A 90669-nucleotide genomic window follows, 5' to 3' on the forward strand; every position below is an offset into this window, starting at 1 on the left:
CCGGTGCATCATGCGTCTGCAGCCACAGCGCCAAGACACCGATCTGCCAGAGCTTGGACCCGCGCAGCTTGGTGATGTGGGCTTCGGGATCGGCCAGCAGGTGATCGACATAGGTTTCCTGTACCAGTCCGCGCTCGCGGAAGCTGCGGCTGCGCACGGCATCGCGCACCATGTCCAGGAACTCGCCCTGCAGGTATTTCAGGGCCGGGACAGGGAAATAGCCCTTCGGCCGGTCGATGACCTCGCTCGGCAGGACCTGGCGGGCCAGGTGTTTGAGAACGCCCTTGCCCTCCTGTTCCAGATGCAGCTCGGCCGGACAGCGCGCGGCCAGCTCGATGACCTCGTGATCGAGGAAGGGCACACGGGCCTCCAGCCCCCACGCCATGGTCATGTTGTCGACCCGTTTCACCGGATCGTCGACCAGCATGACATGGGTATCCAGCCGCAGGGCCTTGTCGAGCGGGGAGGACGCTCCCGGCGCGGCGAAATGGTCGCGCACGAAATCGCCGGCATGATCGCCACCCAGCCAGGAGGGTTGCAGCACATCGGCCATTTCCGCATGGCTGCGATCGAAGAAGGCATCGCGATAGGTGGCAAAGGCATCGTTGGCGCCGGCCATGGGCGGATACCAGTGATAGCCGGCGAAGGCCTCGTCGGCCCCCTGGCCCGACTGGACCACCTTGACATGCTTGGACACTTCCTCGGAGAGGAGGAAAAAGCCGACGCAGTCATGACTGGTCATCGGTTCGGACATCGAGGCGACGACTTCCGGCAGGGCCCTCAGCGCGCGCGACGCCGGGATCTCGATCTTGTGGTGCCGGGTGCCGAAATGCCCGGCCACGATATCGGAGTACTGGAACTCGTCGCCGGCCTCGTCATTCACGGTCTCGAAGCCGATCGAGAAGGTATTGAGGTCACTCACTCCGGCTTCCGCCAGCAGCGCCACGATGAGCGAACTGTCCAGCCCGCCCGAGAGCAGGACCCCGATCGGCACGTCCGCGACCATGCGCCGTTTCACGGCGCCGCGCAGGGCGTCGGCGATCCGCTCGCGCCAGTCGGCGGGATCGAGGCCGCGTTCCTCCTCGCGGGCTTCGTAGGAACAGGTCCAGTAGACATGTTCGCGGCGCGATCCGTCCGGATCGATCTCCATCACGGTCGCCGGCGGCAGCTTGCGCACACCCTTGAACAGGGTGCGCGGCGACGGTACGACGGCGTGAAAGCTGAAATACTGGTGCAGCGCCACCGGGTCGATCTCGCGGTCGACATCGCCCGCCGCCAGCAGCGCCGGCAGGCTGGAGGCGAACCGCAGCCGGCCCTGCATTTCGGCAAGATAGAGCGGCTTGATGCCCAGCCGGTCGCGCCCGAGGATCACCCGGCCGCTGTCGCGCTCGGCGAGGGCAAAGGCAAACATGCCGTGCAGGCGCGTGGCCACATCCCGGCCCCAGGCGTGATACCCTTTGAGGATCACTTCGCTGTCGCTGGTCGAGAAGAAGCGATAGCCCTTCGCCTCAAGCTCCTGGCGCAATTCGCGGTGATTGTAGATACAGCCGTTGAAGGCGAGCGAAAGGCCCAGCTGGGCGTCGTGCATGGGCTGGGAACCCGCTTCGGACAGGTCGATGATCTTCAGGCGCCGATGGGCGAGACCGACCCCGTCCCGGATCTGCATGCCTGCGCCGTCGGGGCCGCGTCGTCGCATCGCCCAACTCATCCGCTCCAGTGCTTGAGGATCGGAAGGAGAGTTCTGGAACGATAAGTCGCCGGCAATCCCACACATGCGATAAGTCACCTCTGTATTGAAACTGTATTGAAAACTCCGAACCAAGCGAGCGAGCGCGTTTACCAAGTCACTCTGTAATATGGTATGCGTATTTGAAATTCAACCCAAACGAAAACGGCTGGTTATGATAACAATTCTATTTATGTTCACACACCGACCTTGATTCTCCGGCTCAAACGACTATCCCTTAGGCCCGAATTGACTTTCGCGCGATTGCCGCGCGTCCGATTTATGCAAACGGAGAACACCAACTATATGAGACACAGCCATCGCCCGCGCAGGGTCGCCGCTTTCGTCGCCGAAACCGTGAATGTCCGGCAGCTGCAGACGGCTTCCGAAGCCCTGCAGCGCCACCACCGCCGCGCCGTCCTGGTGTCCGACCAGCACGCCCTACTGCGCGGTTTCAACGGTTCCGCCGAGATCAATTTCGCGGTGGCCGAGACGACCGGTGATATCGATCCGGCGGCTCATGACGCGCTGGTCCTGATGGACGGCGCCTCACGGCTTGCCGACAGTGCCTCGGGTCTGGCCAAGCGCTTCATGGAGGCCGGAAAGCCGGTCGTGGCACTGACCGGCAGTGCCGGCCTGCTCTCGGCCCTGCAGGGCCATGACGTCCCGTCCGGCACTACGGCCTCGGCAATTGTCGAAGGCCAGCTCTACGAAGTCGCCGACAGCGATGCCGACTGGAAAATCCTCGACGCCATTGCCGGCAAGCTGGATAATGAGCAGGCGGCGCGCCAGCCGGCACAGGCCGGCGCCTGATCCTCGGACATGGCCGGAAAGAAAAGGCGCGCCGGCGGCCCGGCGCGCTTTTTTGTCGATAGCGGCGCTGATATCAGCGTGAAAAACTGAGGATGATCCAGGATTTGGTCCGGTCGGCGGGGGCCGGAGCGACGCCCGGCCCGTCATACTCGGCGACCTGCCAGGACAATTCGATGCCGCCGTCGAACTCGGCCGTGATATGCCCGTCCCATTCCGAACCCAGGTCAGCCCCGGTACGTTCGGCCTCGAACTCGTGGCGGCGGAGGCCCGCCGACAGGCCGCGCAGCAGGCCTGCCTCCCAGTGCATGCCGTATTCGGCCATGACATTGAAGTCCTCGACACCGTCGACCGTGCCCTGGCGGCCACCGCCCGAAAAGGCGTCGGCCCAGCCGAGAACACCGTGATTCTTGCCCAGCGGGTTGGAAAACGCCGTCACTCCGTCCCCTTCGATCACGTCATAGCCGACGCTGAAGCTGGCGCCACCACGCGACACGGACACGTCGCCGGCCCAGTAGCCCAGGTCGAAATCGGTCGCGGCCGACCCGGAATCGGTTTGGCGGGCGTATAGCAGCGCATAGTCCATACCCCAGTCGCCGAAGGCGCGTTCGCCGGTCACTCGTCCGCCCCAGGTCGTGTTGGAGCGCTCCTGTGCGCCCGGTTCGGTGATGTCGATGAAATAGGCAAAGCCCGCCAGTCTCACCGCATCGCTGACGGCGTATTGCGCGCGCAGCAGGTGGCTGTCGCCGTCCCAGTGCGCGTCCTCGCCCGGACCGCGATTGAGCCGTGCGTGATAGACATAGCTCGCCGCAAACGCTCCGCTGGCATAGTCGATCCGCAGTGCATCGTGGGAATTCTTGTCCTGGCGCCAGCCGGCCGAGCCCACAAACCGCCCGTCGTCGAAATCGACATACTGGCGGCCGGCAGTCACGGTGACCGCTTCGCTGACCGCATAGGCGAGTTGCAGCCGGTTGAGCTCGGTGAAGGCCCCGTCCTTGATGCCGGTATACTGGGTGAGCCCGTTGAGGCCGGAATTGTAGTCGTCATCACCGTCGAGCGCGGCGACATTCTCGATCTCGCCCAGGAGGGTGAAACCGTTCCACTCCGGCGAGCGCCAGCCCAGCTGGGTGCGGAGCGTGGCCGCGTCGGCACCCAGCTTGCCGTCCTGGCTGGCATTCTCGTAGCGGGCCCGCAGGTTGAACAGTATGTCGCCCGGACCCTGGGCCATGGCGGGAGTGGCGATGCCGAGCGTCAGTACGGTGGCGGTGATTGTCTTTTGAATGGTCATTGTGATCTCCGGGTGCGCGATCAGGCGGCGCGAATGCTTTCGAGAAAACGGTCGAATTCGGTCTTCCAGGCGGAATGACGCGTCGACATCTGCTCGGCCGCACTCAGCACGGATTTCGATACATCATCGGTCTGGCGCGTGAATTCGGCTACGCGCTGCACATCGCTGGAGGCCGACGTCGTGCCGTCCTGGGCCCGCTGGGCGGATTGTGCAATCTCGGACGTGGCAACGCGCTGCTGCTCGATCGCCGACGCCGATGCAACGGCCACTTCACCGAGCTGGTTCACCGCGTCCAGCGCCTTCGATGCCGACGTCGTGCACTGCTCTGTGGCGGACTGGATCCCGGACACGCGTTCGGCAATCTGCTGCGTTGCCTGGGTCGTCTGCTCGGCCAGCGCCTTTACTTCCGATGCGACGACGGCAAATCCCTTGCCGGCCTCCCCGGCGCGGGCAGCCTCGATCGTGGCATTGAGTGCCAGCAGGTTAGTCTGGCTGGCAATGGTCTCGATCAGATCGATGATTTCACCGATGGCGTGGGCCGACTGCGCCAGTTCGCGAATGACATCGGCACTGGTTCGCGTCTCCTCGCCCGCCTGTTGCGACAGCTCGCTCGTGCGGGCAACCTGGGTGGAGACCTCGGTGATCGACGCCGCCAATTCCTCCGATGCAGCCGCAACCGCCTGCACGCTGGCCGCGGCATTGCCGGCGGCCTCGTGGGCCGAATTCGAGACAGTGGCAGCCTCACCTGAAGTCGACTGCATCTGCGTCGCCGACGCGGACAATTGCTCCGATGCCGCCATGACGCTGGTCAGCAGCTCGACCGATACCTGCTCGAACCGGGTCACCGCCTCTTCGGTCCGCGACTGGCGCTCAGCCTTCGCCCTGGCTTCGTCCGCTTCGCGAGCACGAAGTGCGTCGGCCGCCGCCAGGGCATCCTGCAGCGTCGATACCGCCCGCGCCAGCTCTCCGAACTCGTCACGGCGGTCAAGACCGGGAACGTCGAGGCCACGCCGGCCGTCGGCGAGCGCGCCGAGGATGACCTGCACCTTGGATACCGAGCCCCGTATCGTTCCGCCGACAATCTGCGTCAGCGCGAACAGACCCGCAGCCGTCAGAACCACCGCTGCGACGGCGACCCACAACGAGACCTGGGCCATGCGGTCGAGTTCGGCCCAGGCAATCTCGAGATCGGCCGCGGCTCCGTCACGCACGGTCTCGATCGCGATATCCATTGTATCGTCGAAATCGGCCAGCCGGTCGATGAAGGCAGCCGTCTCGGCATCGGACAGGCTGGCGATCCGGTCCATGCGCGCATTCATGAGCGCGCCCAGCGCCGCGTACTGGCTGCGCACTTCCTGCAGCGCCGCTACATAGCCGGGCTCCACGACAATGGACTCGGCTTCGCTGAGCGACACGCCGAAATCGGCAAGGTTGGCGCGCGCCGCGTCGACCCGGTCAGGCGTGGGAAGGGCCGCCATGAGATAGGTGTCACGCAACAGCGACGTCAGGTCCTTTTCCACCGTGTTCGCCGCGATCAGGCTCAGGGTCGCGTGCTGGGCGGCGGCTTCGGCCTCGCTCATCGCACTGCGAACCAGGCCGTTCACAAGGACGTAGGACAGCATCAGGGCAACGGAGGCCACGGCGAGGAGGAGCAGCCGGGCTTTCAGCGAGAGACGGTTCAGGCTGGAGAACATCTACTACTTCTTTCAGGTCCAAAGGTTCCGGGGTGGCGAATTTCGCCCTTTCCCGCTCATGGACACGCAGGCTTAATCATTCCTTTCCAGGAGGCCGCGCAATAACCTTCTGATATTTCATATTTTATTCGGGCGCCGCGCCGCAACGGCCGTCCGGGACAGGGTTTTCGGCCTGCCCAAGCCTGCGGGTACTGGGTACCGCCGGATCTGACGCAGTCATCAGTTTTCCTGGCAATGCGCTCGCCGCGCGCATAAAAAATGCGGCGGTGCCGTGATCGCCGCCGCATCGATTTCCGGATGCCGTGATAACGGTCATCCGCGCTTCGCGGGCACCTTCCCGGAGGGATACCGGCCGATCGACACCGTGCGAACCGGGCACAGTGTTCCAGCCGTCCCGCCCCGTCTCCAGTCCGATGAGATGAGTGCCGGGAGCCTGCGACGGACGCAGCCCGCAGCGGCGAATCTATCCGGCCAGCTCGCCCCATCGGAGCCGCGAGCGTAGCGAATTGCCATGAGATCAAGGAAATGGCGCGCACCGGAAGATCGAGCTCAAACCCCGCAGCCCTGAGCGCGTTCCAGGTGAGCATCGACCCGGACACCGACGGCGGCGACGAACTCGGGTCGAGCGGAGCGGGAACAACGGCGAGAGTGACGCGCACCTCGCGGGATCGAGCTCAAACCCCGCAGCCCTGAGCGCGTTCCAGGTGAGCATCGACCCCGACACCGACAGCGGCGACGAACTCGGGTCGAGCGGAGCGGGAACAAATGAGAGAGTGGCGCACCGGGGAAGATTCGAACTCCCGACCCCCAGATTCGTAGTCTGGTGCTCTATCCAGCTGAGCTACCGGTGCTGGCCGTATCCTTCAGGGCTCAGCCCCGAAGAGGCGCGGAACCTACCCGCGCCTTTGCGTGAAAGCAAGTGCCCCGTGGCGGCAAATGCAGAGGCGTGTGCAGCCCCTATTCGCCCTGTTGCCGGCGTGCGGCGTGGACGCCGCGCGCGACGGCCCGGGCCAGCGTGTCCGCAGCGGCGGCGCCCAGTTCGGCCAGGGCCGGATCGGCATTGTCCGGCAGCGGCTGGCCCCCCGTCGACAGCGTGAAGACGACATCGCCGTCGAAGGGCGTATGCACGGGCCGGATTGCGCGGGCGAGACCGTCCTGGGCCATGATGGCCAGCCGCCGGGCCTGGGCCGGCGACAGCGCAACATCGGTCGCAACGACCGCGATCGTGGTATTCTCGCGGGCGCCCGGATTGTATTTCGCGGCCCCCCAGTCCTGCGGCGGCATCGACCAGCCTGCCGGCGGGCGCCCCCCGCCGAACTCGCCGTCGATCTCGAACGGCCAGGCCCAGTAGACATCGCCCGCACCCGGCAGGGTGACCGAGCCAAAGGAATTCACGCAGACCAGCGCGCCGATCGTATAGCCCGCCAGGGTGACCAGCGAGGCGGTACCGGTGCCGCCCGGATGCGCCCCGGCCATGGCTCCGAAACCGGCCCCGGCCCGGCCCAGCGCGACCGTCTCGCCCGCTGCGTCCAGGGCATCGCGTCCAAGCCGCCGGTAGGGCGGATCATCGCCCCAGGCCTTGTCGCCGCCATTGGCCAGATCATAGAGGATCGCCGAGGGGACGACCGGCGATTTGGGGACGCCGGGCAGGTCCATGAGGGCAAAGCCGCGTCCGCGCGCGCCCAGCGCTGCCGCCACGCCGTCGGCGGCGGCAAGCCCGTAGGACGAACCGCCGGAGAGCACGACGGCATCGACCGCATCGACTAGGGTGTGGGAAGCCAGGGCGTCCGTCTCGCGCGTGCCCGGTCCGCCGCCGCGCACATCGACCGCACAGACGGCGCGCCGGTCCGGCAGGATCACCGTCACGCCGGTTTTCACCGCCGCATCCTCGGCCTGGCCCACGCGCAGGCCGGAAACATCGGACAAACTGTTGGTACTCCCTGGCGCAGCCACTATGCCCCCCTTATCTGTCGCGAATGTCGCGTCTATCGTGACGGGAAGTTTTCGAGGGGCAAGTGCGATGTTGCGTATTCTGTTGACGACCACAGTGCTGGCCGCGGGCCTGACGATGGGCGGTTGTTCGGGCGGGGAGCCGGAGCGGGCTGCCGGTCCGGCCATGATTGCGGCCGCCAATCCGCTGGCTGTCGAAGCCGGGCTCGAGGCGCTGCGCAATGGCGGCGATGCAGTCGATGCGGCAATTGCCGTGCAGAGCGTGCTGGGCCTGGTCGAACCGCAGAGTTCCGGTCTCGGCGGCGGCGCCTTCATGCTCTATTACGACGCCCAGACCGGCGATCTCACCGTCTATGACGGACGCGAGAAAGCCCCGGCCACGGCAGGGCCCGACCTGTTCCTCGACGAGAACGGCCAGCCCCTCGGCTTCTTCGAGGCCGTCTTCTCGGGACATTCCGTGGGCGTGCCCGGCGCCGTCGCCATGCTGGCCATGGCCCACGACGATCATGGCGAACTGGACTGGGCCGACGGCTTCGATACCGCTACCCGCCTTGCCGAAGAGGGATTCGAAGTGTCGCCGCGCCTGGCCGGCCTGATTGCGGCCGTTGCCCCGCGGACACCGCTGGACGAATGGGAGGCGACCCGGGACTATTTCTTCACGGACGATGGCGCCCCCCTGCCCGCCGGCCATGTGCTGAGCAATCCGGCCTATGCCCGGACCACTCGCGCACTCGCCGAAGACTGGCGGGCCCTTTACGAAGGCCCGCTGGCCGAGGAGATCGTGGCGGCCGTGCAGGCCGGTCCGAGGCCCGGCGGGCTGACCCTAGAGGATCTGGCCACCTACCGGCCCGTGCGCCGCGAGGCATTGTGCCGGCCCTATCGCGACTGGACGGTGTGCGGGGCTCCGCCGCCCTCCTCCGGGGGCGTCGCGGTGAACGAGCTGCTGGGCCTGCTCGAACCTTTCGACATGAGTGAAACCGGGCCGGAAACGGTGGAAGGCTGGCGCCGTTTCATCGAGGCCAGCCGCCTGGCCTATGCCGACCGCGACGCCTATGTGGCCGACACGGATTTCGTGGCCGTGCCGGTCGACGGCCTGCTGGACGACAACTACATCCGCGCGCGCGCCCGGCTGATCGACCGCAGCGATGCCATCCCGGCGGTCACGCCCGGCACGCCCCCCGGCGCCGTGACACCGGGTGCAGATGCCACCGCGGACGTGCCCGGCACGAGCCATTTCGTTATCGTCGACAGCGACGGCGACGTGATCTCGATGACCACGACCGTCGAGAGCGTGTTCGGCAGCCACCGCATGGCCGGCGGTTTCATCCTGAACAACCAGCTGACCGATTTCTCCCGCGATCCGATGGATGCGGACGGCCGGCTGGTGCCCAATGCGCCCGAAGGCGGCAAGCGGCCGCGCTCGTCCATGTCGCCGACCATCGTGTTCGACGCCACGGGCAATTTCGAACTCGCCACCGGCTCACCGGGCGGCTCGTCCATCATCGCCTACACCGCCAAGACACTGGTCGGCATGCTGGACTGGGGCCTGACGCCGCAGCAGGCGATCGATCTGCCCAATGTCGTGGCGCGCGGCGATGTGGTGCGTATCGAGGACAGCATGGGCTCGTCCGTCGTCGACGGTCTGACCGGTCTGGGTTTCACCCTGGACGCCAATCGCGGCGAGAATTCCGGCCTGCATATCGTGCGGCGGCTGGAGGACGGGACGCTGGCCGGCGGGGCCGATCCGCGCCGGGAGGGCGTGGCGCGCCAGCCCTGAAGCGCGCTACTCGCTTTCCAGACGGCCGATGGCCAGGAAACGCTCGCGGCGCTGCCTGCGCAGATCCGCGGGCGACAGGCCGTCCATGGCGATGAGATGTTTCTCGATCGCATTGCCCACGGCCTTCATCGTTTCCGCGGGATGCCGGTGCGCGCCGCCGATGGGTTCCGGGATGACCTGGTCCACGATCTTGAGGTCCAGAAGATCCGGTGCCGTCACTTTCATCGCGACCGCCGCATCCCGGGCCCGCGCCGAATCCTTCCACAGGATGGAGGCGCAGCCTTCCGGCGAGATCACCGAATAGATCGAATGCTCCAGCATCATCACGACATTGCCGGAGGCCAGCGCGACCGCGCCGCCGGACCCGCCTTCGCCCGTGATGGTCGAGATCAGCGGCGTGCCCAGGGAAAGACAGCGCTCGGTGGAGCGGGCAATGGCCTCGGACTGGCCGCGTTCTTCCGCGCCCAGGCCCGGATAGGCGCCGGCCGTGTCGACAAAGGTCAGCACCGGCAGGTCGAACTTCTCGGCCAGGTCCATCAGGCGGATCGCCTTGCGATAGCCTTCCGGGCGCGCCATGCCGAAATTGTGCTTGATGCGGGTTTCCGTGTCGTGGCCCTTCTCGTGCCCGATCACCACCACGGACCGGCCACGGAACCGGCCCAGACCGCCGACGATGGCGGCGTCCTCTGAGAAACGCCGGTCACCGCACATTTCCTCGAAATCCTCGATCAGCGCCTTGCGGTAATCGCGAAAGTGCGGGCGTTCCGGGTGCCGGGCGACCTGGGTCTTTCGCCAGGGGTCGAGCTTGGAATAGAGCGCCGCGAGCTGTTCGTTCGCCTTGTGGCGCAGACGCGCTGTTTCCTCGGCGGTGTCCGGCGATTCATCGCCCGACGTGCCCGCGAGGTTTTCAAGCTCTTCGATCTTGGCTTCCAGTTCGGCCAGGGGCCGCTCGAAATCGAGATAGGTACGTGTGGGGTCGGACATGTCCTGCCAACGCCTGTGAACGCAAAAGGTCCGGGCAACCTAGCCAGCCCGGCGCACGGTCACAAGCCTCCTCAGCCGTGCTTACGCATACGTCAACTCAGTCCGGCTCATCCCGCTTGCGGGCCAGGGGGTGTGCGGTTTCCACCAATGTTTTCAAACGCTCGTCGAGAACATGCGTATAGATCTGCGTGGTCGAGACGTCGGCATGGCCCAGCAGCATCTGCACACTGCGCAGATCGGCACCCCGGGCCAGGAGATGCGTGGCGAAGGCGTGACGCAATACGTGCGGCGACACCTTTTCGGGATCCAGGCCGGCCGCCAGGGCCAGCTCGCCCAGAATCTGGGCGAAACGCTCCCGCGTGACATGGCCCGATTTCGCCGTGCGCGAAGGGAACAGGAAGCGCCGGGCCTTGCGGGCACGAACCGGATCTTCCGGCAGGTGCGCACCGCGAACGTCACGATAGGCGGCCACGGCCTCCAGGGCATTCTGCGTCAGGGGCACAAGGCGTTCGCGCCCGCCCTTGCCGGTGACATGGATGCAGCGTTCGGCGCGCGCGAAGGCCCCCAGCGGAAGCGAGACCAGTTCGCTGACCCGCAGGCCGCCCGCATAGAGCACCTCCAGAAGGGCGCGTGTGCGCACGCCGCCCGGCCCGTCCAGATGTCCTGCCGCGTCGAACAGCGCATCGACATCGGCTTCGCTGAGCACTTTGGGCAGGCTGCGCCCGCGCTTTGGTGCCTTGAGCGGCGAGGCCGGATTGTCGCTGCGGCGGCCCTCCGACAGCAGGAATTTGTAGAAGCGCTTGATGGCCGACAGGCGCCGCGCCGCCGTCGAGGGGGCCAGCCCGTCCCGGGCGAAACCCGCCAGAACGTTTTCCAGATCGCCGGTCGTTGCCGAGGCAAGATCGCACCCCTGTCGCGACAGGCGTCCGGCGACGTCATCGAGATCGCGCCGGTAGGCGTCCAGCGTGTTGACCGCCGCCCCGCGCTCAGCCGCCATCATGTCGAGGAAAAGCGCGATCTCCCGCGGCGCGCTCACAACGCCCTCTTCACCGCCCGCTCGAGCAGCAGCGACAACGCCGCCCGGCGCAGGCCCACGGCGTCGATCGCGGCAATCGCGCGGCTGTAGGCATCGGCATCGCTCCCCGTTTCGGCCGTGTTGAGCACCGAAATCGCCAGCAGCGCCGCTTCCGCATGCGCACCCGCCCGCACGGCCATGTCGAGCGCCGCGAGGCCGCCGGTACCGGCTGCAGGCCGGGCGTCAAGCAGTGCGGGACGCAGATCGGCCGGTGCCGGCGCACCCAGCCGCGACAGGGCGAGGATATCCGGCACGACAGCGGCGCCATGGCCTTCGAACCAGGCGCCCTGAATGGCTTCGAACTCGCCGCCGCGCAGACGGTCTGCGGCAATGGCGATCGCCATGTCCAGCGCCACCATCCGGCGCGGGGCGGGCGGCGTCCAATCCGGCTCGGGAACCACTGGGAGCATCGTTCCGTCACCCGGCTTGCCCTCGCCGACCAGGCCGGCCGGCACCATGACGACGGGGTCGGGACGCGGCGGTCCGTCGACGAGCGCGTTGCGCCAGCGGCGGGCCGCGTCGACATTGCCCACGACAAGCGCCGCCAGGGCGATCTCGTAGCCGTGTTCCAGCGTCGCCGCCGTGACCGGAAGGGTCTCGATTTCACGGCCATGATGGCGCGCAACATGGATGAAACGATTGCCCCCGCCCGTGTCGGCCAGGAGCAGGCCCAACGCCCGGCCGGCGAGCTCACGGTCGCGGCCCTGCGCCAGAACGGCCTCCAGCGCATGATGCCGCTCGCGGCCGGTCAGCGTCTCGGCCTCGGCAAAGGCAGCTGCCGGATCGGCAGCCGGTTCGCGATGGCGGCCACCCGCCTCGTGCACAACGCGGCGTAGCCAGGCGGGTGCATCCTCGGCCAGCGCCGGCATCGCCGCATCGCCGCCGGCCAGATAATGCTCCATCGCCCATTCCAGCCCGCTATCGGCCGCGGGCGCATCATCCGCCAGGGGCGTATCCAGGGTGATGGCGTAGAGACGGGCATCAAAGCCGGCATCCTCGGCCTGGCTGCGCGCCAGCTCGGCCGTCAGCTCGGCCGCGGCGCCCTGCCCGCTCAAGGCCAGGCAGAAGGCGCGCACGCGCAGCCAATAGGCCGTGTCGCGCTGTTCCAGAAGCGCGTTGGCGGTGCGGCAGGCGCGGTCGGGCTGGCCGGTCGCAAATCCCAGTTCCGCATGCCACCGGGCCAGTCCGGGCATGCGGTTGACGCCGGGGGTACGCTCCAGAAGGTCGAAGGCATCGTCGGCGCCCGCGGCCACCAGAAGGCGTTCGGTGCGCAAACGCGCCAGACCGGCATCGCCGCGGCCGCCCGCCGGAGGATGGCCGCCGGAGACCAGCACGCGCCGGGCCGTTTCGGCCAGCGCCTCGCTTGCATAGCCGTCACCGTCGACGCCGGGCAGCCGGTTCAGCACGGCCTCGGCCATGTCGCGCCCGGTCCCCTCCCAGAGGCGGCCGGAAAGCGCCGCTCCGGGCAGGCTGACCTCCAGCGGATCGAGGGCATCGAGCCGCTCGACCTCGATCGGATCCTGCGCCGCCGCCGTGCCGGCCAGCAGCACGGCCGCCAGGCTAGCGCGGGAAATCGTCTTCCAACTCGACACTGACACTCTCCCGGGTCGGCTCCATGCCGTTGGCGATCACGACCAGCGCGACGAACCCCAGTGCAGCCAGGCTCACGACAGCCGCCAGTCCGAACAGGAATCCACGCATTCATCTCACTCCATGACCGCAGGCCCGGCTGCAAGCCGCTGCACCGGGCGAACGGTCATGAGCCTAACCGCGATTGCGGCGATTTCCAGACCGTTTATACCGCTAGGCATGACCCGCAAGCTGACAATGGACCGCACGCTCGTGCTCATCGGCCTCATGGGCGTCGGCAAGACCACGGTGGGCCGCCGCCTGGCGAGGGCTCTCGGTCTGGATTTCCGCGATGCCGACGAGGAAGTCGAACGCGCGGCCGGCCGGTCGGTTTCCGAAATCTTCGACGATTTCGGCGAAGCGGCTTTCCGCGAAGGCGAACGCAAGGTGATCGCCCGTCTACTGGACCAGCCGCCCATGGTGCTGGCCCTGGGCGGCGGCGCCTTCATCGACCCCGAAACCCGCGCCGAGGTGAAGGCCCGGGCCACGTCGATCTGGCTGCAGGCGGATATCGACACGCTGGTGAACCGCGTCTCGCGCCGCGACACGCGGCCGCTCCTGCGGGGCAACGACCCGCGCGGCGTTCTGGAACGCTTGCTCGAAACCCGCACGCCCGCGTATGCAGAGGCCGACATCCATGTCGATGCGTCGGCCGGCTCGCACCAGGCCACGCTGGACGCGATATTGCGGGCGCTGGCAGCCCGGGAGGCCGAGGTTTGAGCGAAATTCTCCGTGTACCTGTCGGGCTGGGAGCACGCAGCTATGACGTTCTGGTGGGCGCCGGCGCCCTGGCCGCCGCCCAATCGCGCCTGCCGGATTTCTTTCCACGCGGCCGCGCCATCATCGTCACCGACCGCAATGTCGCCGCGCTGCACCTCAAGACCGTGTCCGACCGGCTGGAAGCGGCGGGCCTGCGTGCCGATCCGGTCGTGGTGGAACCGGGCGAAACCTCGAAAAGCTGGGACGGTCTGGAACATCTCGTCGACTGCCTGCTGGACCGCAATATCGAGCGCTCGGAAAGCGTCATCGCCCTGGGCGGCGGGGTGATCGGCGATCTCACCGGTTTTGCCGCCTCGATCACCAAGCGCGGTGTCGACTTCATCCAGATCCCGACCACGCTTCTTGCCCAGGTCGACAGTTCGGTCGGCGGCAAGACGGGTATCAATACCGGTCACGGCAAGAATTTCGTCGGCACCTTCCACCAGCCCCGCCTGGTGATCGCCGACATGGACCTTCTTGCCAGCCTGCCCCTGCGCGAACAGCGGGCGGGCTATGCCGAGATCGTCAAGGCGGCCCTGGTCGGCGACGCCGGCCTGTTCGGCCGGCTCGAAGCGGCCGGCGCAAGCGCCCTGGAGGGCGATGTGCTGAGCGCGGCCGTCGCGGCGGCGGTTGCGTTCAAGGCGAAGATCGTGGCCGAGGACGAGCGCGAAGCCGGTGCCCGCGCCCTGCTGAATCTCGGTCATACATTCGCGCACGCCTTCGAGGCGGAAGCACCCAAGGACGCCATCCGCCACGGAGAGGCTGTTGCCGCCGGGCTCGCCCTGGCCTTTGCCTATTCCGCCCGGCGCGGCCTCTGCCCGGCGGAGGATGCGGACCGGGTCGCGGGCCATCTCCGCGCGGCCGGGCTTCCGGACGGCCCCGGAGCCCTTGCGCACGGCGACTGGGTCGCCGAACGCTTGATCGACCGCATGCGCGATGACAAGAAGAACCGGGACGGGCGCATTACCCTGATCCTGGCGCGCGGGATCGGCCGCGCCTATATCGATCGCGATACGGATGAAACCGACCTGACCCGTTTCCTGGAGACCCTGCTCAAATGAGCCTCGACTGGACCCTCATCGGCCCCGTGCTGGTGATCATCGGCCTGCTGTGCCTGTCCGCCTTCTTTTCCGGTTCCGAAACCTCGATGACGGCCACGTCGCGAGCGCGCATGCTGCAGCTGGAACGCGACAGGCATCACAGTGCCGGCGTGGTCAACCGGCTGATCTCGGACGGCGAAGGCCTGCTGGGCTCGATCCTGCTGGGCAATAATCTCGTCAACATTGCGGCCTCGATGGTGGCGGGGCAGTTGTTCGAACGCCTGCTGGGCGGAAACTCGGTGCTCTGGGCGACACTGGTCATGACCTTCACGGTGCTGATCTTTGCCGAAGTCCTGCCCAAGACCTACGCGTTGTCCAACCCGGAGCGGTTTGCCCTGACCGTGGCCCGTCCGCTGCTGGTCGCCGTGAAGATTTTCGCGCCGGTCGTGCGCGCGGTGCAGTTCGTGGTCTCCGGCACGCTGCGCCTTTTTGGCGCCAATGTGGAAGGCCCCGTCCTGTCTGCACATGACGAGCTGCGCGGCGCCATCGCCCTGCATCACGAGGAAGGCAGCGTGGTGAAAGACGACCGCGACATGCTGGGCGGCGTGCTGGATCTGCGCGAACTGACCGTCGACGACATCATGGTGCACAGGAAGTCGATCGTGATGATCGACGCCGACAAGTCGCCCGCCGAGATCGTCACCGAAGCCCTGCACAGCCCGCATACGCGCCTGCCGCTCTACAAGGACGATACCGAGAACATCGTCGGCATCCTGCATGTGCGCGACATGGCGCGAGCCCTGCACGAAGCCGACGGCGACGCCTCGCAGGTGGATATCGATGCCTTGCGGCGCGAGCCCTGGTTCGTGCCGGAAACCACCGAAGTGCTCGACCAGCTCAACGCGTTCCGCGAGAAGCGCGAACATTTCGCGCTCGTCGTCGACGAATACGGAGCCCTGATGGGGCTGGTGACCCTGGAAGACATTCTCGAGGAAATCGTCGGCGCAATCGAGGACGAGCACGACATCACCGTGGAAGGCATCCAGCCGGACGAGAATGAAAGCTGGCTGGTCGACGGCTCCGTACCGATCCGCGATCTCAACCGGGCGCTGGACTGGGAATTGCCCGACGAGGAAGCCGTCACGATCGCCGGCCTGGTCATCCACGAGGCCCAGACCATTCCCGAGCGCGGACAGGTCTTCCAGTTCCACGGAGCCCGGTTCGAAGTGGTCGAACGCCGCCGCAACCAGATCACCCGGTTGCGCGTATCCGTCTCGCCCGACGATGTGGACGGAGGCTAGGCGTTTTCACCCGGCGCCCTGGCCTTGATCGCCAGGGCGTGTACCGGTCCCGCCAGCTCCCCGGCGAGCGCGTCATTGACCAGCCGGTGCCGCGCGACACGGCTCAGCCCGGCGAATCGCGGCGACACGATGTCCACGGTGAAATGACTTTCCCCGCCCGGACGCGCACCGGCATGACCGGCATGCAGGTGGCTGTCATCGCTGACCTGAAGCGCCAAAGGCGCCAGTTTTTCACGCAATCGGGACTCGATCCGATCCCTTACAGATCCCATATCCAGACCTTTCCACACCGGTTTCATTGCTGCTTTACGCACGCATGCCCATAATTGGCGATTATGTCGGAAGCCTTCCAGTACAAGCCGCGGTTCAAGGACATCCGCATCAAGCCGCCCAAGGACGAGCCGGCGCCGGAGGAGCGTGTGTGCGAATGGCCGGGCTGCCGCAGGCACGGCGACAGCCGGGCGCCCAAGTCCACGGACCGTCTCAATGATTTCTACTGGTTCTGCCAGCGGCACGCGGCCGAGTACAACAAATCCTGGAATTTTTTCGAGGGCATGAACGAGCATGCCGCTCAGGCCTTCCGGGAAAGCGCCGCCTATGGCCACCGGCCGACCTGGAGCTGGCGCAACACGCATTCCACCAGCGCCAAGGCGCAGCGCGCCAGTCGCGATTTCGCCGACGGCTTCACCGATCCGTTCGGCATGTTCGGCGACCGGCGCGACCCGCACAAGGACGCACCCCGGGAAAAATCACTTGGCCGTCTTCAGTCCAAGGCGCTGGAAACCATGGGACTGGATCGCGATGTGGAGCCCGCCAGGGTGCGCCGGCGCTATGCGGAACTGGTCAAGCAGTTTCACCCGGACGCCAATGGCGGCGACCGTTCGAGCGAGGAACAGCTGGGACGGGTGATCGCGGCCTATCAGATACTGAAGAATGCCGGCATGGCCTAGGCCGCACAGACGTGCGCCTCAGCCCTACGGCTTGTCCGCCGACCGGGCGTGCGTTACGTCCATAATGTTAGTTTACGCGGCCGCAGCAAACGACGGCCGCCGCGAAAGGCAAGACCGGTTCGATGAGCGACAACTTTCCCCTCAACGCCCCAGACACGACCGCCGACACCAGCGCCCTGTTCGGATTCGATGCCGGATTCGACGTGCCGATGTTCTCGAAGGCGGATGAGCACACCCCCAGGATCGATCCGGATTATGTCTTCGATCCGGCGACAACGCGGGCGATTCTCGCCGGCTTTGCCTTCAATCGCCGCGTCATGATCCAGGGCTATCACGGGACCGGCAAGTCCACCCACGTCGAACAGGTCGCCGCGCGGCTGAACTGGCCGATGGTCAGGGTGAATCTCGACAGCCATGTCAGCCGCATCGACATGGTCGGCAAGGACGCCATCGTCCTCAAGGACGGCAAACAGGTCACGGAATTCCAGGAAGGCATCCTGCCCTGGGATCTGCAGCGTCCCGTCGCCCTCCTGTTCGACGAATACGATGCCGGCCGCCCCGATGTGATGTTCGTGATCCAGCGCGTGCTGGAAGCCTCCGGTTCGCTGACCCTGCTGGACCAGACCAAGGTGATCCGGCCGCACCCCTATTTCCGCCTGTTCTCGACGACCAACACGATCGGCTTGGGCGATACGACCGGCCTCTATCACGGCACCCAGCAGATCAACCAGGGCCAGATGGACCGCTGGTCGATCGTCTCGACGCTCAACTATCTGCCGCGCGAAACCGAAAACGCGATTGTGCTGGCCAAGATGAAGACACTGGCGGGCACCGAGGACGGCAAGAAGATCGTCGGGGACATGGTCAAGGTGGCCGACCTTACCCGCGAAGCCTTCATCAATGGCGACATCTCGACCGTGATGAGCCCGAGGACCGTGCTCACCTGGGCGGAGAATTACGAGATCTTCGGCGATCTGGGCGGGGCGTTCCGCCTGACCTTCCTGAACAAGTGCGACGAGCTGGAACGCCCGACCATTGCGGAAATGTATCAGCGTGTGTTCGGCGAGGATCTGCCCGAAGCACCGGTTAAGGCGGAAATCTCCGCAGCGTAGGCCCGGGCCGCTGCACCGCCGACAGGTTTCGTATTGCCGCCGTCACATAATTCAATTATCGCTGAATTATGGAATCCGAGACCGCCGTCCGCCGCCTCGCCGCCCTGGCCCAGTCCAGCCGCCTGAGCGTTTTTCGTCTTCTGGTGAAAGCGGGCCATGAGGGCCTGCCCGCCGGTGAAATCGCCCGGTCTCTGGCGATCGCGCCGAACACGCTGTCGGCGCAGCTCAACCTCCTGGCCCAGGCCGGCCTGGTGACGAACCGGCGCGAAGGCCGTTCACTGATCTATTCCGCGCAATTCGAGCAGATGGCCGAGCTGCTGGTCTATCTGATGGACGATTGTTGTCACGGTCATGCCGACGTATGCGGCCCCATTGTCGAGGCCGCCGCGCGCGGTGAGTGCTGCGACACGGAGAACCGGCCGGCATGAGCACGTTCGAACGCTATCTGTCGGCCTGGGTGGCCCTGTGCATCGTGGCCGGCATCGGGCTCGGCCAGGTCCTGCCCGGCGTGTTCGAGGCGCTGGCGGCGCTGGAATACGCCAATGTGAATTTCGCTGTGGCCGTGCTGATCTGGGCGATGGTCTGGCCGATGATGATTGCCGTCGATTTCGCCAGCCTGAAGCGCGTCGGCGACCGGCCCAAGGGCCTGCTCATCACGCTGGCCGTGAACTGGCTGATCAAGCCTTTCACCATGGCGGCGCTGGGTGTTGTCTTTTTCAAGCATGTCTTTGCCGGCCTGATCCCGCCGGCCGATGCCGACGGCTATATCGCCGGGCTGATCCTGCTCGGCGCGGCGCCCTGCACGGCGATGGTCTTCGTCTGGTCACAGCTGACCCGGGGCGACGCGACCTACACGCTCGCCCAGGTTTCGGTGAACGACGCCATCATGGTGTTCGCCTTCGCGCCGATCGTCGCGCTTCTGCTGGGCGTGACCGACATTGCCGTGCCGTGGGAGACGCTGATCCTGTCGGTCGTCCTCTACGTGGTCATTCCGCTGGCCGCGGGGATTGTCACCCGCCGGCTGCTCCTGCGCCGCGGCGGCGAGAGCGCCGTGACGGATTTCACCGGCCGGCTGAAACCCTTCTCCATGCTGGGCCTTCTGGGCACGGTGATCCTTCTGTTCGGCTTTCAGGGCCAGGTCATTCTCGACCGCCCGCTGGTGATCGCCCTGATCGCCGTGCCGATCCTGATCCAGTCCTACGGCATTTTCGCCCTCGCCTACGGCGCCGCCTGGGCCTGGCGCGTCCCCCACACCGTTGCGGCGCCCTGTGCCATGATCGGCACGTCGAACTTCTTCGAGCTTGCCGTGGCGGTGGCGATCAGCGTGTTCGGCCTGAATTCGGGCGCCGCCCTGGCCACCGTCGTCGGCGTGCTGGTGGAAGTGCCGGTAATGTTGTCACTGGTGGCCTTCGCCAACCGGACGCGGGACAGGTTCGACGCGCGGACTTCGGCGGACCGGCCACGCCGGCCCGCCTGAAAACCTGGCATCCGCCGTCAATTCCCGTCGATATCGGGCCGGGCCGAGTCGGCGCGTTCGCCGCGCCAGCCTTCGCGCCATGCCGCGTCGGACGGCCAGCGCCAGCGGCCGGAAAAGGTTTCGCCCGACAGATCGAACTCGAACCGCCCGGTCCGCTCATTGTTGGTGAACGAACCGGCCAGCAGACCGGACTGCGGATCGAACCGGCCTTCCAGTGTGCCGTCATCAACGTAGGTGCCCCGCACGGTTTCCCCGTCCTGCACCAGACGCAATTCGCCGAAATTGGTCGACCACGTGCCCTGCCACGGCGGCACGACGGACAGGACCGGAGCAGCAAGCCGGGGTGTCTGCAACACGGCCGGTTCACGCCGGCGCAGGCGATCGCCGAGATCGGGACGCGTGACGTCCGGGGACGTCCCGGCCGGATCCACATCGCTGGGAATGGGCACACGCCGGATCGTCGCGCCATCGGGCAGACGCGGCGACCGGGTCGCCTCGCGCAGCATGTCCAATACGCCGGGATCGATGTCGACATACATCCAGTCGGCGACACTGGGCCGGTCAAGCGGAATGACCCAGCGCGATGCCCCTGCCGGCAGGTTGAAGGACCGCCGCTCGCCGCCATCGATCCACCCGACGCCGCGCCAATGGCCGGTGGGTGCGACCTGGGGACGTTCGCCACGCCAGAATGGCGTGACTTCGAGTTCCGCGACCCGCCAGTCTTCGGCCGTGGCCCGTCCGACTTCATCCAGGAACCGCGAATTGCCCCGGCGCGTCTCTTCGTCGATGCCGGTGCGGAAGGTCCGCCACAACTCGCGGCGGTCATAGGCATTTTCGCTGTCGTTTTCCCAGACCTGCATGGCCATGGCGACACCGCCGCCGGGCGGCAATTCCACAGTCACACTGCGCTGGCCGCGCAGATTTCGCCGTTCCCCGCTGTCCACATCGGAGAATGGTCCGTCGCGGAAACCCCAGCTCTGCTCGCCGCTGCGTCCGTTGAGCGGGGAAATGGTGACAAAGACAAAGGGCTCGTCGGAGTTGCTGCCCCGGTCGACGGCAGATTCCCGCAGGCAGCGCAACTGGGTCAGCGTGAACCGGATGGCCGTCCAGCCGTCGGCGCGCTCTTGCGCGGACAGCGTCCCGTCGACGCGCTCGGCATCGTAGTAGAGCCGGTAGCGACCTTCCGGGCCGCCATCGACTGTCATCGACCGGCTGAACCGGTCGGCGCCGCCGAACGTCCGGTCGAACGTCTCGAGCGTGTAGAACGCCGAGCGCTGTCCGACGAAGTCGGCATTGCCTCCGATCAGGCCGATGGCGACGCGACGGATGCCGGTCATCGCATGATCGACACCGTCAACGAAATCGTCCCACAGCGCTTCGGCAACATCACCGGCGCTGGCGCTGTCATTGATAAGGCTGACGCGCTGCGGCCGGCCGGGAAACGGGCCGACCGTATAGACATCGTTCTCGCCCCGTTCGAAGTCATTGTAGACGAGCAGGCGGTTGTCGGTGCGCCCGCCGGCATCGCTCGTCGGCAGATAGTCCAGCAGTTCGGTCCGGGACCAGCCCTGTCCCTCGACGCGCAAACGGATATCCGCATCGGTGCCGGAAAGCCGGTCGTTCGACGTGCGGATGCGTGTGCGCAGATACCAGCCATGCGAGGTATCGATGGTGTCCTCGCCGCCCACCGACGGATTGCGAACGGGATATTCGCCCGCCGACATGAACTGGAACGGGATCCGGGAAAAGTCCTCGAACTGCGCCGTGCGCTGCGACATGGAACTGGTCTCGTTCTTGACCCGGTCCCAGAAGGCCTCGTAACGATCCCCGTCGTCCGGATCGATCTGCGCCATAGCCCGCTCGAGGAAATACATGAACTGCTCGGTCGAGCGGGTCGCCAGATACTTGCCCTGGGCGAACAGGAAGTCGGCATCCGTGGTGCAGGTCCGGCGTTCCGTGTCCGCGACACAGGTCTCGCTCGCACCGGCATGCTCACAGGACACGCCATAATTGACGATCGCGTTGCACTGCGCGTCCGTGAACACACGCTCGGCCGAGGCCGCGCGAAAATGCCCCGCCCCGTCGAGCAGGCGCCGTTCTTCGCCGCCGATCCGCGCCAGCCAGGTCGTATCCATGGCGATGCCGGTGGGGTGCAGGTAGACCGTGTCTTCCGCGACGACGTCCGACACGGAGATATTCACGGCAACGCTGTCGTCGCAGACCCGGTGTGTGACACACATCGACGAGCTCTGAAGCGGCGAATATGTACCGCACAGGGCCGACAGCGTGTCCTCCACACCGGAAGTGTTCGCGGCCGAACACGACAGTGAATAGGCGCCGTGATGGGCCGGAGCTCCGGCCTCCGTCAGCTCATAGGCGCCGGAATACAGGTCCAGCTCGCCACGCTCGGCCGGCGGGACCTCGAACCAGGTCCGGGCGCGGCGCTCCGGATCGTCGATCCAGTTGGAGTGCGAATAAAAGTCCTGAAGTGCATGGGACGCGATACCGATGATCTGGTGCGCGGCCGCGACGTCGCCGGCTTCGCCCTGCTCGGCAGCCCAGTACAAGCCGGCGAGCGCGCCGGCGAAATATCGCTCGAAATTGTCCGCGATACCGGCTGTGGTGAACGTGTCGTCATGATGCATGCGTACAAGGTCGTCATGCATCGCCAGTGCCGCCTCCATGCGGGCGGAATCGAGTCCGCCCTGGGCCCACCAGAGCGGATTGTACAGGTAACTGTCGATATAATCGGCATGCCAGGCCACACTCATCGCGGCGCCGCGCGAGAAGCCGGCGCCGTCGAAGATCGGCATGATGACATCCGCATCCGCCGCAGCATCCCCTGCCAGAGCCCGCAATGTAATGTCCAGATGGTGCCAAGGCCGTCCATGCCGGACGTCTTCCCCGCCATACCCCAGTGCCGATGGCGTCGCGCTCTCCAGAACACCAACGGCGGCGATGACTGCAATCGAGGTTTTGAGTGTTGCTTTGCTTGCCATGTTCTCCTCCCAGCGCAACCGAAGCATGCAACAATTCATCGCTGCTGTCAGGGCAAGTCATTGGTGCAACGCCGAAAACCCGCTCCATAGGCGGAGATGCGGCAACGCGCGCCCGCAGGCCGCAACCCAATGATATTGCGATTTGCTACTGGAAGAACTGCAGGATGGCTTGCGGGCGCCGGTTGGCGATCTCCAGGGCCTGCATGCCCAATTGCTCGCGCACCAGGATCGCTTCCAGACGCGCGCCTTCGCGGCCCAGATCGGCATCGACCAGATTGCCGATCCCCGTCTCGGTCTCGTCGATCTGCTTGACCAGCAGGGTGCGCTGGACGCCCAGCGTCTTCAGGCTGACGCCTAGACGCGAGACGGCGGCATTGACCGCCACGATCGAGTCCTCGAAATCCGACACCATCGCGGCATCCGGGCGTCCGGTCATGAAACCGGCATCGGTCTGCGGCAGGGTTGCCGGCAGGGTGGAGTCGAAAATCCCGCCACCATCGCTCAGATCCTCCGCCCCGATCGTCATCTGCTGGGCGGGATTGCCGGAAACGAGGACCGAGATGTCGGCCGCACCGGCCTCGAGCAGGTTGATATCGTTGAAACCGGCATTGTCGGCCAGGCGCTGGGCCTGGTTCCCCAGGGCGACGAAATCGTCCATCAGCGTACGCCAGCTGGTTTCGTCCAGCGAGGTGTCGGTCGCCGCGACCAGCTTGCTCTGCATCTCGACCATGAGATCGGAGATGCCCTCGGCCGCAGCGAGGGCGGTCTCGACGACTCCCGTTGCCAGATCGATGGAGGTCAGGGCTTCGCCGCGGGCACCGTTGGACGCACGCATGCCCTGCGCGAGGGCCCATATGGCACCGTCGTCGCTGGCCGTTGCCACCCGTAGCCCCGTCACGATCCGCTCCTGAATCGCGGTTCGCTTCTCCTCCAGCGCGGTCATGTGCTGGAGTGCGGAGTTCACGGCGGCCATGGAGTGTACCGAATAGATCACCCGTGCCGTCTCGCCACCATGTCGGGCCCGCATCGATCTTTTTCGGGCTCCGCCTGGCAAGCTGGCAGATCAGGGTTATCGAAACCTTTCCGGCGCGGTCATGAAATACCACACCGCCGGGCGGCCGGTCAGGCGTTGTGCTTCGTCGGCGAGGCCGTACCGGCACGGGGACCGGCTCCCAGCCCGTTCAGCGCGATGGCAATGCGCCGCAGGTGCGGCGGGGTCTCCCCGGCCATGCCCTCTTCCTGGGCAACTGCGGCCTCACTGACATCGTACTCCCAGCGCCGCAGGATCTCGATCTTCTGCTCGCGGGTCAGTCCCGGATGCTCGACGACATCCTCCGGTGCGCCGAAGATATCGGCCGGATCCAGAAGCGCCTTCTCGTATGCTTCGCGGTTCACGTCCGCCTCCTTGTCGACTGGATGACGAGTTTAGACCAATTCCACTGTTTCTTCACGGGGACAGGCCGACGCATGCCCTCGCAATTTTCTGCGGATTGACTAGGTTGCCGATATGAGTGAACCGCCCTCCGATCCCGATGCCTTCAAGCGCGCCCTTGCGATCACGACCCGCGCCATCGCCGGCGACCGGGATCTGGACGTGCGTTATGGCGGCGAGATCGCCGGCTTGTCGGGCGGACGAATCGTCCTGCCCAATCCCGGCACGGAACCCTCGAGGGCCGCGGCGGCGGCGGTGCGCGGACGCGCCGACGCGCTGGCTCTGCGCCTCGCTCATCATGACGAGGCGGCGCATATAAAATCCCTGCCGCCCGGCGCCACGGCCCGGGCCATTTTCAACACCGCGGAACAGGCGCGTGTCGAGGCGCTGGGCGCGCGCGACATGCGGGGCATGGCCGACAATCTCGATGCGGCGCTCGTCGCCCGCTGCCGCCAGAAGGGCTGGCAGCGCGTGGAGGACCGCCAGGCGGCGCCGATGGAAGAGGCCGTCGCCATGATGGTGCGCGAGCGTATCAGCGGCCGCCCCGCCCCCGTCGAGGCGAACGGACTGATGGCGCTGTGGCGCGACCGGATCGAGAACCAGGCCGGCCTGTCGCTGGACGCGCTGGCCGGGAATGCAGGCGACCAGCAGGCCTTCGCCGACCTCCTGCGCACCGTGATCCAGGATCTCGATCTCGCCGATGAGCTGGGCGGCGATCCCGAACAGTCGGACAATCCGGAGGATGAGGACGAGGGCGTCGACCGGGAACAGCGTACCGGCGAGGACGAGCAGGATTCGGACGGCCAGGATGGCGACGATCCGGACACGCCGGACGCCTCGGGCACGGCCGGCGACGAGGAGGAGATCAACGCCGAGGGCGAGGATGCCGACACGCGTGTGGACGCCATGGATGATGAGGGCGCCGCCCAGACGGCCATGCGCCCCAACTGGCAGCCCTCCGGCGATGACAATGCCAAGGCCTACAAGGTCTTCACCCGTGAATTCGACGAGGTGATCCAGGCCCCGGATCTGTGCGACAGCGAGGAACTGGAGCGGCTTCGCAAATATCTCGACAATGCGCTCAAGGGTTTCGACCAGGTCGTCGGCCGTCTGGCCAACCGGTTGCAGCGCCGTCTCATGGCGCAGCAGGAACGGGCGTGGAAGTTCGACCTGGAAGAAGGCGTGCTCGACGGCTCCCGCCTCGCCCGCGTCATCGCCGACCCCACCCTGCCGCTCTCCTACAAGCAGGAGAGCGACACCGAATTCCGCGACACGGTGGTGACGCTTTTGCTGGACAATTCCGGTTCCATGCGCGGCCGGCCCATCATGGTTGCGGCCGCCTGTGCCGACATTCTCGCGCGCACGCTGGAGCGCTGCGGGGTGAAGACCGAGATCCTGGGCTTCACGACCAAGGCCTGGAAGGGCGGGCGCTCGAAGGAGAAATGGCTGGCCGACGGCAAGCCGCCGCAGCCCGGCCGCCTGAACGATCTGCGCCACATCGTCTACAAGTCTGCCGACACGCCCTGGCGCCGCGCCCGGGTCAATCTGGGCCTGATGATGCGCGAGGGCCTGCTGAAGGAAAATATCGACGGCGAAGCCCTGATGTGGGCCTGGAAGCGCCTCGGCACGCGGCCGGAACAGCGCCGCATCCTGATGGTCATTTCCGACGGCGCCCCGGTCGATGACGGCACGCAGTCGGCCAATTCGGCGGGCTATCTGGAACGTCACCTGCGCGAGACGATCGCCCAGATCGAGAACCGTTCGGAAGTCGAACTCCTGGCCATCGGCATCGGCCACGACGTCACGCGCTGGTACCGCCGCGCCGTCACGATCAACGATGTCGAACAGCTCGGCGGGGCCATGACCGACCAGCTCGCGGCCCTGTTCGACGAGGGTGGCGTTCCACGCGGCAGCTTTGCTGCGGCGCCCGCCTCGCCGCTGCAGGGGCTCAAGAAGTCGGACTGGGCCTCGCTGGCCGGACGGTAGGAGGCAGCGCATGCGAGCGGTTGCCTTTTCCGCCACCGTTCTCGGCATCGCCCTGGCGGCCTGCGCCGGCGCACAGGATTATTCCGCCACACCCGTTCCGCTCTATCCCGACACGCCCGGGCGCGACGATCTCGACGGGCTGCGCTATCTCGGCGGGCTTGAGATCGCGCATGAGGACGACCGGTTCGGCGGTCTCTCGGCGCTGGAAGTCACACCCGACGGCACCCGCATTCTCGCCCTCTCGGACAGTGCCTGGTGGGTGACGGCGACGCTGGACTGGTCGGGAACAGGCCGCCTGTCCGGCCTGGACGATCTCGACATCCAGCCGGTTCTGGGCCCGGATGGAGATCACCTGGAGGGCCGGCAGGGCGACAGCGAGGGGCTCGCGCCGATCCGGGACGGCCGCCATGCCGTCAGTTTCGAACGCGAACACCGCGTTTTGGCCTACGATCTCGGTCCGGACTGGACCCAGGCGGGCTCGGTGCTGCCGGAAGTCCTGCAATCCCCGCCCGGCGCGGACGCGCTGGCCGACAATCGCGGCCTGGAAGCCCTGGCCACGATCGGTCCGAACCGCCTCCTCGCCGGCATCGAATATCCGCGCAGTGTCAATCTGCGCCACGAATTGTGGGAGGCCATGCCGGGGAGCTGGCGCCGGCTGGACCTCATGCTCGATCCCGGCTTCGGCCTGACCGGAATGACGTCCCATGCGGGCCGGCTGTACCTGCTGACGCGCTTCTACTCGCCGGATTACGGCAACCGGATCATCATCCGGCACATGCCCGAAGCCGTGCTGGCCCGGCCGGGACCGGCCCGCCCCGAACGCCTTGCCACGCTCGGCGCGCAGCATTCGGTCGACAATTTCGAAGGCATCGCCGCCTTCACACGCAATGGCGAAACCATCCTGCTGATCGTCTCGGACGACAATTATTCAAACCGCCAGCGAACACTGCTCCTCGCATTTGCGGTGGCGGAAAACTAGCTACTCCCCGCGCTCCCAGACGATCTCCCCGTCCACCACCGTCATCACCGGCTCGACTTCCAGGATATCCGTGGCCGGCGCCGTCATGATATCGGCGGAAAATACCGTGAAATCGGCGCGTTTGCCCTCTTCGATCGAACCCAGCTCGTCTTCGCGGAAAGACGCGAAGGCGGGCCAGAGCGTGAAGAGTTTCAGTGCATCCTGGCGAGAGAGTGCTTCGTCGGGATGCCAGTTCTCGCCCTGGAATCCGGACAGGTCGGCGCGGGCCACGGCGGCATAGTATTCGATCCGCGGATCGCCCTGCTCGACCGGCGCATCGGATCCGCCGGTGATGTGCGCACCGGCGTCCAGCAGGCTCTGCCAGGCATAGGCACCGTCCAGGCGCTCATCGCCCAGCCGGTCGGGGGCGAAATGCAGGTCGCCGATAGCATGGCTGGGCTGCATCGAGGCGATCACACCCAGCTCGGCAAAGCGCGGTATGTCGTCCGGATGGACGATCTGGCTGTGTTCGTCGCGCCAGCGATGTTCCTCGATCGCCCGCTCCTCAGGCGGCACCTGGGCGAGGGCTTCCTCGACCCAGTCCAGCAAGTGCCGGTTGCCCCGGTCGCCGATGGCGTGAACATTCATCTGCACCCCGTCGCGCAGGGCCTGTGTCATGAGACCGATGGTCTCGTCGGCCTCGGCAATCGCCAGGCCCGATGTCTCCGGCCGGTCGGCATAGGGTTCCAGCAGTGCCGCTCCGCGCGAGCCCAGCGCCCCGTCCATGTAGAGTTTCACGGCCCGCGTGATGACCCGGCCGTCGTCGGCCATGCGCGGCGTCTCGCCGGCCAGGTCGGCATAGCCGTCCGGATTGATCGAAACATAGACCCGAATGGGCAGCCGGTCCGCCTCGGCGAGCGCTTCGATCATGGCCACATCGGTATAGGGCACCGACATGTCGTGCGCGCCCGTCCAGCCCAGGCTCGCCAGCCGCCCGGCGCCTTCAGCATAGATATCCGCCCGTTCCGCGCCCGCCGGTGCGGATACCAGCGCCTGGGCTGACCCCATCGCCGTGTCGATCAGCATGCCGGTCGGCTCGCCCGCCGCGTCGAACAGGATTTCCCCGCCTTCCGGCGCCACGCTGTCTGCCGTCACGCCCGCGGCATCGAGTGCGGCCGAATTGGCCACCAGCGCGTGGCCGTCGGCGCGGACCAGCACCACCGGATTATCGGGAGAAACCGGATCGAGATCGTCGCGCGTTGGGAAGCGGCCTTCGGGCCAGTGGGTTTCGATCCAGCCACGGCCGAACACGACCGCGCCCGGTTCGGCTTCGGCTACGGCCGCTGCCACACGGTCGGCCAGCTCGGCCACGGACGTCACATCGTCGAGATTGAGCAGGCGCTCGCGCTGACCCACGCCGAGCACATGGATATGGCTGTCGGTGAAGCCGGGATACATCGCTGCCCCGTCCAGATCGACGATGCGCGTCTCCTCGCCGATCCACATGGTCAGACCGGCCTGCGGCCCCGCAAACACGATGCGCCCGTCCTGTACGGCCACCGCCTCGACCACGGGACGCGCATCGTTCGCGGTGTGGATCGGGCCACCGTGGAAGACAAGATCGGCCGCAGGCACACCGCCATTGTCCGCAATGGCATCCGGCTGCGGTTCGGCCGGAGCCTGCGGCGCCTCGTCCCCGCCGCTGCATGCAGCCAGCGCTAAGGCGCCGAAGGAGAGTGCGAATACGGAAAACCTGTTCATGCCTGCCCCCGAATGACCGAGTCCGAAAATCGCGGGGAGGCTAGCGGCATGCCGCACATACGACAACGCCCGCTGCAGGCAGCGGGCGTTACCGAAATCGTTCGAGTGCCGGGTGGCTTACGCCGCCAGCGCCTTCTTCAGGTCGCGCTTGATCTTCAGGGCACGCTCGGAGAGGCTCTCGTCGCGGGCCTTCAGAAGGAAGGCGTCCAGGCCGCCGACATGGTCGACGGAGCGCAGCGCCTTGGCAGCAATGCGCAGTTTGAAGCTGCGCCCCAGCTTTTCAGAGGCCAGGGTCACATCGCACAGGTTCGGCAGGAAACGGCGGCGGGTCTTGTTCTGAGCGTGGGAAACATTATTCCCCGTCATCACGCCCGTGCCGGTCAGTTCGCAGCGACGCGCCATAGTCGCACCTTTCAAATAAAGAATCCGTGCGCACCGGTCTTGCGAGCGGCGCGAGAGCGGGCGAAATAACGGAGCGCGGGCGGCCCGTCAAGCTTGCAGCGTTCATCTTGCAGCCGGTTTCGTCCTGTTATTGCAGTTGCTATGACACCCATCCGGCGGCTGGTGGTGCGTAGGCGAGGAGAGTTCCGAGTGAAAACGGCGTTGATTTCCGCAGTGGCGGTATGGGCTATCGGCGGATCGGGCCTGGCGGCCGACGATACCGCAGACACCGCCGGCGTGGCGGCCCCCATCGGGGTGACGGCACAGTATTCCGGCTCCGTCATGGTGTTTCAGGTGGCCAATATCGTGGTCTCGGGCCAGTTCGGCCCGGAGAATTATTCCGCTTCGGCCCGGTTTACGACCGCAGGTCTGGCGGCCTTGTTCTCCGATGCCGATATCGAGGCGGGCGTATCGGGCTATCGCGATGACGACCGGCTGCGCCCCTGGCGCTACAGCCATTTCAATCACGCCAGCAGCAAGAACCGGACTGTCGGCATCGACTTCCCCGACGGCGTTGCCACACCGGATGTCGAACCGCCCTTCGGCAATATGGGCGAACCGCCGGCCAGCGAGGACGAGCGCCGCGGCGCGGCCGACCCGCTTTCCACCCTCCTGGCCATGGGTCTGGGCGCGGCCTCCAACGGAGACAGCCTGTGCGAGGGGCGGCTGCCGGTCTTCGACGGCCGGGCGCGCTACAATCTGCGCTTCGAGGATGGCGGGACCGACCGTGTGCGCACGCGGGCCTGGCGCGGCGAGGCCCAGGTCTGCCACGCCTATTACGAGCCCATCTCGGGCTATGAGGCCGACGAGTTTCCGACCGAGGACGATGTCGAACACCCGATCACATTCTGGCTTGCCCCCCTGCATGACGGGCAGATCTACATACCGGTCCGCATCCGCACCAATGCCGGTTTCGGCGGGGTTACGGTGACCGCCCGGGCGATTCAGGAAAACTGACGCCGGCATGTCTCCGGGGCGCGGCGCTTCGGCCTTGCCCCGCCCCTGAACCTGGGCGTAAGGAGTGGCGTCATGTTGGCGCGCAATGACGGTTCGAGCCAGATCACTGCCGCGCTCGGACCGACAAACACCGGCAAGACCCACCTCGCTGTCGAGCGTATGCTGGCCCGATCCTCCGGAATGATCGGCCTGCCCCTGCGCCTTCTGGCGCGCGAGGTCTATGACCGGGTGGTCAGGGCCAAGGGTCCGGCCGCGGCGGCCCTGATCACGGGCGAGGAAAAGATCGTTCCGCCTTCGGCACGCTATTTCATCTGCACGGCGGAAGCCATGCCGGTGGAGAAGCGCGTGGCCTTCGTCGCCATCGACGAGGTCCAGCTCGCCGCCGACCATGAACGCGGCCATGTCTTCACGGACCGCCTGCTGCGCGCCAGGGGCACCGAGGAGACGATGATCCTGGGTGCGGGCACAATGACCCGGCTGATCCGCGAACTCGTGCCCCGCGCCGACCTGGAACAGCGCGAGCGCTTTTCCCAGCTGTCCTATGAGGGCCCGGCGAAGCTGACCCGCCTGCCCCGGCGGTCGGCCGTGGTCGCTTTCTCCGCAGAAGCCGTCTACGCCATCGCCGAACTGCTGCGGCGGCGGCGCGGCGGGGCCGCCGTGGTGATGGGCGGACTGTCGGCGCGCACGCGCACAGCCCAGGGCGAGCTGTATCAGTCCGGCGGAGTGGTATTCCTGGTTGGCCCCGTTGCGATCGGCATGGGGCTGAACATGGATATCGACCATGTCGCCTTCGCCGAGAGCCGCAAGTTCGACGGCCGCCGCCGGCGCCGGCTGACGGCGCCGGAACTGGCCCAGATCGCCGGCCGGGCCGGGCGTTTCCGCTCGGACGGGACATTCGGGGAGACCGCCGACTGCCGGCCGTTCGAAGCCGATATCGTCGAGGCGATCGAGACCCATACATTCGCCCCGGTCGAACGCCTGCGCTGGCGCAATCCCGATCTCGACGAGAGTTCGCTGGATGCGCTGCAGTATTCGCTGGGCAAGCCCTCGCGGCATCCCGCGCTGGAGCGCGTCGGCGAGGCGATGGACGAGCGGGCCCTGGGCGTGCTGGCTGCCGACCGCGAGATCCGCGAGCGGGCGGCCAGTACCGACGGGGTGCGCCGGCTGTGGGATGCCTGCCGCCTGCCGGACTTCCGCAAGGCAACGCTGGATGCCCATGCGCGCCTGGTGAAGTCCATCTTCCTGCACCTCACGGGGCCCGGAAGCCGGCTGCCGGACGACTGGCTTGCGGGCCATCTGGACCGGCTGGACAAGACCACCGGCGATGTCGATGCCCTCGCCTCCCGCCTGGCCTATGTGCGCACCTGGGCCTATGCCGCCCACCGCGCCGACTGGACCCGCGACCCCGATCACTGGCGCGGCCGGACGCGCCAGATCGAGGACGCGCTGTCCGACGCCCTGCACGAACGCCTGATGCAGCGCTTCGTCGACCGGCGCACCAGCGCCCTGATGAAAAGCCTGCGCGACGAACGCGATCTTCTGGCCGGTGTCTCCCGCGAGGGCGAGGTAACCGTTGAGGGTCATTTCGTCGGACGTCTTGACGGGCTGACCTTCAGGCCCGATGCAGAGGGCCGCGAGCTGGCAGCCCGCGCCCTGAAATCCGCCGCGCTGAAAGCGCTGCGGCCCGAAATCAACCGGCGCCTCGGCGCCCTGGCGAAGACCGACATGACAGAACTCACCTTTACCGATGAGGGCAAGATCGTCTGGAACGGCAAGACCGTCGCCCAGCTGATCCCCGGACCGGGCGCTCTGAAACCGGCGATCAAGCTGATCGGGGGCGATCTGGGCGCCGCCGAAGCCCGGTCGCAGGCGCAGGCGACGCTGGAAGCCCGGGTACGCAGCCATATCGAGACCGTGCTGGCCCCTCTGTTCAAACTGCGCCAGGCCGGCCAGTCCGACGAGCTGACCGGGCCGGCACGCGGGGTTGCATGGCGCCTGCACGAAGCCGGCGGCGCGCTGATCCGCACGTTCATTGCCGAGGAAGTGAAGGCCCTGGACCAGGACGAGCGCCGCGCGCTGCGCCAGGCCGGCGTCAGGATCGGCGAGCACATGGTCTACGTGCCCGAACTGGTGAAACCGGCTCCCGCCCGGCTCAATGCCCTGCTGCAATCGATCGCCGCCGGGGCGCCCGAGATCGGCTGGATTCCCGCGCCGGGCCTGACCTCCATCCCCAATGACCGCAACCGCTCGCGCGGCGATTATGCAACGGTCGGCTTCTATCCCTGCGGTCCGCGCGCGGTGCGCTTCGACATGCTCGAGCGGCTGGCCGACACGCTGCGCGAAGCGCGCACGAAGGATACCGAGCCGGGCTTTCCGCTGACCGCCGACATGACCGCGCTTCTGGGCTGTTCGGTCGACGATATCCGCGGCGTGCTGACCACGCTGGGCTACAAGCGCATCCAGAAGGGTCCCGATCCGGAAAAGGCCGAAGGCGAGCGCTGGGACCGCAAGAAGCGCCGCCCGCAGGGCCGGCCCAGGCCGCAGCCGAAAGCCAAGCGCACGGCTGCACCGCCACCGGCCGACAGCCCGTTTGCGGCCCTGGCCGAACTGAATCTGACCGGTACGGGCGAGCGCCGGTCCCGGCCGGGCCGGGCACGCAAGGCCAAGCGCTCATGAGCGACGCACCGGCGGGGCAGAGGGTCGACGTCTGGCTCTGGCATGCCCGCCTGTTCAAGACACGCAGCCTGGCCACCCGGGTCGTCGGCGGCGGCCAGGTCCGCCTGACCAGTGCCGGGGCCACGCGCCGCCTGACCAGGGCGTCGGCGCTCGTCCGGGCGGGCGACACATTGACGCTCCCCCTGAATAGGCGGATTGTGAGCCTCGAGATTCTGGGTCTCGGCGCACGCCGGGGACCGGCCGCCGAGGCCCGCCTGCTTTACAGGCTGATCGAGGACCGGGCGAGCGGCGACGAGTAGGCCGCCCGCCGGAAATACACCGAGGACGCTGTCCATGTTTGATACGCTGAAACGCCTGTTCGTCTCGGAGCCGGCCGAACCTCACCCCGAAATCGACCCGCATGTGGCCGCATCCGCGCTCCTCGTCGAGGCCGCGCTGGCCGACGGCATCTATGCCGACTGCGAGGAGAACCGGATTCGGCGAATTCTGGCCGAGGCATTCGGCATGGACGCCGCCAAGGCGGCCCGCGTGCTCGAACAGGCAGAGAGCCTGGCCGAAACGGCAATAGACCACCACCGCTTCACCAAGGTGGTGAAGGCCTGTCTGGACAAGCAGGAGCGCATCGCGCTGCTGGAACAATTATGGCTGGTCGCGCTGGCCGACGGGGAGAAGTCGCCGTTCGAGGATGCCTTCATCCGCCGGATCGCGCCGCTTCTGGCCGTGGAGGATCGCGAACGCACCTTCGCGCGCTCGCGTGCAGAAGCGCGCATACGGCCGAGTTGACAAACCGGCGCCTTGAGCCCATGTCCCGCCGGCATACCTGCCTCACCTCATAATTACCGGCTGTCATGACCTATATCGTCACCGACGCGTGCGTGCGCTGCAAATATACCGATTGTGTCGAAGTCTGCCCCGTCGACTGTTTCTACGAAGGCGAGAACTTCCTGGTCATCCATCCCGACGAATGCATCGATTGCGGCGTGTGCGAACCGGAATGCCCGGTCGAGGCGATCAAGCCGGACACGGAAGACGATCCGGACGGAAAATGGCTGGCCGTGAATTCGAAATTTGCCGAGATCTGGCCGAACATTACCGTGCGCAAGGACCCGCCCGCCGACGCCGATGCGATGGCCGAGGAAGAGGGCAAGTACGAGAAGTATTTCTCGGAAAAGCCGGGCAGCGGCGACTAGCAGCGCCCGGTTAACCAAACGCTACCGTTTGGAAAAACCCACAATTCGTGTTATGTTCCCGGGATTGATGGGCAGCGCGCGTGGCGCTGCCCGCTTTTCTGCACGGTGGCTTGCACGCAGCTTTTATCGATCTCGGAGCCGGGTGGGTGCCGGAACAACTTTGAGAGCGATCTGCGGCCTTTTGCGTTTCCGTGCACGGAAGGCCCAACGAGAGAGCATCCATGACGAAAAAAACCGCCAACGACAACAAGTCTTTCAAGCAAGGCGACTTTATCGTGTACCCGGCCCACGGTGTCGGTCAGGTCACAGGCGTTGAGAAGGATACGGTCGCGGGTTTCGACATCGAAGTCTACGTCGTGACGTTCGAACAGGACAAAATGACGCTCCGCGTGCCCACGTCCAAGGCCGACGCCATGCGTCCCCTCTCCAGCGACCGCATCGTGAAGGATGCGATGAAGACGCTGAAGGGAAAGGCCAAGGTCAAGCGGACCATGTGGAGCCGGCGCGCCCAGGAATACGAAGCGAAGATCAATTCCGGCGACCTGATCATGATCGCGGAAGTCGTTCGCGACCTGCACCGCGCGGAAGACCAGCCGGAACAATCCTATTCCGAGCGTCAGCTCTATGAATCGGCCCTGGACCGCATGGTGCGCGAACTGGCCGCGGTCGAGAATATCGAGCACGACAAGGCCCGCGAATTGCTGTCGGTCTCGCTGGCCAAGAAAGCCGCCTGACGCGGATCTCGACAATTCAGTACCTGCATCAACGCCCGGCCCGAAAGGCCGGGCGTTTTGCATGCAAGTGATCCGTCCCCATATCCAGCGCGTAGACCGGTCTGAAGGAGGACGAAACATGGACCCGGTCACAACCCGTTCCCGCACCGCGCAGACCTCCGGTGCCCGCGATCCCGGCGAGCAGCGTTTCGTGAAACACGCCATGGCGCAGCCGCTTCTGTCGCGCGAGGACGAAGCCTCGCTTGCACGGCGCTGGAAGGACGACAGAGACGAGGCAGCCCTGCACCGGCTGACCGAAGCCCACATGCGGCTGGTCATCTCGGTCGCGGCACGGTACCGGCGCTACGGCCTGCCCTTCTCCGATCTGATCCAGGAAGGCAATATCGGCCTGATGAAGGCGGCGGAACGCTTCGAGCCGGAGCGTGATGTGCGCTTTTCCACCTATGTGACCTGGTGGATCCGTTCCTGCATCCAGGATTATGTGCTGCGCAACTGGTCGATCGTGCGCACGGGCACCACCTCGTCCCAGAAATCCCTCTTCTTCAATCTGCGGCGCCTGCGCGCCCGGATCGGCGATCTGGACGGCGCCGCGCTGACACCGGAGAACCGGCAACAGATTGCCACCGGTCTGGGCGTGCGTGAGCGCGATGTCGACGCCATGGCGGCCCGGCTGAGCGCTGCAGACCGTTCGCTCAACGCCCCGGTGGGCGAAGACGAGCAGATGCAATGGCAAGACCTGCTGGTCGACGAGACCGTCGCGCCCGAAGACGAGGTGATGGACCGGACCGACAGCGAACGCCGCAAGGCCTGGCTGGGCCAGGCCATCGGGACGCTGAACGACCGCGAACAGCTTATCATCCGGGAGCGGCGGCTGTGCGAGGATAGCTCGACGCTGGAGCAATTGGGCAAGCGGCTGGGCATTTCAAAGGAACGCGTGCGCCAGATCGAGGGCGTCGCGCTTGAAAAGTTGCGCAATGTTCTGATCGAACGGTTCGGAGATCCGGCGGATTCCGGCCTGCTGCCCGGCTAGGGACCGAGCCCGCCCGGCAAGCCATGGGGCCGCGCCAGGGCCCGCCGATGCGGGCTCAGTCCTGAAGCAGTTCGATCCGCTCGGGATGATCGACACGGATCATCGGGCCATTTTCGTCCTCGATCCAGCCGCGCACACGAATACGCCGTGTTTCCAGTGCGCCGGCGGTCAGCCCCGCCTCGGCGAAGAGATCCGCATCCCCCGCCGCGATCATGACCGTGAAATCGGTCCGGTAGTCAGCGCCGAAATTGAGATAGATGCGACCCGAGCGCAATTGCGTGGCCTCGACCACCCGGCCTTCGACCAGTTGGACCGACCCGATATCCTGGGCCAGCATGTCCGGATCGGTATCGCGCACGGCATGGACCGGGTCCGCCCACAGGCCGCGCCCCTGCGCCCGTGCGACGGCTTCAAGCGACAACAGGTCGGCGGTGGCGGTGCGGTTATCCGCATGACTGAGCACCCGGGCCGCACCGGCCTCGACCAGTTGCGCCTGCAGCCAGATTTCCGGGTCACCGTCCAGATACACATGGGCCAGCGCCCGTCCATAGCGATCCCGCCGCTGACCGGCATAGGCCAGGCGCAGCGGCCGGTCCGCGAGCCCGTCGGCCAGCGCCGACCGGCTCAGCGCCTCGTCCGGCGCATCGAGTTCGGCCAGCCGGACTTCGAGCGGCGAATCGGTATCGGACAGGGTAAAGGAGAGCGGCCCCGTCACCTCGGACATCCGCCCGGCCTCCCCGTCCTCGAACGGGGCCGCCTCCAGCGAGCAGGCACCGAGAAAGGGTAGAACTACAATCAAAACGCGAAACAAGGTCATGTGCAGCGGCCCTTCACGACGTTCAGTCCGCTGCAATGCTACCTATGATTGCTTTCTGTGACAACCGCCATCCTGAAGACAGCCGGGAATTGGCCTTTCCAATCCGTTTACCATCTCCGGCTAATCATCGCGTCAGCAGTCACTTCAGGAACCGACCCACCATGAACGCTTACGCCTATTCCGATGACGCGATGGCCCCGACGGGCGATGCGTCCGAATCTGACGCCAACGCCATCGCCGAGGCGGTGGGCGAGACGGCGGCCCGCGCCTCCCAGGGTGCCGAGGCGGCCCAGGTGGCGCGCGATGCGATGAACCAGGTCGAGGAATCGAGCCAGGTGCTGGAACGCCGGGTCGAGGCGCTGACCGATGCGTCCCAGCGCATCAATGCTATCCTGTCGACAATCGAGGCGATCGCCAGCCAGACCAATCTTCTTGCCCTCAACGCCACGATCGAAGCGGCGCGCGCGGGCGAAGCGGGGCGCGGCTTTGCCGTCGTGGCCGGCGAGGTCAAGGCACTGGCCGGCCAGACCGCCAAGGCCACCGAGGACATCGCGGCACGCATTTCGGCGCTGGACAATGAGGTCAAGGAAATTCTCGACGGTGTGCGCGGGTCCGGCCAGTCCGTCGCACGCGGCAAGGAAGCCGTCGACCAGATGACCCAGGCGACCCAGGAAGTGGCTCACCAGCTCAACGGGCTGCGCGACCGCGTGCGCTGATCCGCTCACGGCAAACGCTTTCGCGAGACGGGCCGCGCAAGCGGCCCGTTTTCTTTGGGCGCAGCTGTGGCTAGGCTCGCATCATGACCCACACGGCTGATCTCTACTGGTCCTTCCGAAGCCCCTATTCCTATCTCGCCCTGCCGCGTCTCATCGCGCTGGAGGCGGAATGGGACCTCGCCTTCGATGTCCGGCCTGTCCGCCCGCTTGCCCTGCGCCAGCCGGATTTTTTCGAACGCGAACATCCCGGCTGGATGCACTATCTGCTCACCGATATCGGACGTCTGGCCAGTTTCCTGGGTATGCCGCTTGCCGCGCCCGATCCCGACCCGGTGGTCATGGACGAAAGCCGCAAGCGTGCATTGCCCGAACAACCCTATATCCCCCATCTCACCCGTATCGGCATTGCTGCCAGCGAGGCCGGCCGCGGCCTGGAAACCCTCTACGCCATCTCGAAACGGATCTGGTCCGGCCAGGCCTGGGCCCGGGAAGGGGTGCTGGAACAGGCGCTGGAGGACGCCGGGCTGGACGCCCGGACCATTCTCGACACGGTCCACAATGAGGCCGGCCGGCTGGACCGGATCATCGAAGGGAACGAGGCCGCACTGGAAGCCGCCGGACATTGGGGCGTGCCCACCATGGTCTACAAGGGCGAACCCTTTTTCGGCCAGGACCGGATCGAGCTGCTGCTGTGGCGATTGAAGCAGGACGGGCTTCAGCCGCGCGGCGAAACCGGCTAAGAGGCGGAGCTCAAGCGGCCCCGTAGCTCAGCAGGATAGAGCGCCGGATTCCTAATCCGTAGGTCACAGGTTCGAATCCTGTCGGGGTCGCCACTCTCTCCTGTGTCCAGCCCGCCGCGAGGTGCGCTCGGGCACTTGTAAGTGCTTTCGGGATTCCCGGCCGCTTCGCGTCCCTGGCACCCATCTTGCTCTCCTCTCAGGCGAATCCCGACTGGAGACACACCATGACCCCGCTTGCTGCTGCCAATTCCAACCGGCTCGATCATCTCGACGTGTTGCGCGGGCTGGCCGTTCTGGGCCTGTTGTTCGCGCGCTTTCCCACCAAGGGCGGGTCGCCCATTGCGCTGGAGCATCCGGACATTCTGGGCTGGTCGCTGGGCGAACAGGCGGTCTGGCTGGCCAATTCGGTGATGGTTGACGATGCGATGCGCGGCCTCTTCGCGCTGCTCTTCGGTGTCTCGTTGTGGATGATGACCGGGCCGCGCGACGGCCGTCCGCTTGTGCCGTCCTGGTCCAGCTATCTCGTGCGCACGGCCGGGCTGTTCGCCTTCGGCCTGGGTTTCCATGTGGTCCTGCTCGCGGAAGCTTCCGACATCCTGCACGTCTATGCTCTCGCCGGCATTGTCGCGCTGGTGGTCTCGCGGCTGGACGCGCGTCTTCTGGTGCTGGGCGGTATCGGGGGGTTTGCGCTGCTGGCCGCGCATGACGCCATGGGCGATATCTCCACGACGCCCGTCACCGAAGCCATGATCGCCCATGCCGCGTCGGAACAGGCCGCCGGCTATCTCGACCATGTCCGCCAGTCGGTCGCCAATTTCACGGCCTGGAGCCTGTCGACGGGGATCGTGTGGAAATGTCTGGAGGCGGGCAGCTATATGCTGCTGGGCCTTGGCCTCTACCGCATGGGCGCCTTCTCGGCGTGGTCGTCCGCCCGCCTGAAGGCGATGCTCGTTGCCGGCTATACCGTCGGTATTGCGGTGTGCGGCGGGATCGCCGTCATCCTGGCCGCCGGCGGGTTCGCCGAGATGGTCAAAGCCCATTTTCTCACCACGCTGGGCAAGCCCTTCATCGTGCTGGGCCACACCGCCGCGATCATGCTGATGATGCGTGCAAAGGCACCGCGCCGAGTGCTGATGGCAACGCTCGCGCCGGCCGGGCGGATGGCGCTGACCCTCTATCTGGCCGGCTCGGCGATGATGCTCTTCGCGTTCACCGGGGCCGGTTTCGAACTGGGCCCGTTCGACCGCTACGGCATCGCAGGCATGGCCGTACTGGGCTCTCTGGCGCTGATCGCAACGGCCCGGATCTGGCTGTCGCTCTTCCGCCGGGGCCCGTTCGAATGGGCGCTTCGGAGGTGGACCCAGACCGGCCAGGGCCTGCTCGGCCGCGTGCGGCCCGCTCGGGCGCTGAGCAGCGCCTAGGCGATCAGTCCGATCACGCCGCCCTGGCCGCCGAACACGCCGCTCTCGCCCCTATGGTGGGCGCGGCGGGCGGAGAAGAGGCGGACCTCCTCGGCATAGGTGCACAGCGGCGAGCATTCGATCGCCGTCTCCGGCACACCGGCCATCACCAGCTGGCGGCGGCAGGCCTCGCCGACATCCAGCTGGGCCCCGCCCTCGGGATCGCGTGGCGAGACCACGCCGCGCGTATTGCCCAGCGCTGTCTCGAACTCGGCCACCACTTCCGGGCCGACCCGGTAGTTCGCCGCGGAAATCGACGGGCCGATGGCCGCCACGAGGTCCGCCGGACGCGTGCCATAGGCCTGTATCATGGCCTCAACCGTGGCCGCGGCAATGTTCAACACCGTGCCGCGCCAGCCGGAATGGATGGCCGCGACCGCGCCGCGCCCCCGATCGTGCAGCAGGATCGGCGTACAGTCGGCCGTCTGGCAGACCAGGCCCAGGCCGGGACGGTCGGTGATCAGGGCATCGGCTTCGCCGGCCGGCTGGTCCCCGCGGGGCGGACCGTCGACACGGATGACGTTGCGGCCATGCACCTGGGTGGCGAAGACCAGATGATCCAGCCCCAGCGCCCGGCGCAACCGCTCGCGGTTTTCCGCCACATTCGCCGGGTGGTCGCCGCGGGAACGGGTGACGTTGAGCGAGGCATAGGGGCCTTCGCTGACCCCGCCGGCACGTGTGGTGAAGGCATGGACGAGACCGGGTGCCTCCAGCCCGTCCATGCGAATCAGATCGAGCGTCATGACAAGAAGCCTAGCCGGTCCCGGCCGAGATCATAAGCCTCGCCCGCCTCCCGCACGCGCCCTATCAGCGTCTCGAAACCGGACCAGTCGTCACGCTCGGCGATCGCGTCCCAGGTCGCTTCCACCACATCGATGGTCATCGCGACGGGATCGGGCCGTGTGAAACAGGCATGATCCAGCCGGTCCGGACGGATGCTGTCATGGGCCTCCATCTCCCCTTGCCAGGCCTGGAAGACCTCGCCGTCATAGGACGCCGCGCGGGGTCCGGCCATGGCGCGCGCGGCCGAGGCCCGACCGCCGAACCAGTCAAAAATGACAGCCTCCCAGGGCAGTTGCGAGGCTTCCATGAAGGCCAGGAAAGCCCGCACCAGACGCTCATCGGCATCGCGTCCCGCTGAAGCGAGGCCGAACCGGGCGAGGAAGGCATCCAGAAGGGCGATGCGATAGACGGCGGGGAAAGTGTTCAGCGCAGCCTCGAGCGACAGCCGGTCGCCGGCCTCCGCCAATGCGCCGGCAAACTGCTGCAGGGCCCAGAACACGGCTTCGGGCTGACGGGCGAAGCAATAAAGGCCCGTCTGGTCGAAATAGGCCGCCGTGAAGCCCGGTTCGTAATGCGGCAGGAAGCGCCAGGGCCCGTAGTCGAAACTCTCCCCGGTGACATTGATATTGTCGGTGTTGAGCACGCCGTGCACGAAACCGGCCGCCATCCAGCCGGCGGCCATGCGGGCATTGGCCTCAATCACCTTTTCCAGCAGGGCGGCGGGGCGGTCGTCGGCCGTTTCCAGTTCGGGATAATAGAGTGCGATGACATGGTCGATCAGCGCCTCGATCCGCGCGCGTGAATGTTCGAAGGCGTGGCGCTGGAAAGTGCCCAGGCGGACATGGGAATGGCCCAGCCGGGTCAGCACCGCCGACCGGGTCGGCGACGGCTCGTCATTGCGGGCAAGCTGCTCGCCGGTCTCGAAGACGGCGAAGGCCTTGGAGGTGTAGACCCCCAGCGCTTCCAGCATTTCCGCCGCCAGCACTTCGCGCACCGCGCCCTTGAGGGTCAGACGGCCGTCCCCGCCCCGCGACCAGGGGGTCTGACCGGACCCCTTTGTGGCCAGGTCCAGCAGCCGGTCCTGGCTGTCACGCAATTGGGCGAAGAGAAAGCCCCGGCCGTCGCCCAGCTCGGGATTGTATGTGCGAAACTGGTGGCCGTGATAGCGCATGGCGCGCGGCTGTGGCTGGTTGTCCGGCAGGGGATCGAAAGCGTGGAAATGCGCCCTTTTTGCCACCTCATCCAGCCTGTCGAGCCCGATCTCGTGCGCCCAGCGCCCGTTCCAGAAACGCAGCTCGGCCCCGGGAAAGGCCGCGGGTTCGACCGGATCGGAGAATGCCTCGCCCAGGGCGGCAAAACGGGGGTCGGGCCTGTAGGCCGGGGTAAAGGTCATGTCTTCGAGCTAAGACCTTCGCGGCCCTATTGCAAACACATCACCCGCGCAGCCCGTCGCCCAGCGCCAGTGCCGCCTGGTCGACCAGGGCCTTCGTGCCCGGCAGGACGGCGGTGAGATTGAAGTAGCCGTGCGGCAAGGCCTTGCCGAGCGTGTACCCGGTGGGGGTTCCCAGGGCCAGAAGACGGTCACGATAGGCCGCGCCTTCATCCAGCAGCGGATCCAGCTCGGCGGCAAAAATATGCGCCCGGGGCAGACCGGCCAGATTATTTTCGAACAGCGGGGAGACGCGCGGATCCCCGGCCTGTTCCATGTCGGTGAGATAGGCGCGGGCAATCTGGTCGAGGGTGAAGGCAGCGAGGAGATGGCCTTCGAGAGCTTTCAGCCGGGGTTTTCGCCGTTCGACCAGTTGCAGGAGCGGATAGATCAGGAGCTGGAAGCGGATCTGGCGGCGCCGGGTCTGGGCGAGCATGGCGGCGAGACCGCCACCGGCCGAATCGCCTGCCACAGCGAGCCGCGCCGGATTGGCGCCCGTCACCTCCGCCCCCTCGCCGGCAAGCCAGTCGAAGGCCGCCTGGGCGTCCTCGACTGCGGCGGGAAAAGTGTGTTCCGGAGCGAGGCGGTAGTCGATGGCCAGCACCCGCACGCCGCCATGGGCGGCCAGGCGGCGGCACAGCCTGTCATGGGTTTCCAGATCGCCGATGACATAGCCGCCACCGTGCAGAAAAAGCGTTGTGGGCGCGGGACTTGCCGAGCCAAAGGGCGTGTAGAGCCGGGCCGGGATCTCGCCCGCCGGACCGGGGATGGCCAGATCCTCCACGCGTTCCAGCGCCGGCGGTTTGACATCCATGAACGGCGTCGCGTCGCGCAGGGCCTTGCGCATGCGCGGTGCGGCGCGCGCCGGTTCGAACGGGTCGTCGATCCCGAATCTGGAGAGGGTCTGGGGCCAGCCTGTCGTGTCCATCATGCGGAGTTAGCACAGCGCCATGACGGTGCAACTGCAACGAAGCCGGAATGGCATATTTCTGCGGATACAGGCGCACCGCGATACGGATGCGACGCTGCCGGACCCGCACCGGGATCAATGCACCGTGATATCGCCGTCGCGCTGCAAGCGGCCCGCCAAGGCGTCCTCCATCACCGAGCGCAGCGCCCGCCAGGCATCCGCGCTTTCCGGCTGGCCCTGACCGTCCAGATCGCTCACCGCCTCATCGGCATAGCCGATCGCCTGGGCGCCGTGCAGATCGACCATGGTCCAGGCGATCTGGCGAATGTCTTCGACGGTGATGTGAACGCGAGGGGTCATGCGGGCGAGCTCCTGAATGGCGGTGTCTGCCCGCTTCAGGAGCAAGGGCGGGGCCAATCGGGGATCGCAATAAACAATAATTATTTCAATTGATTAAGCCAAAACACAGGCTCAGCCGCACCGGTCAGCCCTGCCCTCCGGACGATTTTGCCGAGTCGTTCCGACCGGGTGCATAGCCACCATTGACCAGATACTCGACCTCGAAAGGCGTGGAAGCCCGGCCCAGCGCTTCATTGCGATAGGGGAAGCGGCCGAAACGCTCGATCACTTCGCGGTGCTTGACGGCATGGTGCAGGGTGCCCTCACCGTCAAGCCTCTCGCGGGCCAGTTCGATGCAGCGGTCCTGATCGGCCAGGTCCTCGGAATGCATGAACGGCATATAGACGAAAGCGCGGCGACCCTCGGACACCGCCCAGTCGAACCCGCGCTCGATCATCCGGCCGGCCAGATCGCGCGCCAGCGGGTCGAATTCGAATGCCTTGCCGGAACCGCGCCAGACATTGCGGGGGAACTGGTCGAAAAGGAGGATCAGCGCCAGCGCCCCTTCGGCCGTCTCGCACCAGGGGTGCCCGCCCTGACGGAAAACGGCTGCCTCGCGCTCGATGGTCTTGCCGAAACGGCGGCGCATCTGCGCGTCGAACGCGGCGGAGACGCGATACCATTTTTCCGGCCCTGCCTCCTCGAACCAGAAGGCGAGAATCTCGTCGGCGGTGGGTCTTGGCCGGTTCATACCCGAATATCGCCTGCCTGGATGGCGGCGTAAAGTTCCGGCGTGAGCGGTACATAGCGGCCTTCGCCGGGATGATCGAACCAGATCGGATCCCCGATCGCGGACGGGTCGAAACCCTGTTTGACCAGATCGACCTTGCGGAACTTGAACGTGCCTGTGGTGTCGGTCTGGCGCTGCAGGCGCAAAAAGAGCGGCCGGGCATACGCCGGCAAGCTGTCATGCACATGAGCGCGCAGCATGTCGAGATCGAGCGCCGTGTCGTTGGCGACCAGCGCCGCCATGCCGGCCCGCCCGGGATAGCCCGCCACTTCGACACCATAGACATTGGCCTGTTCGACCCCGTCCACGGCCAGCGCCTCGGCGACCTCGCCCGTGGCGACATTTTCGGACTTCCAGCGGAAGGTGTCGCCGACCCGGTCGACGAAATAATAATGTCCCAGCTTGTCCCGGGTCATCAGATCGCCCGTGCGGAACCAGGCATCGCCCGCCTCGAACACGTCGCGCAGGATTTTCTTTTCGGTGTCCTCGCGGCTGCCATAGCCGTCGAACCGGAAACGCGCATCGTTCGGATCGATCCGGCCGATCGCCTCGCCGACCTCGCCGGGCCGGCAGGCGACACAGAAACCGTCCGGGCCGCGCACCGGCACTTCCGCCTCCATGTCGAACTTCACCAGGTCGATATTGAAGCGGTGCTTGAGATAACCGGGCACGCGGCCGACGGCACCGGGTTGATTGGAGGCGTTGACCAGACCGACATTGCCCTCTGTGGAGCCGTAGAATTCGATGATGTCGGGCACGTGGAAACGGGCCTGGAAGGCCTCCCAGACATCCCGGCGCATGCCGTTGCCGATGGCACAGCGGATCGTGTGGTGCTTTTCGTCCCCGGTTTCCGGCGAATTGATCAGGAAGCGGCACAGTTCGCCGACATACATGAACATGGTCGCCTTGAAGCGGCGGGCATCGGACCAGAAATTCGAGGCGGAAAAGCGCGGCCTGATGATCAGCGCGCCGCCGAAGGACAGCGCACAACCCACGCCGCACAGACCGCCGGTGGCATGATAGAGCGGCAGGACCATCATCATCCGGTCGGTTTCACTGGACTTGGACGCCACGGCGAAGACATTGAGATAGTAGAGCGCACGGATATGCGTCATCAGCGCCGCCTTGGGCAGGCCGGTGGTGCCGCTGGTGAACATTTTCAGCACGGGGTCTTCCGGTTTCACCCCGGCGCGCACGGAGAGACCGGGACGCGCATCGGAATATTCCGCCAGCGCAGCAGCGAAATCGCCGGCATCCTCGAACGCTCCGTCCAGCACCCAGACACCCATGTCGGACAAGCCGCATTCGCGGGCACTGGCAAAGGCCCCGGCCAGCTCGCCCTCGACGATAACCTGCCGGGTCTCTCCGATATTGAGGCAGTGCGCCAGCGAGCTTCCGGAAAGCTGATTGTTGATCAGGGAGGTCACGATGCCGGCCTTGGACAGGCCGAACCAGATGGCGATGTATTCCCAGCGATTGGTCATGAACAGGGCCACGGTGTCGCCGGGCTTCAGCCCCTGCGCCATCGCCCAATGCGCGACACGGTTCGCACAGGCATCGAAGGCCCGGTAGGAAATCTCGCCCTGATCCAGCAGCGCCATGGGCCGGTCGGGAAACCGGTCGACCGTGTTTTCGATGTGATCGGGCACACGCACGCCGGAGCCCGAGCCGACCTTTTTCACTTCGCGCAGCACGCGAAGCATGCCGGTCACGTAGTCGAACTCGCGCTTGATCGCGGCGAACAGGCCCATTCAATTTCCTCCCGATTGCCGCGGAACACTAGGTAGGGGGCGGAACCGGTCAAGCAAACGCGGTCCCGGCCACGGAAAGTGTGATCCGTGTTTCAGAACATGACCGGCAAAATCCGCGTCAACGTCCGCGGCGCGTACCTTCGCGGCCGGTCTCCGCCAACAGCGCCAGGCATACTGCCAGCAAGGGCAGATCCTTGAGCAGGAAATGCCCCGAACGCGCCAGTGCGGGGAAACCGCCCGCATCGCCGGCCCAGGCCCCGTCAAAGGTGACGAGGAAGGACAGGGTGAGCATGAAGGTGATCGCGGCCAGATGGAGGCCGATACGGTACAGGTGGGAAGAGAACCAATAGCCGGCGAGTGCGGCGACGGTCACCAGTTCGATGACGCCTATAACATGGGACGTGCCCTGGATGCCCAGCAGGGGCGGCATCCAGGAAAAGGCAAGATGCGTGGTGACCAAGGGGTCGATCCCCGCGGCCTCGGACGCGGTGAACTTCATCGCCCCGATCCAGCCCAGCACCAGGACCAGCCCGGCCCACATCACGATCTGGCTCCACAGACGCATCCCCGAATGGCGGTTGGAGAACATGCGCGAATTGTCGAAACTGGCGGCCCAGAAGACCAGGCCCAGCATCGCCAGATACTTGATGATGCCCTGGCCCGATCCGATCGCCGGAAAGCCGCCCTCGGCCTCCAGCCAGACCGGATTGGTGAACATCAGGGTCAGGGCAAGCGCCGCGTAGAGACCGAACATGGCCAGGCCGATGCGCCGGAAACTGCCCGAAGGCAGGGGCGCGCCGATCAGAACGCCGGCCACCAGCTGGTAGATGCCCAGGGTCCGCGCCGCCGAACTGGCCTGGTCCGACAGTCCGGACAGGAAAGCATGGCCGGCGATCCAACTCTCCACGGTCGACGTTCCCACGGACGTGAAATTCATCGCGGCGAACCAGATGAACATCACGGCCAGCGCGAACCGCGAGAAGATCAATGCATTCCCCGGTGACAGCAAGACCGGCCTCCCTCGACTGACCCCTCCAGCCTGCCGGCATGGAGGCTAGCACCCCGCCCCGCGGCTGACGAGGCCGGGTTCAGCGGGCCGGAAAAATTCTTCGGGAGAAAACCTGAAGATGTCCGTCGCCGCCTGTCGGACAACGAAGCATGGTGCGGCCTGCTGCCCCCAGCCTTGAGCGCGCTCCATGTGAGCATGGACCCCGACACCGAGACCGGCGACGGGCCCGGGTCGAGCGGAGCGGGAACTAAGGAAAGAAATGGTGCCCCTGGCCCGACTCGAACGGGCACTTCCGAAGAAAACGGATTTTGAATCCGTCGCGTCTACCAATTCCGCCACAGGGGCCCGGTGCGGGGTCGCGGCGCCGGGCCGCGAGCGGTGGCGCAAGCTGCCCATGAAGCGGGGGCAAGTCAACATCCTAATCCGCTCGACGGGCACGCCTGTCATGGCTAGGCTCGCGGCGCTTGTCCGCCGGTGTGAAAGACCCGTTCTCCCGATGACCGAAACCGCTGCCTCGCGAGGCCTGATCGGCGCCCTTGAAGCCATCGCCGCCGACGCCCCGGACGAGGGCATTTCCCTGGGCGAATTCGTCGACGCGCTGGGCGAGCGCGCCTTCGGCGTCATCCTGTTTGCCATGGCCCTGCCGGTCTCGATCCCGTTTCTCTACGGCGTACCCCAGATCATGTCGCTGCCGATGATGGCACTTTCGGTGCAGATGGCGCTCGGCCATGACGAGCCCTGGCTGCCGGCGCGCTTCAAGTCGCGGCCCGTCTCCAAGGCCGCGCTGACGCGGATGGCGCGCGGCGGGCGCAAATGGTTCGGCTGGCTGGAAGCGCTGGCGCGGCCGCGCCTGCTGATCCTTTCCGGCCCGTCGGCCGAGCGGATCGTGGGCGGCATTTTCATGCTGTTCTGCGCGTCGATCATGGTGCCGCTGCCCGCCACCAACACCACCCCGGGCATCGCGCTGGCCATTGCGGCACTGGGCCTTCTCACCCGCGACGGCCTGCTGATCCTGGCCGGCCTGGTGCTGGGCACCGTCTGGATCACGCTCTTGTTGCTTTTAGGATCGGCCCTGGTCGATGTAATCAGGGATTTCATACAGTCCGTCCTGTGAGCACTATTTTGTGTGCGCATTGGACGCAGTGCCGACGGCCGGGAAATCCGGAAGATATCCGCCAAGATTTGCGAGTTGTAGCGACATGACCCCGATCCTCACCCAATTTCCCCTCACCCGCTGGCCCCTCCTGATTGCGGGCGTGTCGCTGGCACTGCTGCTGGGGGCGTGGGGTTTCCAGTATATCGGCCATTACGACCCCTGCGCCCTGTGTTTTGACCAGCGCTATATCCATATGGCGGTGATCGGCCTGGGCCTGGCCTCCGGCGGCCTGCTGATCGTGCGCCCGGGCCTGGCCCGCCTTGCTCCCTTCATGGTGCTGATCATGGCGGCAGTGCTGATCTATTCGGCCGGTTTCGCCTTCTGGCATGCCGGGATCGAATACAAATGGTGGGACGGGCCTGAGACCTGCACAACCTCGGGCGGCGGCTCCTTCTCGGTGGCCGACGTTCTCGCCACGCTGGATGGCAACAGGCCGGTCGTGATGTGCGACGAGGCCTCCTGGACGCTGCTGGGCATTTCCATGGCGGGATACAACGCACTGATTTCGGCCGGCATGGCGCTGGTCTCGATCTATGTCGGTCTGAGGGGCCTGCGCCAATGAGTCCCGCCGGGCGCACGCGTCCGCCCCTGCCGGGCAAACGCCGGGATGCGCTCCGCATCGATCAGATGGTGCGCGTCGACCATGCCGGCGAGTACGGCGCCGTGGCGATCTATCAGGGCCAGCGCGCCGTCTTCGGCACGCTGCCGCACAAGGCCCGCATCGCCGCCCAGCTGGAAGAGATGGAGGCCGACGAACAGCATCATCTCGATGCCTTCGACCAGCTGATCTTCGAACGCAATACCCGGCCCACCGCCCTGGCCCCGGTCTGGGATGTCGCCGGACATGCGCTGGGGGCGGTCACCGCGCTGATGGGGGAGAGGGCCGCCCATGCCTGCACGGAGGCGGTGGAAACCGTGATCGAGCGGCACTATGCCGGCCAGGTGGAGGAGCTCCGCGCCATGGGCGAGGACACGCTGGCCGATCAGTTCGACAAATTCCGTGAGGAAGAAGTCGCCCACCGCGACCTTGCAGTCGAAGAAGGCGCGAAAGACGCGCCGGGCTACGCCCTGCTGTCCGCAGCGATCAAGGCCGGATGCAGACTGGCGATCAAGGTGAGCGAGCGTATCTAGGGCGTCTTCGCGATAGCGGGGAGGAAATTCAGCCTCCCATTGCAGGCAGCCGCACGGCGAATACCGTTCCGGCCTCCCCGGTTTCCAGCAGGTCCACATCGCCGCCATGGCCGCGGGCCAGTTCGCGGGCGATGGACAGGCCCAGGCCGGTGCCGCCCTTGCGGGCGGAGCCGGAAAAGGGCTGGAAGAGTTTCTCGCGCGCCCGCACCGGCACGCCGGGGCCGGTGTCGCGGATCTCGATAACCGCCATGCCGTCTTCGATCCGCGCCTGCGCCGACAGCGTCTTGTTGCCATCGTCCGCCCGCAGCGCCTGGACGGCATTGCGGCACAAATTCAGGAGAATGCGATGGGCCTGGTCGGGGTCGGCGTCGAGCACGAGATCGTCCGGCACGGCATTGGTCCAGGCGATATCGCCATCGATCCCGGCATCGGTCACCACCTCGTCCAGAAGCGCCCTGGCGGCGACAGGCCGGCGCGCCGGCGGCCCCTCCTCCGCCCGGCCGAATTCCAGCGTTGCCTCGCACAGGCGGATACCGCGATCGACGGCGCGGACCAGGCGTTCGCCCATGCCGCGCACACGCTCATCGCTCTCCGTCGCCAGGCGGTCGGAAACCAGGTGGGCACTGGCGAGCACATTGCGAAGATCGTGATTGATCTTGGCCACCGCCCCGCCCAGCGCGGCCAGGCGTTCGCGCTGATGCAGGGCCTGGCGGATATCGGCCTGCATGCGCGCCAGCTCCGCCTCGGCCCGGCCGATCTCGTTGCGGGCGCCGGAGGGATGGATGATACGGGCGGGATCGTCCGGATCGCGGCGGAAGCGCACCATCGCCCCGGCCAGCCGCCGCATCGGCCGGACGAACAGGTAAAAGAGTGCGGCATAGATGACGGCGCCGGCCAGGATCGCACCTATCCCCGCATAAAGAAGCAGGCGGCGTGAAAAGTCGTGCACGGCCGCCTGCAGCGGGGCTTCGCGGACGATGACATCGATCGTCTCGCCCGGAGCGCCCATGGGTTCGGCGCGGATGCGCAGCAAACGCCCCGGCGGAGCGAACAGCACATCCACCGTGTCGGCGATATGGGTCATCCAGCTCGCCTTGCGCAGATCGCTGTCCACCAGCTGCGCCTCGATCGGGCCGGAATAGAGCACGAGTTCGTTCATGCCCTCGCGTACGCGGGAGACCGCGACCGCATCGGCCCCCATCAGCAGCGCCCGCACCTCGTCCTCGCCGAGCGCGCCGCCGGGCGCGACATCGGCCGCGAGCGCGGCCAGGTGGGCGGCCTCGGCCCGGTCGCTCATCCATTGCAGGCGGAAACTGGCCGTGGCAGGGAAATAGACCAGGGCGAGGCCCGCGAAGATCAGCCCCATGGTGACCAGCAGCAATTGCCCCGGAAGACTGTCCACCAGCGTCCCGATGCCGGGGCGGGGCGGCAGGGCGTCCTCCGCCTGCGCGGCGGGCAAATCGGTGTCGGGTTCTTGGACCATGGGCGTTGACGCCGAATAGCTTACGCCTCAGGGTCCGGCAAGCGGCGGGATGGCCCTGATCAAATGCGGCCGCAGCCCTTGACGCGCGCGATACAGCCGCGTATTAGCCGCCGCTCTCGAATTGAACGCCGATGGAGCGCGACCGTGAAACGCACATTTCAACCGTCCAAGCTCGTCCGCAAGCGTCGGCACGGTTTCCGTGCGCGCATGGCGACGAAAAACGGCCGTCAGGTTCTGGCTCGCCGCCGGGCCAAGGGTCGCAAGCGGCTGTCCGCCTAAATCAGATGAACACGCAGCCGCTGGCCGTCAAACGGCTGAAAAAGCGGCGCGAATTTCTGTTCGTCGCCAAAGGCAAGAAAGCCGTCCGGTCGAGCGTCGTGATCCAGGCGCGAAGACGGGACGGCTCTTCTCGTTTGGAGCCTCATATCGGGATCGGCTTCACCGCCACCCGCAAGGTCGGCGGCGCGGTGGTCCGCAATCGCTGCAAACGCCGTTTGCGCGAGACCGCTCGACTGCTAGTCCCCCTCCACGGACAGTCCGGGTTTGACTATGTATTCATCGCGCGCGCGGCCACGGCCGAAAAGGAGTGGTCGCGTCTGATGGGGGATGTCAAAAGCGCATTGGTGAGCCTCGCCGAAGACGGGGCCCCGGGCAACGACGCAAAACAAGCCTGAGAGGCCGACGTTTTCATGGGCGACGATCAACGCAATCTATTCATCGCGCTGGGCCTGATCCTGGCGATCATGCTGGGTTACGAATTTTTCTTCCTGCGTCCGGCGCAGGAAGCACGCGAAGCGGAGCGCCAGGCCGCGCTGGAAGAGGCTGGCGAGATCGCCGATCCCGACCTGCCCGCCGCCACGGCCGAGCCCGCCGCCCCCGCCTTTGAAAGCCGTGACGAGGCCCTGGGCGATGCCCGGCGCGTCGAGATCGACGGTCCGGCCGTGATCGGCTCGCTCTCTCTGACCGGCGCGCGTTTCGACGATATCCGCCTGGTCCGTCATTCCGAGACCGTCGATGACGACACGCCTGTCGCTCTGCTCAACCCGATCGGCACGGAACACGTCTTCTATGCCCGCGACGGCTGGCAATCGGCCACGCCCGGCTTTTCCGACCTGCCGGGCGGCTCGACGCAATGGGAGCTGGTCTCGGGCAACAGGCTGACACCGGACACACCCGTCGTGCTGGCGCACGAGACCGCGTCGGGCCTGCGCTTCGAACGCACCATCTCGGTCGACGAGAATTATCTCTTCACCCTCACCGACACGGTCACCAACAATTCCGGCCAGGAAGTCGAACTGTCGCGCTACGGCCTGGTGCGCCATGAAGGCATGCCGGAAAACCCGACCAACAATATCGCCGTGTTCGAAGGCGCCCTGGCGGTTGTCGACGGCACGCTTGTACAGCGCAAGTTCAACAAGCTGGAAGACGGCGAAGGCGCCGAGGAGAGCGGCACCGGCGGCTGGGTCGGCATCACCCAGCGCTACTGGATGGCCGCCGCCATCCCCGACCAGGACCGCGCCTTCACTGCCCGCTTCCGCACCATCGACCGGGCCGGTATCGACGCCTTCGAGGCCAGCTATGTGGAACAGGCCATCGCCGTTGCACCGGGCGCCAGCCTGAGCTCGACCACGCACATCTTCGCCGGCGCCAAGGAGCTGGACGTGCTGCAGGCGGTGCAGAACGATGTCGGCATCGAGCGGTTCGACATGGCCATCAACTGGGGCTGGCTGTGGTTCCTTGCGCGGCCCTTCGTGTGGCTGCTGCACATCCTGGAAGGCGTCACCGGGCATTTCGGCATGGCCATCCTGGCGCTGACCCTTCTGATCAAGATCCTGATGTACCCGCTGGCCAACCGCGCCTACGCCTCGATGGCGAAAATGAAGGCGGTGCAACCGAAAATGCAGGAGATCAAGGAGCGTTACGCCGCCGACCAGCAGAAGCAGCAGCAGGCGCTGATGGAGCTCTACCGCAAGGAGAAGATCAATCCGCTGGCCGGCTGTCTGCCTATCCTGCCGCAAATCCCGATCTTCTTCGCGCTCTACCAGACCCTGTTCAACGCGATCGAAATGCGCCATGCGCCCTTCTTCGGCTGGATCCGCGACCTCTCGGCCGCCGACCCGACGAATGTGTGGAACCTGTTCGGCCTGATCCCCTACGATCCCTCGGGCATCTGGCTGATCGGCGGTGTTCTGGGCATCGGCGCCTGGCCGATCATCATGGGCCTGACCATGGCCGCCCAGCAGGCGCTGAACCCGCCGCCGCCTGACCCGATGCAGGCGCGCATCTTCGCTTTCCTGCCGGTCATCTTCACCTTCGTGCTGGCGCCGTTCGCGGCCGGCCTGGTGATCTACTGGGCCTGGAACAACTTCCTCTCGGTGCTGCAGCAGTACGTGATCATGCGCCGCCACGGCAATGAGACCCAGCTGGACAAGCTGATCGCCCACCTGCGCAAGAAGATCGCAGGAGGCGGGTCCTGACCGACAACGGCGCGGACGAGCTCGACGAGGCAAAGGGCCGGCGGCTTTTCTCCCGGCCCTGCACCTTCCTCATGGGCGCGGTCGATCTCGATCACCTGCCGCCGCCCGACCGGATCGAGGCCGCCTTCGCCGGACGCTCCAATGTCGGCAAGTCCTCGCTGATCAATGCGCTGACGCGGCAGAACAATCTCGCCCGCGCCTCGGGCGAGCCGGGCCGCACGCGCGAACTCAACTTCTTCGATGTCGACGGAACGGGTCTGCGCATCGTCGACCTGCCCGGCTATGGCTATGCCAAGGCCCCCAAGGATGTGGTCGAACGCTGGACCCGGCTGACCCGCGCCTTCCTGCGCGGCCGGGTCAATCTCAAGCGCGTCTATCTGCTTGTCGACAGCCGGCACGGGCTGAAACCCGTCGACGAAAAGATCATGGATGTGTTCGACGAGGCCGCGGTGAGCTATCAGATCGTTCTGACCAAGACCGACAAGATAAAGCCGCCCGCCGTGAAACGCATCAGCGAGGAAACGCTCCAGGCCATCGCCAGGCGCCCCGCCGCCTTTCCGCGCATCGTCGCCACGTCGAGCAGCAAGACCACGGGGATCGACACGCTGCGCGCGGAGATCGCCGATCTGTTGCCGGAGTTTTCGTGACGTGTCCCGAGTGCGTGCCTTCCTGATCGTCCTCACCGTCCTCGCCGGTGCCGGTTTCGCCGCGCCGGGCGCCGGGGCTGCGGAGATCTGCAACGAGACCAGCTATGTCGCCGACGTCGCCGCCGGCTGGCCGGTCGAGGGCGGCGTGGCGATCGAAGGCTGGACGCGGGTGCGCCCGGGCGAATGCGAGGAGATTGCCGACGCCGTCAATCTGGACCGCGAAGGCCAGCCCATCTTCTTCTACGCCAAGTCCACCCTGGCCTATCTGGGCGGGGTGCGCGAATGGCGCGGCACGGTGCCCCTGTGCGTCGACGAACGGGATTTCGAAGTCGTCGCCAATACGCGCTGTGCTGCGCTGGGCCTGGCCGCCCGCGACTTCTTCATCCGCGAGGGCGAGGAGCGCGCCCGCACAGTGCTCGTCGAACCCTCCGACTATGGCCGCCGCGCCGTCACGGCCGGCATCCAGCGCCTGCTGCAATCGTCGGGATATCCCATCACTGTGGTTGACGGGTATGAAGGCGCCTCCACGCGCCGGGCCATCTCGCGCTTCCTGGGCGATGCGGAACTGTCCAGCCGCCCCGGTGACGGTGCATTGATCGACGCGCTGGAAGCGCGGGCCCTGGAACGCAATGCCGCCAGCGGCCTGATCCTGTGCAACGAGGCCGACGGCGACATTTCGGCCGCTATCGGACATCGCGTCGGCGAGATCTGGCAGTCGCGCGGATGGTGGCGCATCCATGCCGGCGAATGCGCCCGCCTTCTGGGTTCCCGGCTGGAAAGCGACAACGTCTTCTACTACGCCGAGCGCATCGCCTCGTCCGGGCGACGCGCCATGACCGGGGGAACCGACCAGTTCTGCCTGGCACCCGCCCGTTTTGTCGCCGAGGACCGCACCGACTGTGCCGAGCGCGGCTACACCGTCGCCGCCTTCCGCCGCGTCGGCACGCCGGAAAACGGCGGCGTTCGGGTCAGCGTGAGCGAATCCGATTTCAGGGCACCGCCGAGCCAGCCATGACCGCCGTGCGTCCCGACCTCAGCCATATCTCGCACTGGGTGTTCGACCTGGACAATACGCTCTATCCGTCCAACGCCCCGGTAATGACCCAGATGGACCGGCGCATGACGCAGTATGTCGCCCGTCTTCTCGGTCTCGGAGAGAGCGAGGCGCGCGCCGTCCAGAAACATTATTGGCGCACCTATGGCACGACGCTGAACGGGCTGATGACCCATCACGAGGTCGACCGGCGCGACTTCCTCGATTTCGTCCACGATATCGATGCCAGCGTCATAGATCCCGATCCCACGCTCGCCGCGCGCATCGAGGCCCTGCCCGGCCGGCGCCTGGTCTACACCAACGGTTCGCGCGGCCACGCCGAAAACGTGCTCGGCCGGCTGGGGCTGGAGCATCTCTTCAACGACATTTTCGACGTCGAAGCCGCCGGCTTCACCCCCAAACCCCACCGCGAAGGCTTCGACCGCTTCACTGCCCATTTCGACCTTCCCGTGAGCGAGTCCGTCTTTTTCGAGGACAGCGTGCGGAACCTGAAGACCGCCCACGAGATGGGTTTCACCACCGTCCTGGTGCGCGCCAGGGAAGGCCCGCGGGACGAGGAGAGCGCGGCCCCGGGCGAGCATCCCGAGCATGTGCATTATGCGGTGGATTGCCTGAGCACGTTTCTGGGCGATGTGCGGGTGAAGCAGGGCTAGCGTTTCGGCCGCCCCACCCGGCCGCACAAAAGGAAACGGCGGCCATGCAGGCCGCCGTTTCGCTGTCGCAGATACGTGTTCCTAGAAGGTGTGGCGCACGGTCAGGCGCGCGTTCAGCGGCTCGCCCGTGGTGATGTTGTCATTGCTGTGCGCATCGGGGAAATAATCCTCGTCGAACAGGTTCTCGACATTCAGCTGGACTGCGGTCCGGTCGTCGAGGTCGTAGTAGAGCGCGGCGTCCACCCGGGTATAGGACGGCACCAGAACGCTGTTGTCCTCGCGCACGAAGAACTCGTCCTGACGGGTCACGCCCAGACCGAAGGCGAGCCGGTCGGTGGCCTGGTACTGGTTCCACACGGAGATCATGTGTTCGGGCGTCTGACGGGGCCTGTTGCCGTCATTGCTCCCGCCATCGACTTCGCCGTCGAGATAGGAATAGCCCGCACTCAGCGACCACCGCTCGGTGACACGGCCGGTCAGCTGCACTTCCAGCCCCCCGGTCGTACTGCCCGGAACCGTCGTGACGATGGAGGCGTCGTCGGGATCCACGGTGGTGAACAGACCCCGCTCCAGCTGGAACACAGATGCGGTGAAGCTGAGATCGGACGTGATGTCCCACTTGGCGCCGATTTCGCGGTTCTCGAAGACTTGCGGCTGAATGTCTTCCGTCGTCGGGCTGAGCGTCAGGAACTGGTCGCCCGAACTGGGCAGGAAGGTTTCGCTGTAGCTGGCATAGATGGAGACATTCCCGGCCGGCTTGTAGATCAGGCCGAAACGGGGCGAGATTTCCTCGTCGACCCGGCCGCGGCGGCCATCATCGCTGGCCGAAATGGCGCGGAAGTCGACAACCGACACGTCAAACTCGTCGAAACGCAGGCCGACGACCAGTTTCAGGGCATCGGTCAGATCGATCTGGTCCTGCAGATAGAAGGAGGTGAAGCTCACCTCGGATGCGCGATCGCGGGCCGGCGCGGAAAAGGCAAAGTCGGGCACGTCCAGCGGATCGGTGAAGTCGATCACGATCTGGTCGTCATTATTGGCGGCGAACCGGTTGTCATTGCGGGCATTGGCTGTGTCCTGGTCGCCGTATTCGAAACCGACCAGCAGCGTATGCCCGATGGACCCCGTGGAGAATTCGCCGACCAGGTTGGCCTGGACGATCAGGTTCTCGCGTTCGGTCGTGTCCTGGTAGCCGTCCAGGGTGACCGTGTTCGGCGCAGCCGCGGCATCGAACCCGGCCGGATAGATATTCTGGTACAGCTTGTCGTAGTCGGCATATTGCACCGTGACATTGCCGCGCAGATTGCCCGAGAAGGTGTGGTCCAGACGGGCGCGGAGGATATGCGCTTCCAGCGTCGTCAGATTGCGGTCGGGCGAGCCGAAGAAGGTCTCGCTGTGGCCCTCCAGCGGCACGTCCGGCCCATTGGCCACGGACACCGACGGCACACCGCGGTCCACCACGCGATCATCGTTGAGATACTCGTAGTAGAGCACCGCCGACGTGTCCTCGCTGAGCCGGACATTCAGCGTCGGATTGATGCCGTATCGGGTGCCGTCGTAGAAATCGCGATGATTGTCGAGCTCTTCGACAAAACCGTTGAGGCGGACGGCCGCCGTGTCCGTCAGCGCCAGATTGGTGTCGCCGCTGACCTGGTAGGCACCGAACGTATCGACACCGGCCGCAACGGAGGTGAAGTCCTCGCCGATCACCGGCTGCTTGGTCACGCGATTGATGACACCCCCGCCGCCGCCTCGGCCGAACAGGAGGGCATTGGAACCGCGCAGGATCTCGATCTGTTCGAGATTGTAGAGCGGGCGGAAATACTGGACGTCATCGCGAATGCCGTTGAGGAAGAAGTCCGCCGTCGTCTGGCTGCCGCGAATATTGATCGCATCGCGATGGCCTTCGCCCTGGCTGATTGACAGGCCCGGCGTGTAGCGCAGGACATCGCCGATATTCGTGAAGGCTTGCACGGCGATCTGTTCACGGGACACGATCGACAGGCTCTGCGGCACATCGACGATCGGCGTCGGCGTTTTCACCGCATCCAGCTGGTCCAGCGACAGATACCGGCCCGACACGTAGATCGTGTCCTCGACATCGCCGATATCGTCGGCCCAGGCGCCCCCTGTCAGCGAACCGCACGCCACGATCGTCGACACCAGCCATCCAAACTTGCTTCGCATATCACCCTCTGAATGCAACTCATTTTCAATCGCGTATCTACGCGATGCGCGACGGATTGCAAGGGCTGGAAGACAGGGATGTGCAGCCATTCAGCCAGAGCGTGGCATAAATGTCATGTCCAGCCGGCCAGCGGAGTGGCAGATTGCCGGATACGGTCAGATCACGGCCAGATATGTGTTTCAGGGCGTCCACGCGCTCCGCTGCGAGGGACCGAGCTGGCAATCAATATTGGCCTGGGAGAACGCCGGGTGCTAAAGCCCGCGACAATCTGACCCGCATTGAGGCCGCCTTATGACCGACACCACACTCATCGCCACGATCGAAACCGCCTGGGAGAATCGCGACAGTGTCGGCACGGACACCGGCGGCGAGGTTCGCGAGGCCGTCGAAACGGCCATCGCCATGCTCGACAACGGCAAAGCGCGTGTCGCCCGGCGCGCGGGCAATGGCGACTGGCAGGTCAATCAGTGGCTGAAAAAGGCCGTGTTGCTGGGATTCCGGCTCAATCCCATGGACACGATTTCCGGCGGTGTCGCGGCCGGTCGGTGGTGGGACAAGGTGCCCTCCAAATTCGAGGGCTGGGGCGAGGCCGAGTTCAAGGCCGCCGGCTTCCGCGCCGTGCCGCCCTGCGCCGTACGCCGCGGCGCCTACATCGCGCCGGGCACGGTGCTGATGCCGTCCTATGTGAATATCGGCGCGTATGTGGACGAAGGCACGATGGTCGACACCTGGTCGACGGTCGGCTCCTGCGCCCAGATCGGCAGGAACGTCCACATCTCCGGCGGCGTGGGCATTGGCGGCGTGCTGGAGCCGCTGCAGGCGGGCCCGGTTATCATCGAGGACGATGTCTTTATCGGTGCGCGCTCGGAAGTGGCCGAGGGCGTGATCGTACGTACCGGCGCAGTGATCTCCATGGGTGTCTTCCTGGGCCAGTCGACCAAGATCGTCGATCGCGAGACCGGCGAGATCACGCGCGGGGAAGTCCCCGAATACGCCGTCGTCGTACCCGGCACGCTCCCGGATCCCAAAGGGGGGCCATCGCTGGCCTGCGCCGTGATCGTGAAACGCGTCGATGCCCGGACGCGGGCAAAGACCGCCATCAACGAGCTGTTGCGGTAGAGGGGTGTCTTTCTTCCCCGCACCGCGGGGAAGTGGGCCGATGCGAAGCATCGGGTCGAAGGGGTCGCGGCCGTAGGCCGCGATCATTGTTCCTGCCTCGTCCGACCATTCCGCCGCTCACGCGGCGGCCCCTCCCCCGCTTTGCGGGTCCCCCTCCCCACTAACGTGGGGAGGAAGGTGGCTCACCCCGCCAGCCAGGCCTCCACGCCTTTTGCGGCCGCCACGCCCGTCGCGAAACTCGCCTGCAGGAGATAGCCGCCGGTGGGGGCGTCCCAGTCGAGCATTTCGCCGGCGGCGAAGACGCCCGGCAGGGCTTTCAGCATGAAATCCTCCCCCACGGCGCTGCGTGCTATACCGCCCGCCGAGGAGATGGCGCGCTCCAGGCCGCGCTGGGCGGTGACGGTGAGCGGCACGGCCTTGATGGTTTCGGCTAGGGGCGCCGGGTCGCGCGGCAGGCCGGCAACGGCATCGCGCAGGATGGAGACGGCCTGGGGCGCCAGGCCAGCCTTGCGCAATGTATTGGCCAGGGACTGGCCCTTCTTCGCCCTGGCAAGCCGGGCGGCGAGAGCCCCGGCACTTTGATTGGGCTTTAGATCGAGAAACAGCGTGACCGGACCGTTTGCCAGCGCATCGCGGACCGGGCCCGACAGGGCATAGACCGCACCGCCTTCCAGCCCGTAGCGGGCAATCATGGCCTCGCCGGTCACCCGTTCCTCGCCCAGGCCCAGTGCGATCGTCTTCAGCGGCGCGCCGGCGAAACGCGTCCGGGTGACCTTGCTCCAGGCAATCTCGACGCCGCAATTGGAGGCGGAGAAGGGAACGAGGTTCACGCCCTTTGCCTTGAGCCTGTCGGCCCAGCCGCCATCCGAGCCCAGCCGGGGCCAGCTCGCCCCGCCCAGGGCGAGAATGGTCGCGTCTGCGGCGTGTTCGACCGGACCTTCGGGTGTGTCGAAAGTGAGTGCGCCGCCCCTTGTCCAGCCGGTCCAGTCATGGCGCAGACGAAAGCGCACGCCCTGCGCCTCCAGCCGCGCCCGCCAGGCCCGCAGCAGGGGCGAAGCCTTCATCGCCTCGGGAAAGACGCGGCCGGAAGAGCCCACGAAACTCGCCTGGCCCAGGCCTTCGCACCAGGCACGCAGGGCCGCCGGATCGTGTTTCACGATGACCGGGCCCAGCCAGTCGGACGCCCCGCGATAACGGCCCAGGAAGGCCGGCAGGGCTTCGGAATGGGTGAGGTTCAACCCGCCGCGCCCCGCCATCAGGAATTTACGCCCCGGCGTGGGCATCTTCTCGAAGATATCCACGCCATGGCCCGCCGCGGAGAGATGCTCGGCAGCGATCAGCCCGGCCGGGCCGGCCCCGATAATGGCGATGGATCCGGAGGCGGTCATGGCAGGGTGGTAGCGCGCTTTCTTCCCCGCGTCAGCGGGGAAGTGGGCCGATGCGCAGCATCGGGTCGAAGGGGTCGCGGCCGCAGGCCGCGAAGGGCTGACGCGCCAGGATCCGCCATTCCGCCGCGTTCCGCGGCGCCCCTCCACCGCGCCTGCCGGCGCGGTCCCCCTCCCCACTGGCGTGGGGAGGAAATCAGCGTTCCCGCGCCTCCACCATCGCCCGTACCCGGTCCACGGGCAGGGCATGCACCACCGCGTCCGATCCCACGACGGGATAGTCGATATCCTCGGCCATCAGGAGCGAATTGTAGATGGCCTCCTCGGTTGCCTCGATCGCAGCCTGGAAGAGCGGCGACATCCGGCCGTTGGGCAGGTCGGTGATGGGCGAGACTTCGGTGCGCCGCTGCGGCGTGCGGCGCACATCGCGATGGGTGGAGAAGGCGATGGCATAGTCGCCCGACCCGTTGGTCATCGAGGCGCCCGTACGCGCCAGGCCGGCGAAGGTCCGGTGCGCCAGGCGTTCCAGATTGCGGCCGGAGAGCGGCGCATCGGTGGCCAGGACGATCATGATGGAGCCGTCGGCGCGGTCGTCTGCAACGTGATCGGAGAGATAATACTGCCCCAATTCCTCGCCGACGGGCAGGCCGTCCATCTGCAGGACGCCGCCATAATTCGTCTGCACCAGCACGCCCAGCGTCCAGCCGCCCAGGGCTTCCGGCAGGCGCCGCGACGACGTGCCGATGCCGCCCTTCCAGCCAAAGGCGACAGTGCCGTTGCCCGCCCCGACATTGCCTTCCGCGACCGCGCCGCCTGTCGCACTCTCGATGGCGTCCACGGCATGGGCCGGAGTGACCGTCCGGGCCCGGATATCGTTGAGCCGGCTGTCATTGGTCTCACCGACCACCATGTTGAGCGAGCGGATGTCTTCATGGCCCGGCCGCGCCAGCGTCCAGTCCAGGATACCGTCCGCGGCGCGCGGGACGGCCATGGTATTGGTCAGCACGATCGGCGTCTCGATCTCGCCCAGCTCGCGGATCTGGGTGGCGCCCATCAGCTTGCCATAACCATTGCCCACGGCCAGTCCGGCGGGAACCTTGTCGGCATACAGGTCGCCGTCATGCGGCAGGATGGCTGTCACGCCGGTGCGGATCGAGGCCTCCGGATCGGTAAGCGTCACCTGGCCGACCAGAACGCCCGCCACATCCGTGATCGCATTGAGCGGACCCGGTTCCAGCACACCCGGCGCAATGCCGATCTCGCGGGCGCGGTCCTGTGTATGAGCCGTTGATGTCATGGCCGCTATCGCCATCGCCGCGGTCCCCAGCGTACGCACAAGGATCATGATGGCGCCTCCCCCCGTTCGATTCCCGGAACCGAGAATAGCAGGCCACCGGCCGCCGTCACCGCATCTGCGCTGATCCGCCGCTACCGCTTTGCACCCGAATCTGCTGGGATGGGCGCTCATTTCATCGAGGGGCCCGTCATGAGCGATAACGAGACCAAGGAACGTCCGGCCGCCGCCGATCCGGCCGCGCCCTACGGTTCGGCGAACAACCCGTCCGAGTTCGACGTGCTGAACAAGCTGGAAAAGGACGAGCCCTATTTCATCATTCGCGGCGGCGACCCGCTGTCCGACGCGCTGGTGGAACTGCACGCCTATATCGGCGCAGGCCAGTCCGGTGCGGCACACGACACGCTGGAACGGATCCTGGCCCTGACTTCGCAGCATCCGCCGCGCCCGGTCGGCTCGCCGAAATACCGCGAGACGTTCAAGATCTCGGTGTCCATGGAACGCTATCGCGAAACCCACGGACGCTCGCACTGAGGCCTAGTAGGGCGTCCCGTCCTTGCGGGTGAAGACGGCGGGGCCGGAATAGCGGCCCGGCCTGGCTTCCATGTCGATATCGGGATAGTGGGCGCCGTCCTCGTCGGAACGGGTGCCGGCAACCAGGAAGACGCAATCGGCGTCCGAACGGTTCCGGATGCAATGCCCGTTCGCTTCGCCCGCAGGAAAGCCGGCGCAATCGCCCGCACGCATCACGGTTTCGCCCTCATCCGTCACCAGGGTCGCCTCGCCCTCGATCACGTAGACGAATTCGTCCTCATGGGTATGCCAGTGGCGCTGGGACGACCAGGCACCGGGCACCAGCCGGACCTGGTTGAAGCCGAATTGCGACAGGCCCGCCTGTGCCGACAGCCGGCGGGTATAGCGGCCGTTCACGACCCCGGCATGTTCGTCCGGATAGATCGTTCCTGTGGCCTCCGCGACCTCGGCGGCGGCAAATTTTCCCATGGCTGTATCCCCGATCTGGCTTGGCGCTATGAAGCGGCTATGTTGCGCATATGGACACGCAGATCGACCTTTCCAATCCCCTTCCCCTGGCGCAGGCGCTGATCCGGCGGCCCTCGATCACGCCGGCCGATGCCGGAGCCCTGGACGTCGTGCAGAACGCTCTGGAATCCCTCGGATTTGCCTGCCGGCGCTACCCCTTCGGAGAGGTCGACAATCTCTATGCCCGCCTGGGCAGCGGTTCGCCCTGCTTCATGTTTGCCGGACATACCGATGTGGTGCCGCCCGGAGCCGGGGCCGGCTGGGAGAAGCCGCCCTTCGGGGCGGAGGAATCGGACGGCGTGCTGTGGGGACGCGGCGCGGCCGACATGAAGGGCGCCATCGCCGCCATGATCGCGTCGGTCCAGCGCTATCTGGCGGAGAACGGCGCACCGGCGGGATCGATCGCGTTCCTGATCACCGGCGACGAGGAAGGCCCGGCCATCAATGGCACCCGGGCGGCCCTCGAGGCGCTCGCCGAGGAGGGCGAGCGCTTCGACCACTGCCTCGTCGGCGAGCCGACCAATCCGAACGCGCTGGGCGACACGATCAAGTCGGGCCGCCGCGGCAGTCTCAACTGCACCATCACGGTGACCGGCCGCCAGGGCCATGTCGCCTATCCCGAACGCGCGGAAAACCCGATCCCGGCCCTTCTGTCGCTGCTCGACCGGCTGCGTGCCCGCAAGCTGGACGACGGGGCACCGCACTTCCAGCCGTCCAATCTGGAAATCACCACCATCGATGTCGGCAATCCGACCACGAATGTCATCCCGGCCACGGCCACGGCACGTTTCAATATCCGTTTCAACATCAAGCATACCGGTGCCGATCTGGTCCGCTGGATCGAGGACGAGGCGGCCAAGGCGGACCTCGATTTCGACGGCACGGTAAAAACCGGCATCCATGTCGCCGGCGAGGCCTTCCTCACACCCGCGGGCGCATTCACCACGCTGCTGCAGGACTGCGTCGAGGCCGAAACCGGCCGGCGCCCCGCGCTGACCACGGGCGGGGGCACGTCGGATGCGCGCTACATCCAGGCCTACGGCCCGGTTGCCGAGTTCGGCCTGGTCGGGGCGACCATGCACCAGGTCAACGAGCGGGTCCCCGTAAGCGATATCGAAACCCTGACACGGATCTATACGCGCATCCTGACGTGCTATTTCAGGGATACGCCCGCATGATCGCGCTGGCGTCGGAGGCCCGGCGCTCGATCGGCGCCAGCTGGCGCATGCTGACCTTCAAGGAAGGCTGGCGCGAGGGCTTCGACGTTTCCCTGGGCGGGTTCTGGCGCTCTTTCGCGGCGGCCGTCCTCGCCCTGCCGCTGGTGGCGCTGATCCTTGCGGGCGGCTGGCATGCCGGCGGCACGATCGAACTGGGCCGCTTCGCGTTCGGCTATGCCCTGTCCTGGGCGATCTTCCCCCTGGCCGCTGCGGCGGCATGCGCGGTCACCGGCGCCCGCACCGGCTTCGTGCCCTGGGTTGTGGTGCACAATTGGGCCGTGCTCTGGCTCTACGCATTCCAGGCACTGTTCTGGACGCTGCACACGGCGGGCCTGTTCACCCGCGATCTCCTGGAGCTGTCCTTCTTTTTCTACACCTATCTGCGCATCCTGGTGCACTGGCGCATCGCCTACGCCTCGCTGGGCCTGCCGACCATCACCTCGGCGCTGGCGGCCGCCGTGCCGATCCTGGCCGGCGAGATCACGGTCACGCTTCTCTATGCCAGCGCACGCGCGGCTCAGGCTTCGGGCGGGTAGTCGACGGCGACGAGATAGAGACCGTCCGGCGGCGCGACGGGGCCGCAACGGCTGCGATCGGCGGCATCCAGCGCCGCCTTGAAATCCCGCGCCGACCATTTGCCCACGCCGACCTCCACCAGCGATCCGACCATGGAGCGCACCTGCCGGTGCAGGAAGGAGCGGGCCGAGCAGGTCAGCTGCACTTCCTCGCCATAGCGCGATACCGAGATGGCATCGAGCGTCTTGACCGGGCTGTCGGCCTGGCACTGGGCATCGCGGAATGTCGTGAAGTCGTGCTGGCCGAGCAGTGCCTGGGCGGCATGGTGCATCGCACCGGCATCCAGCGGGCGCGGCACACGCCAGACCTGGCCGCGATCGAGGGTCAGCGGCGGCCGCCGGTCGATCATGCGATAAAGATAATGCCGTTTCGTCGCGGAAAAGCGGGCATGAAAGGTCTCTGGAACAGGCTCGGCGTCCAGCACGGCAACCGGGTCGGGCTGGAGGTGATAGTTCAGCGCGTCGCGCACCTTGTCGGGCGCGAGGTCCTTGACGAGATCGATGTGCGCCACCTGCCCCAGCGCGTGGACACCGCTGTCCGTGCGCCCGGCGCCATAGACCGTGACCGGAGCTTCATCGAGCGCCGCGGCGGCGCGTTCCAGACTTTCCTGGACCGACGGCCCGTTGTCCTGGCGTTGCCAGCCGGAAAAGGGCGTGCCGTCATACTCCAGGGTGAGCTTGTAGCGGGGCATCAGCCGAGCACCGTACCCGCGGGCAGCGTATTGCCGCGCAGGAAGTCCGCCGCGTCCATGGCACCCTTGCCCTCTCGCTGCAGGCGTTCAAGCCGCAGCGCCCCCTTGCTGCAGGCCACCAGCAGGGCGTCGTCCAGCACCGTGCCGGGTTCGCCGCCGCCTTCCCCGGCCCGGGCCATCAGCACTTTAACCCGCACCAGGCCCTTCTCTGTCGGCATTTCGAACCAGGCACCGGGAAACGGCGAAAGTCCGCGCACATGATTGGCCAGGTCCACGGCGGACTGGGTCCAGTCCAGGCGCGCTTCGGAGGAGGAGATTTTCTTCGCGTAAGTGATGCCGTCCTCCGATTGCGGCACGGCCTCCAGCGTGTCGCGCTCCAGTGCCGAGAGTGCGCGCGGCCACATCAGCGCGCCGGTATCCCTCAGCTTGTCGTGCAGGGTAGCGGCGGTGTCGTCTTCGGCGATGCGCACCGTTTCCGACAGCAGGATCGGACCGGTATCGAGCCCGGCTTCCATCTGCTGGATCTGCACACCCGTTGTCTCGTCGCCGGCCATGATCGCACGCTGGATGGGCGCGGCACCGCGCCAGCGCGGCAGCAGCGAGGCGTGCAGGTTGAGACAGCCCAGGCGCGGTGCGTCAAGCGCCTCCCGGGGCAGTATCTGGCCGTAGGCGACAACGGCAGCCACATCGAGATCGAGCGCCCTGAACCCGGCAATCACATCCGGATCGCGAAAACTTTCGGGCGTAGAGACGGGAATGCCCAGCACCTCCGCCAATTGATGCACCGCCGTCTTCTGCTCGGCCTGCCCCCGGCCGCGGCGGCGCGGCGGCTGGGTATAGACGCGGGCGATCTCGTGCCCGGCCGCGGCGATCTCGGCGAGCGAGCGGGCGGCAAAGTCCGGTGTGCCCATGAAGGCGAGGCGAAGCGTCATTAACGGGTCCGTATTCATCGGCGGTCGGGGTTGGGTTGTGATAGCGTCCGGCCATGCCCAACGCCAAGAGAAAGCGTCACCCATGAAACCTGCCTGGACAATCCTCCCGCTCCTGCTGCTCGCCGCCTGTGCCACGGACAAGGCACCGCCGGCCCCGCCGCCCGCGGTGATCGAGGTCGGGATCGGGGAAAGCTGCGGCGGTTTCACCCGGCCCGGGCGCATGTGTGCCGGCGCGCCGGAAACCGCCTATTGCCGCTATGAACCCGCCGCCATGTGCGGTGCGGCCGATGCCCCGGGAACCTGTCAGCCACGCCCGCAAGTCTGCACCCGCGAATACCGCCCGGTCTGCGGCTGCGACCGCCGGACCTACGGCAATGCCTGCACGGCGGCCTCGGCCGGTGTCAGCGTGGTGCACGAGGGGGCGTGCCACGAGGGCTGACGATCACGGACGGGGCATCTCTGCTGCGCTGCCGCAATAAATCGTGATCGCGTGGAAATGCGGCTCCCACTGCCCCAATAAAGTGCAGAGTGGTAAATCACACGCCTGTGCCAATCATGGCACTCGGGTTAAGGATACCACTCACATGCGTACGCAACTTGCCGCCGCCCTCCTGGGCGGCGCGATTCTGATGGCCTGCACTGCCCCGGAAGACGTTTCCGCAATGGCCGACACTCCGGCCCAGGATGCTGCGCCGGTCAGCGAGACCGTGACCGACGAAACGGTCGCGGAATTGCCGGCTGACGAAGGTCTGGCCGACATTGCTCCGGCCGAAACCGCTCCGGCTGCCGACGCGGTCGAGACCGCACCGGTCTGCCCCCAGGACTATGCGCCTGTGTGCGGCGCCGACGGTGAAACCTATGGCAATGCCTGCGAAGCCGAGACCGCCGGCATCGAAATCGCCGCGACCGGCGAATGCCACGTCGACGACGAGGACGGCCAGCACTAAGCCGGCAACCTGCGGGGGCGGGCATGCCTGCCCCCGCTTGCCTATTCGGCGCCCCAGGGCGGCGGCGGAGCTTCGACCGGCTGCGTCAGGTCGAACTCGGCCGCGAAATGCCGGTCCGGCCGGTCCAGCGCATACGTAAAGCGCGTCTCACCCAGCGTGATCGACCAGACATTCTCCGTTGAGGCGGGAATGCCCTCGCGCTCGAACAGCGCCCGGGAATATGCATCCGCCGGAAACTCCGCCCGGTCCGGCGCCGGCGCTTCCACCGTATCGCCGCCATATTGGGTCAGCACATCCTCGCTGCCATCCTCATGCCGGTGATCGTGCTTCAGGCGCAGCCCGTCCGCGGTGCGTGAAATCACCCAGGTGCGCGAGCGATCCTCGCCGACATGCAGCGGGATGCGGATCGCGTCCCCGCCGCACTCGCGCACATGCATGACAAGCCGCCGGGACGCCCAGTCAGCATCACGGGGATCCTCGCTGACAACGCGGCCTTCGAAGGCCTGACCGCAACGGGCGGCCAGACGATCGAACAGGTCCGCCTCCGGCGCCGGCTGTGAACAGGCCATCAGGGCAAGCGGCATCGTCGCGCTCAGGCCAATGCGTTTCATGGAGGTCCCTTTCAACAACAATCGGCAAACCTGCCCCATCTCTTCCGGTTTGGAAACAATCCTTTTCGCCGGACTGGCTGGGTGCAAGCGGCCGTCGGTCCTATCTTGTCGTCAAGACCGGCGGGCCATCCCGCCGCAACGCAAGGAGTGAATCGCCATGACCGCGACCGACACCATGACCAGGACGCGCCGGATCACCAAGATCTCGCGCGGCCAGCCGACCTCGGACGGGGCCGGCGTGAAGCTGACCCGCATGCTGGGCCATCGCGGGCTGATGGATCTCGACCCCTTCCTGATGCTGGACCAGATCCGCTCGGATGACAGCGCCGACTATATGGCCGGATTCCCGAACCATCCGCACCGCGGCTTCGAGACTGTGACCATCATGCTGGACGGCAAGATGCGCCACGGCGACAACAAGGGCCATTCCGGCGTGATCGAGGACGGCGGCATCCAGTGGATGACGGCCGGCCGGGGCATCGTTCATTCCGAGACCCCGGAACAGGAAGATGGCCGTCTCTGGGGCTTCCAGCTGTGGGTCAACCTGCCCGCCGAGCTGAAGATGACGGAGCCGGGCTATCAGGAATTCGCCCGGGACGAGATCCCGGTCGAAACCCGCGAGGGGGCGACCTTGCGCGTGCTGGCCGGGCGGAGCTCGACCGGTGTGGAAGGCCCGGCGAAATCGGTCTCGATCCAGCCCACCCTGATCGACATCGTGCTGGAACCGGGCGCCCGCCTGGTCGAACAAGTCGATCCGGAGCACACGGCCTTCATCGCCGTTTACAAGGGGGCGGTCTCCTCCGGCGAAGGCCGGGTGAGCGATCCCGATCTGGGCGTTCTGGAGGACGGCGACACGATCGAGCTGAAGGCCGGAGAGGACGGCGCGAGCCTGCTTCTGGTCGCCGGCAAACCGATCAACGAGCCGGTCGCCCGCTACGGTCCCTTCGTGATGAACACGGAAGCCGAGCTGCACCAGGCGGTGCGGGATTTCCAGGCCGGGAAGTTCTAGCCTCCGCCGGTTTTCCGGCCAGGATGGAACACAGAGCCAGCCGGGATCCACTCACATCTCTTTCTCCCCTGCCGAGTGTGAGTGGATCCCGGACAGCTCAGCGCTTCCGGGACAAATGGCCGGGCAGGGGAACAAGGCCGAGGGGCGGATGCCGCGCTTGCGCTCCGTGTCAGGCCGCGTCGCGGTCTTTCAGCTTTTCCGCCTTGCGCACCTTCTGCACGGCGCGCTGGCGTTTCAGACGCGAGAGATAGTCGATGAAAAGCACGCCCTCGAGATGGTCCATCTCGTGCTGGATGCACACGGCGTACATGCCCTCGGCGATCTCGTCGACTTCATTGCCGTCATAATCGAGATACTGCACGCGGATACGGTCCGGGCGCTCGACCTCGTCATAGACGGTGGGCACGGACAGGCAGCCCTCTTCATAGGGCTGCAGCGTGTCGGACGGTTCGGAAAGCACCGGATTGACGAAAAAGCGCGGTTGCGGCTCCTCGTCCGGGCGCGCCAGATCCATCACGATGACGCGCTTGGGCACACCGACCTGGATCGCCGCCAGGCCGATCCCGTCGGCGGCATACATCGTCTCCAGCATGTCATCCATGAGCGCGCGAAGCTCGTCATCAACCTTTTCAACAGGTTGCGAGACTTCCTTCAGGATGGGATCCGGAACGGTGCGAATTTCACGTATAGCCATAGGCTCTAAATAATCCCGCCGCCTTAATCGTTCAAGAATCGGCCGCTTCGGAGGCCGAAAGCGCCGGCGTTTCGTCATGCTCGACACCGGCCGCGTCGAGATAGTCGTCGGGCAGGGATTTGCGAGTCGAGGCGCCGAGCTTTTTCAGCATTTCCGCCTGGCGGATGACATTGCCGCGGCCGTCGGAGAGCTTGTTCTTGGCGTCGTGCCAGGCGCCCTTGGCCTGATCGATCCGGGTGCCGACCTTTTCCAGATCGCCGACAAAACCCTCCAGCTTGTCGTAGAGCGCACCGGCGCGGTTGGCGATGTCCAGCGCATTGCGGTTCTGCCGGTCGACGGTCCACAGATTCTGCACCGTGCGCATGGCCATCATCAGCGTGGTCGGCGTGGCGATCATCACATCGCGCTCCCAGGCATAGACGGTGACGTCCGGATCGTTCTGCAGGGCCAGCGAGGCCGCGCCTTCCAGCGGCACGAACATCAGGGTGAAGCTCACCCCTTCGTAGAATTGCGCATAGTCCTTTTCTCCCAGCGCCTTGATATGGCTGCGCACGGAGTTGAGATGCTGTTTCAGCGCCGCACCGCGCTCCTCGTCCTCCTCCGCATTCACACACCGCTCGAAGGCAGTCAGCGAGACCTTGCTGTCGATCACCAGGCGCTGCTTGCCCGGCAGTTCGACCACGATATCCGGCCGCCGGCGCGCGCCGTCCTCGGTCGTCTCGCTCTGCTGGGTGAAGAATTCATGGCCCTCGCGCAGGCCGGCACGCTCCAGTATGGAGGCCAGTACCAGCTCGCCCCAATCGCCCTGGACCTTGGATGAGGAGCGCAGGGCGTTGGTCAGGCTCTTGGCGTCCTCCGACATCTGGGCCGCGTCCTTGCGGACGGTTTCCATCAATTGCTTGATCTCGCCGGCATGACCCGAACGCTCCTTGGCATCGGTCTCCACCTTGGTGCGGAATTCGGAGAGCTGGTCGCGCAATGGTTTCAGCAGGGTCTGCAGGTTTTCCGTGCTCTGCTTGTTCAGCTCGGCGCCGGAGGTCTTGAGGATTTCGTTCGCCGTGAGCTTGAACTGTTCGGTCAGGCGCTCGCGGGCCTTTTCCAGCTCGGCCAGCTTGTCCTTGTGATGCTCCAGCGCCGCCTCGTGGGCGGATTTCAGACCGGAGAGTTCGCGCACCAGGGCCTGTTTCTCCTCCTGCAGTGCATCGACCTTCCCGCGCAGGCGGTCGCGTTCCTCGATCGCGCCATCGAGCCGGGCCAGGCGTTCGCGCGCCGCGGCCAGGTCGCCGCGCAGCGTCTCGACCTGGTCCGCCTCGAACCCGTCATCCCTTTGCGGGCGGCGCAGGATGAGCACGGCCAGAAGCGCGATCACGAGGCCGAGGCCGCAGAGCAGGAGCCAGGTTTCCGGAGCGATATCGGTCAGGATCATGAGTTCGCCTTCTGTTCGCGGCGCATTCTGCGTGAGTCGGTCGACGGCGGCCAGCTTGGCACGCGCCAGCGTCAAAACCTGTCACCCATGCGGCCCGCATCTTGCGTCACACGGCAGCGAGGGACGTTGGAGGCCTGCGATGCGCGTGCGGATCGTTTCAATCGAGGACATGACGGCCGATCTGGTCGCGAAATGGAACGGCTGGGCCCGTCCGGACGGCCGGCTGATCAGCCCCTATCTGTGCTTCGAGTTTACCGAAACGGTCGCCCGCACCCGGCCCGATACCCGCATCGCCGTGCTGGAAGACGACGGCGAAGTCACCGGTTTCTTTCCGCACCATGCGCCACATGACGGGATCGTGCGCCCGCTGGGCGCGCCGATGAGCGACTATCAGGGCATTGTCGCCAGGCCGGGCGTGCATATCGACCCGCGGGCCATCGTGCGGGCCTGCGGCGGCTCGGCGATGGTGTACGACAACTGGTATTGCCCGCTCGGCGGCATACCCGATGCGCGCCGCGAGCGCGAAGGCAGCGTGATCGTCGATCTGGCCGAAGGCGCCAGGGCCTATTTCGACGCGCGCCGGAGCGTCCACCGCGACCATTTCAAGAAAACGGCCCGGCGCCTGCGCGCGGCCGAACGCGATTTCGGCCCGGTGCGGGTCAAGCTGGGCGACGACACAGGCCGCGCCTTTGCTGCGCTCGCCGCCTGGAAGGAGGCGCAGTACACGTCCACCGGAAAGCTGAATGTCTTCTCCATTGCCTGGGTCCAGGACGTGCTCGCGCAGCTGCGCGCCCGCGAGGGCGAGGCCTTCGGCGGCCTCACCGCCTCGCTCTGGTTCGGAGACCGGCTGGCCGCCGTCGAATTCGGTCTGGTAGCCGACGATGTCTATCATTCCTGGTTCCCGGCCTACGATCCGGAACTGGCCAGGTATTCGCCGGGCCTGCTCCTGCTGCACGGACTGTTCGAACAGGCGCAGGCGCACGGCCTTGAACGCATCGATCTCGGCCGCGGCGGCGGACATTACAAGAAATACTATGCCAGCTACGAAATTCCGCTGGATCACGGCCGCGTACTGGTTCCCGGCATGGCGGCGCTGGGCATCTGCAGCTGGGAACTGGCCGAACGTGCTGCTGCTGTGATGCCGGATGCGGTGGCGAACCTGCCGGTGCGGTTGCGCCGCCGCTGGGCCCAGGTCAGCGCCTTCCAGCCCCGTTTTGCGCCACGCCTGGCGAGCTTTGCCGGATCCATCGCGCTGTAGCCCTTTCGTCCACGCCCCTCTTCAATCCCCCGGCGCATCGCCCTAGATTGGGCCTTGCCAACAGGGAGAGCGAGCATGCGTGTTGTTGCAAGTACACTAGCGCTGGCGGTCCTGACTGGATCCGCCCTGGCCCAATCAACCATCCATGAAACCGAACAGGCCGACTTCACGGTGGAGACCGTGGCAGAGGGGCTGGAGTTTCCCTGGTCGCTCGCCTTCCTGCCGGACGGCGACATGCTGGTTACCGAACGCGAGGGCCGGCTGCGCTATATCGATGACGGCACGCTTCGCGAGGCCCCGGTCGAGGGCCTGCCGGACATACTGGTTGAAAACCAGGGCGGCCTGCTCGGCCTTGCCCTGCACCCGGAATTCGCCGAGACGCGCTGGGTCTATTTCGCTTTTTCCGAAGGCACGGCCTCGGCCAACCGGACGGCCCTCGCCCGCGGCCGGCTGAGCGAGGACGGCCGTGCGCTGAACGGTGTGGAAACGCTGTTCCGGGTCAATTTCGAGAAGGAGCGCGGCTATCATTTCGGCGGCCGCATCCAGTTCCTGGACGACGGCACGCTTCTGCTGACCCTCGGCGATGGCGGGCTGCACCGGAACGAGGCGCAGAACCTGGGCAATCATCTGGGCACGATTGTCCGGCTCAATGATGACGGCTCGGTGCCCTTCGACAACCCCTTCGTCAGCGCCGGCGGCGCACAGCCGGAGATCTGGTCCTACGGACACCGCAATGTGCAGGGCATCGCCATCAATCCGGCCACCGGATCTGTCTGGACGCACGAACACGGCGCCCGCGGCGGCGACGAGATCAACATCGTCGAGGCCGGGCTGAATTATGGCTGGCCCGAGATCACCTACGGTATCAACTATGACGGCACGCCTGTCTCCGACGCTACCCGGCGTGAAGGACTGGAACAGCCGATCTGGTTCTGGGATCCCTCCATCGCGCCGTCCGGACTGGCCTTCTACCGGGGCGAGGAATTCCCGGAATGGCAGGGCGATGCCTTCGTCGGGGGGCTCGCGGGCTCCATGCTCGTTCGCTATGAAGTGGACGGTGACCGGATCATCTCCGAAGAGGAGCTCCTGGTCGAACGCGGCGAGCGGATCCGCGACGTCCGGTCCGGCCCGGACGGCCATCTCTACATTCTAACCGACGATCTGGAAGGTGCCGTGTTGCGGCTGGATGTCGTCGTGCCGTAGGAGCAGACCTCCGGCAGCGCAACGTCCCGAACCTAGCCGCGCATATCCAGCAGCCGCCGTCCCTGCGCGACATTGCGCAGGAGATAGACCAGCGGCGTGTCGAAGGCGGCCACCAGGACTTTCACCAGTACCTGGCCGAGTATCAGGCTGCCGATGGCCGCCCAGGTCTGGATCCCGGCGAAAGCGACGGTGATGAAAATGGTCGAATTCAGGATCTGGGAAATCATGGTCGAGGCATTGTTGCGCAGCCAGAGCCGGTTCTTGCCTTCATCGCGCATCCGCATGTGATGGAAAATCAGCACATCGGCCAGCGCGCTGACGCCGAATGCCGCCATGCCCGCGAAATTGGTCCTGTTGCCCGATGAGAAGACGGAGACGAACTCGGCCTGGCGCTCCGGCGTCCAGCTGTCGGCTGCGGAAATAAACGGCACGACGTCCTCGACATGCATCGCATAGACCAGGAGCAGAGCCAGGACGACCCGCATCGCCAGGCCGCACAGAACCACACAGAGTGCATAGCCGCGGCCCCAGACTTCGCTGATCACATCGGTGGCCAGATAGGTCAGGCAAAAGGCCAGTGTCCCGGCCGGCACAAGCACCGAGACCGGTCCCAGATGGACTTCATGCACCTTTATGGCGGTCAGTGCCGCAAGCACCAAGGATACCATGAACAGTCCGGTGCAGAAGAAGAGGACCACCGCCTTGCGCGTGACGCGCTCGGGGTTCATCGCCCCTGTCGCGACCGTGTCCGCCATGCCGTCCTCCCAGCCGTTCCGCCGGAAGAATAGGATGATTTGCGGTGTTGAATAGGTAAATTCAGACCGAGGACCGGCTGCGGAAGGCCGCAGCCAGCGTACCGTCGTCGAGATAATCCAGCTCTCCGCCCACCGGCACGCCCCGCGCCAGCGAGGTCACCGAGACATCGCAACCGGCCAGCTTGTCGGCGAGATAGTGGGCCGTGGTCTGGCCGTCGACCGTGGCGTTGAGGGCCAGAACGATCTCACTGACGGCGTCGCGCCCGGCCCGTTCGATCAGCTTGGCGATGTTCAGATCCTCAGGCCGCACGCCGTCCAGCGCCGAGAGCACGCCGCCCAGCACGTGATAGCGCCCCTTGAAGGCACCGGCGCGTTCCAGCGCCCAGAGATCGCCGACGGTCTCGACGACGCAGATCGCGCCGTCCTGCCGGTTGGGCGCGGCGCAGACGGCACAGGGGTCGGTGACGTCGAGATTGCCACATTCACTGCAGGACCGGATCTTGTCGGCGGCATCGCCCAGGGCCTCGGCCAGGGGGCGCATCAGGCCGTCGCGCTTGCCCAGAAGATGCAGCGCCGCGCGCCGGGCCGACCGCGGCCCCAGACCCGGCAGTTTCGCCAGGAGCGTGATCAGGCGTTCGATTTCCGGGCCGGCCGAGGCGGTTCGCATGAGCGATTGCGTCCTAGAAGGGCAGGTTCATGCCCGGAGGCAGATCCAGCCCGCCGGCTGCGTCCTTGAGGATTTCCTGCTGGCGCACTTCGGCCTTGCGGCGGGCGTCGTTGTGCGCGGCCAGGATCAGGTCCTCCAGGATTTCCGGCTCGTCCGGATCGATCAGGCTCTTGTCGATATCGACCCGTTTCAGATCGCCCTTGGCCGTCATCGTGACGCGCAACAGGCCGGCCCCGGACTCGCCGGTCACCTCCTCCGCATCGAGCTTGGCCTGGGCGTCGGCCATTTTCTGCTGCATGGCCTGCGCCTGCTTCATCAGACCCATCAGGTCCTTCATGCACGTTTCTCCGTTGTCCGGTGTTCGTCGTCCGCGCCGTCGGCTTCGCGCCGGGCCTGACGGACCGCCACAATCTCCGCCCCGGGGAAGAGTCGCAAGGCCTCGCTGACAGCGGGATCGCGGCGGGCGCGTTCCAGGCGCTCGGCCTCCTCGCGCCGGCGCCGCTCGATCCAGGTTTCCCCGCCCTCGACCTCGTCACTGGCGAGAATGCCCCAGCGGGCGCCGGTCCATTCCTGCAGCCGCCGCGCCAGGCGCTGTGCGAGATCCGGCGGGCAGCCCGGTTCAGGCCGGTAGGTAAAGGAACCCGGCTTGAAGGCGGCCGGGCGCACATAACGTTCGATATCCGATTGCAGGCCGATATCCCGCTTTTCGCGCAACAGCGCGATCAGCGCCTCGAAACTCTCGGGGCCGTCGGCCGGCACCTCGCCGTCGGCCAGGGGTGCGGGCGGCTGGACCGGTGCCATGCCCGCCGGCGCGGCTGGCGCCGGCTCAGGCTTTCCCGGCGCCTCCCCGGCAGACGCGGCAGGGCCTGTTTGCGCCGGCGGATGCGCGGCGAGAATCCGCGCGGCCTCCTCCGGTCCCGGCAGGGCCGCAGCCGCGGCCAGGCGCAGGACGGTCATCTCGGCGGCGGCCAGCGGGTCTGGGGCATTGCGGATATCGTCCAGCCCGGTGAGCAGGATTTTCCAGAGCCGGGTGAGCTGGCCCAGCGACTGTTTCTCCGCCAGCGCGACGATGCGCTGGACGGTATCGGCCGCCTCGCCAAGATCGGCCCCGGGGCCCGCCGCCTTCACCCGCGAGGTGGCGTGAACATAGTCCAGAAGATCGCGGCCGATGACGACGGGATCGCCACCGGCATCGTAGAGCGCCGACAATTCTTCCAGTGCCTCGGCCGTCTTGCCCGACAGGGCCTGTTCGAGCAGGTCCAGCACGCGGGCCCGGTCGGCCAGGCCCAGCATGTCGCGGATCTGCGGGGCGGAGACGGGACCCGTCTCCTCGCTGCCCTGGACGATGGCCTGATCCAGCAGCGACAGCGCATCGCGCACCGAGCCTTCCGCGGCGCGGGCGATCAGGGACAGGCCTTCGCGGTCGACCGAGGCGTTTTCCAGCTGACAGATGCGTTCGAGATGTCCGGTCAGCACCTCGCGGTCGATGCGCTTGAGATCGAAGCGCTGGCAGCGCGACAGCACGGTCACCGGCACCTTGCGGATCTCGGTCGTGGCGAAGATGAACTTGGCATGCTCCGGCGGTTCCTCGAGCGTCTTCAACAGGGCATTGAAGGCCGAGGCGGAGAGCATGTGCACCTCGTCGATGATGTAGACCTTGTAGCGCGCGGAAACCGGGGCGTAGCGCACGCCTTCGAGGATTTCGCGGATGTCGCCGACCCCGGTGCGCGAGGCCGCGTCCATCTCCATCACATCGACATGCGCCGAGCGCGCGATCGCCTCGCAGTGCCGGCCCGGCATGGCCAGTTTCATCGAGGGTTCGTCGATCTCGTCGGTAGCATAGTTGAGTGCGCGGGCGATCAGGCGTGCCGTCGTCGTCTTGCCGATGCCGCGCACGCCGGTGAGCATGTAGGCATGGGCGATGCGGCCGGCCGCGAAGGCATTGGTCAGGGTGCGCACCATGGGCTCCTGACCGATCAGGTCTTCAAAGGTCGACGGACGGTATTTGCGGGCCAGGACCTGATAGCCCGGACCGGGCGCGGTCTCGGGCAGGTCGAGTCCCGGCATCAGGGCGTCGCTCGCTCCGGTGTCTTCGGCTGGGAGCGGCGTGTCGTCCATGGGGGCTCTTCGGGTTGCGGCCTGGAAGCGTTCGGGTCAACGCAGCGATTGCGTGGAAGACCGAACGGCGACCCGGGCGGAAACTCGTTACGGCTGCTTCCTTCCGGACCTGACCGGGTTGGCGAGGTGCCCGTCCACCGCCGGCCTTCCACATGCCTATATCGCTTGCCGCAGCCCGCAACGCAAGGCGCGGCCTCATTGCGGCCGGGTAAAATCCGCGCTGCCCAGATGCGCCGCCGCGGCGAGAAAACTGGCATGATCGTCCAGCACGGCGACGAGATCCTCATTGCCGCCGGCAGACATCAGCACATCGCGCCAATATCCCGTCACCCGCGACTGGGTCTCCAGCCAGTCACGCACGGCCATCTGCGCATGATGCGCGCAAAGCGGAACGGAACGCAGGGTTTTCGCATCCATGTCGGCACCTCCTGGGAACACAATAAATGCGACTCATTCTCATATGCAATAGAGGCGTCACAGTTTTCCGCAGGTCAGACAGGTCTTTCTGGCGCAGTATGGACATCATCATATCCCGCCCGCTGCCGGCTAGCCGGGAGCGGCGCTGCGTGAACGATCTTGGCCTCACCTGCCCGGGTGCCGCCAGCCTCGCGGGCGCTGCGCGACCGCATCGAGGCGGAGCCGGGCCGGCCCTGCTGCATCCCCGGACATCGCGAGCATTTCGATCTCTAGCGGCAGCGGTTGAAGCCGCGCTCCGAAGCCTCTAAGTCTGGCGTTTCTTCCGGCGCCACGGCGCCACCCTCCTGCCGGACACGGTGTTTTCCATGAACGATCGCGCCCTCCTGACCGGACAGCGTCCGATGGTTTTCGCCGGAGCGCCGCTCGACCGCGGCGAAGTGTTGCGGCGCGACGAGGACAGGCTGGCCGCCCTGATCGGCGGCGATGAGGGCTGGTGGCTGATTCTGCGCGATGGTGAGCCGCTGTTGCAGCCGGACGGAGCAGTCTTCTGGTTCCGCCGGTCGGAGCTGGACGGACTTGGCCTGGGCCCGGAACGGATTTTCCTGGGTCACTACAAGGGCACGCCCTGTTTCGCGGCACAGCTGGCCAAGGACAGCCCGTTGCCGGACGGGGTGGAGATGCTGGATGCACGCCGTGCGGCCATGGGGCTTTCGCCGGACGAGGCGGCGATCTATGGCCAGGCCAGGTCGCTTCTGGCCTGGCACGGCCGTCACGGTTTCTGCGCCGGTTGCGGTACGGCCACGCAGATCCGCTCGGGCGGCGCGCGACGCGTCTGCCCCGCCTGCCACTCCGAACATTATCCGCGGGTCGATCCCGTCGTTATCATGCTGGCCGTCAATGGCGAGGAATGCCTGCTGGGCCGGCAGGCGGCCTGGCCGCCGGCAATGTGGTCGGCACTCGCCGGTTTCGTGGAGCCGGCGGAAACCCTGGAGGAAGCCTGCGCGCGCGAACTCAAGGAAGAGGCCGGCGTGACGGCCGACATGCACGCCATCCGCTATGTCATGGGCCAGCCCTGGCCCTTTCCCGGCTCGCTGATGATCGGCCTCGTGGCACCGGTCAGCGACGCCGCGATCACGGTCGACACACACGAGTTGGAGACCGCGCGCTGGTTCCACCGCGACGAGGTGCGTGCCATGCTCGACGGCACGCACCCCGACGCCGCCATGCCGCCTTCGATCGCCATAGCCAGGCGGCTGGCGGAATTATGGGTCGACGGCGCGATCTAGTCCGCGTGCTGCAGGATCGGCTTGGACCAGGACATCGCCTGGAATGCCTCGTCGACCGGCGTTTCGGCGATATGATTGGTGTAGTTCGACATCGTCTTCATGGTCACGCCGGTGATCACGTCGAGTACATTGGCCTTGGTGAAGCCCGCCTTGAGGAAGGCATCCACATCGGAATGCTCCACCAGTCCCCGTTCGCGCACCACGGTCTGGGTGAACTGGCGCAGGGCTTCCAGCCGCGGATCTGATGCGATGGCCCGCCCTTCGCGGATCGCGATCAGGTCTTCCCGGTCCAGGCCGACATTCAGCGACACGGTGGAGTGCGCCGCTACGCAGTATTCGCAATTGTTCTCGAAGCTCGTCGTCAGCAGCACGACCTGCTGTTCTGCCGCCGTCAGCCCGCTCTTCCCGTAGAGGCTGGAAAGGCTGGAATAGGCTTCCAGAGCGGCCGGCGAGGCAGCGAGTTCGCCCATAAGGTTGGGGATGAAACCGTACTTCGACTTCGCCGATTTCAGCTGCGGCTTGGAAGCCGCCGGCGCCGAGGATTCGTCGAACAGAGTGAACTGTGTCATGGCATCGCCCTTTCATGCGTTGGCAAGCGGAAAACCGCCTGAACAGGAACGCCGGGCGTTGTTTCAGTATCCCGGCGTGCGGGCTCAGGAGGCGCCGGTTCCGGCCGCTCCAAAGGCGCTGGCCGGATACGCGGCGGCACACGCGGACCCGGGCCTGGAACGCCGGTTTCCGCAGGCCACCAGATTACCACCAAGTCCGCCGCTATCCGAGTCATCCTTGCGCTGCAGGTGCGTGGTGAGATGCGTGCAGGGGCGGCCGATGCCGGCCGGCCCCCGCCACTGTTCTCGCATGGGTCCCGGTCTAACCGCCGAAACGGAAGACGTAGGACAGGCCGAAGCGGTCGGCCTCGCCCAGACCGTCAAAATCGGACCGCGTATAGTCCAGCCGCACGCCGCTGTTTTCCGTGAAGTCGAACGTGGCGCCGGCGCCCCAGGCAAAACTGCCGTCGCCGACACCGCCGGCGGGCGTGAAATTGGTGTCGAAATCGACATGATTATAACCTGCACGGCCAAATATGCCGAACCGGTCGGTCAGCGGCAGACGGCCCACGCCAAACAGGCCGACGCCATAGTTCAGCTCGACCTCGGCCGGCACGGCTGCGATGCAGACCGCATCGACCGGGCAGGCGCCGCGGCTGTCCCCGTCGAAACCGACATCGAACTCCGCCTCGACACCGAAATACCGGTTGAAATTGTAGCCGCCGCGCAGCGTGGCGACATCGAGGGTGAAATCGTCCAGCTGGATCTGGGAATAGCCGCCCGACAGGGTGATTTCGCCGTCTTGCGCCAGAGCCGCGCCGGACAGTCCGGTCACCATGGCGGCACTCACAAACAGGTTACGCAACATTATGAAAGTCCTCGCTAAATGGGGTTTCCCTCGCTCGGCCCCATGACCCGGACTTGATGCGCGATTGCAGCTGACACTCCGGTGAACGGCCAGTTCATGCAGGTTACGATTGCGCAATGAAAAAGGGCCGCCCGGCCGGGCGGCCCTTCATCATGATCGCGGGGCTCTGCTAGCCACCGAAACGGCGGACATAGGAGACGCCGAACACGTCGGACTCACCGCCATCGTCATAATCGAAACGCGTGTAGTCGACGCGCACGCCATTGTCGCCGGCGAAGAACCACTCGCCGCCCACGCCATAGGCCCAGGCATCGTCGTCGGCCTCAAAGCTCAGACCAGCCACCGAGGCTTCGGCTTCGGTGGTGGAATAGCCGGCGCGCAGGAAGACGTTGCCCTGATCGCTCGACCAGGGACGCACAACGCCGAACAGGCCGGCGATATAGTCGAGTTCGACGTCACCGGCGACGCCGCCTTCGGTGATGCTGTCATCGCCGATGCCGACATTCACCTGGCCTTCGACGCCGAGATAGCGCGTGAAGTCATAACCGCCGCGCAGGACGATCGTGTCGAATTCGGCGCTGTCGAAATCGGCCCGCTCGTAACCGGCGCCGAGCGTGAATCGGGGCGCATCCTGGGCCGGGGCACCGGCGGTCAGGGCGAGCGCGGAGAGGGAGGCTGCAAGAAGGGAACGGTACATGTTTATCAACCTTACATTTTTCTGGTCGGCTATACGCCAAAAGCGTGATCCCCAGCCGGACCCCGAAGTGGGATTCGACCGGGGCGGATTCAAGGCAGAGCAGCGCCCGAACTGCGGCCGCGCTGCACATTCCCGGCAGTGTGACTTTTCCGCTTCACATGCGGGGACGGCCGGTCTGCACCGGCACAACGCGCGGCAACGCGGAAATCCGGCTTTCCGTTCCGTGACGATGCTGAAATGCCCCGGACATGCGGCGCGTTAACGCATGCACAAGAGCGCTCAGGAGTGTTGCCTGCACGCGCGGCACATGCCAAACACTGGCCCGACTTTTGACCTGAGAGAATCTGGGGGCGTCCATGGGCGAACTCTTCTGGAACAAGGTGGCCGGTGTTGTCATCGCGACCGTGCTGGCTGTCCTGGCCATTACGGAACTGGGCCACCTCCTGGTGCCGTCGCACGGCGCGCACGAGCTGACCGACGAAAACACGGCCTATCCGGTCGACTGGGCGTCGCTCGGCACGAGCGGCCATGGCGATGCCGAGCCGGAGGATACCGGACCGACCGATTACGGCCTCCTGCTGGCCAATGCCGACCTGTCCAGCGGCGAACGCGTGGCGCGCCGCTGCGCCGCCTGCCACACTTTCGAGGAAGGCGGGGCCAACGGCGTCGGCCCGAATCTGTGGGGTGTTGTCGGCGCGGACATCGCCGCCCATGCCGGCTTCTCCTATTCGGATGCGCTGACCTCGCTGGACGGCGACTGGACGTTCGAAGCGCTCGACGCCTTCATCGAAAATCCGTCGGCCTTCGCGCCGGGCACCGCGATGTCTTTCCGCGGCCTGCGCGACGAGACCCAGCGCATGGACCTTCTGGTCTATCTGCGCAGCCTGTCGAACAATCCGGTCGCCCTGCCCGAACCGCTGCCGGCTGAAGGCGAAATGGCGGAAGAGGTGTCCGACATGGCCGAAGGCGCGGCCGAAGCCATGGGCGGGATGAACGACGAAGGCGCCGAGGATGTCGCCGAGGCGGCTTCCGAAGACGCGCCTGCGCAAGACGAACCGCAGGAGGACGGCGGCCACTAGGACGCTGTCCCGCACCAAAAGCGAAAAAGCCCGGGTCCACGCCCGGGCTTTTTTCTTCCTTGCTTTCTTCCCCACGTCCCTGGGGAGTGGCCAGAGGTGCGGCCTTGGGAAAGATGGCCGGGTCTGGTGTGAACGGTTCCGCCGCGCGCTGCTGCGCAGTCCCCCATGAAATGGGGAGGAAGCTACGCCCGCACGATGGTGCGTACCGGGTTTTCCGCCTCGCGGATCCGCGCCTCGGCATCGGCGAAGGGTTCCAGCGTCGTGTCCATGCTCGAGGCATTGGCGTGCAGCAGGTGTTCGCTGTCGGTCATGATACCGACATGGCCCGGCCAGAAGACAATATCGCCGCGCTCGCGTTCAGGATTGCCGGTGACATCGCGCCACATGGCCTTCAGCGCACGCTCCTGCTGATCGGTGTCGCGCGGCACCTCGATGCCGGCCGCGCGCAGCGCCATCTGGGTAAGGCCGGAACAGTCCAGGCCCACACTCTCCTTGCCACCCCAGAGATAAGGTGTCCCCAGAAACGCCTCGGCCACGGCAACGAAATCGCCAGCGGCGTCATCCAGCGCACCGGTATGCGCCTCGATCACCCAGCCGATCCCCCTCGCCTCGACGAAGCGTCCGCGGCGCTGCCCAGCACTGATCAGCGCATTGAGGCTGAGCAGGCAGTCCGGTTCCGATTTGATATCCGGTTCGGAAAAGGCATAGGTGCGCAACGCGGTGATATGGAGAGACGGGGTGAGTATGGCGTGTGTGAAGCCGCCCAGGTCGACCCAGCCGACATAACCGCCGGCGCGGGAATAGCCCCAGCCCCAGCCGTCCGTCTCCTCCAGCACGGCGAACACTTCGCCGCACAGGACCTGGTCGTCCATGGGCGCATCCGGGCGCGGCTGTTTCCGGATCGGCGCGGCCGGAATCCGGCATTGATGATCGACGGGCTCGACGAAGCGTTCCGCCTCGACCTGCCCCTTCAGATGCGCGGCTGCGAGATCGGGCCGGGCCGGGGTGAGGCGGGGATCCAGGTCGGGCATGTGCGGGTTTCCTCGGCACGAAGGGCAACACGTTCGCCGTAATCGTACAGAAACACCGCGCCTTTGACAGTCCGGTGCACTGACACGTCGCGCTTGTCGCTGCGATCCTTCTTGCGGCGCACGAAACCCTGGCGCTCCAGGACGTCCAGCGCCCGCGTCACGGCCGGCTTGGGCAGACCCAGCGCGCGGGACAGATCGCGCACGGCATGGGGGCCCGGCTGCATGAAAATCGACAGCAGGAGCGCGAATTGCCGCGCTGTCAGATCCGCTGTCGCCCCCTGGACGACATCGGCCGAAACGCGACGCATCATCTCAAGCGAAGCCATCGCCTGTGACGCCATGAAGGCTCTCCCGAGGACACCCGATTCGTTCGGGCCTAATCCTGGAATCGCTCCTTGAGCATTTGGTAAACGGCGCGCGCAGCGTGCATGTCTCCCCCCTTGGGCCGGCCCGGCCGGTCCTTGGGATTCCAGGCGAAAATGTCGAAATGCATCCAGGCGGCCTCGCCGACAAAACGGCGCAGAAAAAGCGCCGCCGTGATGGATCCGGCCATCGGCATGACGGTGGAGTTCACGATATCGGAGATCTCGCCCTCGATATCGGGCTCGTACCCATCCCACAGCGGCATGCGCCAGAGCGGGTCGGCCACTTTCAGCGCCGCCGCCGACAGGTCGGCCGCCAGCATGTCGTCATCGGTGTAGAAGGGCGCCACTTCAGGCCCCAGCGCCACCCGGGCGGCCCCCGTCAGCGTGGCGAAATCGAGCAGCAGTTCGACATCTTCCTCGGTCGCCCGCGCCAGCGCATCGGCCAGCACCAGACGGCCCTCGGCATCCGTATTGTCGACCTCGACGGTGAGCCCCTTGCGCGAGGAGAGAATGTCGCCCGGCCGGAACGCCCCGGCCCCGACCGCATTTTCCACGGCCGGCACGAGAAGGTGCAGCCGCACCGGTAAGCCCGCCGCCATGACCATGCGCGCCAGACCCATCGCGTTGGCCGCGCCGCCCATGTCTTTTTTCATGAGCCGCATGTTTTGCGCCGCCTTCAGATCTAGCCCGCCCGTGTCGAAACACACGCCCTTTCCGACGATCGCCAGACGGGGATGGTTTTCCTCGCCCCACTCCAATTCCAGCAGCCGCGGCGCTTCGCCGGCTGCGCGGCCCACGGCGTGAATCATGGGATAGTTCTGCGCCAGGAGATCGTCGCCGCGGATCACCGAGACCGTCGCGCCGTAGGCGTCGGCGAGTGAGCGGAACGCCTCCTCCAGCCCTTCCGGCCCCATCCGGTCCGCCGGCGTGTTGACCAGATCACGGGTCAGTGTGACCGATTTCACGATCGCCTCGGCCTCGTCGAGATCGGTGCCGCGGGGCGGCACCAGCCGGGCCGGCTGGCGTTCCGCCGGCTTGTAGACGGTGAAATTGTAGCCGCCCAACGCCCAGGCCGTAGCCGCCAGCGTGGCGTCCCAGCCCTCCGGCAAGGCTTCCAGGCGCCAATCGCCCTGCGGCAGCGCCTTCGCTGCAGCGCCGATCGCGAACACGTCCTTGCCATCGCCGATGCCCAGCCAGGCATCGCAGGCCTGGCCGCGCGGCAAACGCACGACCTGGCCGGGCTTGCCCTCGAACCCGGCGGCCAGGAAACGCATTTCCTCGGGCAACGCCTCGATCTGACGTTCGGCATCGGCCTTGGCGACGAGCCGCAGCGTGAAGGCCGTGTCTGACGATGCGAATGTCTCGGTCATGGATCCTGCCTTTCTTCAACGCCGGAAAACGGCGAAACGGGATTAACGCATTCTTGACCGGGTCAGCACAGATTCAAGCCAAGCTCACAGTTGTCCGGTTCTACCATGCGCTCGAATTTCCTGCTCGCCCCGCTGGCCGCCCTCGCCCTTGCCGCCTGCGCCTCCACCGCGCCGACGGAAGAGGAGCAGGCCGTCATCGATACGATGAATGCGAATTCCATCGTCCCCGCCTCGACCCAAGAACGCCAGGCGATCCGCAGCCAGGACCTCCTTACACAGGCGGCCTTCTGGGCCGAGGCCTACGAGTTGAATCCGTCCGACCGCGAGGCCGCCCTGGAACTCTCCAGCGCCCTGCGCCGGCTCGGCAATCATCGCCGCGCCGCCGAAGTGGCCCAGCAGGCCCTGGCCCTTTATCCTGACAACAGCCCGCTTCTGCTGGCCCATGGCAGTGCCCTGGCCGCCGCCGGCCGCGGCGCCGCCGGGCTGGAATCGCTGCGCCGGGCCAGCCAGCTCGAACCGGGCAACTGGCAGATCCTCAATGCCCTGGGCGTGGCCCAGGAGCAGGCCGGCCAGACTGCCGAGGCGCGCGCCACATTCCGCAATGCACTGGACATCGAGCCGGGCCATCCCTCGATCCTGTCCAATCTCGCCCTGTCCTACGCGGCCCGCGGCGAGGCGGAGACGGCCGAACGCATGCTGCGCGAAGCCATGGTGCGTCCGGGCGCCGATGCCACCGTACGCCAGAATCTGGCCCTGGTGATTGCCCTGCAGGGCCGGTTCGACGAAGCCGAGACCATGGCGCGGGTGGATGTCACTCCGCAGATGGCCGAGGCGAACATGGCCTATATCCGCGCCATGCTGACCTCGCGCCGCCGCTACGACGCCGTGCGCTCGGAATAGCGACCCGCGCCTAGCCTTCCCGATAGCGCGCTTCGCAGCCGACCGGGAAATTCACCGAGCGGGCAATGAAGCAGTATTTATGGATCTCGCCGTGGATGGCATCCGCCGTTTCCACATCGGTTCCCGGAGCCAATGTAATCGTCGGCCGCAATGTGGCTTCCAGGAAGCGCCCCGCGCCGTCCGGCGCCGTTTCGCCCACGCCCTCCGGATCGTCCGAATAGGCGGTGACGACGATTCCCGCCACGCTGGCGAGATGGAGATACCAGAGCATGTGGCAGGCCGAGAGGGCCGAGATCAGCATGTCTTCGGGGTTGGGCAGGCCGGGATCGCCACCCAGCAGTGGATCATTGGAACAGTGAATGACGGGTTTGCCCGGCGTTTCCACATTCCAGGTCCGGTCATAGGCCTTGTAGGCACTGGTCCCTGTGCCGCGATTGCCCGTCCAGACCACGCGTGCGTTGTAGGCATGCGTTTTCGCCATGCGCCGCTCCCTCTCGTCACGATCCCTATGTCTGTCGCCCCGCACGGCCGCGCAAGGGCGCGCATCTAGCGCAATACACCCCGCTGCCGCAGGAAGATCAGGGCGCAGATGGCCAGGAGATGGCCGATCAGGTGAAGATATCCGGCCATGTCGTTCATCAATTGCGGCACCGTGGTCAGCAGCACCCAGTCCCCGATCCCGGGCACCAGGCTGAGGATCAGCAGGTAGAGGGCAAAACGGGAGCGCAGGATCAGGGCGATGAAGGCGGCCATGAAACATATCACGGCGAGCCAGAACACAACGGCATGGACCAGACTGACCGAGCTGACGTAGCCATAGGCGTCAAACTCGAAGACGTCGCGGGGCCAGAGATGCAGCCGGGCCATCAGGTCGATGGCGCCCCAGCCGGCGTAGGACAGGGCCTGCCGCCCGACCAGCAGCAACGCGACCACGAACACCCCGATCTCCACGGGGCGGGAATTCAAACCGAAGATGTGCACTTGTGTCAGTCCGGTACCGGCCAACGGCGATACTGCCGTTCGCGGATCATTCTGTGACAATTTCGAGACGGGGGAAACGCCCTAGTTCGCATTGACAGGCGGCGGGGGCGGCGGCGGCGCGCCATCCGCCTCCTCGACCTTCTTGAGCGGAAAGTCCTTGCGCAGCAGAGGCGATACCAGGGTGTGGTCGAAGCGGAAGTCTTCGACCAGTTCGCGCAGCTCGGCCGGGGCACGCCCGTCCTTGGCAGCTTCGGTGCCGCGATAGAGCGCATACAGGCGCAGATAATTCTTGTCGTCGCGCGACAGCGAGGTGTCATCGAGCCGCGAGCACACGGTGACCAGGCGCTGGATCGCCGGTTTGCGCTTGCCCGCCCTGAGCTCGATCATCGCCGCCGCCAGACTGACTTTCCAGCCCATGTCGGCATAATGCGTCTTGGGTGCAGCGCCCAGCGCCTTGCGGGCTGCCGCGATGTCTTCCGACGCAAGCGCCTGCATGGCCTCGCCCACGGCCTTGTCGGCGGCGCGGATGTCCTCGCGGCGTTGTTCGGCTGTCTTGCGCCCGGAAAACATGGGCTGTGTCCACCTGTGCAACATACGGCTCGCTATTCAAATAACGCGCCAGCGGCCTTTGTCACAGGCTATTGAAGCGGATAATCGCAGGTCCGAGAATAACCACGAACAGAACCGGCAGGAAAAACACGATCATCGGAACGGTCAGCTTCGCCGGCAGCGAGGCGGCTTTCTTTTCCGCAGCAGCCAGTCGCATGTCGCGGTTTTCCTTGGCCATCACCCGCAACGCCTGTCCCAGCGGGGTACCATATCGTTCGGCCTGTATCAGCGAGGTGCAGACCGCTTTCACGCCCGGGTGATTGGTTCGTTTCGCCAGGTTCTCGTAGGCATTGCGGCGGTCTTGCAGGTAGGAAAGTTCCGCCGTTGTCAGCGACAATTCCTCGGCCAGTTCGATCGATTGCGAGCCGATCTCGGTCGATACCTTGTGAAAGGCCGCCTCGATGGACATCCCCGATTCCACGCATATCAGCAGCAGGTCGAGCGCGTCGGGAAAGGCGCTCATGATCGATTGCTGGCGCTTCTGGGCCACGTTCGACAGGTAGAGGTTCGGCGCGTAGTAGCCCAACAGGCCCAGACCGAACGCGATGCAGAAGCGTGTGATGTCGGGCAGACCGAAATCATTGATCATGAAGACATAGACGGACGCGCCGGCGAACAGGATGATCGGCGAGGCCAGGCGGAAGAAATAGAAGGTAACGGCCGGCCGGTTGCCGCGCATGCCCGCCTGCTGCAGCTTCTCCTGCAGGGCCGGATCCTCGAAGGCCTTCTGCAGGTTCAGCGAGTCCACAACCTTGCGCATCATGCCCTTGGCCTCGGCGCCACGGATCGAGCTGCCGCCGCGGCCACGCGCGGCTTCTTCCATGGCTTCGCGGCTCTTGCGGCGCAGTTCCTCGCGGCGATTGCGGACATTCCTGACCCGCTTGTCCAGCGTGTCGGTGCCCATCACCGGGGCCGCCAGCGTAATGATCGTGGCGAAGACCAGCACCGCGCTGATCATCATGATGAGCGACTCGGGATCCGTCAGGAAATCGCGGATGTCCGTGAAGTCGATACCGAACATCCGCGCCTCAGATCTTGAAGTTGATCATGCCGCGCATGACCATGATGCCGATGAACATCCACGTCGCCCCGCCCAGCAGCATCAGCTGACCGGTCGGATCAGTGAACATCTGGCCCATGTAGGACGGCGTCGTGAAATAGACGATCGCCAGCACGCCCGGCGGCAGCGAACCGATGATCGCCGCGGAAGACTTGGCCTCTGAAGACAGGGCGCCGATCTTTTCGCGCATCATCTTGCGCGAACGCAGCACGGTGGACAGGTTCGAGAGCGTCTCGGCCAGATTGCCGCCCGTCTTCTGCTGGATGACCAGCACGGTGCGGAAAAAGTTCAGTTCGGGAAGCGGCATGCGCTCGCACATCCGGTCCAGCCCGTCGGGCAAGGATACGCCGACGGCGATACCTTCAACCAGTTTCTCGAACTCGGTGCGTACCGGTTCGGGCGATTCCGTGGCGAGGATTTTCAGGCACTCATTGAGCGGAAGACCCGATTTCACACCGCGGGTGATGACGTCGAGGGAGTTGGCGAACTCGGCGGTGAATTTCTTCTGCCGGCGGCCGCGCAGGAAGCCCAGCCACCAGCGCGGCAGGCCGAACGTGCTCACCAGGGCCACCATGCCCACGACGATCAGGTTCTGACCGGTCAGAAAGGCGATGAGCGTGCCGGCCAGGCCCAGACCCGCAGAGATCAGCCAGAAGGTGGCCGGCGTGAACGACAGGCCCGCCTGCCGGATCCGCGCCTTGACGGTCAGCGTCTTCTTGCGCTGGTCGCGCTGGCGCTGTTCGAGGTCCTTCAGCGATTCCTGGACCTGTTTCTTTCGCTGGGCGGCCTGATCGAGCGCCGAGGTGTGGCGTTTGCCGCGCTGGAGCTTGCCGTCGCCGACGGCGCGGTTGACCCGCTTCTTCGACTGCGCGTCGCCGGCAGCGCCCACCGCCACCCAGCCGATACCGCCGACGGCCACGAAGGCCGCCGCGGCAGCAAGCATGAAGGCCATATCGGGACTCATCGTCAGGCCTCCGCTGCGTCGAGGGCGTTTGCCAGCTCGCGTTCCAGACCGAAATAACGCGCGCGGTCCCAGAATTTCGGCCGGGCGATACCGGTCGAGGAATGCCGGCCCTCGATCTTGCCATGCTCGTCCTCGCCCTGGATGTCGTAGACGAACAAGTCCTGGGTGACGATGACATCGCCTTCCATACCGATCACTTCGGTGATGTGGGTGATCTTGCGTGAACCGTCGCGCAGGCGCGCCGCCTGGACCACCACGTCGATCGATCCCACGATCATTTCGCGGATTGTTCGGGTGGGCAGGTTGTAGCCGCCCATTGTGATCATGGATTCGATACGCGAGAGGGCTTCGCGCGGCGAGTTGGCGTGCAGCGTGCCCATCGAGCCGTCATGGCCGGTATTCATGGCCTGCAGGAGGTCGAAGGCCTCCGGGCCGCGCACCTCGCCGACGATGATCCGTTCCGGGCGCATACGCAGACAGTTCTTCACCAGATCGCGCATCGTCACCTGGCCCGAGCCTTCCAGGTTCGGCGGGCGGGTTTCCAGGCGCACCACGTGCGGCTGCTGCAGTTGCAGTTCGGCGGCGTCTTCGCAGGTCACGACCCGCTCGTCTTCCTCGATGAAGCCGGTCATGCAGTTCAAAAGCGTGGTCTTGCCCGAACCGGTACCGCCGGAGATCAACACGTTACAGCGCGAAGCCCCGATGATTTCCAGAACCTTGGCGCCTTCCGGCGAGATGGAGTTGAACTCCACCAGATTCCGCATCGTCAGCTTGTCTTTCTTGAACTTACGAATGGTCAGGGTGGGACCATCCAGTGCCAGCGGCGGCGCGATCACGTTGACGCGCGAACCGTCCATCAGACGGGCGTCACAGATCGGCGAGCTTTCGTCGACGCGGCGGCCGACCTGGCTGACGATGCGCTGACAGATATTCATCAACTGGGCATTGTCGCGGAAGCGGATATTGGTCTTTTCCAGCTTGCCATTGACTTCGATGAAGACGTCGTCGGCGCCGTTGACCATGATGTCGGCAATGTCGTCACGGGCCAGCAGCGGCTCCAGCGGGCCGAAGCCCAGCACGTCATTGCAGATGTCCTGGAGCAGTTGTTCCTGCTCGGCGATCGACATGGCGACATTCTTGATCGAGATGATCTCGGTGACGATGTCGCGGATTTCCTCGGCGGCCGTCTCATTGTCGAGCCGGGCCAGCTGGCCCAGGTCGATCGTGTCGATCAGCGCGTTGAAGATCGTCGTCTTGATTGCGTAATATTCTTCGGACCGCCCGCCGGGCTCGCTCCGCACCGGCTTGGAAGCCGGCTTGGCCGCCAGTTTGGGAGCCGGTTTCGGTGCCGGCTTGGGAGCAGGCTTGGGCGCCGGCGCCGTCGCACGGGTTTCAGGTTTCGGCGCAACAGCCGTTGCGGAACGCGTCTCGGGCGCCGCTTGCGGGCGCACATCCGCCTTCGGCGCCGCGGGGGGCGGCGCCGGCGGGGCAGATCGGGTTGTCGGTCCTCCGGCGCGCTTGCCGAACATCGCAGACTAGCCTCCGAACAGTTTTCCGATGAAAGACCGCTTGCGCGGCAAGGGGGCGACCCGGCCTGAGACCAGACCGGCCAGATGGCCGAAGCCTTCTGCCGCCTTGGACTTGGCATCCAGCTCGGTGATCATCTGGCCGTTATTGGCGGCTTTGCCGAACAATTGCGGCTCAAACGGCAGGACCAGAGCCGGTTGCGTTCCCAGCGCCTCGGCGAAATCCTTGACCGGGATTTCCGGACGCTTGGGCATGCCCGCCATATTGATCACCACTTTCGGCGGCTCGTCATTGGGACGGGCGCTGGTGACCAGGTCGAACAGGTTTTTCGCATTGCGCAGGGACGCCAAGTCCGGCGTCACGGTCAGCACAACCTGATCCGCACTCAGCAGGGTCTGACGAACCCAAGGGCTCCAGGCGTGCGGCAGGTCCAGCGTGACGAAGGGCGCCTGCCGGCGCACCTTGTCCAGCACGGTCTCATATTCGACCGGACCGAATTCCCAATCCTTGTCCAGCGTCGCGGGGGCCGAGAACAGGCTCAGCCGGTCGGTGCAGCGGACCAGAAGACGATCCAGCAGGGCGTCATCCAGGCGGTCCGGATCGGACAGAGCGTCACCCAGGGTCTGGGCCGGGTCCTGGTTGAAGTCGAGACCGGCGGTCCCGAAGGACAGGTCCAGATCAACCAGCACGGCATCCGACTGAATGCTTTCGGTCAGCGCCCAGGTACAGTTGTGGGCAATGGTCGAAGACCCCAC

The 90669-nt window shown here is 66.1% G+C and carries 91 protein-coding genes, 3 tRNA genes, 1 other RNA gene and 1 pseudogene (1 of these 96 running past the window's edge); 43 read left to right on the forward strand and 53 right to left on the reverse strand.

Annotated features, from left to right (window positions below):
• Positions 1-1774, reverse strand: the 5' portion of a protein-coding gene (locus Q1U94_RS11305; protein WP_300544609.1) for an N-acetylglutaminylglutamine amidotransferase. It extends 32 nt beyond the left edge of the window; only the first 1774 of its 1806 coding nucleotides appear in the window; it begins with the start codon at positions 1772-1774; the stop codon falls past the left edge of the window.
• 258 nt (positions 1775-2032) lie between these two features.
• Between Q1U94_RS11305 and Q1U94_RS11310 the strand changes: the two genes are divergently transcribed.
• Positions 2033-2539: a DJ-1/PfpI family protein gene (locus Q1U94_RS11310; protein WP_300544612.1), complete on the forward strand. Its 507-nt coding sequence runs from the start codon at positions 2033-2035 to the stop codon at positions 2537-2539.
• A 73-nt stretch (positions 2540-2612) separates the two neighbouring features.
• Here the strand turns inward: Q1U94_RS11310 and Q1U94_RS11315 are convergent, their stop codons facing one another.
• The 4 genes from Q1U94_RS11315 to Q1U94_RS11330 all read right to left on the reverse strand — a co-directional run bounded on the left by Q1U94_RS11315 (position 2613) and on the right by Q1U94_RS11330 (position 7471).
• Entirely contained in the window at positions 2613-3824 is a 1212-nt protein-coding gene (locus Q1U94_RS11315) for a hypothetical protein (RefSeq protein WP_300544614.1), read from the reverse strand.
• A gap of 20 nt (positions 3825-3844) precedes the next feature.
• The gene (locus Q1U94_RS11320) at positions 3845-5518 is read right to left on the reverse strand and encodes a methyl-accepting chemotaxis protein (protein WP_300544616.1); all 1674 of its coding nucleotides are present in this window, start codon (positions 5516-5518) and stop codon (positions 3845-3847) included.
• A 774-nt stretch (positions 5519-6292) separates the two neighbouring features.
• Positions 6293-6369, reverse strand: a tRNA-Arg gene (locus tag Q1U94_RS11325).
• Between the two features lie 106 nt (positions 6370-6475).
• Positions 6476-7471, reverse strand: coding sequence for a P1 family peptidase (locus Q1U94_RS11330; RefSeq protein ID WP_366917286.1), 996 nt, complete (start codon positions 7469-7471; stop codon positions 6476-6478).
• A 67-nt stretch (positions 7472-7538) separates the two neighbouring features.
• On the opposite strand from Q1U94_RS11330, the gene ggt reads away from it, so the two are divergent.
• A complete protein-coding gene (gene ggt / locus Q1U94_RS11335; RefSeq protein ID WP_300544622.1) occupies positions 7539-9245 on the forward strand; it encodes a gamma-glutamyltransferase in 1707 nt (568 codons plus the stop codon).
• Positions 9246-9251: 6 nt separating this feature from the next.
• On the opposite strand, the gene Q1U94_RS11340 is transcribed toward ggt, so the two are convergent.
• The 4 genes from Q1U94_RS11340 to Q1U94_RS11355 all read right to left on the reverse strand — a co-directional run bounded on the left by Q1U94_RS11340 (position 9252) and on the right by Q1U94_RS11355 (position 13005).
• Positions 9252-10229 carry an acetyl-CoA carboxylase carboxyltransferase subunit alpha gene (locus Q1U94_RS11340; RefSeq protein WP_300544624.1) on the reverse strand — a complete coding sequence of 326 codons (978 nt, stop codon included), beginning with the start codon at positions 10227-10229 and terminating at the stop codon, positions 9252-9254.
• A 97-nt stretch (positions 10230-10326) separates the two neighbouring features.
• On the reverse strand, positions 10327-11265 hold the full coding sequence (locus tag Q1U94_RS11345) for a site-specific tyrosine recombinase XerD (RefSeq protein ID WP_300544627.1): 939 nt from the start codon (positions 11263-11265) through the stop codon (positions 10327-10329).
• Entirely contained in the window at positions 11262-12896 is a 1635-nt protein-coding gene (locus tag Q1U94_RS11350) for a hypothetical protein (RefSeq protein ID WP_300544629.1), read from the reverse strand. Before Q1U94_RS11350 ends, Q1U94_RS11345 begins: the two co-directional genes overlap by 4 nt.
• The gene (locus Q1U94_RS11355; RefSeq protein ID WP_300544630.1) at positions 12865-13005 is read right to left on the reverse strand and encodes a hypothetical protein; all 141 of its coding nucleotides are present in this window, start codon (positions 13003-13005) and stop codon (positions 12865-12867) included. Before Q1U94_RS11355 ends, Q1U94_RS11350 begins: the two co-directional genes overlap by 32 nt.
• A 108-nt stretch (positions 13006-13113) precedes the next feature.
• Here Q1U94_RS11355 and Q1U94_RS11360 point away from each other — a divergent pair, with 108 nt between their 5' ends.
• The 3 genes from Q1U94_RS11360 to Q1U94_RS11370 are packed head-to-tail and all read left to right on the forward strand — an operon-like array spanning position 13114 to position 16033.
• Entirely contained in the window at positions 13114-13653 is a 540-nt protein-coding gene (locus Q1U94_RS11360) for a shikimate kinase (protein WP_366917288.1), read from the forward strand.
• Positions 13650-14753 (forward strand): 3-dehydroquinate synthase, encoded by a 1104-nt coding sequence (gene aroB / locus Q1U94_RS11365; protein WP_300544634.1) that lies wholly within the window; start codon positions 13650-13652, stop codon positions 14751-14753. The genes Q1U94_RS11360 and aroB overlap by 4 nt, the downstream gene beginning before the upstream one ends.
• Positions 14750-16033 (forward strand): HlyC/CorC family transporter, encoded by a 1284-nt coding sequence (locus Q1U94_RS11370; RefSeq protein WP_300544636.1) that lies wholly within the window; start codon positions 14750-14752, stop codon positions 16031-16033. The genes aroB and Q1U94_RS11370 overlap by 4 nt, the downstream gene beginning before the upstream one ends.
• Here Q1U94_RS11370 and Q1U94_RS11375 read toward each other — a convergent pair.
• Positions 16030-16305 (reverse strand): BolA family protein, encoded by a 276-nt coding sequence (locus tag Q1U94_RS11375; RefSeq protein ID WP_300544638.1) that lies wholly within the window; start codon positions 16303-16305, stop codon positions 16030-16032. The genes Q1U94_RS11370 and Q1U94_RS11375 overlap by 4 nt on opposite strands.
• Positions 16306-16368: 63 nt before the next feature.
• Between Q1U94_RS11375 and Q1U94_RS11380 the strand changes: the two genes are divergently transcribed.
• From Q1U94_RS11380 to arsB, 4 genes are all read left to right on the forward strand, one after another.
• Positions 16369-16983, forward strand: a complete 615-nt coding sequence (locus tag Q1U94_RS11380; protein WP_300544673.1) for a DnaJ domain-containing protein — start codon at positions 16369-16371, stop codon at positions 16981-16983.
• Positions 16984-17105: 122 nt separating this feature from the next.
• Positions 17106-18095 carry a cobaltochelatase subunit CobS gene (cobS, locus tag Q1U94_RS11385; RefSeq protein WP_300544675.1) on the forward strand — a complete coding sequence of 330 codons (990 nt, stop codon included), beginning with the start codon at positions 17106-17108 and terminating at the stop codon, positions 18093-18095.
• Between the two features lie 68 nt (positions 18096-18163).
• Entirely contained in the window at positions 18164-18523 is a 360-nt protein-coding gene (locus tag Q1U94_RS11390; protein ID WP_300544678.1) for a metalloregulator ArsR/SmtB family transcription factor, read from the forward strand.
• Positions 18520-19572 (forward strand): ACR3 family arsenite efflux transporter, encoded by a 1053-nt coding sequence (gene arsB, locus Q1U94_RS11395; RefSeq protein ID WP_300544680.1) that lies wholly within the window; start codon positions 18520-18522, stop codon positions 19570-19572. The genes Q1U94_RS11390 and arsB overlap by 4 nt, the downstream gene beginning before the upstream one ends.
• Positions 19573-19589: 17 nt before the next feature.
• On the opposite strand, the gene Q1U94_RS11400 is transcribed toward arsB, so the two are convergent.
• The 3 genes from Q1U94_RS11400 to Q1U94_RS11410 all read right to left on the reverse strand — a co-directional run bounded on the left by Q1U94_RS11400 (position 19590) and on the right by Q1U94_RS11410 (position 23966).
• Positions 19590-22571, reverse strand: a complete 2982-nt coding sequence (locus tag Q1U94_RS11400) for a hypothetical protein (RefSeq protein WP_300544682.1) — start codon at positions 22569-22571, stop codon at positions 19590-19592.
• Between the two features lie 145 nt (positions 22572-22716).
• Positions 22717-23598 (reverse strand): flagellin, encoded by an 882-nt coding sequence (locus Q1U94_RS11405; RefSeq protein ID WP_300544684.1) that lies wholly within the window; start codon positions 23596-23598, stop codon positions 22717-22719.
• Between the two features lie 95 nt (positions 23599-23693).
• Positions 23694-23966 carry a hypothetical protein gene (locus tag Q1U94_RS11410; protein WP_300544687.1) on the reverse strand — a complete coding sequence of 91 codons (273 nt, stop codon included), beginning with the start codon at positions 23964-23966 and terminating at the stop codon, positions 23694-23696.
• 112 nt (positions 23967-24078) lie between these two features.
• Between Q1U94_RS11410 and cobT the strand changes: the two genes are divergently transcribed.
• Complete coding sequence (cobT, locus tag Q1U94_RS11415; RefSeq protein ID WP_300544689.1) at positions 24079-25989, forward strand: cobaltochelatase subunit CobT; 1911 nt, start codon at positions 24079-24081, stop codon at positions 25987-25989.
• Between the two features lie 10 nt (positions 25990-25999).
• Positions 26000-26968, forward strand: coding sequence for an esterase-like activity of phytase family protein (locus tag Q1U94_RS11420; RefSeq protein ID WP_300544691.1), 969 nt, complete (start codon positions 26000-26002; stop codon positions 26966-26968).
• On the opposite strand, the gene Q1U94_RS11425 is transcribed toward Q1U94_RS11420, so the two are convergent.
• Together Q1U94_RS11425 and rpmB are read right to left on the reverse strand one after the other, a co-directional pair.
• Complete coding sequence (locus tag Q1U94_RS11425) at positions 26969-28708, reverse strand: amidohydrolase (RefSeq protein ID WP_300544693.1); 1740 nt, start codon at positions 28706-28708, stop codon at positions 26969-26971.
• A gap of 117 nt (positions 28709-28825) precedes the next feature.
• Positions 28826-29110, reverse strand: a complete 285-nt coding sequence (gene rpmB / locus Q1U94_RS11430) for a 50S ribosomal protein L28 (protein ID WP_300544695.1) — start codon at positions 29108-29110, stop codon at positions 28826-28828.
• A 189-nt stretch (positions 29111-29299) separates the two neighbouring features.
• Here rpmB and Q1U94_RS11435 point away from each other — a divergent pair, with 189 nt between their 5' ends.
• From Q1U94_RS11435 to Q1U94_RS11465, 7 genes are all read left to right on the forward strand, one after another.
• Positions 29300-30106, forward strand: coding sequence for a DUF3108 domain-containing protein (locus Q1U94_RS11435; RefSeq protein WP_300544697.1), 807 nt, complete (start codon positions 29300-29302; stop codon positions 30104-30106).
• 72 nt (positions 30107-30178) lie between these two features.
• Positions 30179-32782: an ATP-dependent DNA helicase gene (locus Q1U94_RS11440; protein WP_300544700.1), complete on the forward strand. Its 2604-nt coding sequence runs from the start codon at positions 30179-30181 to the stop codon at positions 32780-32782.
• Positions 32779-33081: an RNA-binding S4 domain-containing protein gene (locus Q1U94_RS11445; RefSeq protein ID WP_300544703.1), complete on the forward strand. Its 303-nt coding sequence runs from the start codon at positions 32779-32781 to the stop codon at positions 33079-33081. Before Q1U94_RS11440 ends, Q1U94_RS11445 begins: the two co-directional genes overlap by 4 nt.
• 34 nt (positions 33082-33115) lie before the next feature.
• A complete protein-coding gene (locus tag Q1U94_RS11450) occupies positions 33116-33565 on the forward strand; it encodes a TerB family tellurite resistance protein (RefSeq protein ID WP_300544706.1) in 450 nt (149 codons plus the stop codon).
• A gap of 65 nt (positions 33566-33630) precedes the next feature.
• A complete protein-coding gene (fdxA, locus tag Q1U94_RS11455) occupies positions 33631-33972 on the forward strand; it encodes a ferredoxin FdxA (protein WP_300544708.1) in 342 nt (113 codons plus the stop codon).
• Between the two features lie 221 nt (positions 33973-34193).
• Positions 34194-34706: a CarD family transcriptional regulator gene (locus Q1U94_RS11460; RefSeq protein WP_300544711.1), complete on the forward strand. Its 513-nt coding sequence runs from the start codon at positions 34194-34196 to the stop codon at positions 34704-34706.
• 118 nt (positions 34707-34824) lie between these two features.
• A complete protein-coding gene (locus Q1U94_RS11465) occupies positions 34825-35736 on the forward strand; it encodes an RNA polymerase factor sigma-32 (protein ID WP_300544714.1) in 912 nt (303 codons plus the stop codon).
• A gap of 55 nt (positions 35737-35791) precedes the next feature.
• On the opposite strand, the gene Q1U94_RS11470 is transcribed toward Q1U94_RS11465, so the two are convergent.
• Positions 35792-36553 (reverse strand): thermonuclease family protein, encoded by a 762-nt coding sequence (locus Q1U94_RS11470; RefSeq protein ID WP_300544716.1) that lies wholly within the window; start codon positions 36551-36553, stop codon positions 35792-35794.
• A gap of 161 nt (positions 36554-36714) precedes the next feature.
• Between Q1U94_RS11470 and Q1U94_RS11475 the strand changes: the two genes are divergently transcribed.
• The 4 genes from Q1U94_RS11475 (at position 36715) to Q1U94_RS11490 (ending at position 39430) form a co-directional block, all read left to right on the forward strand.
• The gene (locus Q1U94_RS11475; RefSeq protein WP_300544718.1) at positions 36715-37269 is read left to right on the forward strand and encodes a methyl-accepting chemotaxis protein; all 555 of its coding nucleotides are present in this window, start codon (positions 36715-36717) and stop codon (positions 37267-37269) included.
• An 83-nt stretch (positions 37270-37352) separates the two neighbouring features.
• A complete protein-coding gene (locus Q1U94_RS11480) occupies positions 37353-38009 on the forward strand; it encodes a DsbA family protein (RefSeq protein ID WP_300544720.1) in 657 nt (218 codons plus the stop codon).
• Between the two features lie 16 nt (positions 38010-38025).
• Positions 38026-38102 (forward strand) — tRNA-Arg (locus Q1U94_RS11485).
• A 131-nt stretch (positions 38103-38233) separates the two neighbouring features.
• Positions 38234-39430, forward strand: a complete 1197-nt coding sequence (locus Q1U94_RS11490) for a DUF418 domain-containing protein (RefSeq protein WP_300544723.1) — start codon at positions 38234-38236, stop codon at positions 39428-39430.
• Here the strand turns inward: Q1U94_RS11490 and pgeF are convergent.
• From pgeF to Q1U94_RS11530, 8 genes are all read right to left on the reverse strand, one after another.
• Positions 39427-40212 carry a peptidoglycan editing factor PgeF gene (pgeF, locus tag Q1U94_RS11495; protein WP_300544726.1) on the reverse strand — a complete coding sequence of 262 codons (786 nt, stop codon included), beginning with the start codon at positions 40210-40212 and terminating at the stop codon, positions 39427-39429. The two genes, Q1U94_RS11490 and pgeF, sit on opposite strands and share 4 nt — an antisense overlap.
• Positions 40209-41645, reverse strand: a complete 1437-nt coding sequence (locus tag Q1U94_RS11500; RefSeq protein ID WP_300544729.1) for a protein adenylyltransferase SelO family protein — start codon at positions 41643-41645, stop codon at positions 40209-40211. The genes pgeF and Q1U94_RS11500 overlap by 4 nt, the downstream gene beginning before the upstream one ends.
• Positions 41646-41685: 40 nt before the next feature.
• Positions 41686-42612 (reverse strand): alpha/beta hydrolase, encoded by a 927-nt coding sequence (locus Q1U94_RS11505; RefSeq protein ID WP_300544731.1) that lies wholly within the window; start codon positions 42610-42612, stop codon positions 41686-41688.
• A gap of 114 nt (positions 42613-42726) precedes the next feature.
• Positions 42727-42951, reverse strand: a complete 225-nt coding sequence (locus Q1U94_RS11510) for a hypothetical protein (protein ID WP_300544733.1) — start codon at positions 42949-42951, stop codon at positions 42727-42729.
• Positions 42952-43075: 124 nt separating this feature from the next.
• Entirely contained in the window at positions 43076-43681 is a 606-nt protein-coding gene (locus tag Q1U94_RS11515; protein WP_300544735.1) for a DUF924 family protein, read from the reverse strand.
• The gene (locus Q1U94_RS11520) at positions 43678-45471 is read right to left on the reverse strand and encodes a long-chain-acyl-CoA synthetase (RefSeq protein ID WP_300544738.1); all 1794 of its coding nucleotides are present in this window, start codon (positions 45469-45471) and stop codon (positions 43678-43680) included. The genes Q1U94_RS11515 and Q1U94_RS11520 overlap by 4 nt, the downstream gene beginning before the upstream one ends.
• A 118-nt stretch (positions 45472-45589) precedes the next feature.
• Positions 45590-46480 (reverse strand): DUF417 family protein, encoded by an 891-nt coding sequence (locus Q1U94_RS11525; protein WP_300544740.1) that lies wholly within the window; start codon positions 46478-46480, stop codon positions 45590-45592.
• Positions 46481-46740: 260 nt separating this feature from the next.
• A tRNA-Leu gene (locus tag Q1U94_RS11530) sits at positions 46741-46825 on the reverse strand.
• 151 nt (positions 46826-46976) lie between these two features.
• Here Q1U94_RS11530 and Q1U94_RS11535 point away from each other — a divergent pair.
• From Q1U94_RS11535 to Q1U94_RS11545, 3 genes are all read left to right on the forward strand, one after another.
• Positions 46977-47594, forward strand: a complete 618-nt coding sequence (locus Q1U94_RS11535) for an exopolysaccharide biosynthesis protein (RefSeq protein WP_300544743.1) — start codon at positions 46977-46979, stop codon at positions 47592-47594.
• Positions 47595-47679: 85 nt separating this feature from the next.
• A complete protein-coding gene (locus Q1U94_RS11540) occupies positions 47680-48198 on the forward strand; it encodes a disulfide bond formation protein B (protein WP_300544746.1) in 519 nt (172 codons plus the stop codon).
• Positions 48195-48767, forward strand: coding sequence for a demethoxyubiquinone hydroxylase family protein (locus Q1U94_RS11545; protein WP_300544749.1), 573 nt, complete (start codon positions 48195-48197; stop codon positions 48765-48767). The genes Q1U94_RS11540 and Q1U94_RS11545 overlap by 4 nt, the downstream gene beginning before the upstream one ends.
• Positions 48768-48795: 28 nt before the next feature.
• Here the strand turns inward: Q1U94_RS11545 and Q1U94_RS11550 are convergent, their stop codons facing one another.
• Positions 48796-50250 (reverse strand): HAMP domain-containing sensor histidine kinase, encoded by a 1455-nt coding sequence (locus Q1U94_RS11550; protein ID WP_300544752.1) that lies wholly within the window; start codon positions 50248-50250, stop codon positions 48796-48798.
• A 144-nt stretch (positions 50251-50394) separates the two neighbouring features.
• Between Q1U94_RS11550 and rpmH the strand changes: the two genes are divergently transcribed.
• The 6 genes from rpmH (at position 50395) to Q1U94_RS11580 (ending at position 55081) form a co-directional block, all read left to right on the forward strand.
• The gene (gene rpmH / locus Q1U94_RS11555; protein WP_271186404.1) at positions 50395-50529 is read left to right on the forward strand and encodes a 50S ribosomal protein L34; all 135 of its coding nucleotides are present in this window, start codon (positions 50395-50397) and stop codon (positions 50527-50529) included.
• Positions 50530-50534: 5 nt separating this feature from the next.
• A complete protein-coding gene (gene rnpA / locus Q1U94_RS11560) occupies positions 50535-50924 on the forward strand; it encodes a ribonuclease P protein component (RefSeq protein ID WP_300544756.1) in 390 nt (129 codons plus the stop codon).
• Positions 50925-50939: 15 nt separating this feature from the next.
• Complete coding sequence (gene yidC / locus Q1U94_RS11565) at positions 50940-52727, forward strand: membrane protein insertase YidC (RefSeq protein WP_300544758.1); 1788 nt, start codon at positions 50940-50942, stop codon at positions 52725-52727.
• Positions 52728-52798: 71 nt separating this feature from the next.
• Complete coding sequence (yihA, locus tag Q1U94_RS11570) at positions 52799-53374, forward strand: ribosome biogenesis GTP-binding protein YihA/YsxC (RefSeq protein WP_300544760.1); 576 nt, start codon at positions 52799-52801, stop codon at positions 53372-53374.
• Between the two features lies 1 nt (position 53375).
• Complete coding sequence (locus Q1U94_RS11575) at positions 53376-54389, forward strand: DUF1036 domain-containing protein (protein WP_300544762.1); 1014 nt, start codon at positions 53376-53378, stop codon at positions 54387-54389.
• Positions 54386-55081 (forward strand): pyrimidine 5'-nucleotidase, encoded by a 696-nt coding sequence (locus Q1U94_RS11580; protein ID WP_300544764.1) that lies wholly within the window; start codon positions 54386-54388, stop codon positions 55079-55081. Before Q1U94_RS11575 ends, Q1U94_RS11580 begins: the two co-directional genes overlap by 4 nt.
• An 81-nt stretch (positions 55082-55162) precedes the next feature.
• Here Q1U94_RS11580 and Q1U94_RS11585 read toward each other — a convergent pair whose 3' ends face one another.
• Positions 55163-57268 carry a TonB-dependent siderophore receptor gene (locus Q1U94_RS11585; RefSeq protein WP_300544767.1) on the reverse strand — a complete coding sequence of 702 codons (2106 nt, stop codon included), beginning with the start codon at positions 57266-57268 and terminating at the stop codon, positions 55163-55165.
• Between the two features lie 292 nt (positions 57269-57560).
• Here Q1U94_RS11585 and dapD point away from each other — a divergent pair, with 292 nt between their 5' ends.
• Positions 57561-58388 carry a 2,3,4,5-tetrahydropyridine-2,6-dicarboxylate N-succinyltransferase gene (dapD, locus tag Q1U94_RS11590; protein ID WP_300544770.1) on the forward strand — a complete coding sequence of 276 codons (828 nt, stop codon included), beginning with the start codon at positions 57561-57563 and terminating at the stop codon, positions 58386-58388.
• Between the two features lie 182 nt (positions 58389-58570).
• On the opposite strand, the gene Q1U94_RS11595 is transcribed toward dapD, so the two are convergent.
• Both Q1U94_RS11595 and Q1U94_RS11600 read right to left on the reverse strand, forming a co-directional pair.
• Complete coding sequence (locus Q1U94_RS11595; RefSeq protein WP_300544773.1) at positions 58571-59776, reverse strand: TIGR03862 family flavoprotein; 1206 nt, start codon at positions 59774-59776, stop codon at positions 58571-58573.
• A gap of 193 nt (positions 59777-59969) precedes the next feature.
• Positions 59970-61085: a P1 family peptidase gene (locus tag Q1U94_RS11600; protein WP_366917289.1), complete on the reverse strand. Its 1116-nt coding sequence runs from the start codon at positions 61083-61085 to the stop codon at positions 59970-59972.
• A gap of 174 nt (positions 61086-61259) precedes the next feature.
• On the opposite strand from Q1U94_RS11600, the gene Q1U94_RS11605 reads away from it, so the two are divergent.
• Entirely contained in the window at positions 61260-61601 is a 342-nt protein-coding gene (locus Q1U94_RS11605) for an aspartate decarboxylase (RefSeq protein WP_300544778.1), read from the forward strand.
• Positions 61602-61604: 3 nt separating this feature from the next.
• Here the strand turns inward: Q1U94_RS11605 and Q1U94_RS11610 are convergent, their stop codons facing one another.
• Positions 61605-62069: a cupin domain-containing protein gene (locus Q1U94_RS11610; RefSeq protein WP_300544782.1), complete on the reverse strand. Its 465-nt coding sequence runs from the start codon at positions 62067-62069 to the stop codon at positions 61605-61607.
• Between the two features lie 50 nt (positions 62070-62119).
• Between Q1U94_RS11610 and dapE the strand changes: the two genes are divergently transcribed.
• Positions 62120-63286: a succinyl-diaminopimelate desuccinylase gene (dapE, locus tag Q1U94_RS11615; protein WP_300544784.1), complete on the forward strand. Its 1167-nt coding sequence runs from the start codon at positions 62120-62122 to the stop codon at positions 63284-63286.
• Positions 63283-63861 carry a hypothetical protein gene (locus tag Q1U94_RS11620; protein ID WP_300544787.1) on the forward strand — a complete coding sequence of 193 codons (579 nt, stop codon included), beginning with the start codon at positions 63283-63285 and terminating at the stop codon, positions 63859-63861. The genes dapE and Q1U94_RS11620 overlap by 4 nt, the downstream gene beginning before the upstream one ends.
• Here the strand turns inward: Q1U94_RS11620 and truA are convergent.
• Both truA and fmt read right to left on the reverse strand, forming a co-directional pair.
• Positions 63843-64592, reverse strand: coding sequence for a tRNA pseudouridine(38-40) synthase TruA (truA, locus tag Q1U94_RS11625; RefSeq protein ID WP_300544790.1), 750 nt, complete (start codon positions 64590-64592; stop codon positions 63843-63845). The two genes, Q1U94_RS11620 and truA, sit on opposite strands and share 19 nt — an antisense overlap.
• Positions 64592-65524, reverse strand: a complete 933-nt coding sequence (gene fmt, locus Q1U94_RS11630) for a methionyl-tRNA formyltransferase (protein WP_300544794.1) — start codon at positions 65522-65524, stop codon at positions 64592-64594. Before fmt ends, truA begins: the two co-directional genes overlap by 1 nt.
• An 82-nt stretch (positions 65525-65606) precedes the next feature.
• On the opposite strand from fmt, the gene Q1U94_RS11635 reads away from it, so the two are divergent.
• A complete protein-coding gene (locus Q1U94_RS11635; protein WP_300544796.1) occupies positions 65607-65963 on the forward strand; it encodes a Kazal-type serine protease inhibitor family protein in 357 nt (118 codons plus the stop codon).
• Positions 65964-66108: 145 nt separating this feature from the next.
• Positions 66109-66471 (forward strand): Kazal-type serine protease inhibitor, encoded by a 363-nt coding sequence (locus Q1U94_RS11640; RefSeq protein WP_300544798.1) that lies wholly within the window; start codon positions 66109-66111, stop codon positions 66469-66471.
• A gap of 41 nt (positions 66472-66512) precedes the next feature.
• On the opposite strand, the gene Q1U94_RS11645 is transcribed toward Q1U94_RS11640, so the two are convergent.
• Positions 66513-67082: a hypothetical protein gene (locus Q1U94_RS11645; protein WP_300544801.1), complete on the reverse strand. Its 570-nt coding sequence runs from the start codon at positions 67080-67082 to the stop codon at positions 66513-66515.
• A gap of 157 nt (positions 67083-67239) precedes the next feature.
• On the opposite strand from Q1U94_RS11645, the gene Q1U94_RS11650 reads away from it, so the two are divergent.
• On the forward strand, positions 67240-68091 hold the full coding sequence (locus tag Q1U94_RS11650) for a pirin family protein (RefSeq protein ID WP_300544803.1): 852 nt from the start codon (positions 67240-67242) through the stop codon (positions 68089-68091).
• 169 nt (positions 68092-68260) lie between these two features.
• On the opposite strand, the gene def is transcribed toward Q1U94_RS11650, so the two are convergent.
• Both def and rmuC read right to left on the reverse strand, forming a co-directional pair.
• Positions 68261-68785, reverse strand: a complete 525-nt coding sequence (gene def, locus Q1U94_RS11655) for a peptide deformylase (protein WP_300544805.1) — start codon at positions 68783-68785, stop codon at positions 68261-68263.
• Positions 68786-68816: 31 nt separating this feature from the next.
• On the reverse strand, positions 68817-70286 hold the full coding sequence (rmuC, locus tag Q1U94_RS11660; RefSeq protein ID WP_300544808.1) for a DNA recombination protein RmuC: 1470 nt from the start codon (positions 70284-70286) through the stop codon (positions 68817-68819).
• Positions 70287-70350: 64 nt separating this feature from the next.
• Between rmuC and Q1U94_RS11665 the strand changes: the two genes are divergently transcribed.
• Positions 70351-71469 carry a GNAT family N-acetyltransferase gene (locus Q1U94_RS11665; RefSeq protein WP_300544810.1) on the forward strand — a complete coding sequence of 373 codons (1119 nt, stop codon included), beginning with the start codon at positions 70351-70353 and terminating at the stop codon, positions 71467-71469.
• 75 nt (positions 71470-71544) lie between these two features.
• Entirely contained in the window at positions 71545-72672 is a 1128-nt protein-coding gene (locus tag Q1U94_RS11670) for a PQQ-dependent sugar dehydrogenase (protein WP_300544813.1), read from the forward strand.
• Positions 72673-72704: 32 nt separating this feature from the next.
• On the opposite strand, the gene Q1U94_RS11675 is transcribed toward Q1U94_RS11670, so the two are convergent.
• The 6 genes from Q1U94_RS11675 to Q1U94_RS11700 all read right to left on the reverse strand — a co-directional run bounded on the left by Q1U94_RS11675 (position 72705) and on the right by Q1U94_RS11700 (position 76629).
• On the reverse strand, positions 72705-73427 hold the full coding sequence (locus Q1U94_RS11675; RefSeq protein ID WP_300544816.1) for a queuosine precursor transporter: 723 nt from the start codon (positions 73425-73427) through the stop codon (positions 72705-72707).
• A gap of 61 nt (positions 73428-73488) precedes the next feature.
• On the reverse strand, positions 73489-74094 hold the full coding sequence (recR, locus tag Q1U94_RS11680; protein ID WP_300544819.1) for a recombination mediator RecR: 606 nt from the start codon (positions 74092-74094) through the stop codon (positions 73489-73491).
• A gap of 13 nt (positions 74095-74107) precedes the next feature.
• The gene (locus Q1U94_RS11685) at positions 74108-74431 is read right to left on the reverse strand and encodes a YbaB/EbfC family nucleoid-associated protein (protein ID WP_300544821.1); all 324 of its coding nucleotides are present in this window, start codon (positions 74429-74431) and stop codon (positions 74108-74110) included.
• Positions 74428-76212 (reverse strand): DNA polymerase III subunit gamma/tau, encoded by a 1785-nt coding sequence (locus tag Q1U94_RS11690; RefSeq protein WP_300544824.1) that lies wholly within the window; start codon positions 76210-76212, stop codon positions 74428-74430. Before Q1U94_RS11690 ends, Q1U94_RS11685 begins: the two co-directional genes overlap by 4 nt.
• 51 nt (positions 76213-76263) lie before the next feature.
• Positions 76264-76362, reverse strand: an RNA gene (ffs, locus tag Q1U94_RS11695) — signal recognition particle sRNA small type.
• Positions 76363-76407: 45 nt separating this feature from the next.
• Positions 76408-76629 (reverse strand): hypothetical protein, encoded by a 222-nt coding sequence (locus Q1U94_RS11700; protein ID WP_300544827.1) that lies wholly within the window; start codon positions 76627-76629, stop codon positions 76408-76410.
• Between the two features lie 365 nt (positions 76630-76994).
• Here Q1U94_RS11700 and nudC point away from each other — a divergent pair, with 365 nt between their 5' ends.
• Entirely contained in the window at positions 76995-77915 is a 921-nt protein-coding gene (gene nudC, locus Q1U94_RS11705) for an NAD(+) diphosphatase (RefSeq protein WP_300544829.1), read from the forward strand.
• Here nudC and Q1U94_RS11710 read toward each other — a convergent pair.
• The 3 genes from Q1U94_RS11710 to Q1U94_RS11720 all read right to left on the reverse strand — a co-directional run bounded on the left by Q1U94_RS11710 (position 77912) and on the right by Q1U94_RS11720 (position 80028).
• On the reverse strand, positions 77912-78484 hold the full coding sequence (locus tag Q1U94_RS11710; RefSeq protein ID WP_300544831.1) for a carboxymuconolactone decarboxylase family protein: 573 nt from the start codon (positions 78482-78484) through the stop codon (positions 77912-77914). The genes nudC and Q1U94_RS11710 overlap by 4 nt on opposite strands.
• Positions 78485-78785: 301 nt before the next feature.
• Positions 78786-79331, reverse strand: a complete 546-nt coding sequence (locus Q1U94_RS11715) for a porin family protein (protein ID WP_300544833.1) — start codon at positions 79329-79331, stop codon at positions 78786-78788.
• A gap of 169 nt (positions 79332-79500) precedes the next feature.
• Positions 79501-80028, reverse strand: a complete 528-nt coding sequence (locus tag Q1U94_RS11720; RefSeq protein ID WP_300544836.1) for a porin family protein — start codon at positions 80026-80028, stop codon at positions 79501-79503.
• A gap of 356 nt (positions 80029-80384) precedes the next feature.
• Between Q1U94_RS11720 and Q1U94_RS11725 the strand changes: the two genes are divergently transcribed.
• Entirely contained in the window at positions 80385-81107 is a 723-nt protein-coding gene (locus tag Q1U94_RS11725) for a cytochrome c family protein (RefSeq protein ID WP_300544838.1), read from the forward strand.
• Between the two features lie 182 nt (positions 81108-81289).
• Here the strand turns inward: Q1U94_RS11725 and Q1U94_RS11730 are convergent, their stop codons facing one another.
• From Q1U94_RS11730 to Q1U94_RS11740, 3 genes are read right to left on the reverse strand one after another with little or no spacing between them, the layout of a single operon-like run.
• Positions 81290-82138: an NlpC/P60 family protein gene (locus Q1U94_RS11730; protein ID WP_300544840.1), complete on the reverse strand. Its 849-nt coding sequence runs from the start codon at positions 82136-82138 to the stop codon at positions 81290-81292.
• Positions 82078-82479, reverse strand: a complete 402-nt coding sequence (locus tag Q1U94_RS11735) for a MarR family transcriptional regulator (protein WP_300544842.1) — start codon at positions 82477-82479, stop codon at positions 82078-82080. The genes Q1U94_RS11730 and Q1U94_RS11735 overlap by 61 nt, the downstream gene beginning before the upstream one ends.
• Positions 82480-82514: 35 nt before the next feature.
• Positions 82515-83873 (reverse strand): M17 family metallopeptidase, encoded by a 1359-nt coding sequence (locus tag Q1U94_RS11740; RefSeq protein WP_300544845.1) that lies wholly within the window; start codon positions 83871-83873, stop codon positions 82515-82517.
• 105 nt (positions 83874-83978) lie between these two features.
• Here Q1U94_RS11740 and Q1U94_RS11745 point away from each other — a divergent pair, with 105 nt between their 5' ends.
• On the forward strand, positions 83979-84773 hold the full coding sequence (locus Q1U94_RS11745; RefSeq protein ID WP_300544847.1) for a tetratricopeptide repeat protein: 795 nt from the start codon (positions 83979-83981) through the stop codon (positions 84771-84773).
• A gap of 10 nt (positions 84774-84783) precedes the next feature.
• On the opposite strand, the gene Q1U94_RS11750 is transcribed toward Q1U94_RS11745, so the two are convergent.
• From Q1U94_RS11750 to Q1U94_RS11780, 7 genes and pseudogenes are all read right to left on the reverse strand, one after another.
• Positions 84784-85254: an OsmC family protein gene (locus Q1U94_RS11750; protein WP_300544849.1), complete on the reverse strand. Its 471-nt coding sequence runs from the start codon at positions 85252-85254 to the stop codon at positions 84784-84786.
• Between the two features lie 65 nt (positions 85255-85319).
• Positions 85320-85712 carry a hypothetical protein gene (locus tag Q1U94_RS11755; RefSeq protein WP_300544851.1) on the reverse strand — a complete coding sequence of 131 codons (393 nt, stop codon included), beginning with the start codon at positions 85710-85712 and terminating at the stop codon, positions 85320-85322.
• Between the two features lie 123 nt (positions 85713-85835).
• A complete protein-coding gene (locus Q1U94_RS11760) occupies positions 85836-86324 on the reverse strand; it encodes a hypothetical protein (protein WP_300544853.1) in 489 nt (162 codons plus the stop codon).
• A 61-nt stretch (positions 86325-86385) separates the two neighbouring features.
• Positions 86386-87384: a type II secretion system F family protein gene (locus tag Q1U94_RS11765; protein WP_300544856.1), complete on the reverse strand. Its 999-nt coding sequence runs from the start codon at positions 87382-87384 to the stop codon at positions 86386-86388.
• A 7-nt stretch (positions 87385-87391) separates the two neighbouring features.
• Positions 87392-88387: a type II secretion system F family protein gene (locus tag Q1U94_RS11770; RefSeq protein WP_300544858.1), complete on the reverse strand. Its 996-nt coding sequence runs from the start codon at positions 88385-88387 to the stop codon at positions 87392-87394.
• Positions 88388-88389: 2 nt separating this feature from the next.
• Positions 88390-89916: a CpaF family protein gene (locus Q1U94_RS11775; RefSeq protein WP_366917287.1), complete on the reverse strand. Its 1527-nt coding sequence runs from the start codon at positions 89914-89916 to the stop codon at positions 88390-88392.
• A 6-nt stretch (positions 89917-89922) separates the two neighbouring features.
• Positions 89923-90669: pseudogene (locus Q1U94_RS11780) on the reverse strand (pilus assembly protein CpaE); the annotation flags it as partial.

It is taken from the genome of Maricaulis sp. (assembly GCF_030149515.1).
Taxonomy (GTDB): domain Bacteria; phylum Pseudomonadota; class Alphaproteobacteria; order Caulobacterales; family Maricaulaceae; genus Maricaulis.

What these genes read in the sequence shown, in the direction of transcription:
- Q1U94_RS11480 (WP_300544720.1), top strand. Translation starts at nt 37,353, where the DNA reads ATGACCCACACGGCTGATCTCTACTGGTCCTTCCGAAGCCCCTATTCC.
- Q1U94_RS11375 (WP_300544638.1), bottom strand. Translation starts at nt 16,305, where the DNA reads ATGGGATCTGTAAGGGATCGGATCGAGTCCCGATTGCGTGAAAAACTG.
- Q1U94_RS11670 (WP_300544813.1), top strand. Translation starts at nt 71,545, where the DNA reads ATGCGTGTTGTTGCAAGTACACTAGCGCTGGCGGTCCTGACTGGATCC.
- Q1U94_RS11310 (WP_300544612.1), top strand. Translation starts at nt 2,033, where the DNA reads ATGAGACACAGCCATCGCCCGCGCAGGGTCGCCGCTTTCGTCGCCGAA.
- Q1U94_RS11745 (WP_300544847.1), top strand. Translation starts at nt 83,979, where the DNA reads ATGCGCTCGAATTTCCTGCTCGCCCCGCTGGCCGCCCTCGCCCTTGCC.
- Q1U94_RS11645 (WP_300544801.1), bottom strand. Translation starts at nt 67,082, where the DNA reads ATGAAACGCATTGGCCTGAGCGCGACGATGCCGCTTGCCCTGATGGCC.
- Q1U94_RS11470 (WP_300544716.1), bottom strand. Translation starts at nt 36,553, where the DNA reads ATGACCTTGTTTCGCGTTTTGATTGTAGTTCTACCCTTTCTCGGTGCC.
- Q1U94_RS11600 (WP_366917289.1), bottom strand. Translation starts at nt 61,085, where the DNA reads ATGGCGATAGCGGCCATGACATCAACGGCTCATACACAGGACCGCGCC.
- pgeF (WP_300544726.1), bottom strand. Translation starts at nt 40,212, where the DNA reads ATGACGCTCGATCTGATTCGCATGGACGGGCTGGAGGCACCCGGTCTC.
- Q1U94_RS11770 (WP_300544858.1), bottom strand. Translation starts at nt 88,387, where the DNA reads ATGAGTCCCGATATGGCCTTCATGCTTGCTGCCGCGGCGGCCTTCGTG.
- Q1U94_RS11450 (WP_300544706.1), top strand. Translation starts at nt 33,116, where the DNA reads ATGTTTGATACGCTGAAACGCCTGTTCGTCTCGGAGCCGGCCGAACCT.
- Q1U94_RS11535 (WP_300544743.1), top strand. Translation starts at nt 46,977, where the DNA reads ATGACCGAAACCGCTGCCTCGCGAGGCCTGATCGGCGCCCTTGAAGCC.
- Q1U94_RS11340 (WP_300544624.1), bottom strand. Translation starts at nt 10,229, where the DNA reads ATGTCCGACCCCACACGTACCTATCTCGATTTCGAGCGGCCCCTGGCC.
- fmt (WP_300544794.1), bottom strand. Translation starts at nt 65,524, where the DNA reads ATGACGCTTCGCCTCGCCTTCATGGGCACACCGGACTTTGCCGCCCGC.
- Q1U94_RS11445 (WP_300544703.1), top strand. Translation starts at nt 32,779, where the DNA reads ATGAGCGACGCACCGGCGGGGCAGAGGGTCGACGTCTGGCTCTGGCAT.
- Q1U94_RS11520 (WP_300544738.1), bottom strand. Translation starts at nt 45,471, where the DNA reads ATGGGCCTGTTCGCCGCGATCAAGCGCGAGTTCGACTACGTGACCGGC.
- Q1U94_RS11665 (WP_300544810.1), top strand. Translation starts at nt 70,351, where the DNA reads ATGCGCGTGCGGATCGTTTCAATCGAGGACATGACGGCCGATCTGGTC.
- recR (WP_300544819.1), bottom strand. Translation starts at nt 74,094, where the DNA reads ATGCGAACCGCCTCGGCCGGCCCGGAAATCGAACGCCTGATCACGCTC.
- Q1U94_RS11420 (WP_300544691.1), top strand. Translation starts at nt 26,000, where the DNA reads ATGCGAGCGGTTGCCTTTTCCGCCACCGTTCTCGGCATCGCCCTGGCG.
- Q1U94_RS11405 (WP_300544684.1), bottom strand. Translation starts at nt 23,598, where the DNA reads ATGCGGGCCCGACATGGTGGCGAGACGGCACGGGTGATCTATTCGGTA.
- arsB (WP_300544680.1), top strand. Translation starts at nt 18,520, where the DNA reads ATGAGCACGTTCGAACGCTATCTGTCGGCCTGGGTGGCCCTGTGCATC.
- nudC (WP_300544829.1), top strand. Translation starts at nt 76,995, where the DNA reads ATGAACGATCGCGCCCTCCTGACCGGACAGCGTCCGATGGTTTTCGCC.
- Q1U94_RS11690 (WP_300544824.1), bottom strand. Translation starts at nt 76,212, where the DNA reads ATGGACGACACGCCGCTCCCAGCCGAAGACACCGGAGCGAGCGACGCC.
- Q1U94_RS11545 (WP_300544749.1), top strand. Translation starts at nt 48,195, where the DNA reads ATGAGTCCCGCCGGGCGCACGCGTCCGCCCCTGCCGGGCAAACGCCGG.
- Q1U94_RS11465 (WP_300544714.1), top strand. Translation starts at nt 34,825, where the DNA reads ATGGACCCGGTCACAACCCGTTCCCGCACCGCGCAGACCTCCGGTGCC.
- Q1U94_RS11380 (WP_300544673.1), top strand. Translation starts at nt 16,369, where the DNA reads ATGTCGGAAGCCTTCCAGTACAAGCCGCGGTTCAAGGACATCCGCATC.
- ggt (WP_300544622.1), top strand. Translation starts at nt 7,539, where the DNA reads ATGTTGCGTATTCTGTTGACGACCACAGTGCTGGCCGCGGGCCTGACG.
- Q1U94_RS11315 (WP_300544614.1), bottom strand. Translation starts at nt 3,824, where the DNA reads ATGACCATTCAAAAGACAATCACCGCCACCGTACTGACGCTCGGCATC.
- Q1U94_RS11320 (WP_300544616.1), bottom strand. Translation starts at nt 5,518, where the DNA reads ATGTTCTCCAGCCTGAACCGTCTCTCGCTGAAAGCCCGGCTGCTCCTC.
- Q1U94_RS11725 (WP_300544838.1), top strand. Translation starts at nt 80,385, where the DNA reads ATGGGCGAACTCTTCTGGAACAAGGTGGCCGGTGTTGTCATCGCGACC.
- Q1U94_RS11740 (WP_300544845.1), bottom strand. Translation starts at nt 83,873, where the DNA reads ATGACCGAGACATTCGCATCGTCAGACACGGCCTTCACGCTGCGGCTC.
- Q1U94_RS11635 (WP_300544796.1), top strand. Translation starts at nt 65,607, where the DNA reads ATGAAACCTGCCTGGACAATCCTCCCGCTCCTGCTGCTCGCCGCCTGT.
- Q1U94_RS11500 (WP_300544729.1), bottom strand. Translation starts at nt 41,645, where the DNA reads ATGACCTTTACCCCGGCCTACAGGCCCGACCCCCGTTTTGCCGCCCTG.
- cobT (WP_300544689.1), top strand. Translation starts at nt 24,079, where the DNA reads ATGAGTGAACCGCCCTCCGATCCCGATGCCTTCAAGCGCGCCCTTGCG.
- Q1U94_RS11730 (WP_300544840.1), bottom strand. Translation starts at nt 82,138, where the DNA reads ATGCCCGACCTGGATCCCCGCCTCACCCCGGCCCGGCCCGATCTCGCA.
- def (WP_300544805.1), bottom strand. Translation starts at nt 68,785, where the DNA reads ATGGCTATACGTGAAATTCGCACCGTTCCGGATCCCATCCTGAAGGAA.
- Q1U94_RS11595 (WP_300544773.1), bottom strand. Translation starts at nt 59,776, where the DNA reads ATGACCGCCTCCGGATCCATCGCCATTATCGGGGCCGGCCCGGCCGGG.
- Q1U94_RS11515 (WP_300544735.1), bottom strand. Translation starts at nt 43,681, where the DNA reads ATGAACCGGCCAAGACCCACCGCCGACGAGATTCTCGCCTTCTGGTTC.
- Q1U94_RS11620 (WP_300544787.1), top strand. Translation starts at nt 63,283, where the DNA reads ATGATCGCGCTGGCGTCGGAGGCCCGGCGCTCGATCGGCGCCAGCTGG.
- Q1U94_RS11650 (WP_300544803.1), top strand. Translation starts at nt 67,240, where the DNA reads ATGACCGCGACCGACACCATGACCAGGACGCGCCGGATCACCAAGATC.
- Q1U94_RS11750 (WP_300544849.1), bottom strand. Translation starts at nt 85,254, where the DNA reads ATGGCGAAAACGCATGCCTACAACGCACGCGTGGTCTGGACGGGCAAT.
- Q1U94_RS11610 (WP_300544782.1), bottom strand. Translation starts at nt 62,069, where the DNA reads ATGGGAAAATTTGCCGCCGCCGAGGTCGCGGAGGCCACAGGAACGATC.
- dapE (WP_300544784.1), top strand. Translation starts at nt 62,120, where the DNA reads ATGGACACGCAGATCGACCTTTCCAATCCCCTTCCCCTGGCGCAGGCG.
- Q1U94_RS11700 (WP_300544827.1), bottom strand. Translation starts at nt 76,629, where the DNA reads ATGGATGCGAAAACCCTGCGTTCCGTTCCGCTTTGCGCGCATCATGCG.
- Q1U94_RS11605 (WP_300544778.1), top strand. Translation starts at nt 61,260, where the DNA reads ATGAGCGATAACGAGACCAAGGAACGTCCGGCCGCCGCCGATCCGGCC.
- Q1U94_RS11370 (WP_300544636.1), top strand. Translation starts at nt 14,750, where the DNA reads ATGAGCCTCGACTGGACCCTCATCGGCCCCGTGCTGGTGATCATCGGC.
- Q1U94_RS11475 (WP_300544718.1), top strand. Translation starts at nt 36,715, where the DNA reads ATGAACGCTTACGCCTATTCCGATGACGCGATGGCCCCGACGGGCGAT.
- truA (WP_300544790.1), bottom strand. Translation starts at nt 64,592, where the DNA reads ATGCCCCGCTACAAGCTCACCCTGGAGTATGACGGCACGCCCTTTTCC.
- Q1U94_RS11715 (WP_300544833.1), bottom strand. Translation starts at nt 79,331, where the DNA reads ATGTTGCGTAACCTGTTTGTGAGTGCCGCCATGGTGACCGGACTGTCC.
- Q1U94_RS11360 (WP_366917288.1), top strand. Translation starts at nt 13,114, where the DNA reads ATGACCCGCAAGCTGACAATGGACCGCACGCTCGTGCTCATCGGCCTC.
- Q1U94_RS11685 (WP_300544821.1), bottom strand. Translation starts at nt 74,431, where the DNA reads ATGAAGGACCTGATGGGTCTGATGAAGCAGGCGCAGGCCATGCAGCAG.
- rnpA (WP_300544756.1), top strand. Translation starts at nt 50,535, where the DNA reads ATGAACACGCAGCCGCTGGCCGTCAAACGGCTGAAAAAGCGGCGCGAA.
- Q1U94_RS11490 (WP_300544723.1), top strand. Translation starts at nt 38,234, where the DNA reads ATGACCCCGCTTGCTGCTGCCAATTCCAACCGGCTCGATCATCTCGAC.
- Q1U94_RS11440 (WP_300544700.1), top strand. Translation starts at nt 30,179, where the DNA reads ATGTTGGCGCGCAATGACGGTTCGAGCCAGATCACTGCCGCGCTCGGA.
- Q1U94_RS11540 (WP_300544746.1), top strand. Translation starts at nt 47,680, where the DNA reads ATGACCCCGATCCTCACCCAATTTCCCCTCACCCGCTGGCCCCTCCTG.
- Q1U94_RS11765 (WP_300544856.1), bottom strand. Translation starts at nt 87,384, where the DNA reads ATGTTCGGTATCGACTTCACGGACATCCGCGATTTCCTGACGGATCCC.
- Q1U94_RS11675 (WP_300544816.1), bottom strand. Translation starts at nt 73,427, where the DNA reads ATGGCGGACACGGTCGCGACAGGGGCGATGAACCCCGAGCGCGTCACG.
- Q1U94_RS11400 (WP_300544682.1), bottom strand. Translation starts at nt 22,571, where the DNA reads ATGGCAAGCAAAGCAACACTCAAAACCTCGATTGCAGTCATCGCCGCC.
- yihA (WP_300544760.1), top strand. Translation starts at nt 52,799, where the DNA reads ATGGGCGCGGTCGATCTCGATCACCTGCCGCCGCCCGACCGGATCGAG.
- Q1U94_RS11580 (WP_300544764.1), top strand. Translation starts at nt 54,386, where the DNA reads ATGACCGCCGTGCGTCCCGACCTCAGCCATATCTCGCACTGGGTGTTC.
- dapD (WP_300544770.1), top strand. Translation starts at nt 57,561, where the DNA reads ATGACCGACACCACACTCATCGCCACGATCGAAACCGCCTGGGAGAAT.
- Q1U94_RS11460 (WP_300544711.1), top strand. Translation starts at nt 34,194, where the DNA reads ATGACGAAAAAAACCGCCAACGACAACAAGTCTTTCAAGCAAGGCGAC.
- cobS (WP_300544675.1), top strand. Translation starts at nt 17,106, where the DNA reads ATGAGCGACAACTTTCCCCTCAACGCCCCAGACACGACCGCCGACACC.
- Q1U94_RS11640 (WP_300544798.1), top strand. Translation starts at nt 66,109, where the DNA reads ATGCGTACGCAACTTGCCGCCGCCCTCCTGGGCGGCGCGATTCTGATG.
- Q1U94_RS11355 (WP_300544630.1), bottom strand. Translation starts at nt 13,005, where the DNA reads ATGCGTGGATTCCTGTTCGGACTGGCGGCTGTCGTGAGCCTGGCTGCA.
- Q1U94_RS11510 (WP_300544733.1), bottom strand. Translation starts at nt 42,951, where the DNA reads ATGACCCCTCGCGTTCACATCACCGTCGAAGACATTCGCCAGATCGCC.
- Q1U94_RS11760 (WP_300544853.1), bottom strand. Translation starts at nt 86,324, where the DNA reads ATGTTTTCCGGGCGCAAGACAGCCGAACAACGCCGCGAGGACATCCGC.
- Q1U94_RS11735 (WP_300544842.1), bottom strand. Translation starts at nt 82,479, where the DNA reads ATGGCGTCACAGGCGATGGCTTCGCTTGAGATGATGCGTCGCGTTTCG.
- Q1U94_RS11505 (WP_300544731.1), bottom strand. Translation starts at nt 42,612, where the DNA reads ATGATGGACACGACAGGCTGGCCCCAGACCCTCTCCAGATTCGGGATC.
- rpmB (WP_300544695.1), bottom strand. Translation starts at nt 29,110, where the DNA reads ATGGCGCGTCGCTGCGAACTGACCGGCACGGGCGTGATGACGGGGAAT.
- fdxA (WP_300544708.1), top strand. Translation starts at nt 33,631, where the DNA reads ATGACCTATATCGTCACCGACGCGTGCGTGCGCTGCAAATATACCGAT.
- Q1U94_RS11585 (WP_300544767.1), bottom strand. Translation starts at nt 57,268, where the DNA reads ATGCGAAGCAAGTTTGGATGGCTGGTGTCGACGATCGTGGCGTGCGGT.
- Q1U94_RS11710 (WP_300544831.1), bottom strand. Translation starts at nt 78,484, where the DNA reads ATGACACAGTTCACTCTGTTCGACGAATCCTCGGCGCCGGCGGCTTCC.
- yidC (WP_300544758.1), top strand. Translation starts at nt 50,940, where the DNA reads ATGGGCGACGATCAACGCAATCTATTCATCGCGCTGGGCCTGATCCTG.
- Q1U94_RS11425 (WP_300544693.1), bottom strand. Translation starts at nt 28,708, where the DNA reads ATGAACAGGTTTTCCGTATTCGCACTCTCCTTCGGCGCCTTAGCGCTG.
- Q1U94_RS11720 (WP_300544836.1), bottom strand. Translation starts at nt 80,028, where the DNA reads ATGTACCGTTCCCTTCTTGCAGCCTCCCTCTCCGCGCTCGCCCTGACC.
- Q1U94_RS11390 (WP_300544678.1), top strand. Translation starts at nt 18,164, where the DNA reads ATGGAATCCGAGACCGCCGTCCGCCGCCTCGCCGCCCTGGCCCAGTCC.
- Q1U94_RS11550 (WP_300544752.1), bottom strand. Translation starts at nt 50,250, where the DNA reads ATGGTCCAAGAACCCGACACCGATTTGCCCGCCGCGCAGGCGGAGGAC.
- Q1U94_RS11775 (WP_366917287.1), bottom strand. Translation starts at nt 89,916, where the DNA reads ATGTTCGGCAAGCGCGCCGGAGGACCGACAACCCGATCTGCCCCGCCG.